The organism is Thalassobacillus sp. C254, from assembly GCF_001310615.1.
Map to the genome: position 1 here is coordinate 1 of NZ_BAXQ01000012.1, position 114,021 is coordinate 114,021.

Consider the following 114,021-nt stretch of genomic DNA (forward strand, 5'->3'; position numbering starts at 1 on the left):
GGCAAACTCTGAAAGCACCCACAATACGGGTGCTTTTTTATAAACAAAATGATTAGCATTTGAACCTCTCTTATTTCTAAAGATGTATTGACAAGGTATGCTTCAAGTATTACAATAGAAGCTGTCAGTCAATAGATGCTAACTTCCATGCTTCCATAGCTCAGTCGGCAGAGCGCTTCCATGGTAAGGAAGAGGTCAGCGGTTCGAGCCCGCTTGGAAGCTCCATTATACATACAATTTCTAAGTAGATTCTGTTTAAATAGAATCTGCTTTTTTGTGTCTGCACCTGTATGAATGTATTCAGGGGACACTACGCCAGTCCACTCATGCCCATAAGAATACATAGGGAAAATGGCAGCCGGGCACCATGAAAAAGAGGTGATCTAAATGTTATTTAATATTATGATTGGTTTTCTTTTTCCTTGGGTTATGGGTCTGATCCTTTATAAAAAAGATAAGCAGGTGATTACGCGAGCCGTGCCGTTTGTTTCTGTTATTTCGCTGATCATAAACATTCTTGGAAACAGGTACTGGGTTGTTAAACCAAAAATTTCTTCAAGAAAGCTGCAATTTTTGACTACCATGCCTCATAATTTTGGTTACTTTCCGATCCTAGGGGCTCTAATGATTTATTGGCGGAAAAAAAGAGTTTTTTCAGAAAAAGCAGATCTGTTTCTATGCACTCTTCTCAGTACATTCTTTGAACTTATTGCTGTAGCAGCAGGAAGGGTAGAGTATCGCAATGGCTGGAATATCTATAAAACTTTTCTTTCTTATTTGTTTCCAGCTTACTTATTATACAAGTTTAACTGTTGGAGAGAACGATCCACAATCAGCAGCATGAATATGTAGTAAGTACATTCTTTAATCAATGAACTGCTCGTGTTTCAGGATGATGATATACCCATACCTTGGGGATCATGTCATTTACTGGAAATTGGAGTACAATAAGAGATATCCTCAGCACCTCTCTAGTGTACTTGCAGATCGAGGAGCCCCTAAGTTGAACTTTTCGGGCTCCTCTTTATGTACATTGATTAATCCCATCCAAGAAGGAATCTGCTTACATTACCCCACCCTTTGTTCTAAGAAAAATCCTTGCAGTCTTGGTGTCTCAATGAGGACTTGACCTGCATATCTTCCACTTTACCGCCTGATTTAATTTACTCCATAAAAGGTGTAACACACCCCCTTCTTTTTGATTTTTCGTTTGGTCTCTTCCTTTTGATTGTTTGGTTTGCTTTTATACTAAGATCCTCTTGTTCTTCAGTTCTCTTTCTAAAGAACGTCGGGACCGTGTTTAAAAATGGACAGGAAGGAGAATCTAAAAACGTGACAATGGGACACAAGCTTTAGCATCTATTGGCTGTCTATGATGCTGAATATGAAAGAGGATGGGTTTAGAAAAGGAGGATAAGGCGTGGAAACTGATTTTATATGGGAGTCAGTTTTGATGGTATTGGTAGGTTTCTTATTACTGCGAGTTACAGGCAGAAAATCAATTTCCCAGCTGACAATCCCGGCCACTGTTATCTTAATTTCAATCGGTTCAATTATTGTACAGCCCATTATTGAAACAAGTGTAGTAAAAACGGTTATTTCTGTTGCTATTTTTGTATTGGTGCTTTTGATCGTTGAATACCTCCAAGTGAAATCAAACCGAATGGAAAAATTTTTTACTGGTGGATCGGTACCAGTAATAAAAGATGGCAGACCTCTTCTAAAAAATATCAAAAAGGTAAGGCTTACAGTAGATAAAATCGAAATGCATCTCAGGCAAAATGGGATCATCAGCATGGAAAGTGTAAAGAGAGCAACCATTGAACCAAATGGACGTTTAGGATATGAGTTGACAGAAGACGCCAGGCCGCTTACTGTGGGAGAATTCAAGCGTTTATTGCGAGAGTCTAATGAACCGCCGCCGAAAGAAGGTAATTTGTTTAGAGAAGCTGAAGAAGGGAAACACCTCAATCCTCCCCCGGAAAAATTGGACTAGGGCAGGGCATGATGAGTCAATGGATTGTAATCACTTTTTGTTAGTGAGAGAATAAAAGAGGCATGCAGAGAATTTATAGATGGAGGGATGGTAAAGGTGAGTTTGTTTCGGAGAGGAGACAATAAGAGAAAGCATATAGACCAGGCACAGGAGTTTTTATTTGAAGGAGAAGAGCTTGAGAGTACATATGGACTCATGGTCGACTTCGTTGCTTTTACGAGTCACCGTATTCTCTTTGTTGACCGTTCCCTTATTTCTAAATCCCGGTCAGCAGTATACAGTATTCCTTATGAAAAAATTGAGGAAATAGCCATTGAAAAGACTGGGGTGTTTGCTTTTTCAAATAATATCGAAATCGCAACAAAAAGAGGAACTCATCAGCTTCAATTTCTAAAGGATACGGATGTAATGGAATTTTATCGAAAGCTCTCTCAGCGTATTTGCGAACGGTCTAAACAGTAAGTTTTTGAATAAAGCAAAGCCATTGTAATGACAGGGTTTCTACTGTTGATTACAATGGCTTTCATATTTTTCAATTTGACGAAAAGCTTTTTGGCGTAGTTGTGCTTGTGTGCTTTCTAGTAGAGCATTCCATGGGATATTGAGGTCTTGCTGGATCACAGTTTCACAGGACCTTCCCTGAAAAATGATCATTCCAAAAATTGCTACTGCATCAATTTCAGGTGCACGCTTTAAGGTTTCTTCCACATTAATAGCAAAGTGATAGACCGTATTCCTGGGCTCCTCTGTTAATTGGACATTACCGATAACAATGGTTTCTAATTTCATAGACATATACACTCGCTTTTCTTTGATTATGGTTCAAAAAAGAGAGAAAAAGAAGTACAGCAGCTGGCTGGCATAGTGTATCTTCATACCTTAGCCCCTAGTGTTTTCGTCACTGCTTTTCAGCAGCTTTGCCTTTTCATCTAAACTTATGATATAGCCTTTATTTTACAAGAAAACAGAGAATTTAAAAGGATTTTTCTGTTAAGCTCTCGATGACCCAATTTTTATAATTATATGCATATCACTTTGTGCTCACCTGTGTTACTTGATAATAGGGCGCGAGGCGCCTGACAGGAGATCTTTAAATACTGCTTTCTGGGCTGGCCAAATGTCTGGCAGCTTATCCAAGGGAAAAAATTTCAGTTGAAGAGATTCTTCACTTTTTCTTAGCTGTCCGCTGAATTCTTTGCAAGTAAACATGATTTTAACGAGAGAGACCTCATCTCCATTCTGTAAAATACGTTCCTGCTTTTTCCCTGAATAGATTCCAAAAATCTCTACCTCACCCAAGGTAAGTCCTGTTTCCTCAAATATTTCTCTTTTCGCTGTTTCTTCTATGGTTTCTCCTAACTCCATGTAGCCTCCGGGGTGTCCCCACTTTTGGTTATCTGAGCGAAGTTCCAGAAGAAGACGGTTTTCTTCATCAAAGATCAGCACTCCTGCAACCACCATAATTACCTTGTTCTTGCCTGTAAAGCTTCGTAAGTATGTAATATAATCCTCTTTCAAAAAAACACTCCCTTTTTAAAATCGTTGTCATCTCTTTGAAGCGGAATGAATAACATAGTAAAGTGTGTGAGTTCTTCATGGCTTGCTGGTGCGAAAGAAAGTTTAAGTCGGAAGAACCGGGGGTAAATAAACCTTGCTCATTTAATGACAGTGTTTATTTACCATAACCCCTTAGAGGATAACATAATAGGAGGAAGTAACGAATGAAAACCGAAGTTAACGAATTGATTGATTACTTGGCAGACCAGGTAGCATCCTTATCAAAAGAAAATGCTTTGCTCAAATCAAAGATCGAGTATCTTACAGGTGAACAAATACATGAGAAAAAGACTGAAGAGGCCAAATGATTTCAAAGGGGCTTCCCTATGATGGGATGCCCCTTTGTTTTTTAGTGCAACTTCCTATCCTTCTGCTTTATGACCTCCCACCAGAGTAGAACGGTGGCGGGCGGTGCCGGCCTTTGTATAAGAGACGGCCCGCAAAAGAGAATCCGCCCCATGTTTTGCTCTTACTTGATCCATTACATAGCCCAAAGCTTTTCGCTTTGGCTTTTTCGGATCAAACAGACTGAGCTGAGTGCAGCTGTCTTCACAAACCTTCGATAAGGTAACAGACAGGCTTCTCACCGTTTCACCGCGGTAGTGCTTTCGAAAAGATGAAGGCAGACATGGTAGATTTCCTTTGTTTCATTCGTCGGCTCAGATACGGTATAGGAACGGTGAAAACCGCCTGCTTCCTTGTGACTGTACCCAACGCCGAGACTGATCGTCCGGCCGGCTTTTCGTTCCCTTCTGGCTCGTCTTGCCACTTCTTCGCTCATTTCAAGAATGACATGCTTTATTTCTTCCTCCTTTTCATAATCACGAAGAAGAATCTGGCTTTTACCGTAGCTGATTTGGCCGTCCAGAATAGGAGCTCCTATTTCTGAGAGATCAATTCCCCACGCATGATGGTACAGCTGGCTGCCCATAACACCAAATTGTTTTTCAAGAAGTTCAATGGGAGTTCGGGCCAATTGCCCAACTGTTCGTATTCCTAAACGGTTCAGGTTTCTCTCCATCCGACTGCCGATGCCCCACATCTTGCTAAGGGGCTCCACGGGCCAGAGCTTTTCTTTTACGTCTTCAAATTGCCATTCAGCGATCCCTTTCTTTTTTGCATCAAGATCAAGGCACAATTTTGAGAGAAGCATATTTGGGCCGATACCAATGGCACACATGAGTCCAAAACGTCTGAGCATGCTGCGCTGAATCACTTTTGCCATCTGACGGGGAGAGTCATAAAGGTGAAGAGAGCCATCCACTTGAAGAAAGCTTTCATCCACACTATAGGTATGAATATGAGCGGAGGGAACAAATTCAGCAAAGAATTTAGTCAGTTCTACAGAAGTTTTTAAATAAGCACTCATCGACGCATTTACGATCTGTATGTCAGGGTCGTCCGGAATTTCAAACAGACGGCTTCCTGTTTTGATGCCAAATTTCTTTTTCATAGCTGGTGTTGCTGCCAGAACCACGCTTCCTGACCGTTTTGTATCAGCTACGACAGCAAGGCAGCATGTGAGAGGATCATGTCCAAGGTCAATTGCCGAGCAGCTTGCATAAAAGCTCTTCATGTCTATACAGAGAATGGTTTTTCTTTTAATTTGACTGTACAGAGTATCCATGAGCTTCACCTCGCCATGCAGTTTCTCTTTATTATATGCGAACATAGGTTCTTGATTCAAGGTGAAGGGTGCTGGTAAAAATTGATTAGGTGCCAGGCACTGCAGCAGGGAGGGAAGGAGAAATGCCTTTGAATCAAAGAAAAGTACCATAAGCATGTTACAAAAAGATGACAGTTGCGTAAGGTGCCAGGCACCCCGAAAGAGGTGTCTGGAAGCGTCGTGTAGAATGAAAAAGAGAATTAAAATGTAAAGCTGGTGGTCAGCCTGATGTCAATTAATGAAATAGTGGTACTAGTTCTTGTTGTTTTTATGATCATAGGGGCTGCAGATAAGATAGGCGGCAATCGTTTCGGCTACGGTGAACAGTTTGAGCGGGGATTTATGGCGATGGGCCTTTAGCGATCGCATGATCGGAATTATCTCCTTGGCTCCAGTTCTTGCAGAGCTTCTCCGGCCGGTGGTGGTTCCCTTTTTCTCATGGATAGGGGCAGACCCCGCTATGTTTGCTACTGCGTTGCTTGCCTTGGATATGGGAGGGTATCCACTGGCTTTGGAGTTAGCTGAAAGCAGGGATGCTGCTTTGTTTGCCGGCATTTTACTGGGCACGATGCTTGGTCCCACCCTTACCTTTACTATTCCAGTGGCTTTAGGTCTCATTGAAAAAGAAGATCGTCCTTACTTAGCAAAAGGGATTTTGGCAGGGCTTACTACGATTCCTCTCGGCCTTCTTGCGGGAGGGGCGGCTGCAGGTTTTTCAATGGAGATGATGCTTCGAAGCATTGTGCCATTGTGATTTTCTCCGGGGGGATTGCTTTAGGCCTGTGGCTTCAGCCCGTGTTATGGTGACTCTTTTTATGCTGTTCGGCCAGGGGGTGACGGCCTTGATGGTTGGAGCAACAGCGGTTATCACCTTTCAAACGCTCACAGGCTGGACACTTGTTTCTGGCATGGCCCCTATTAGTGAAGGGATCCAAATTGTCGGCATGATAGCTATTATGCTCGCAGGAGCTTTCCCTCTGGTCCATTTTTTAAAAAAGGCTTTTGGGAAGGCTCTGTCTCCATTAGGAAATAAGGTACATATGAATGAAATCTCAGTTGTCGGCTGGCTGTCCTCTTTAGCTCATGCCATTCCTATGTTTGAGATGGCTCGGGATATGAACCCCCGTGGAAAAGTAATGAACTTTGCTTTTGCAGTGAGCGGAGCATTCATTTTAGGAGGACACCTTGCTTTTACTGCCTCTGTAGAAGAGGAAATGATTACAGCTATGATGATCGGAAAGATCACGGGAGGAATCACGGCAATGATAGCAGCCTTTGTGTTAACAAGGGGACTGGAAGCAGAGGTTCAAAAGTAATAAACCACAAAAAGGAGGAAAGGATATGGATATTAAACGTCAAACAGTACTTGTTACAGGAGGAAGCAGAGGACTGGGCGAAGCAGTGGTGCGGGCATTTGCCCGTGAAGGGGCCAATGTCGTCATTAACTATTACCAAAGCAAAGAAAGAGCCGAGAACCTTGCTGAGAAACTCGGTGAACAAACGGTTGCTCTCCAGGGAGATGTGCGCAGCAAAGAAGCGGTTGAGAAGATTTTCAAGGAAGCGGCGGCATACTTTAAGACGCCGATCACAACCATTGTAAATAACGCCTTAGTTGGTTTCAGCTTTGATCCAGTGGAAAGAAAAAATGCGGAGGACATCAGCTGGGAGGATTTTTCCGTTCAATTTGAAGGAAGCGTCCAAGCTGCTTTGAATACTGCACAAGCGGGAATTCCTGACATGAAAGCACAGGAATTCGGTCGCATAGTTAACATTGGAACGAACCTTGTGCAAAATCCAGTGGTTCCCTACCACGATTATACAAGTGGAAAAGCTGCATTGCTTGGGCTTACAAGAACCATGGCCCGTGATCTCGGGCCATACGGAATCACCGTGAACATGGCTTCTGGCGGACTGTTAAAAGAAACGGATGCCAGTAAAGCAACATCAGCAGAGGTATTTCAAATCATTCAGCAGAATACACCTCTTCAGCGGGTCATTACACCTGAAGAAATGGCTGATGCCGTTTTGTTATTCGCCTCCCCCTAAGCAGAGCGGTGACGGGGCAAAATCTTATTGTAGACGGCGGTCTCGTGATGAAGTAAAGAGGCAGAGAGCGCTGTTAGATAAAGGAAGTGATCGGAATGTGCGGGCGGTATACGTTGACAGCGGACAAAAGAATGATCCAAAGAAGGTTCGCAGCAGAAGTCATTCCAGAAAGAGTGGATGGAAGGTACAACATTGCTCCAAGTCAGGAAGTGCTTTGCATTATAAATGACGGAACAAATAACCGGGCGGGCTTTATGCGCTGGGGACTGGTGCCTTCCTGGGCGGATGACCCGAAGATCGGGGTTAAAATGATCAATGCAAGAGCTGAAACAGTGCATGAAAAGCCGGCTTTTAAAAGGCTGTTGCAGCGCCGGCGCTGCTTGATTGCAGCCGATGGATTTTATGAATGGAAACAGGAAAACGGTGGAAAACAGCCTTATCACATTCAGGTAAAAGAAAAGCCCCTGTTTGCGTTTGCCGGTTTGTGGGACAAGTGGGAGAAAAAAGGGGAAGTTATTAGTTCCTGCACTATTATTACGACGAAGGCCAATTCTCTTATAGAAGATATTCATGCCCGAATGCCTGTCATTTTAAGGGCGGAAAGGGAAAAAGAGTGGCTCGATAAAGAAGAGGATGATCCTTATCATCTAACAACATTGTTAGAGGCTTTTCCATCAGAGAAAATGGAGGCTTATCCCGTTTCCCCCGAGGTTAATCACCCAAAAAATGAATACGCCAGCCTGATTAACTCATTGTAAAAACAGGCGTCATCCTTGATGGCGCCTGTTTCTAATCCGCAGAAGAGTGCTTTTTAAATGTCATAGAAAACAAGAGCAAAGCGAGAAATGAAAGAACAGTGAGTCCAAGAAACAGGTTGGAAAAGATGGTATTCTCCCCCTGCAGAGCAAAAGGATTCAACACAATCCCTGTATCCTGAAGGTCTAAAATTGCTCCAAAGGAAGCACTGCTAAAAGCTCCTGCTACAAAGTTTAACAAATTAAACAGTCCAATCCCTACTCCTGTTTGTTTAGCAGGCAGGATAGCAGAGAGAATATTTGCTGTTGAGCTTTGAATAAGCGGGAAGCCAATATAGGAGATAACCAGGCACACAGCAATAATCCAGGGAGCAAATCCGGCAAAGGTGGAAAGAAGGATTGTTCCGGAGCCTATGAGAACTAAAGCCAGGACCACCACCTTTTCCCCGCCTATTTTGTCTACAAGCTCTCCCCCCGAACGTCCTAGTATACCGGCGATCATAGCCCCCGGGAAAAGAACAAATCCAATAGCTAAGGTGCTTAGGTCATAGAGGTCCCGAAGCATAATAGGGATGACAAAAATCAGGCCAAACAATACACTGGTTCCTAGAAAGCTTGTCAGTATGGTAATAGTGTAGGCCCGGTTTTTTAACATTTCAGGCCTGATAAAGGGATCTTCAGCTTTCAGAATTCTAAGGATAAAGAATACAAAAGATAAAGAAGCGACAGGGATAAGCCACATCATGAGCGTGGTGACAAAGGCTAGAAAAGAAGCAATCGCTATACTAAATAGGAGTGCACCAAGGTAGTCTATTTTTCCTTCTCTCTTTTCTTCTGCAGGCATCCACTTACGAAAAAACGGGATGGCGAAAACGGAGGCAACAGAAAATAAAAACAAATAACGCCAATCAAGGATGCCGGCAATAAGCCTCCGGCAATAGGACCGATCCCTGAAGCAAAGGCAATAGTAGAGGAGATGATACCAAACACCTTTCCCCGTTCATTAGGGAAAAAGCGGGTTGGGATTATAAACGCCAGGGCAGGAATAGTCGCACCTCCGATTGCCTGCAAAATCCTTGATGCAAGCAAAAAACCATAGGAAGGAGAAAGGAAACCTAACAGCGCCTAGAGCGAACATGCTGATCCCAAATGTAAGAATCGAACGGATGGGAAAGATATCCGCAAGCTTTCCATACATTAATGCACCGACAGCATTCACCATGATGTAACCGGTCATCACCCAGCTGACTTGCGAAGGAAGCAGATTAAAGTGATCAGCGATATCCGGTATGGCTACATTAAACATCGTACCATTCATAACAGAAAAAATAAGAATGAGAGCAACGAGACGAATAAGTCGTTTTTTTAATAAGGGCTCAAGCTCAGGAGGAGAATGAGCACTAGTTGCAGAAGTAGTCATACATTTCCTTCTTTCACAACGAATTCTCTGGCTTAATGAGTAAAATGAAGTAAGGTAGGGAAAAGAACTATAACTTGTACTCAGCCAGCTTTATTTAAAGACCAGATGTTAATATTACGAGTCTCTAAATATATTGTCAACAAACGCGCCTTTCTATAACGCTGGAAGAATGAAGAGGCATACCCCAGAAGCTTTTGGAATAAAGATAGAGGGCTTGGAGGAAGAGCAGAAAAATTTAGAAGTCAGCATACAAGAAAAAGAAAAATATTATGTAAGCGCTTTCTAAAAATAGGAAAGAAGGTGGTCAGGTGGTAAACGCAGCGAAAGATAATATTGCTTACTTTTTGATTGGCTTTATTCTGGTAGGACAAACAATCAGTGCGCTTGTCATGAGCATACCAAGGATTAGCAATGTCTTACATCTCCTATGGATCGGCTTTATCGTAGCTGCCTTTACAGCCAGTGTTGTAGCTCTCTTTTCAGATATAAAAAAGCAAGAAAAGGATTAGGCTGGATCGTTGGATCTTTAACCATATCCGGCGTTCTGCTTCTCTACCACTTGGAGACCCTGTACGAAATGATCATGATATTAACTCATTAAGCTGCCCCCTTTGGAAAGAAAAAGGGGGCGGGAATTTTGAAAGCAGTAAAAGAAGTCATTGAGGGGGAAAGTGATTCTTCCTTTTCCCGCACCACAAAAACAAAAACAAAAGAGAGAAGCCGACGATAAGGAACGGCGCAACCATAATCAGAAAATAACTCCATCCAGACATAGCATTCCTCCTATTGTTTTTTTCCTTGTACATACTCGGTATCAAATAAAAAAAGACTCATAAGCAAAAGCAGTGAAGGAATAAGCAGCACCATTCCGCCTGCAAAAGCCAAAAGTAAGGCAAAGGCCATTGAATCATTAACGACTCCGTCATAAATGGTGAGGTGAGGATAAAGCAGGTAGGGTAAATGGGAGGCTCCGTACCCAAACCAGGCGGTAAAGTATTGGGTCATCACGCATACAAAAGCGAGCCCCGGTTTTCTTCTCTTCCATGTTAAAAAAACGACTCCACAGAAAAAGAAGAAAGAGATCATGAATATCCAGCTGAGATCTGCCAGGACTTGAAAGCGTACAGGGCTGTGGCGGCTGATGGCGAACACAACGAAAAGGCTTGCGAGCATTACAGGGAAAGCCAAAAATAAGGTGTACTTACGGAAAAGTCTGTATGCTTTTTCCTCGGCAGCTTTCCAGCTATAAAAGGCAAGAAAAGATGATGAAATAAACAAAACGCTCACCATGGCCAGAGATACCAGGCTCCAGGGCAGCCAGCTTGTTAAAAGGTCATGATAAAGAAGTTCAATTGTTCCGTTAGAAAACTGCAGAAAACCGCCTTCTGAAATAGCAAGAATTACCGTGAGAGAGGCCGGTATGAAAAGGCCGGCAGTTCCATAGAAAAAAGAATACAATAAATTATCTTTCGAGCCATATGTGTTGAAAGCATAGTAAGAGCCCCGAACAGCGAGAAGTACTATTGTAATGCTTACGGGAATTAACAGGACTGTACCGAAATAGTAGGCAGTGGCAGGAAAAAAGCCTACGAGGCCTATAAAGAAAAAAACGAGGAATACATTGGTGACTTCCCAGACCGGAGAGAGGTACCGTTGAATTAATTGATCTATTTCAGCGCTTTTCTTTGTGGCCTTATTATAAAAGTGGAAAAAGCCCGCCCCGAAATCAACAGAGGCCGCAAGTAAATAGCCATAAAGAAACAGCCAGAGAATACCAATACCAATGATTTCATAATTCATATACTCACCTCTGTGAAAGTCCTCGTTTAAAGATCTCACGGTCAACAGGGTTATGTGTAAACATTCTCCAGAGGACGATCCCCGCAGTTGCACCTAAAACGGCATATAAGCCGGTAAATAGATAGAGCACAGCATCCACATGATAAGCAGTGGTTGCCCCCTCAGTGGTACGCATAACCTGGTAGAGAATCCAGGGCTGACGACCAACTTCTGTAAAAATCCATCCTGCTTCCACAGCGAGCATAGCAAGTGGACCTGAAATAATGATCCCTTTCATCAATGCTCGGTGATAAAGCTTGCCGGGGAATTTCCAGAAATAAAGCAAGTACAGAGCAGAAATAAACAATAAGTACACCCCGCTTCCAACCATGACATCAAACAAGTAATGTATCCATAACGGGGCGATGTCTTCTTCAGGAAATCGATCAAGCCCGGTTACATGAGCGTCAGGCCTTCCATGAGCAAGGATACTTAAGGCATAAGGGAGTTCTAGAGCATAACGGACTTCTCCATTTTCAAGTAAGACTCCCCCAAGCAAAAGAGGGGCATGAGCAGTACTTTCGAAATGCCATTCAGCTGCTGCAAGCTTTTCAGGCTGATAGTGAGCAAGATACTTGCCTGACAAATCTCCTATCAAGACAGTGCTGATGGAGAAAACAAATGCAGCTGTCATCGTAAGGTGGAGAGCCTTTTTATGGTAGACATGTGTTTCCCCTCTGATAATCCGTAAGGCTCCTATCATTGCGAGGATAAGGCTGAAGCAAGATAGCAGGTAATGAGCACGTGAGCTGTTTTTGTAGGGACAGCAGGGTTAAACATTGCTGTAAGGGGGCTTATATCAACTAAGGTGTTTCCAATAATTTCAAAACCCTGGGGGGCATTCATAAATGCATTGACTGTCGTTATAAAGAAAGCTGAGGAAGCTGCTCCAATGACAACCGGCATGAGGAGCAGCAAGTGTTTTACCGGATTTGTAAAGCGGTCCCACGTGTATAAATAGATTCCTAAAAATATAGCCTCAACAAAGAAAGCGAAAGTTTCCATAAACAATGGCAAAGAGATAGCTTGCCCGGCCAACTGCATAAAATCAGGCCATAAGAGGCTTAATTGCAAGCCTATAGCTGTACCGGTCACAACACCTACAGCTACAGTTACTACAAATCCTCTCGCCCAGCGGCGGGCAAGGAGTATATAGTGAGGGTCATTTTTGCGAATACCTGTCCATTCTGCTAATGCAATCATGAGCGGGACGCCAACACCAATGGTCGCAAACAGAATATGAAAACTAAGGGTCAAAGCAGTGAGGATCCGGCTGTAGACAGCAGGATCATATTCGATAAACATAACGTTTTCCTCCCGGCCGACCATATATTTAAATGCTTTGAAAGTATAGGTTTTTTACAGCGTAATAAGGTTTAAAAAAGGCAGGGTAGTAACTGACTTTAAATCAGTAGTTCTTACGCCTGGCCAACAACGAAAAGGGGGAAGGAAGGCAATATGGTAACAATCTATGAGGGCCTGACTGCTTTTATGTATAAGCTCTGGACATAAAAAGCACCGGCGGTAATTGATACCAGCCGGTGCTCTAAGATGAAGCTTACATATTCTTTTGCAGTTTCGCAGCAATTTCGTAGAAATCTTCTATATTATAGCCTGGTGCAAACTCTTCCGGTTTTGGTTCAAAGTCAGGTTTTTCTCCTCCTTCAGGCATGCCTTCAACCACTTCGAGGGTGCTGCCGTCTTCGGGGTGCTCCCCGACCCAGATTTTATCAATATCCTTATAATCCTCCGGAGAGAAGGTGAAAAGCTTTCTGTGGAGGCCTCGTCTTTCATGCTGCTCTGCCTCAGGGAATTTACTGTTTTCTAGATCTGGAATTGGAAGCATCTTTTTCACATCTACTCCTGTTAATGTTTCAAGTGCTTTCGCATATGCTACTGTATGAACACCTCCGCGAACAAGTAAGTAACCAATCATTTCTCGTGCTGCCGGGTTATCTGTCATTTCATAGACACGCATTTTATGAGTCCGGGCTCCACATTCAAGAAAGAAATTGTGAAGGAGGTCGAGTACAAGGTTTCCGCTGTTAAAAACGTAATCTCCCTGCCATGGCTGGCCTAAGGCATTTGCAGGCATGCTGGACTGGGCATTTACTATAAAATGGTGCGGGTTAGCTGCAGATTTACCTGGTTCTAACGGGGCATCTAAGGGAGATTTATGATCCGTAGCACCTTCCATCAATGAGTTAATAGAGGCAGTTACCAGTTCTACATGTCCAAGCTCTTCGCCAGTGATGCTTGCAATAAGGTCATAATAGGGTTTTAGTTTCTTTTTAGAGCGAAAATTAAAGGATTGGTTCATGTAGTTCATCAAGGTTGACATTTCACCAAAACGTCCGCCCATTAACTCTTGTACCGCGTTTGCTGCATCCGGATCTGGTTTGTCGGGCTTTGGAAGTTCAATCTGTAAACGATCGAATCTTTGGAACATGAATAAACAACTCCTTTAGAAAATTGAAGAAAAATCTTCCTGTTTCTTCTACCCTCTTCTTTCCTATTTAAACTCATTAAAAATAGGTTTTTGGAGCCGAAATTTGTCTGTCCCTTCATACCGTCAAAAGATTTCGCATAAATTAGAAAAGGATATTTTTCAGCAAGCAGGAAAAGGCCCGTGAAAAGTGAGAAAGGAGATTATTCTTTTTTAATACAGGGTAGGGAGAGAGGTGTAGATAATAAGTAAGTGTGACAGCAAGGGAATGTGACAAAGAGTTCATTCTCGTTTGCTTTTATCTGTGGTAAGATAAAGTGGTGTAAATGTGTGCAAAACTACTTATATTTATTATTTTCAAAGAAACTCTTTTATAAAGCCAGTCTTGAAGAGATGGTGTGAATGAGCACTTTACATAACAGGTACTGAAGAAAATAAGAATGGGAGCGTATTTTTGTGTTCATAGACATTGACGGAGTGAACGTAAACTATCATGTATCCGGCAAAGGCCGAAATATTGTTCTGCTTCATGGCTGGGGAGCGAATATACAAGCATTTGCCCCTGTGCATCAATTTTTAGAAAAGAATTTTCGCGTGTGGTCGATAGATTTCCCTGGTTTTGGGGAAAGTGACGAGCCACCGGAACCTTGGGGCGTAGGTCAATATACTTATTTATTTAAGCAGTTTCTGCAGAAGCTGGAAATTGAAGATCCTGTGCTGGTAGGCCATTCTTTTGGGGGGAGGGTCTCTATTAAGTATGCATCTGAGTATGCTTCAGAACACCCGATCCGTAAGATTATTCTGGTAGACAGCGCCGGGGTAAAGCCAAAAAGAGAATTGAAGTATTATATTAAGGTCTATACGTACAAAGCATGCAAACAAGTACTAAGGCTCCCGGGCTTAAGCAAATACCGGGAAGAAATATTAAACAAAATAAAAGGAAAAGTGGGTTCGGCAGACTACAAGAATGTATCAGGAGTGATGCAGCAATCTCTGGTGCATGTAGTCAACGAAGACCTGCAGCATCATTTGCCGGATATAAAAGTTCCTACCTTGCTTGTGTGGGGGGAAAATGATGAGGCAACTCCGGTGGAAGATGGAAACTGATGGAAGAAAAGATTCCCGATGCCGGGCTGGTGGTTCTTAAAGGTGCAGGCCACTACGCGTACCTGGATAATTTAAATGAGTTTCTGATGATTATCGATAACTTCCTTCAGAAAGACAAGGAGGAATAACGCTTTATGACAAGTTTATTAATTATATTATTTTTAAGTATCTGGGGCTTTTATACAGCGATCAGAATAAAGAAAAGCACTCATATGCTCCAGCTTAACTCCTACCGCAATGAGCGGATTTGGAAGTGGATGAACGAACATAAAGATTTGGTGTACCAGCGAAAGGACTTTTGGCCTCTGCTTGCCATTATCCCACTGATTTTCGGGGCTGAAAACACTGCACTTCTTCTTGGTACTGCTCTTTATGGATTAAATATTTATTTTCAGCCAAAGGTTACTGAAAAGAAAAAGCTAGTGTTTACCCCGAGGGTAAAACGGTTGTTAGCAACTATAGGTATCCTTTACCTTATCGTTGCGGTCGTTGCAGCTTTGATTGGGGCCGGAGCGAGGTTTCCCTTCTTTGGTTTATGATTCCGCTGATTGTGAGCAATATTTTGGCCTACTTTGTCATGATTGCTGCCAATACCATTAACTGGCCTATTGAGAGTCAGGTTAACCAGTATTACTTTAATGATGCGGAAAAGATCATTAAAAGTATGCCTAACCTTGAGGTAGTGGGGATAACAGGGAGCTATGGGAAAACAAGTACTAAGCATATGCTTGAAACAGTGCTTTCCTCTCAATTTAATGTTCTGATGACTCCTGAAAGCTATAATACCAAAATGGGCGTAACAAAAACGATTCGAACGATGCTTAAGCCTATCACGAAATCTTCATTGCAGAAATGGGCGCTAAGCAAGAGCATGATATTCAGGAAATCTGTGAGTTAGTTCATCACAAATACGGTGTTCTGACTGCTATCGGAGAACAGCATCTGGACACCTTCAAGACTCTTGATAATATTAAGAAAACAAAATACGAGATTGTAGAAACATTGCCTCATGATGGGACAGCGTTTGTCAATAAAGACGATGAGAACATTATGGCATACCAACAAAAAAATAAAGTCAGAACCATGTATTACGGCATTGATGCAGAGGACCTCCATTACCGGGCTACTGATATTACTTATTCCTCAAAAGGAACTCATTTTACCGTTACAAAGTACGATGGAACCTCTGTGGAAATGCAGACGAAGCTGCTTGGCCGTCATAATATTTACAACATCCTCGCAGCGGTAGCCATTGGATCAGAGAAGGGTATTTCCCTTGAAAAGATTGCACAAGCAGTCAAAAAGGCACAGCCTGTTCCGCACCGTCTTGAACTTAAAAAGCCGAATGGAAACATCACGATCATTGATGATGCCTTTAACTCCAATCCGGTTGGTTCAAAGATGGCTCTTGAGGTTCTGGGACAGATGCCAGAATACAAGATTCTGATTACTCCCGGGATGATTGAACTGGGAGATAGAGAGTATGAATTAAACAAAGCGTTAGGGATGCACGCAGCTGACGCTTGTGACTTTGTTATTCTCGTCGGAAAAAAACAAACAATTCCTTTGCAGGATGGCTTAAAGGAAAAAGGGTACCCCGAATCCCAGTACTTTGTAGCAAGAAACCTGCAAGAAGCTTTAGACAAAATGAATGAGCTTGCAACTCAAAAATCAGTGGTTCTTTTAGAGAATGATTTACCCGATACATTCAATGAGTGAGAAATTAGGAGGAAAGCGGCATGAAAACTAGAGTCGGAGTATTTTTTGGCGGTGTCTCTGTTGAGCATGAGGTTTCTGTAATCTCAGCTCTCCAGGCCATCAATGAGATGGACAGCAGCCAGTATGAGGTTATACCAGTATATATAAGTAAGGATCGGAACTGGTATACGGGAGAACAGCTCCTGGATATTGATAAATATAAGGATATCAAAAAGCTTCTTTCAGAGGCTCAAAAGGTCATTGTCACGAAGAATGAGGCGGGCGGAGTTGCTCTGCAGAAAGACCCTGCCCCTAAATTTGGAAAGAAAATAATGGCTGAGATTGATGTAGCTTCCCAATCATTCACGGTACATTTGGAGAAGACGGCGTGCTTCAAGGGTTATTTGAATTGTTTGACCTGCCTTATGTTGGCTGTGATGTTCCATCATCTGCTGTTGGAATGGATAAAATTCTCATGAAGCAGGTATTAAGGGACTCAGGTCTGCCGATTCTTGATTACGTATGGTTTTATAATAGCCAGTGGAATGCAGACAGCGAGGATTTTATCGAAGAGATAGAAGAAAGGCTTCAATATCCGGTAATTGTCAAGCCGGCTAATCTTGGCTCTAGTGTGGGAATCAGCAAAGCAGGAAACCGGGAAGAATTAGAAACAGCTGTAGAGGAAGCCATGGAATTTGCCGCCAAAATTGTTGTGGAACGAATGGTGACCGATATGAAAGAGGTAAACTGCTCTGTCTTAGGAGATTACGAGGATGCAGAAGCTTCCGTTATTGAAGAAGTTCTGAAAACCGAAGAAATCTTGAGCTACCAGGACAAATATCAAGGTGGCGGTAAAGGAGGAGGCGGAGCCTCTAAAGGAATGGAAAGCACAGACCGTATTATTCCTGCAGACATTCCAGGAAACCTTGAAGAAGAAGTGAAAGACCTTGCCATTGATACATTTCAGCTTCTTGGCTGCAGCGGCGTCTCTCGTATTGATTTCCTTATTGATAACAGCGAACAAAGAGTATATATAAATGAAATTAACACCATTCCCGGTTCTTTATCTTTTTACTTATGGGATCCAGCTGGAAAAGACTTCAAGCAGCTTACTCACCAAATGATTCAATTTGCTTTAAAGCGTAAAAGAGAAAGAGAAAAGCTTACGTTTTCGATTGATTCTAACTTATTTTCTTTGCATAGTGCTCAAGGAGCAAAAGGTGGAAGCAAAGGCGGCTCAAAATCGAGTAACCGTTAGGAAAGCTAAAAGAGGCAGCCATCAAAGGCAGCCTCTTCCCTTTTTTTAAAAGAAATAAAGAGATTTTAAATTTTTTCTCTAAAAATAGTAATAACCTATTGATTTATAATATAGTTTGATATATAATATTTTTTGTCAGTGAGACAATATATATTCATTTCAACATGGCCCGTTGGTCAAGTGGTTAAGACACCGCCCTTTCACGGCGGTAACACGGGTTCGAATCCCGTACGGGTCACCACTACTTTTGCTCTCATGGAAGAGGGCTTTGTTTTTTTCTTAAAATATAATTGAGGTTGACATGGAAACCTTAATATGTTTTAATTGGAAGGTATCTTTTTTGGAGGGGTAGCGAAGTTGGCCAAACGCGGCAGACTGTAAATCTGCTCCCTCTGGGTTCGGCGGTTCGAGTCCGTCCCCCTCCACCATTTTATTTATATGGACGAGCCATTAGCTCAGTTGGTAGAGCATCTGACTTTTAATCAGAGGGTCGGAGGTTCGAATCCTCCATGGCTCACCATTTACTTAATAGTTGCCCATTCATGGACGTGTTAGAGTCGGCTTTTTTGCCGACATGTTTTAATATGGTTTACATAAGTACGGATTCTCGTTTGTCTTCTTGCATGCGGGAGTAGTTCAGTGGTAGAACACCACCTTGCCAAGGTGGGGGTCGCGGGTTCGAATCCCGTCTTCCGCTCCATAATCTGCGGGTGTAGTTTAGTGGTAAAACCTCAGCCTTCCAAGCTGATGTCGTGGGTTCGATTCCCATCACCCGCTCCATATAAGAAGGGGCCTTAGCTCAGCTGGGAGAGCGCCTGCCTTGCACGCAGGAGGTCAGCGGTTCGATCCCGCTAGGCTCCACCAATAATGATAACGATCCTTAGTGATGCACTAAGGTTTTTTTGTGTTTTTATACATACCATAGTTCAGGAAGCAAAAGAAAATGAACGCATGTTTAGAGACTGTCATCGGTAAAACAGCTTTCCCAAAGAACAAGAGAAGAAAAAAATATCCCTCAGTCATCACTGAAGGTAATTAATGCTTTGCAAAATAAGAGTCATATTTATTTAATAATGAGTCGAGTTTCTTGCTTAGTTGAACGACCTCGTTGGAGAACAGAGGCTTACTCCACGCTTCTTTATTCAATTGCTCCCTGATCATCTCAATTTCATTGATGAGGCTTTCTTCCGGCACAATCTTCACCTCTTTCTCCACTTTTTCCTAAATATGGTATACCCCCAATTTAGGAAAAGCAAACATTACAAATAGCATATTTTTAAAAAATCTTCCATATGCATATCTTGGTGCGAAAAAAATTTTGGTACAATAAGGAAGATTGATTTTCTTATCGAGATAATGAAACTTTAAAGCTCCTTCTTTCGTAGAAGAAGGACCCGAGCTGGGCGGAGGTTGAGATAATGGATGCCCTGGTAAAACGGCTGATTAAAGAAGTGAAAAACGGGGATCAAGAGGCGTTTGCAGAATTGATCGATCTTTATAAAGATAAAGTATACCAAATTGCTTATCGTATGACAGGAAACGCTCATGAAGCACAGGATGTTGCACAGGAAGCTTTTTTAAGAGCTTATGCCAATATTGAAAGCTTTGATGAGCAAAGGAAGTTTTCTACCTGGCTGTTCCGCATTGCTACAAATTTATGTATTGACCGCTTACGGAAAAAGAAGCCTGATTATTCACTGGATGCAGAGGTGAAAGGTACAGAGGGCGTCACCGGTTACTCACAGGTTGCAGCAGCAGGGCCATTGCCTGAGGAAGAAGTGGTAACTGTAGAAATGCAGGAGTGGATTCAAAAGGAAATTTCTTACTTGCCTCCTAAATACAGGTCAGCTATTATTTTAAGGTACATAGAAGATTTGCCCATAAAACAAATTAGTGACATATTAGATCTGCCGGCAAATACCGTGAAAACTCACTTGCATAGAGGAAGGGAAGCGTTAAGAAAGCGACTTGGCGGCGCATGATGAAGGGAGGGAGTTACCATGGCTTGTGATCACTACCATGATCGAGTGCTAAAAAGATATTTTAACGAAGAGTTAGACGCGAAAGAAAGAGCCTCGTTCTATGAGCACTTAAAAAAGTGCAGCACTTGCCATTCCCATTATCATGAAACAACAAAAACAATAGCTTTTATACAAAGTGCCTCGCATTTAGAGGCTCCTGGCTCTTTCACAGCCAGTGTAATGGAACAGCTCCCTAAAAAAGAAAAAGAGCTGCCTGGAAAAATGGGCGTATAACCACCCGGTGGCTGCAGCCTCTGCTATCTTTCTTCTTTTAATGTCTTCAAGTCTATTTTCAATATGGAATGATCAATCCGGCCAGGAAATATCGGTCCAGGGGAGCGGGAATGTTCACATCAATAAAGAAAACGGAATGGTTGTCATTCCTGAAGATGAAGTGGTAGAAGGAGACTTAATTGTCCAAAATGGCAGTGTTGAAGTCCATGGTGAAGTTTTAGGAGACTTAACCGTGATTAATGGAGAGCCTATTTGGCATCAGCCGGGGAAGTAGCCGGAGAAATTGAAGAGGTGGATCAGGTGCTGGAGTGGATCTGGTACCATGCAAAAAGACTCACTGGGATATCCTGTCTGGAAACGAGGAATAGCCATCCGCTGACACCGGGTGGTTTTTCATGATTAAATAGTGGTAAGGCAAGAAAGCTGTACTCTGACCAAGAAAGAAACAAAACTTTTGGAGCACCGAAGAAGCAAAACGGCTCCTAAGGATTTTATGCTATAATATATTGGTCGTTGGTTAGCTTTTTCCGTAAAGAAGAAAATGGAGGAAGAGCGATGTTCCCTATTGGAGAAGATATTCAATTCCTTACCTGGCTTGGAAGGATTGTCGATATATTATTAGTCACATATGTCATTTACAAAATGATTATGGTAATCCGGGGGACCCGGGCGGTACAGCTTGTTAAAGGGATCACTGTGATTTTGGCTGTCTGGTTTTTGAGCAGCTTTTTTGGTCTGAGAACGTTACAGTGGATCATGTCACAGATGGTTACATACGGCTTGCTTGCCATTATCATAATCTTTCAGCCTGAATTAAGAAGGGCGCTGGAACAGCTGGGACGCGGCAGAATATTTGGCGGCAGAACGGCTCCAGAGGAAGAAAGCTCTTATAAGACAGTGGAGGCAATTATAAAGTCTGTAAATTACATGGCTAAACGCCGGATCGGGGCGCTGCTGTCCATTGAAAAGGAAACAGGTATGAATGATTACGTAGAAACCGGTATCCCCATGAATGCAAGCATTACTTCGGAGCTTTTGATTAACGTATTTATTCCAAACACCCCCCTCCATGATGGGGCTGTCATTATTAGAAACAATGAAATATCAGCTGCTGCCTGCTACCTGCCTTTATCTGAGAATCCATTTATCTCGAAGGAGCTAGGTACAAGGCACCGAGCTGCTCTTGGCATCAGTGAAGTAACCGATAGTTTGACCATAGCTGTATCAGAGGAAACAGGAAGCATATCCGTCACGAAAAACGGAGACCTTCACAGAGATATTGATGAAGAAACACTAAGAGCAATGCTTGAAAAGGATTTAGTAATAGATCAAAAGCAAAATGGTTCTACTCTCTGGCAGTGGGGAGGGAAAAAGAATGGATAAACTTTTCAACAATCATTGGTTTATTAAGTTTATTTCATTAATGATTGCTGTGATGCTCTATACAATGGTAAACATGGAGAATGTTAATAATCAGCCGGGAGCACTCCCAACAGTAAACGAAACCACACATATGATCGAAGATGTGGAAATAGAAGCATATTATGACGATGAACAGTACGCAATTGTAGAGATAGCAGAAACAGTTGATATCACTCTTACAGGACCCCAGAGCTCTATTACTATGTTTTTGGTGAACCCGAATTATGAGGTCTATGTAGATTTAGAAGACCGGGGAGAAGGCATTCATCATGTTAATATTCAGCATAGCGGGTTTCCTGCAGAGCTGGCTGTGTCCATTGTTCCTCAAAACATTCAGGTAGAACTCCAGGAGAGGGAAACCGTTTCTCTACCTGTAGAAGTGGAATTGCAGAATACTGAGGGAGTGGAAGATGGCTATACTTTAGGCGCCCCCCAGGTGTCCCCGTCAGAAGTAGAAGTGACAGCACCGAGGGCAGTCCTTAATCAAATTAGTTCAGTAAGGACTTTTATTGATGTAGCAGGAACAAACGAAAGAGTAGAAACTACAGGAACCGTAGCTGTATATGACGAATTTGGCAACGAGCTGAATGTAGAGGTGAATCCTGAAACCGTAGATGTGGAAATTCCTGTAACAAGCCCATTTGTCTCTGTACCTGTTAATTTAACAAGGGAAGGCAGCCTGGAAGAAGGATTGACCATAGTAGATTTAGAACTTGAACCTACTGAGGTGACGATCTTTGGGCCTCAGGAAGTAATCGACGATATACAAGTGGTCGAGGGTGTGGTGTTAGACTTGTCTGCCATAACTGAAAGTCAGACGTTAGAGCTGGAGGTAGAACCCCCTCCAGGAGTAGAAGAGGTAAGACCGAATACCGTCACTGTCACAATAGAAGTGGCAGATGAGGAAGAAGCAACGATCGAAGATGTCCCTATTGAAATTGAAGAAGGGGAAGATGGTGACACCATTGAAATTACTGATCCGGAAGAAGAAACTACGGACGTAGATGTTTACGGGTCAGAAAGTGAACTGGAAGCCATTGAAGAGGAAGATATTCGTATCATTGGTGAAGTAGAAGAAGGGAAGATGGTGAACAAACAGTCCCTTTAGAAGGTGAAGGACCAGAAGAAATCACAGTGGAACCTGAAGTGGAAGAAGCTGAGGTAGAAATATCTGAAGAAGAAGAACAAGATAACAATGATGAAGAAGAAAATGGGAACGATAATGATGACGAAACCGAAGAGTAGGGTCATGTGAGTTGGTCATTGAAGGAGAGATAGTAAATGGGAAAGTATTTTGGCACTGATGGTGTAAGAGGCGTAGCAAATACCGAGCTGACTCCTGAATTAGCATTTAGGCTTGGCCGTGCGGGCGGCTATGTATTAACAAAGGATGTTGAACAGCCAAAAATCGTTATAGGAAGAGATACAAGAATTTCAGGCGAAATGTTTGAAGGAGCATTAATTTCCGGGCTTTTATCTGTGGGAGTCGAAGTAATGAGACTGGGTGTTCTTTCTACTCCTGGTGTAGCTTTTTTAACGAAAGCATTGAGTGCTCAAGGAGGAATCATGATTTCTGCTTCTCATAACCCAGTAGAAGACAATGGCATTAAATTCTTTAGTTCCGATGGATTTAAATTATCTGAAGCCATGGAACAAGAAATTGAGAATCACCTTACAGGAGAAGATGAGTTGCCTCGTCCAACAGGAAAGAGCCTTGGTGTGGTAAATGATTATTTTGAAGGCGGACAGAAATACCTGCAGTTTTTGAAACAAACGGTTCAGGAGGATTTCTCTGGTCTTCACATTGCGTTGGATTGTGCACACGGAGCAGCTTCTTCCCTTGCTCCACATTTGTTTGCTGATCTGGAAGCTGATATTTCAACGATTGGAAACAATCCGGACGGAATCAACATAAACGAAGGTGTGGGCTCTACTCATCCAGAGACACTATCTGCATTCGTAAAAGAAAAGGGCGCTGACTTGGGGCTTGCCTTTGATGGAGATGCTGACCGCCTGATTGCAGTTGATGAGAATGGCAGCATTGTTGACGGGGACCGGATTATGTTTATCTGTGCAAAGTACCTGAAGTCAGAGGGGCTTTTAAACGACAATACACTAGTCACTACGGTAATGAGTAATCTAGGATTGTATAAGTCTCTTGAAACTCTGGGAATAGAAACTAAGCAGACTTCTGTGGGAGACAGGTACGTAATGGAAGAAATGCGTAAAGGCGGCTACAGTTTAGGCGGTGAGCAATCCGGGCATATTATTTTCCTCGATTACGTGACAACCGGAGATGGGATGTTAACAGCTCTCCAACTTGCAAACATTGTTAAAGCAACGGAGAAGCCTCTTTCACAGTTAGCTGCTGAAATGGATAAATTCCCTCAAAAGCTTGTCAACGTGCCTGTAGTGAACAAGGAAGAAATCCACTCCAATACAGTAATCAATGAGGCTATCGAGCGGGTTGAAAGCGAAATGGGGGGCAATGGGCGTATCCTCGTCCGTCCTTCTGGTACAGAATCTCTTGTAAGAGTGATGGCAGAGGCTGAGACAGAAGAACTTTGCTCAAAGTATGTAGATGAAATTGTAAAGATTGTAGAACAGCAGATGGGCCGCACTCAATAGACAAAAACACAGCACAGGCTGACTCACAATAGAGCCGGCCTGTGCATATTTTTATATTACAGACCTGCTATAAAGTTTTAACAGTAGGCTTTTCCCTTGTTTACTAAAGTGAAATCAAGGGTAAGTGTTCATTAGTTTGCCATTTTTATTAAAAGAACTAGACAAATTTACAATTGACCGGCAGGAGTCATTATAGTAAGATTATCCCAGATTCTAAAATGGAAAGGAGAGAAAAAGAAAGCAAGAAGTCATAAAAGCGCCCGGACTGTTCCTGAAACGGTGAGAAAAGGAGCAGTTGACGAGGAGGAGGTTTATCGAGTGATCGGCGGATACCTCCCGGATGCAGTGTCACATCCGAAAGCTCCTGGTAAAGCAGAGAGGCAACTCTTTGTACAAAAGCTGGAGTAATGACACGTTAGAAATAGAGAACGATTCCCAGCCTGCAGACGGCCAGAGGGAAATCATTTAAAAAAAGAGAAGAGCGGGGCAGGATGCCCCGTGCAAACCTGCCCTGTTTTATGGGAGGTATTAATGTATGTGTGGTATTGTTGGATATGCTGGAAATGAGGAAGCAAAAGATATACTAATTAAGGGTCTTAAGAAACTTGAATACAGAGGCTATGATTCAGCTGGGATTGCCTTAGCAGCAGAAGACGGAGTAAAGCTCTACAAAGAAAAAGGACGAATTGCCACCCTTGAGGAATCAATTAACGGGGACGCTTCAGGAACTCTCGGGATTGGTCACACACGCTGGGCTACACACGGACCGCCAAGCCAGTTAAATGCCCACCCCCATCAAAGCTCTTCTGGTCGATTTACACTTGTTCATAATGGCGTGATAGAAAACTATGCTCAATTGACACGTGAATATTTACAAGATGTCGACCTTGCCAGTGACACAGATACTGAAGTCATTGTGCAGCTTGTAGAATTGTTTGTGGAAGAAGGCATGAATGTAGAAGAGTCTTTCAGTAAAACACTTTCCCTGCTCAAAGGTTCTTATGCTACGGCTCTTGTAGATAAAGAAAATAACGATACGATCTATGTAGGGAAAAATAAGAGCCCGCTTCTTGTAGGGGTTGGTGATGGGGTTAACGTTGTAGCATCTGATTCAATGGCTATGCTGCACGTTACAAAAGAATTTGTGGAGCTAATGGACCAGGAAATGGTGATTGTTACTCGTGACAAGGTTGAAATTAAGAGCCTTGAGGGCGAGATTATTTCCAGAGAGTCTTTCACCGCAGAGCTTGATGAGAGTGATACGGAAAAAGGCACCTACTCTCATTTTATGGCAAAAGAAATTGATGAACAGCCTTTCGTTATTCGAAATATCATCCAAAAATATCAAAATGATTCTGGTGACATAAAGCTTGAACAAGATATTCGCTCGGCTGTGAATGAGGCTGACCGCGTTTATATCATTGCTGCTGGAACTAGCTACCATGCAGGTCTTGTTGGAAAAGAACTCATGGAAAAGGTGGCAAAAAAACCGGTAGAAGTCCATATTGCAAGTGAATTTTTGTACAATGAGCCGATGTTATCAGAAAATCCGCTCTTTATCTTTATCTCACAAAGCGGCGAAACAGCAGACTGCCGCGGCGTGCTTGTAAATATCAAGAAAAAAGGCTTTAAGTCTTTAACGATTACGAATGTTCCAGGATCTACCCTTTCCCGTGAAGCAGACTTCACTCTTCACACCTATGCAGGCCCGGAAATAGCAGTTGCTTCTACAAAAGCCTACACTGCCCAAATGGCTGTATTTTCCATTTTGGCTATGGATGCGGCAAGAGCACAGGGGATTGATACGGACTTTGATGCAATTTATGAACTTGGTATTGTGGCAAACGCGATGGAAACCCTTTGCGATCAGAAGGATACCATGGAGCAGATTGCGAGGGACTACTTGCTGGAAACCCGTAATTGCTTTTTCATCGGCCGTGCCTTTGATTACCATGTTGTCTTGGAAGGTGCATTAAAGCTGAAAGAAATCTCTTATATCCAAGCAGAAGGGTTTGCAGGTGGAGAACTGAAGCACGGTACCATCGCTTTAATTGAGGATGGGACCCTGTGATTGGCCTTGCTACTCAGGAGCATGTGAATCTGAACATTCGCGGTAATATTCAAGAGGTAGCAGCACGAGGAGCAAATGTATGCTTGATTTCAATGGAAGGAATGGAAGAAGAAGAAGATAACATCGTCCTTCCAAAAATCCATGAATATATGACTCCTCTTGTAAGTGTTATTCCATTGCAGCTGATTTCCTACTTTGCAGCTCTTCACAGAGGATGCGACGTGGATAAACCACGTAACCTGGCAAAGTCGGTTACTGTGGAATAGAGGCTGTTTCATACAAACCCTGATCGTTGGTAAACGATCAGGGTTTTTTTATGCTCTTTCCGCTTTTCGTTTCCACGCTAAAAAGGCTGTTTCAACCGGCAGGGAATGGAAAAATTTCAGCAGGAAATCACTAGGTATTTCAATGGTTTTTATCTTAATCAAACGTTTGTTTAATCAAACATCCCTACACATTTGATGCTGGCTCCAATACTATTTATTGTTCAATATACCCTCGATCTCTTGTCCAATAGGTTAATCGCTTTTTATATTTCCTCTCTTTTCACACGGTTGTTTTCCTCACTGTCTAACCCCATAATTCAGTTCATTTTTAAGTAGACATAAACTTTTTTCGTCTATTCTCCCGATTCTTTCCTTCATTATGGGTAAGAACTTACTAACATTTTTTCCTGTTCAGTAAGTTGATTGTTAAAAGCATAAAGTGAGCCGAGAAGTACAAAATAGATGGAGAAATAACATGGGGATGTGATGATGTGAAAACAGTATTGAAAATGATCTCACTTCTTATTCTTTTTTCCCTGGCAGTGAGTAGTTCAGCAGAAGCGGCTGCCATGAAGGAATCAGATCAAATGTACAAACCAGGTATCTCTTCTCATTCCCCGCTTGAACATATGGTGCGAGAGCAGCCATTTGGCGAAATGCTATTTTGGCCGGAAGTTCGAATTCTTATGCCCGGGAAAGCCCAATTTCAGGTTACAGATCTTGATACTGGTCTCACTTTCAAAGTACAAAAACGAGCTGGCAAACAACACGCCGATGTACAACCATTAACAACAAGCGACACAGAAATCATGAAAGAAATATATGAAGGAAAGTGGAGCTGGAAACGTAGAGCAGTACTTGTTCATCTTGATGGACGCATGATCGCCGCTTCCATGAATGGTATGCCTCATGGGGCAGGAGCTTTGTCAAACGGATTTCCGGGCCACTTTTGTATTCACTTTGCAGGAAGCACCACGCACCGAAAGAATAACATGGATCCTGCTCATCAATTCATGGTCTTAAAGGCGGCGGGAAAACTTGAGGAGTATCGCAATAAAATGGGCCCATATGAAGTAGTTGAGTTATTTCTTACCGCTCTTCACCAGGATGACTTGTATCTGCTACGGGTTGCACGACCAGAATACATTACACAAAATGGGAAGGAAATCTTACAGGAAATAAGCAAAATCAGTATTGTTTCAAAGCACGTTGAAGCCGAGGAGATAATGCTTACCCCTGTCTTTGCACTTGAAGTGCCAGTGAAGCTTAAATATTCAGCTCATAGAGAAGGGACAAGGAGTGATTTATTTACCTTTGGCTTAAAAAAAGATATCTTAACAAATCGGTGGGAGATGTACTGTGAGGATTTCTTAGAGCGATAAATAAAAAGAATTTTTACTCTCCAGGAGGAGGGGGAAATTAAATCCTGCAGGACATTTACCCTTTTAGGTTAGGTCTTCCCACAGGCCATAGAAGTAATATATTTCTGATAAAATAGTATTGGCATTCTGTGCTTCAATTCCTCCTTTTATTCGAGAAAGGGAGCCTTTAATTTCATTTATTATGTCTCGTTCTGCACTAAACTGCACCCTCTTAGAAATTTGATCCCATGCTTGCAAAGCCTTTTCATGTTCACTTGCAGCTTCTTCCCATCTCTCCTCTTGTATATATTGTTCTATATTTTCTACGTGAAAAAGCACATCGTCACTTTTACCGATTGGTTCTTTCAACCACCCGCCACTGGTCATTAAGAGTAAGGAAGCAACAAAAAACAGAGCTGGAACAAGGTAAAGAAAGAATTTTCTCATGAAAGCTACCTCCTTATAACATTCCCTTGTTAGTAAGGTCCTTTGTAGTCACTGATATTTAATTTATCAGTTATGTTATCCTCAAACTTATCAACGTAAAATAAATCATTCGGAAGCAGTGCAGCATAGGAAACCTCTTTTAATGAATGTATCCCCTTTTTCTTTAATTGCTCCATTAGCCAATCCTCATCTTTTTTTCGCTGAGATAAATTCTGTGTAATAATCTTTCCATCCACAATCAGCTCGGTAGTGAGTTGCGGCGGTTGGCCTGGAAGGTTAAAATCTTTTTTCTGAACCGGTTGGTAGTCTGAGTGGGGGAGAACAGAAACAGAGCCGTCGGGTTCTAAAATTGCAATTCCTACTTGCACAGGAGAAAAGATATTTTTTGAGCGAAGCTGCTGCATAAGTTCATCTTTTGTTATTCGTACCTTTGACAGATTCTTTTCCAAAATCATTCCATTTTGCATAAGTACGACCGGCTCTGAATCCTGAACTTTAGACAGGAAACGATTTTTATTGCCAATAAATTGGAGAATAATAGTCAAAACAATAAAAACCGTTAAAGCAATCCAGTGTACCAAGGCTTTTGAGGAAAGATCGGTGGCTAGCGTAGCAGCAATTGATCCTATCGTAATTCCGTTTATGTAATCAAACATTGTAAAATTCCCAATAAGCTGTTTCCCAACTAATCTCGCGTATAAAAGTATAGTAAAAAAGTAATGATCGATCGAACGAGAACTACCAGGGGCTCCTGCATAAACAATCTCACCTTCTTACTCTGATAAACATAAATCCCCTGCTTTTTGCATTTATACCACTGATCTTTCTGGATAGAAACAGGCTCTCACCCCCATGGTTACGGTGCTTTTATGACGGGTTATAGAATTCCGAAGAAAGGCCAAAGGGCGGCAGGTAATGAAAAGATTTGTTTACTTTGGGAACCTCCTGCTATTATGGAAGTATTCTTAGAGAAAGAAGTGAGACCGTTTGGAAAAGTTACAAATAGGAACTAGTAATATCAGCGCTTCAGGGATTGGTTTGGGCTGTATGAGGTTAAGCACTCTTTCTAAAAAGGAAGCTGCCAGAGTTATTCAAAATGCAGTGGAAGCCGGTGTCGATTTCTTTGATCATGCAGATATTTATGGAAAGGGAAAAGCAGAAGAGACGTTTGCCGAGGCAATCAAACTGACCTCCATACAGCGTGAAGATATTCTTCTTCAAACGAAATGCGGGATCAGGAAAGGCTATTTTGACTTTTCAAAAAACATATTATTGAATCAGTAGACGGCAGTCTTCAAAGGCTGCAAACAGATTATATTGATATATTGCTCCTTCATCGTCCTGATGCTCTTATGGAACCAGAAGAAGTAGCAGAAGCGTTCAGTATTCTTGAGAAAAGCGGGAAAGTACGTCAGTTTGGGGTAAGCAATCAAAACCCTATGCAAATAGAACTTCTAAATCAATACATAGAGCAAAATTTAATCATAAATCAGCTTCAATTCAGCCTCATGCATACTGTCATGCTTGATGCAGGGCTTAATGTAAATATGCAAAACAGTGCTGGTATTGTGCGGGATAGTAGTGTTATGGATTATTGTCGTTTACATAATATGACCGTACAGGCTTGGTCTCCTTTTCAGTATGGAATGATACAAGGTTCATTTGTAGGAAATGATCAGTTTCCAGAGGTGAACACGAAACTGCAGGAGCTGGCAGAGCAGTATAACATCACAGCTTCGGCTGTTGCGATTGCGTGGATTCTTCGTCACCCTGCAAAAATTCAACCTATTGTTGGAAGCATGAACTGAACGGCTATTGGATATAGTCAAAGCCTCAGAGGTTAAACTGACAAGAAAAGAGTGGTATGAGTTATACCGAGCAGCAGGAAATGAGCTGCCATAAGACGAGCAAAAGACTCTTTCCACAACTCATGGAGAAGGGTATGGAAGAGAAGGCAAGAGGATAGGACAAAAACTGGCTAAGAAGGAGGCTGGGACAAAACTCAGCTAAATAGAAGGACCCTCACCGTCGGTGAGGGCTTTTGCTATAGGAAGTATTTTAAACAGTTGATTGTTCAAAAATACACTCGCTTGCACCTAAAAGCACAAGTACAACATCCGTTCAAGCTAAGGCTTCAGCTAACCGGGGAAAATCGCCGCTAAATCTTCAGCTCATGCTTTTCCCGCAGGTAAATTTTGATCAGCCGACGACAAAAATTTACCCTTTATGATTTTACAACAGTCTGACTTTGTTCATGGAGCATTAAATCTACTGGAGAAGCAGTCGTTCTTTTTACATTGGAAATAATCAAGCCGCTCTTAGGAAACGTTGGAATACGGGTCATATCATACTCAAGATCTTGTTCAGGCACCTTGTAATTAATGTTTTCTGTCAGGTACTTAAAACAAGAGCGCATAACCATGACCGTCATCCATTCACCGGCACAACGGTGTCCGGCATGATGGTCGCCTCCGCCTTGAGGAATAAAGGCAAAAGGACTTTCCTTCCAATCTTTGAACCTTTCTGGCCAGAATTCATCTGCGTTCTCCCACAGGTCCGGATGCCGATTGGTTCCAAATAAATCCAATACGACAAGCATATCTTTTTTGAATTTATAACCGTGCCATTCAAAGTTCTTCTTCACCTTGGCCGCCATGGCAGGTGCAAAAGGATAGTAACGGCGAACTTCCTGGGCAAACATTTGGCTGTAGTTGTCTTTATCTGCCTTCAGTTTGTCTGTCACCTCCGGATTCTCATGGAGTGCAAGAACACCAAAGGCAATATAATAGGCAGCAGCAATCAGCGGACGGTAGGAATTATTCAGATCGACTGAAGCCGATTTTAAATCAAGCTTTTTTCCATTTTGTTCTGTGTGGTGAGCAACAATATAGAGAGCGGTATTTGGATGAACTTCTAACTTCCCGGCCCGCACTTTTTTTATTATTCCCTGGAGCCACTTCTCATGGCTGTCTCTGGCACTAACCCCTTTTTTAAAGATGGCTGCAGAACTGCCGACACCAGAACCTCCGAAATCAACCATGTCCACCAGCTCCTGGGTTCGCTCTTTAATTTCCTCTTCCTTCAAAGGCAGCCCGGCCCAGCGCATGCCTGCTACTGCAAAGACTTCTTGAATCTCGTTGAGAAGCACCACTTCATCTTTCTTTCCCCACTCTATTGCTTTATTGTCCAGCTCTTCAACGGCAATTCTTTTCATATCCTCAAGCCGTTCAGGAGTCATCATTGCCAGAAACATCCGCTTACGGTGCTTGTGGGCTTCCCCGTCCTGCTCATGGACACCGCCTTCGCCGAGTAACGATTTTTTCAGAGGTTTTGGGAGAGCTCCTTTACGTTTAAATTTGTCATTATCATAAAACACTCTGGCTGCTTCTTCACCGGCCATGCAGACTGTTTTTTGTCCGATCAACCGAGTTTCAAAAATATCAGACCCCAGCTTTTCACGTCTTCTTGGGATAAAATGAAATCCTTCTTTGATGAGTGATAGGGTCTTGTCGAACCCTTTTTCACGTGGAATAGGTGTTTTTACTTTCACAGGCTCCAACTCCTCTTTCACATTTTAAATTCATCATTCATAGAGGCTATGTACTCTCTGGAAGCGGCTTAAAATACTCTATTTATAATAATTACCCTTGGCAAGTGAAGATAAACGCTTGATTGCTTCCTGTGTATCGGGTTAACCGAATCGTCATCATTTACTTTAGAAAACATGGACAATGTACATGAAAAATCTTTACCTTACTCATACTACAGATGGGAGGTTGAAGGCCATGAAAGGTACATATTTGCTATTATCTATTATCATTGCTTTCGCTCACAGCGGAACAAGTGAATTATCTGTAAAAAATGAAGGGGAAGTCGTAGGTGTTCTTCCTAAGGAAGTGATTACAGAACCATTGCTTGGTGAGCCTGTCATTGATCATGAAAAAATAGAGGAATTTTTAGATAGGATGGAACAACGTGTATACCAAGGGCCGGTAAATGCCTCCATTGATAAAGGGGAAAATATTATCCCGGGAAAAGAAGGATATAACTTGACCGGAAGGCAATGTTCGGTAGAGTGTCACAATTTTATTACAGCGGTGGTTCGACTGTAGTAAGCGCTCCTCTCATCCCTATTCACCCAAAAGTTGACGTGGAGCTCTTATCGGAGATTCGTGAAAAACAGATTGGGCAGTACATTACTTACTTCAATCGAAAAAAGAAGGAGAGAGCAACAAATATTTCTCTTGCCGTAGAGGCGATCAATAATCATGTCGTATTTCCAGGAGAGACATTTTCATTTAATGAAGTAGTGGGGCAGCGAACAAAAGAAAAAGGTTATTTATCAGCCCTATTATTATTAAAGGAAAAATGTATGATGGGATAGGCGGAGGGATCTGCCAGGTTTCTTCAACCTTGTTTAACGCTGTAGACAAAGCAGGTATGGAAATTACCCAAAGGTACACTCATAGTAAACGGGTTTCCTACGTTCCCCCTGGAAGAGATGCTACAGTCAGCTGGCATGGTCCTGATTTCACCTTTAAAAACGGGTATAACCAGCCAATTCTTCTTCGGGCTAAAACGGTCGGCGGTATGGTAGTGGTGCAAGTGTTCTCCTCAGACAGGGTGAATGCAGAACCTAGAGATATAAATTAGGGTTTCATTTATATAATCAACATTCAGGCTTCTTTTTTGAAGATGAAGATTCGGAAAAATGGTTTACCCCCAGAATAATAGTATTGACAATGATTATCAATTACCGTATAGTTGTGTTTAGATTGATAATCATTTTCATTTACATAGTTCAAGGGGGAAGAGAGTATGAAAAAGTACAGCAAGTATCTTCTTCTACTGGTTTTGGCAGCTTTTCTAATTATCGCTGCTGCTTGCGGCCAGGAAGAGGAGCAGGATGCTTCCGGTGATAATGATGCCGGCGGAGATGCAGAAACAGAAGAAACAGAAGATACGGATGAAACGGAAGAAGCGGCTAGTGAATTAGACGGGGAACTTGTGGTATACTCGGCTAGGAACGAACAATTTGTGCAGGCTCTATTGGACAAATTTTCTGAAGAAACAGGCATTGAAGTAAGCGCGTTACATGAAGCAGAGCCTCTTCAATTGCAAGAAGAAGCAGGGAATGTACAAGCAGACGTGTTTATTTCTAATGACCTAGGAGCCTTAGAATATTTAAATCAAGAGGGTTTACTAGAGGCATCTAACCCTGAAAACGTTGAATCCATAGACAGCCAGTACCGTGCTGAGAATAATGAGTGGGTAGCAATTTCTGCAAGAGCCCGCGGTTTTATTTACAATAAAGATATGGTTTCCGAAGATGAAGTGCCATCAAGCATGGAAGATTTATTCGATGCTGAGTGGGCAGACGTAGAGAATGGCTATGCCATTACCCGTGGCGGCAATGGCGGTATGATCGGAAATGTTTCAGCTCTTCGTTATGAGTGGGGCGATGAAAGAACAGCAGAATGGATCGAATCCATCCAGGAAAATGCTGCAGGAATCTTCGAGGGTCATGGTGATATCCGTCGAGCTGTGGGTGCGGGTGAACATGCCTTTGGACTTGTTAACAACTATTATTATCATCAGCAGTTAGAAGAGCCAACTGATAATAATGTCGGTTTTGTCTACCCTGACCAGGAAGAAGGGAGATGGGAGCCATTGCGAACGCAGCTGGTGTAGGAATGGTTGCCGGTGGACCGAATGAAGAAAATGCAAGGGCATTTATGGACTGGGTTCTTGAAGAAGAGAACCAGCTTGCTTTCGTTGGGGAGTCACTAGAACTTCCTATAAATCCGGAACTTGATCCGCCGTACGAAGAAGCTGTAAGATTTGATGAGCTTAAGATCCAGGATATGCCATTAAGAGAACTTGGAAACTATTTTGAAGATACTAGAATGTTGATTGAAGATTCTGGTCTTGACCTTGATTTAAGATAGAGTTTTCCACATATAGGAGAGGGCATAATGAGCATGAGGAAGAATGAAAATAGACAACTAGATAATGATCAACATGCCAAGGTTGGGGAAAATACTTCTCCAACCCTTCTCCGTTTCTTGAGAAGGCGCTGGCTGGGAGTTTGGCGTGGGAATCCTCCAGGGCCATTTCTTCTTACGCTTGGGATCCTTGTCGGTCTGCTTATGTCTGTCCCAATCATTTACGTCATTTGGAGGTCGCTTTTTGCTGGAACAGACCGCTGGATGAGGCTCCTGGATGGCAGAATTCCACAGCTTTTGTGGAATACTCTTTCATTGACCTTTGCAGTTACCCTTTGTGCAGTTATTCTAGGAGTATCACTGGCCTGGCTTGTTGTGCGGACTGATGTACCTGGGAGGAAACTGCTCCAGTGGATGCTTGCTCTTCCGTTAGTGATCCCTCCCTATGTGGGAGCAGTGACATATATTATTGTATTTGGACCAAGTGGGTGGATGCGTGATCTTTGGAGAGAAACCCCTTGGCTGGTGAACATTTTTGGGGACTATCCTTTATCGATATATTCATTCTGGGGTGTCTTTTTCGTACTCACAATGTTTACCTACCCTTATGTCTTTCTCATAGCAAGTGCTTCTCTTCGAAAAATGAATCGTAATTTTGAAGAAGTTGCCCGGTCTCAAGGGATGAATACAAGGCAAGTGTTTTGGAAGGTGAATCTTCCTTTTCTTCGCGGCTATCGGAGCAGGGGCTATCCTGATCGCCTTGTATGTTCTCTCAGATTTCGGAGCCATTGCTATGCTCAGATACGTAACATTTACAGCGGCCATTTACTTTCAGCGGGCAAGCTTTGATACAGAATCCGCTTCTGTTTTAAGCCTGGTCCTCATTGTGTTGACTGTTATTATATTATGGATTGAATCCAGAACAAGAAAGAAAAATAAATTCTATCAAACTTCCAACACTTTTAGAGAGCCTGATATTTTGTCTCTTGGCAAGTGGAAACCAGTGGCTGTGCTTTTTATCGGGTTGGTTATTGTTTTCTCAATCCTATTGCCAATTAGCGTCTTAATTTATTGGACAATTATCGGATTGGACCGAGGAGCTGTGGATGCACGCTTTTTCGAGTTTGCGTGGAACAGTGTTCTCGTTTCAGGAATGGCGGCTTTATTATGTATGCTCCTAGCACTGCCGATCATTTACTTGCGTTCAAGGTATCCGTCGGTGATCTCCAGCAGTATTGATAAAATGAGCTACGCTGGCTACGCTCTGCCAGGCGTGATTGTAGCCTTAGGGTTTGTGTTTATTTTTAACAATCACTTTCCGTTCCTGTACAATACTTTTTATCTCATAGCGCTTGCTATGGTCGTACGATTCTTGCCGCAAGCGATGCAAGCAGGAGATGCATCACTCAGCTTAGTTTCTCCGAGAGTAGACGAGACAGCACGGAGCTTAGGCTATCCGCCATGGAAGGTAATGTTTAAAGTAATTATCCCTTCGATTCTGCCTGGGGTACTTGCCGGTGGCGCGCTCGTGTTCGTCAGTGCAATTAAAGAACTGCCTGCTACCCTGATGCTAAGGCCGCCTGGATTTGATACGCTGGCTGTGCGAATCTATTACGAAGCTTCTGAAGCTATTTATCATCAGGCTGCACCGGCTGCTTTGATTCTTATTTTGGTGTCGATTATTCCACTTCGATATATGTTGAAAAAGTATTGAAAAGCAAGGCAGAAAAAGAGACGAGCACATGTTGCTTGTCTCTTTTTTAACGTACCATATTCTAATTTTTAAATGTCCTAAAACATTCTGCTGAAAAAAGCATGACGACCAGGCCGAAAACAAAGGCATAGGTGGCGCTAAGCGCATGACCATCACCGTGGCTTTCAGGGATAAGCTCTTTATAAACAATATAAAGCATTGAGCCTGCAGCGAATGCCAGTCCAAGAGGGAGGAGGACATACACGTAAGCTGTGAGCCAAAAGCCGATGATGGCTGCAGCGACTTCAATAATACCAGTAAAAGCAGCAATCAAAAGTGCTTTCCAGCGAGGAACTTTTTGTTGGATAAGAAACAAAGCGATGATAAAGCCTTCCGGAGCATTTTGCAGGCCGATGGTAAAAGCGATCAACATTCCTAACCCTTCCACTCCACTAGCATAACTTACTCCTACCGATAGACCTTCTGGAATGTTATGAAGAGTGATTGCAGTAACAACGAGTATGGCTTGAGCAGGGTAAGGGTATGGGATGCTTTTTCCAGGTGATGTTTCTGTGTGGATATGAGGAATATTTTGCTCAAGAAAAGTAAGTCCCAGTACACCTATAAGCAGTCCGGCCGCAATAACAGGAAAGCCTGCTAATTCCAGTGCCTCGGGGATAAGTTCAAACGTAGATGCGGCTACCATTAATCCAGCGCTAAAGGCAATCAGAATATCTCTTGCTCTATGTGTTGCACTTGCCATAAAGAGTGCCGGCACGGCACCTGCTCCTGTAGCAAGAGCCGATAAAAAACTGGCAATAAGAAATTCTTCCATTCTTTCCTCCAGTCCTGCCGTTTTCTTATACCTTATTCAGTGCAAGGAAGGGATAGAAGAGCATGGACTATATAAATTTAAGAGACCTGTCTCTGGGGAAAAGTAATATATTGTGTTTAAAAAAGCCTGCAGTGTTCCTGCAGGCTTTGTAGATAGTTGGGTTTACTAGTTTATTGAAGAGCAGTTTCCAGGTTTTCAATGTTTCTTCTCATAAGACTAAAGTAGTCTTCCTCGTTTTCTTCATCCTCCTCGACCAAAGCCTCAAGATTATGAAGAAGTAAGGCTTCAGCTCCTACCTCATCTTGAACAACTTCAGCGACTTGAGGAGTAATGTTTTGTTCAAACATAACATACTCAATATCGTGATCCTCTGCGTATTGAATAATTTCTTCTAATTGTTTTTGAGAGGGCTCATTTGTAGGAGAAAGTCCAGATATTCCAAGCTGGTTTAATCCGTAACGTTGTTCCCAGTAGCCGTACCCTGCATGTGAAACGATAAATGTATCCTTATCTGCAGCTTCTACCATTGCTTCAAATTCTTCATGGAGGGTTTCAAGCTCCTGCTGGAGTTCTTCAAAATTGTTTTCAAAGGTCTCGCTTTCCTCAGGGTTAACCTCTACTAACGCCTCTTTAATGTTTTCTGCCATTTCTATGGATAAAACTGGGTCAAGCCAGACATGAGGATCTTCGTCTCCGTGGTCGTGTGAGTGTCCATGATCGTCATGGGAATGATCTTCATCTTCTTCATGGGCATGGTCATCGTGCCCGTGCTCATCATCATGCGCGTGCTCATCCTCTTCATGACCGTGGTCATCGTGTCCGTGCTCATCTTCCTCATGAGAATGGTCATCGTGCCGTGCTCATCTTCTTCATGGGCATGGTCATCGTGCCCGTGCTCGTCATCATGGTCGTGGTCATGGTCGTGATCATGGTCATGGTCGTGATCATGGTCATGGTCGTGATCATAATCAATCAAATCGATGCCTTCTACGGCTTTCACAACCTTCACATCTTCTCCTTGAAGAGTATCTTCAACTGCGTCAGCAAATCCTTCCATACCTGCTCCGTTGTACAGAAACATATCTGATTCGGCAATATCAATCATTGTCTGTGCAGTTGGTTCAAAGCTGTGGGCATCAGCGCCAACGGGCACAATATTAGTTACATTCACAGCGTCACCGCCGATACGATTCGCGAAATCCTCTAGAGCAAATAACGTAGTGTAAACATCAATTGTTTCAGTTTCTTCACCGTTACCCTCGTCTTGTTCAGCTGCTTCTTCCGTTTGATCAGCTTCTCCACAAGCTGCCAAAACGGCAGAAAGACCAATTGTGCATGCAATTCCTGCTTTAGCTTTCATTGTATGTAATCCCCTCTTCGTAATCATTCTGTTTTATTAATCTAAAAAAGAGTATAAAGGGTATTGATTGCTTTGTAAACCGTAATTATTACAATTTGTTCAGATTCTAGAAAATTTTTTTCTCAAAATCATAGATCAGGCTTTTGAAAATAGCCAATTTTAGTGTATTACAGGCAACTTTAAAACATGCAGGTGACGTAGATAAGTGAGCGTAAGAAAGAAAGACTTTACACAGAGAAAAGAAATCATTATAATTTCAAATATAAATCGTAACAATTACTATTTGTTTACGAAAAAAATTTTGGATTTAAATCGAAATGATTATGATTTAAAAAGGAGAATAAAAATGGCTAAAAAATCTAAGATAGCAAAAGAAAAAAAACGTCAGGAAATAGTGGAGAGATATGCAGAAATAAGAAAAGAACTAAAAGCAAAAGGGGATTACGAAGCATTAAGAAAACTGCCAAGAGATTCGGCACCCACGAGACTTCATAATCGTTGTGAAATAACCGGCAGACCTAGAGGCTATATGAGAAAGTTTGGAATGTCCCGTATCACTTTTCGTGAGCTGGCTCATAAAGGGCAGATTCCAGGTGTAAAAAAATCCAGCTGGTAAACTGATTAACTATGTAAAGGGAGGATAGGGAGCTATGTATAAATGGATCATTATTGGAGGCGGCATTCATGGATGCACGATCGCCACATTTTTATTAAAGAGTGGAAAAGTAAAGAAAGACGAATTGCTGATTATTGATCCATATCCTGTCCCTTTATACAAGTGGAAAACCATTACAAGCAAAATAGGAATGGATTATTTAAGGTCTCCTTCCGTGCATCATTTGGATCCTGCCCCCTTTAGTCTGCAGAAATACGCAAAGGATAATAAGGTTACGGCTCCTTTTATTGGAAGGTTTAAAAGACCGAGCCTTCCTCTATTTAACGCCCATTGTGAAGCACTATTTGCGGAAACAGATCTATACAGCTGCTGGTTTAGGGCTAAAGTAGAGAATCTTGCTCCAGGAAAGAAAAAGTGGATGGTTCATACAACAAATGGGAGATTAGAAGCAAAGCGGGTCGTACTTGCCATAGGAATGAACACTCAGCCTTCCTATCCAGAGTGGGCTGAAGAACTGGCAAAAAGCAACCCTCACAGAATTCATCACATTTTCAATGATGATTTGCAATCCATAAAAGAAATGCCCCCTTCTTTTGGCATTGTAGGCGGCGGTATCTCTTCCATACATACCGCTGTTCATTTATGTAATGTGCACAATGAAAAGGTCAAACTTATCAAACGGCATCCTTTTCGAGTTCATGACTTTGATAGTGATCCCGGGTGGCTGGGGCCTAAATACCTGACTTCTTTCAGAAAAGAGAATGACCTGAATATACGGAGGAAAATGATTACTCAGGCAAGGCACAGGGGATCGATGCCAAGAAATTTGTTTATGAAAGCTAAAAGATTGTACGGACGCGGACAACTTGAAGTAATTACTGATGAAATTTCAGGTGTAAGAGCTGCAGGATCTTATATTGATATCAGGTTAAAAGAAAATCCAAGCCAAAAAGTATCCTCTGTTATTTTAACGACAGGGGCCGCCTCTCGTCATTCAATTCATGAATGGCTGACTCATATGCCCAAGTGTACATCATGCGGTTTTCCTATTATTAATAAAAATTTGGAATGGGAAAACGGGCTCCATGTTTCTGGTCCACTGGCAGAATTGGAAATAGGGCCCGTATCACGCAACATTGCCGGGGCAAGAAAAAGTGCAGAGATTATCACTGCACTGGCTAACTAGAGAAAGGGGGAAAGATAGATGGAAAAAGTACCGGTCACAGTCTTAAGCGGCTATTTAGGGGCAGGCAAGACGACTGTATTAAATCATATATTAGCAAATAGGGATGGGATAAGAGTCGCAGTCATTGTAAATGACATGAGTGAGATTAACATTGATGCTGATTTAATAGAACGTGGCGGCTTTAAACGCACAGAGGAGAAAATGATAGAACTATCAAATGGCTGCATATGCTGTACATTACGTGAAGACCTGCTTGTTGAGGTAAACCGTTTGGTGAAACAAGGAGATATAGATTACATCTTGATTGAATCTACAGGGGTTAGTGAACCAATACCTGTAGCTCAGACGTTTAGTTACCTGGATGATGAAATGGGGATCGACTTAAGTGAACAATGCCGATTGGATACAATGGTAACAGTAGTAGATGCTAATCGCTTTTGGGAGGATTATTCATCAGGGGAAACATTAATAGATAGGAAACAAAACGCAGACGAGGAAGATGAGCGAGACGTTGTGGATTTACTTATTGACCAAGTAGAGTTTTGCAATGTTCTTATAGTGAATAAGGTTGATTGTTTACAACCTCAAGACCGCAAAAAGCTGATTGCCTTTTTACAAAAGCTTCAGCCCGAAGCCAATTTAATTGAAACGATGTATGGGCGCATTGAACCTTCTGAAGTTCTGGGTACTGGTCTGTTTGATTTTGAACATGCAAGTCAATCAGCTGGCTGGCTGAAAGAACTGGAAATGGAAAATCATACACCTGAAACAGAGGAGTATGGCATAAGCTCCTTTGTGTACCGAAAACGCTGGCCTTTTCACACGGAAAGACTAACTGCCTGGCTTTCATCCACCCCGAAGGAAGTGGTCAGGGCGAAAGGAATGGCATGGTTGTCTACACACCATGACTACGCAGTACTGTTGTCACAAGCAGGAAGCTCCGTATCTTTAGAACCCGCAGCTTATTGGGCAGCGGCACTCCCGAACGAAGAGAAGAAGGAACTGGTTGATCAGGAGCCTGAAACAGCGGTTGAGTTAATCAATCATGAATTTGGAGACCGAATCAATGAATTAGTTATTATAGGAATTGATATGAAGCAGTCTGAGATAGAAGAAGCACTCGATCGATGTTTAATTCAGCCAGACGAATATCATGAATGGAAAGCCAAGCAAGAAAAAACGGTTCTATAACTGCTCCTTTCAAACGCCAATATTTGACATATCAAAGAAAGAAACAGATGATAGAGAGAATAGATAAATTTGTGGAGGACAGGGCATGAGAAAGGGAGTAAAAATAGCAGTCATAGGAGGCGGATCCAGTTATACTCCTGAACTTGTAGAAGGGCTTATTAAAAATTACCAATCTCTTCCCGTTAAGCAGCTGTGGCTGACAGATATTGAAGCAGGACGTGAAAAGATGGAAATAGCCGGGAACCTCGCCAGAAGGATGATTGCCAAAGCAGAATTGCCCATTGAGGTTACTCAGACTTTAAAAAGAAAAGAAGCACTGATAGATGCTGATTTTGTGATTACGCAGTTTCGTATCGGCCTGTTGGATGCAAGAGTCAAAGATGAAAAGCTTCCTTTAAAACATGGTATTCTGGGCCAGGAAACGACTGGCCCTGGAGGCTTTTTTAAAGCACTGCGGACAATCCCAGTCGTATTAGATGTCTGTCGGGACATGGAAGAGCTTTGCCCGGATGCATGGTTGATCAACTTTGCCAACCCCGCTGGTATTATTACTGAAGCCGTTCTTCGCCATTCTAACATTAAGAAAGCAGTTGGGCTGTGCAATGTCCCTGTCAAAATGGAAAGAGCTGTAGCAAAATTACTGAATGTGCACCCTTCTTCTAGAATTCATATTGATTTTGCAGGTTTGAATCACATGGTGTTTGGACTTAGTGTATCAGTTGATGGAGTGGACGTTACGCAAAAAATACATAACCTCCTGACAGCTCCACAGATAGAGCTTATGAAAAAGGATATAAAAAGGCTGGGGTGGGAGCCGGAATTTATTAAGGAATTAGAAGCTCTGCCCAGCCCATATTATAAATACTATATAAAGACCGAGGATATCGTGAAAGTGTGCAAGACAGAAGCTGCCCAAAGCAAAACACGTGCAGAAGTAGTGAAGGAAATAGAAAAAGATCTTTTTACACTCTATAAAGATCGATCTCTCGCTGTAAAGCCTCACCAGCTTGAGGAAAGGGGCGGGCCTACTACTCGGAAGCTGCCGTACGCTTAATCACTTCCATTTACACAGACAAAGGTGATATTCAAGCAGTGAATACTCGAAATAATGGAGCAATTAAATCCTTGCCTTCTGATTCAGCTGTTGAAGTCAGCTGTTTCATTACAAAAGATGGTCCTGTACCATGCAATGCAGGTAAGCTTCCATCTAAGGGGTATAGGCTGATTCAAGAGTTGAAAGAGTTTGAGGAAAAAACAGTCAGTGCAGCTGTAAGCGGTGACGTTACAGAAGCAGTAAAAGCAATGTATGCTAATCCTTTAGTACCATCTCTTCGGACTTCAAAACAGCTTGTGAAAGAAATGATGGAAGCACATAGGGAGCACCTCCCGCAATTTTTTCACATACCTGGGGGTGACGGCTTTGTTCACAGGGGCAAGGCTGGTAAAATAGCCACGAGAACTCAGGAACGAGGTGCATACAATTGACATCATATGTAGTAGTTGGAGCAGGAATATTAGGAGCTTCTACTGCTTATCATTTAGCTAAAAGCGGGGCCAGGGTTACAATAGTTGACCGGAGAGATCCTGGCCAGGCGACTGACGCTGCTGCTGGTATCGTCTGTCCGTGGCTTACTCAAAGAAGAAACAAAGCCTGGTATCATTTGGCGAAAAACGGAGCTAAGTATTATCCAGAGCTAATCAAAGAGCTTGCCGAGGAAGGCGAATACGAGACAGGATATGAAAAGGTAGGAGCAATCAGTCTTCATACCGATGAACAGAAGCTTAAAAAAACAGTAGAAAGAGCGATGAAACGAAGAGAGGATGCTCCAGAAATAGGGGAGATTACTCTGCTTTCCCCTGCTGAAACGAAATCTCTCTTTCCGCCAATCTCGGAAGAGTATGGCTCTGTCCATGTCAGCGGAGGGGCAAGAGTGAATGGGAGAGCCTTATGTAAGGCTCTTATAAACGCGGCTGAAAAAAAAGGAGCCTCTATCACTTACGGAGACGCATCTTTACTTTTTACTAAAGACAGGGTAACGGGAGTAGAAGTAGAAGGAAATCAAATATATGGAGACCAGGTAATTGTCACAGCAGGAGCCTGGGCAAGAGAGTTAGTGGCACCTTTAGGGATCAATCTGTTGGTCTCCGCCCAGAAAGCCCAGATTGTTCACCTTGAAATGGATGTACCAACTAACAAGTGGCCAGTTGTCATGCCGCCAAGCAATCATTACCTCCTCTCGTTTGAAGAGGGAAGAATCATCGTGGGGGCAACTCACGAGGATGAGGCAGGGTTTGATAACAGAGTAACGGCTGGCGGGGTGCATGGGATCCTTGAAAAGGCATTACATGTAGCGCCAGGTCTTTATCATAGCACTTTCCTTGAAACAAGAGTTGGTTTTCGGCCTATGACTCCTGGATTTCTGCCTGTAATAGGGAAAGCTCCTCAAAAAGAAGGTCTTCTTATTGCAAATGGGTTAGGGGCTTCGGGTCTTACTGTTGGCCCTTATCTCGGTTCAGAGCTTGCCAATGTAGCAATGGGTATGGAAGTTGGTTTGGATCTGGAAAATTATTCTTTGCTGCAGGCGATAGCAGAAAGCGATCCTCATTCTTAAAGATCAAGAGCTTCAAAGGGTTCTTTTTTGCGTTCTTTCTCTCCTACTTGAAAGTATACTACGGTGGGTACATGATAAATATAACGACCAGATGAAAAATCGAGTGAAAAGAGTAGAAGGAGTTAATCTTCTGGTGAAAAGCAGATAATATCTATTCAGCAAAGCAGATCATTGTATTTAACTTTTGGTCTGCTTTTTTTGCATTCACTGAGTCTTTTGCAGTATTTCATGCCCCAAAACGTACTGGGTGGTGTTGAACTTAACAGAATTACTTCTGTGCCCTGGTCTGCAGTCAGTTTATAAATGATGATTGACCTTTAGCTGTTCTTTTTACATAAAAGGGAGAACAGGGACTGATAATAAAGACGTTGCTTGTTAGACGAAAGGTGGAGGTAAAGTGGAAAAAGAAATGCACCTGGGGGGAGATTATAAGATCATCCCGGCTACATCACTGGCAGACGGCCTGAGTGTCCAAGTGCTCCCAGATATTTACTGCAAGACGATTCAAATCGTAAACATTGCTTTTATAAGTGATTCTCAAAATACAAAGGAATTTGTCTTAGTAGATGCAGGAATGCCCGGGTCAGCCAAGGAAATTATAGCAGCTGTCCAAGAGACTTTCGGGGAAGGAGCCAGGCCTCAAGCTATTTTTTTAACCCATGGTCACTTTGACCACGTAGGAGCAATTCTTGACTTAATTACTCACTGGCAAGTACCTGTCTATGCTCATAATGAGGAACTGCCCTTTCTCCAAGGAAATAAAAGTTATCCAGAGCCTGATCCGAGTGTAGAAGGAGGGATGATTGCTAAGCTGTCGGGAATGTTTCCTAATGAACCTGTAGATTTAGGAAATCACGTACAACAGCTTCCCCTGGATGGCACTGTTCCGTTTTTGAAGGAATGGAAATGGCATCATACACCTGGACATACTCCTGGGCATGTCTCATTCTTTCGTGAGAGAGACCGGGCATTGATAGCGGGGGATGCATTTGTAACAGTGAAACAAGAATACCTTTATAAAGTCCTAATACAAGAGCAGGAAATCAGCGGGCCGCCAAGGTACTTTACACCAGATTGGCTTCAGGCAGAGGCTTCTGTGCAAAAAATTAATCAACTGCATCCGGCAGTGGCTGTTACTGGACACGGGCTTCCTATGGCAGGTGATCAATTAAAGGAAGGATTAATAAGCCTGGTAGAAAACTTTCAGGAAATTGCCGTTCCTGATAAAGGAAAGTATGCAGATGCCTATAATCAGAAAATGTAACCAATAATAAAGCACCCTGCTGTAAAAGACAGGGTGCTTTATTATAACTATATGTTCATGACGTTTGATATTTATATGTAGGTGGTTAATTTACTCTTGCCGCTCCCAAGTATCTTGGTGCCCAATAAGAATTACTCATGCTGGCAATAATAACACCGGTGGACGCTCCAGAGTGAATAAATTGCCCGTTACCTAAATAGATCCCGGCATGTGATGGGCCTGAGCTTGTATTAAAGAATACAATATCTCCTCTTTGAGGAGAAGAAACTCTTGTAAGCTGGTTATACATTTGAGCGACTGTTCTGGGCAGATTTACTCCATGCTGCTTGAAAGCATATTGGATAAAGCCGCTGCAATCAAATCCTCTTGGGGTTGTGCCTCCCCATACATATGGTGTGCCTGTTAAGCTTTGGGCTGTACGAATAGTGCTTTCAATGGTGGAGGAACCTGAGCTCTGCCGGTTAGATGCAGATGTGTTGCTTGCTGCTGAGCTGCTGGAATTACTGTTACTGCTGCTATTTGAAACAATACTGCTCCCTAGAGCATTAAACGTTTGAGGACCGGCAATACCGTCAACCGCAATACCGGCAGAGCGCTGAAAATTACGGACTGACTGGGCGGTTAGGGGCCCGAATACACCGTCCACACTTCCCTGCAGGAATCCTTTGTCCTTAAGTGCTGATTGTAAGCTTGAGACCTCACTTCCTCGCATTCCTTGTCTAAGAGTCGAGCTGAAGCTGTTTGAAGAAGAACTGCTTTGCTGAACAGAGTTAGAAGAGCTGGAATTTGATGATGAAGGTGAAGAGGCAGCTGAAGAGCTCCTGACATTCATAGCACTAAATGTTTGAGGGCCGGCAATGCCGTCAACCGTTAAGCCTTTGCGTGCTTGGAAGTCCTTGACCGACTGCTTGGTCTGTGGACCAAAGATACCGTCCACACCGCCTCGAAGCAGTCCTTCTCGTTTAAGAAGTTCCTGTAATTCAGTAACATCGTTATCTCTCATTCCAATACGCAGTGTTTGATCGCCGAGAGCAGCATCAGCAACTTTAGGTGTTAAAAGCAATGTACTTACAAAAATTGTAGAAATCATAAACTTTTTCATATTTTCCCGCACCTTATAGGTGAGGCCACCTCCCGCCATAATATCCGTTTAATGTGTTATCTAAATATTACTAAAATTCCATTATAGTGAACAACTGATATGGTTAATTGAAATATAAATGTAATATTAGGTTGAATATTGTAATAATATAAAAACGCCAGGGTAAGAGAAGAAAAACATAATAATCAAAAAACGACAGAAGGCTTATTGACATTTTTTTTAGTGTCTATATGAATAGTTTTACATTCTCACTAATTTTTTCATAAAAAAAAGGTGATTTATTAAGCTTTAAATGAGGAATAGCTCTCTGTAAGAAGATATTATTCATCTTTTTCATTACTAGAAAGAGAGGAGAGTATAGGAAAATGGGACTAATAATTACATTGATTGTAGGCGGTATAATTGGCTGGATTGCCGGCATGATTTTAGGTAAAGACTTGCCGGGAGGTATTATCGGCAATATTGTTGCCGGTGTAGTAGGTGCCTGGATAGGAGGCAATCTCTTCGGTGAGTGGGGACCTGAACTCGGTGACATTTTTATTTTCCCGGCATTATTAGGGGCCATTATTTTCATAGCCATTGTTTCGATCATTCTCCGTGTAATTAGAAAGTAAAAAATAGCAGACATGAATCATAACCCGAATATGGACACGTATAAAAAGTGTCCATATTCGGGTTTTTCATATTATAAGCTGCATTGAAAATAGAGAGCATACAAAGCCACTTAAATAATTAACTGAGGCAGGATCACTGTCCTGCTTATAAACGTCCTATATGGCCATAAATAGTGTGAACATTATACCTAAACCAAAACACTAAAGGAGTAGCCAATTTTGAACCTTTCTAAAATTTTCTCTATTCATCGTGTCCCATGATTCTTTTTTCCTCTTCACCTATGATTCGTGTGGTTCATTCTCTTCATACCGATCATCCCAATGAATCTCCATTTCTCTCATTGTTTCTTCGGATTCTTGTTCACGCTTTATCTGTTCATCCGTTCTTTGATCCTTTACCTCTTGATAGCCTACGCTTTTCCCGTAATGAGTGATGTTAGGAGGATCAAAACGAGCGTTTTCTCTTACATAGTAATCTAAGTCTCTATATATCTTTTGAAGCTCATGAACCAAGCGATTTCGTTCCTCAACATCATCTACATTGGCTTCTAACTCACCCCAAAGAGATAGGATATCTTCAAAATCACGGTGGAGGGAAGGATCAGTAACATCTTCAAGGGCATCCTCGACACTTTGAGGGCGAGTTTCGATTGCAGCCTTTAAATTCTCAAGATTGAAATTGCTATGATCCCAACCATACATAACATAGCCATTCATCGTAGCGTGTCCCATGTGAATTTCTCTTTCCACTAAGTCGTCATTTGCTTCTTCTGTCTCCACTTCTTCTTCCTCTTCCTCTTCCTCTTCCTCTCCGTATGTCTCAGCATATTCTTCTTGTACATTTTCGGGGATCATAAGAGCAGAAGCAGAATAAAAGATTCCACCAGCAATAACTACTGTTCCGATGCTTGCGACCATAAACTTTTTCATCTGGGAGTCCTTCTTGAAAATAATAGGTTTACTACCATTATCATAGGATTTATACAATGAAATGTAAAAAAAGAAAATAGAATAAACCGCAGGGAAATGTACAGTATTAAAACATTTTACATGTTTTCTGTTATGCTGATTTATTTTGTGCCACGTACAAAAAAACAATATTTTTTCCTAGAAAACCCTAGACAGAAAATAAGGTTTATGGGAAAATTCATTATGTTGGTTTAGGGAAACATATTTTTAAAAAGGTAACTTTTTTACCTAAGTCTAATAGTTTTATATGAAGCAAAATATAAGAATCTATATGCAGAGGAGATGGAGAAAGTGAAAAAATGGTTAGTTTTAATGAAAATATCTACAGTAGTAGTAGCCGGCTGTGGCGAGACAGATGAAGAAACAGTAGAAGAAGAAACCGTTGAAGAAGAAACCGTTGAAGAAGAAACCGTTGAAGAAGAACAGGACACTGACACAGAAACTGAGGATAATAACGAGGAAGCTGATGGTAATGGAGAAGAGATTCACGTAACGACCAGTTTTTCTGTGATCGGAGATTTTGCTGACAACATTGTTGGGGATCGGGGAACGGTAGAATACATAGTTCCAATTGGAGAAGAACCACATGAATATGAGCCTGTGCCAAGTGACTTCCAAAAGGTCAGCGATTCAGAAGTTTTTTACATCAATGGTCTAGACCTTGAAGAGTGGCTGGGAGGCTTGGTTGAAAATGTTGGGGATGTTCCCATTGTAGAACTATCCGAAGGGGTAGATCCTATAGCACTTGAAGGAGATGACGGGCATGACCTCATGCTTGGCTATCTCCAAGCGCAGCCTCTGTGTATATTGAAAATCTTGTAGAAGACTTGGTTGAACGAGACCCTGAGGGGGAAGAAGAATATAGAGAAAATGCAGAGGCCTACTTGGAAGAGTTACAAGACCTCCATGAATGGACAGAAGAAAAAGTAGAAGAAGTACCAGAAGATAATCGCATCATTGTTTTATCGGAAGATGCATTCAAATATTTTGGAAGAGATTATGGATTTGAAACAGATGGTATCTGGTCCATTAATTCCCACGAGGAAGGAACCCCAGGCCAAATTAACCGAATTGTTGATCTAGCAAGAGATGAAGACCTGCCAGCCTTGTTTCTCGAATCAACTATTAACCCGCAGTATATGGAAACTGTATCTGAAAACTCTGGAGTAGAAATTTATGAGGAGTTTGTTTATACAGATGCCGTGGGACAAGAAGGCAGTGGAGCAGAAACTTATATCGATATGATGGAGCACAATGTAGAAACCATTGTAAACGGGTTAAGTCAATAACACGGAAAAAAATCATTCCAAAGAAAAAAGCAAAAGATGACTGGTTCTTCCCAGTCATCTTTTGCTGTATTTATTAAAGCATTATATAAAAGAAGGAGTGATCCGATGGGTTTCAGACCGTTCTTTCCCTCACATCTTTGGATTTATATAATAATCATTCTTTTTCTTTTCCTCTTTTTTATCAGCCAACGGTTTTAACATTCCCTCATCAGTTAGAATCTTCTTCTTTCTTTTTGACTGTCTCGTTTTTTCCCTTTCTTCCTATGCCTTCTTGGGATTTACCTCTATTTCTATATAACGATTTCGATAAATAACAAAGGCAAGGATAATCAGGGCAAATATCACCCGAATAAGCAGAACATAAGAAGTGTAGTGACTGTAACGCTGACTTTGCCATCAAAAAGAACAACATTTCCCTTCCTTTTCAAATGAGACATAACCTGCACCTTGGCTATGTCTCGTCCCTTCTGGTTTAAGGAAAGCAAAGTTCCAATGGTAGAAGCTATACTTCAAAGAGCAGAAAGCCTATTCAGTAAAAGGTCCTGCTTCTTCTGTCTGTTCAACTGCTTCTTGAACATTTTCCTCCTGCCCATTTTCTCTATTCATTCGGTCGATAACATGGGAATGATCAATCTCAAATACTAACCTTTCATCATTTTCTACTATGCTTTCAGTATTCATTGTATCTTTTGTCAACTGTCTGAAAATGCGCATTTTATGAAGTTCGCCGGTGGTTCCTATTAAAGGACGAGGCTGTGCTTCAAAAATCCGAAAGGGTAACAATTCTAATGTCGCATATCCATCGTGATGCAATTGGTAATTAGCAACGACAGTGTCTCTTGTCCGAGTCCATCCTTGGTCAAAAATAAAGTTTCCGGTGGAATACATAATAAAGCTATGATTGTACGTATCTACAGATTGTAAAACGTGCGGGTGGTGACCAACGACAATGTCCGCCCCCGCATCAGCAATAAAGCGAATTAACTCTATTTGACGTGTGGTAGGTGCACTGTCGTACTCCGTGCCGGCATGAAAATGTGCAATGACAAGATCAGGATCGTACTGGTCATAAAGATTTCTCATCGTGAGAGCAATATGGTCTGGATCTGTTGTCAGTACGCCCGAATCATCCTCACTTACCGTTTCTAAATCAGAATAGTGAACGTCGTTGAACCCGACTACACCAACTGTCAGCCCATTGATTTCTTCTACATAGGGTATGATCGCTTCATCTAAATCCAATCCAGCGCCCACCACATCTACCGTTGACTGATCAAACGTTTCTAGTGTAGTAACAAGGCCTTCTTCTTTGTAATCCATCATATGGTTATTGGCCAGACTAACCACATCAAAATGAGCATCTTCAATCGCTTGAACAGCCTCAGGCTGTGAATAGAGGTGAATGACCTTATCAGCCGCATCATATTCCTCCTCATCAGCTGAGAGTACAGGGTGTTCATAATTTCCTGTTGTTAAGTCAGATTGTTCAAAAATGGGTCTTACGTATTTAAAAATATATTCAAATCCATGCTGATCTGCTACCTCTTCCACATGCCTTCCCAGCATTAAATCCCCGACCATGGAAGAAGAAAATAGTACATCATTTTCATCAATTGTAAATTCCACTTCTGGAGGCGTTGAAGCGAATACCCTAGCAGATGCTAACAAGATCACACAAACCCCAATAGCTGCAATGGAATGCAAAGTGGCTTTTTTCTTATGTTTCTTTCCTGTCGCAAGAATTTTTTCTTTTCAACGTTAGTTTATTTTTTTTCATTTAGAAAACTCCTTGGTAATACTTCTTTTTATTTAAAACTTTTATGAAGACCAGAACATAAGTGGTAGAATCATTTTTCTCTCTATCTTAAAAGAGTGATAAATATTCTTAATCTCAATACTTTTGATTTTCCATTATAAATATATATTATAACAATAGTTGCCCTAAGGAAATACTTTTCACTAGGAGAAAACAATAAATTTTTACGGTGATAAAAATTAGAAACAACATTTGTGTCGGTTCATGGCATGTTCTTACCAGACAAAGATAATAAATATCTTTTTATTAAAATAAATCCCCCAAGATAAAGTACCTTGGGGGATTTTTGTATCCTCTTTATCTCCTGTCACCAGCATGTAAATACCTTTCGTTTGCTTTATCCACTGTATTTCAATTGAGGATTACGTGTAACATAACAGCAACCTCATAGCCTTCATATTCAAACTCCCAGATCACCCGTGCCAGCTTTTATTCGCTTTCCACAATCAAAATTAACTCCTGTTTCATTTATTTCACCAGCCTTTGGTTTATGAGCGAATCATAAGCGAAAGATCGAAATGTTAATAGAGAATAGCAAGAATGTAAATTTGTAAAGGTTTGATTACATTTTATTATCATATTAGCATATGCTTATATGATTTGTTATCCTAGGTTTAGGAGGTGAACGGCCTATGTCAGTTAAAAAGGTTAAACAGATTGAGTTTGCAGACGCAGCGAGAGTTTTTAAGCTGCTGGGAGACCAAAACAGGTTAAGGATGCTTAAAATGCTTGAACAAAGTGAGTGCTGTGTGTGTGAATTTGTTGAAATTTTTCAAGTCAGCCAGCCAGCCATCAGTCAGCATTTACGAAAGCTTAGAGATGTGGGAATCGTAAAAGAAAAACGAAAAGGACAGTGGATGTTTTATTCACTTAACAAAGAAACTGATCTCTACCCGGTAATTGAGGATATTTTGTCATATATACCAGATCAGACAGCAGTGCTTGACGAGTTAGCACAGAATGGATTGCGTATTCGGTGTGACTAGTAGGAGGAGTAGGAAATGACGACAACTGTACTTGCAGTTCTTATTTTCCTGTTTACATTAGTGCTGGTCATCTGGCAGCCCAAAGGTCTGTCCATTGGCTGGTCTGCCGCTATTGGAGCAGTGCTTGCCTTGGCAGCCGGGATTGTAAGCTTTCAAGATGTATCGACAGTAACAGGAATCGTATGGAATGCAACGTTAACGTTTATAGCTATTATTATTATCTCACTTATTTTAGATGAAATTGGTTTCTTTGAGTGGTCTGCGTTACATATGGCAAGGGCTGCCAAAGGAAATGGTGTCCGGATGTTTATCTACGTAACCATATTAAGCTCAATCGTTGCGGCATTCTTTGCTAACGACGGAGCAGCGTTGATTCTGACACCTATTGTATTAGCGATGGTGCGGGCTCTTCATTTTAAAGAAGCTATGATTTTTCCTTTTATTATGGCAAGTGGATTTATTGCAGATACGACGTCGCTGCCATTAGTCGTCAGCAACCTCGTTAATATTGTATCAGCAGACTTTTTTAATATTGGTTTTGTGGAATATGCTTCCCGAATGATTGTTCCGAACTTTTTTGCTTTAGGCGCCAGTATTTTAGTGCTTTTTTTATTCTTTAGAAAAGATATACCAAAGAACTATGATATGTCGATGTTGAAAAAACCAAAAGAAGTGATACGAGATGAAAAAATGTTTCGTTTATCCTGGATAGTTCTTGGCCTTCTGCTTACAGGTTACTTCGTCAGTGAGTTTGTTGAGGTTCCGGTTTCCTTTGTAGCCGGTGCAATTGCCATCTTTTTTATTATCATGGCAAGAAAAAGCCCTGCCGTAAATACCGGGAAAGTCATGAAAGGTGCACCGTGGGCCATAGTGGTATTTTCTATAGGGATGTATGTCGTCGTCTTCGGCTTGAGCAATGTCGGTCTGACAGATTTACTTGCTGTGGTCATTCAGGCTGCAGCCGATGAAGGGTTATTTGTTGCTACCATTTCAATGGGATTTATCGCAGCGATTCTTTCCTCTGTCATGAATAATATGCCTGCCGTTATGATTGATGCTTTGGCGATAGCCGAAACAGATACGTCTGGAATTCTCCGTGAAGCATTAATTTATGCCAATATTATAGGAGCTGATTTAGGACCGAAAATTACCCCGATAGGATCACTGGCTACGTTGCTGTGGCTTCATGTTCTTGCGTTAAAGGGTGTAAAGATATCATGGGGCTATTATTTTAAAGTAGGGATTATCCTTACCGTGCCGACTCTCTTTATCACCCTTGTGGGTCTGTATCTATGGCTTCTTATATTATCAATGATGTAAAAGGAGAGAATAGCAAATGGAAAAGTCGATTATTTATTTTTTGTGCACAGGGAACTCCTGCCGCAGTCAAATGGCAGAAGGGTTTGGCCATCATTATTTAGGGGATAGGTATGAGGTTTATTCAGCGGGCATAGAAGCTCACGGAGTGAACCCTAAGGCTGTAAAGGCTATGAATGAAATAGGAATTGACATTTCAAATCAAACGTCTGACACCATTGATCGGGATATATTAAGTAAAGCAGATCTAGTTGTGACCTTATGCGGCCATGCAAATGATGTCTGTCCGGCAACGCTCCAAACAAAGAGCGGGAACACTGGGGATTCGATGACCCTGCAAAGGCGGAGGGGACAGATGAAGAACAGTGGAAGTTCTTCCAGCGTGTCCGTGATGAAATCGGTGCAAGAATTAAGAGGTTTGCCGAGACGGGGAAGTAATAAAAGGAGTGATCTGAATGGGAATTATTCGAATATACGATCCTGCGATGTGCTGTGACACAGGAGTCTGTGGTCCAAGTGTAGATCCTGAGCTGACAAGAGTAGCGACAGCAATCTTTATGCTCGAAAAAGAAAATATAGATATAAGAAGGTTTAACCTAGGATCAGAGCCGCAAGCTTTCATTGAAGAAAAAGCGATTAAAGAGCTGTTACACGTAAAGGGAGCGGACGACGCCCTTCCGGCTGTCATGGTTGATGGGACAATTGTGAAAACAGGGAAGTACCCGACAAACCAGGAATTTGCCAAGTGGAGCGGACTAAGTGAGGATAAAATATCATCCAAGCCTTCTAGTGGGAACAATATTACTTTGCTTTAAAGGAGCATTACCATGACTTATCCTAGATTTAACCCTATGAATTTAGATTTAACGCCTTTTCTCTTTTATACAGGAAAAGGGGGAGTCGGAAAAACATCAACTGCATGTGCAGCTGCTGTAAATCTGGCTGATAGCGGCAAACGTGTGCTTATAGTAAGCACGGATCCTGCTTCTAATCTCCAGGACGTGTTTGAACAGGAAATCCAAACAGACATTACAGATATTGAAAAGGTTCCAGGTCTCTCTGCTATTAATATTAATCCTGAGGAAGTAGCAGAACAGTACAGAGAAAAGGTGGTTGGTCCATACCGGGGCCTTCTTCCAGAATCAGCGATTAATCAAATGGAAGAGCAGCTTTCAGGAGCTTGTACAGTGGAAATTGCAGCATTTGATGAGTTTGCGGGCCTTCTGACAACGGAGAAGCTGGAAAATGAGTATGATCATATTATTTTCGATACAGCACCAACCGGACATACTCTGCGTCTTCTCCAGCTCCCGGCAGCCTGGTCAGGGTTTCTTGAAGAAAGTACCCACGGAGCGTCCTGCTTAGGTCCGCTCGCAGGACTTGAGGAGAAAAAAGCACTTTACAAAGCTGCAGTACATGCGCTGTCTGACTATGAAAAGACCATGCTTCTTCTAGTTTCAAGGCCGGACTATTCTTCCCTGACAGAGGCCGTAAGGGCCGCTAAAGAACTAAAAGAAACGGGCCTTTCAAACCAGCATGCTATTATTAATGGTGTTTATACCCCTGCTGATATAGAGGACGAGACAGCTCAGGCTTTTTACCAAAAGCAACAGGAAGCATTAAAGGAAACAGAATCCTTGTTTGGAGAAAGACCTGTTTATCAGCTTCCCTATGTTCCATACTCCTTAACAGGCATTGATTCTCTTCGTTGGTTTTTCAGTGAAAAAGCTGATGTTACTCCTCTTGAGGAAGTGCCTCAAACAGACCTGCCTGGACTGGAAGGGTTTATCACCCATTTGAGTTCCAAGTCTGCTGGAGTGGTGATGACCATGGGAAAAGGAGGAGTTGGAAAAACAACGGTTGCTGCAACAATTGCCATGAAACTTGCTTCACAAGGACACCGTGTACATTTAACAACAACAGACCCTGCTTCTCACCTTTCCATGTTTATAAAGGAAAATGACCTTTCTGAAAACTTAAGTATAAGTTCAATCGATCCCCAGGCTGAAGTGCAAAAGTACCGATCAGAAGTGCTTGCGCAGTCAAAAGACCAGCTGGATGAAGAAGGGATGGATTTTTTGAAAGAGGACCTTATGTCCCCTTGTACAGAAGAAATAGCCGTTTTTAGGGCCTTCGCTAAAGTTGTGGCGAGAGCAGAAGGAGAATTTGTCATTATAGACACGGCACCTACCGGCCATACATTATTGCTTCTTGATGCTTCCGAGTCTTATAATCAGGAACTTGAGCGCACATCAGGACAAGTTCCTGAAGAGGTTAAGAAGCTCCTTCCTCGGCTCCGTGATTCTGAGCAAACTGACATCGTGGTAATAACATTGCCGGAAGCAACTCCAGTTCTTGAAGCGAGCCGCTTACAGGAAGACTTGAAGCGGGCAGAATTGTTTCCCAGCTGGTGGGTGTTAAATCAGAGCTTGTCAGCAGCCCATACGGAGGACCCGATATTAAAAGCAAAAGGACTGGTGGAACAAAAGTGGATTGAACGAGTGAAGAGTAAGGAAGCTGAACAAGTTTGCTTACTTCCTTGGAAAAGTGATTCCCTTTTATCAGTTAGAACGAAATAGTACGTAAAACATATCTGTTAAGTCAGATATGTTTTTTATTTTATACAAACTGGAAAAGCTGTGAGCTGACTGACATTCTCTACACATTAATTAACAAACAATTTACACTTCAGCAATCATACGTTAACACTCCCATAGTAAATTGAAGGGGCAGGACAGAGCGTACTCTCTGTTTTGGTAATGAGGAGGTGGTGAGGGCTTTGGAAAATAAGAAAAACATATTAGTTTTAGAAAAAAGTTCTACCATAAAAGATCTTTTGTCAAACTATCTAATGGGCCCTACTGCCTTCTCACCATGAAGGGTGAACAATTTTCCATGCGCTGGCTTACTTCTAAAAATATTACTTTCATAATAATTGGAGAGCAGGACACGGCTGGGAAAGAAATAGACATTTGTAAAATGATAAGATATGAAAATCACTCCCTGCCTATTATGTTTGTAAAGGATAAGGCCAAAGAAGTGGAAGTTGTACTTGCATTAGAGACCGGAGCGACCGATTATTGTACAGATGCTGAACGAGGCAGAGAAATTGCCGCCAGAGTCAAAAGGCTGCTTCGAGAAAATAACGGACAAAGAACTGAGGAGCAAACCGGTAAGGTATTAACGGTGGGGGATTTGAAGATTCTCCCAGAAAGCTATAAAATACAGGTAGGTAATCGAGTGCACGACATAAGCATCCAGGAACGTAAACTTCTACTATACCTGTATCGACACAGAGGAAGGCCGCTAACAAGAAAAGAATTAGCGCAAACATTTGATAAAAATGTAAATGAAAGAATCATTGATACTTATATAAGCAATTTACGGGCAAAGATTGAGCCTGTCAGAACAAAGCCTGTTTATTTGAAAACAATTAACAGAGTAGGATATGTCCTTGTTGATCCCTGGCACGAAACGAATCAATACCAACTCTTTAAACCTCTTGCATAAGCAGGGGTTTTTATTTTGCTTGCACACCACCATTTCGAGAATGACAGCAGTATGTTTAATAAAACAAAGATGAAATTTACAAAACCTTTACATTGAATCTATATATCATTAACAATCGGTTGTTATGATCAGCTATGGAAATGATAATTCATAGGAGGAACAACTGATGGATATAGATATGCAAACCATGGCGTTTTTATTTTTTGGAGGGTTAGGAATCTTTCTTTTTGGTATTAAATATATGAGTGACGGCCTCCAAAACACAGCTGGAGACAGACTTCGTGGTATTTTGGAGAAAGCCACGGATAATCCTATTAAAGGTGTGATAGCCGGTGCCCTTGTAACTGCCTTGCTCCAGACTTCCACGGGTTCAACAGTTATGATTATAGGACTGGTTAACGCTGGTTTGCTTACCTTTAGAAGAGCGATTCCCATGCTTATGGGCGCAAACCTGGGTACAACGCTAACCGCATTTATGATTTCCTTCAAAATTGGTGATTATGCTCTGCCGATTCTGGCATTTGGTACATTCTTAATTTTCTTTTTTAATAAGAAGTCTATAAATAACATTGGACAAGTTTTCTTTGGTTTTGGAATGATTTTCTTTGGCCTTAGTACCATGTCTGATGGGCTGTACCCTTTTAGGGATATGCCGCAATTTGTGGACATGATGGCTACGTTAGGCGAAAACCCTATTTTAGGCGTAGTAGCCGGAGCCTTCTTTACGATGCTGGTTCAAAGCTCAAGTGCTGCCATCGGTGTGCTTCAGACTATGGCAGTTGATGGACTTGTCAATCTTGAACAAGCTCTCCCGATTCTTTTTGGTGACAATATTGGAACGACAATCACTGCTGTTCTGGCTTCTTTGGGAGCCACAGTTGCTGCCAAAAGAGCAGCCTTAACTCATGTATTTTTTAATGTAATAGGTACAGTAATGTTCCTTATCATACTGCCAGTCGTACAAATAGTAGTTTTATTTATGTCTTCTACTCTTGGAGGCGACATTGCAAGAGAAATCGCTTATGCCCATGGATTGTTTAACTCCGTCAACGTCCTGCTGCAGCTGCCGCTAATTGCTTTGTACGCTTACCTTATTCCAAAAATTATAAGAGGGGAAGATGAGATTGTCGAGCAGGGGCCAAAGCACCTGGAACCAGAATTATTAAAGCAGCCTTCATTTGCACTAGAAAAAGTGAGACTCGAAGTATTGCGTATGGGGTCACTGTCAAGAGAATGTGTTCACCACTCTACAGATATGCTGATCAGCAGGGATCCTAAGCAAGGGGAGCTTACAAAAAGAAAAGAAGAAGTCATAAATGACTTAAACAAACAGATAATCAGTTATCTTACGCATATTTCAAAAGCTTCTTTAAACCCGACTCAATCAGAGCTTCATTCTCAGCTTATGCATAACGTGACAGACATTGAACGAATTGGCGACCATTGTGAAAACATTATGGAGCTGTCAGAACATGCAATGGTTCATAAAGTGAAATTTTCTGATGAAGCAAAAGAAGGGCTGGCTCACATGGTTTCTATTACTTCGCTGGCTGTAGAAAAGGCTTTAATAGCATTAGAAAAGGAAGATGTAAATATAGCTATGGAAGTTTTAGAGATTGAAGGGGAAATAGACCAGACAGAAAAGCTTAACCGAAAAGCACACGTGGAACGATTGAATGCAGGCGAATGTTCAGGTACAAATGGAATGATTTATTTAGATATGCTAAGCAATCTCGAAAGAATAGGAGACCATGCTTCCAATATTGTAGAAAGCTTGATTCAAACCTCGGATCAAGCAAGCTAGTAGTAATAAGTTAAGGTTGTCCCAATTGGTGACAACCTTTTTTTGTAGAGGGAAATTGAACTAAAAACAAAGGAAATGTCAGGTGCAAACAAGAAACCATTAACGAGAGTATGAAGCAGAATAACCTTCACCATGTTACAAGTGCCATTATAGGAACATAATTACATCCAATAAAGGGCGAGGGGATAGCGTGACAAGGAAAGTAAACTTTGGCTCAGTAGCTCATGATTACGCTAAATGGAGAAATGATTTGCCTGATACACTTTTTACTAAACTCTCCAATAGAGGGATAGAGGTTAACGGGAGTAACATTGCAGACCTTGGAGCAGGTACCGGGGTCCTTACACGCGGGCTGTCAAAGCAAGGAGCTAATGTTATTGCCATTGAACCTTCAAAGGATCTGACCGATCTCGGTGGAAAAATAGACACTAAAGAAGGTGTTTCCATTACTTATTTTAACCGTACAGCGGAAAACACCGCTCTTCCTGGCAATCGTTATGATTACGTTACCGTCCTAAGGGCATGGCACTGGTTTGACAGAGAAAAAGCATTACAAGAAGTAAGGAGAATCCTTAAAGAAGACGGCACCTTCCTTGTAATGGATTCAGGGTTTTTGCCAAAGCAAAGCCTTTTGATCAGAAATACGTTGCGGGTTATAAAAAAACATATGCCCCATCAGAAGATGACGTCTCCAGGGTCCAAATCAGGTTCAACTCAGTTAATTAATAGCTTCCCAGTCGAGTGGTTTGAAGAATGGAAAGAGAATAGCTTTGAGTTAACAGACTGCTTTAAATTCAGCTATGAGGTGAGCTTTACTCCTTGTGAATGGAAGGGGAGAGTAGGTTCTTTGTCGTGGCTGTCAATGTTTGAGAGAAGCAAGAGAGAACGGGTTCTTCAAGAGGTGCAGGATAACGTGACAGAAACTTTCGGATCTACTATTCATGCAGTACCTCATGAATTTTACGTCAGCATCTTAAAAAAAAATAAACAGGCCACAGTCGAGTAGGCTGTGGCCTGTTTTTCTATTAAGCTCTTTGGGCTTCTTCTCTGACATGACGATTGTTACTGTTCAGTATCTTTCTTGCCATAAACTTGTGGAAAAAGTATTCACCTGCTGCTATCACTGCAGCTGATACAAACGCAGCAAGCGGCAAGTTAATACCAGGAAACAGTAAGGCGCCTAAAATCCAGATTCCTGCAAAAGCAAGACCAAGATCGGTGAGGGTTGCTGTCCAGTTGCCAAAGGATGGGAACACCCATAGGTCACCTATTAGATAAGCTCCTGCAGTAAGAATTAAGCTGGTAATAAGAATTTCTGCAAATGGTACTCCCCAGAAACCTAACACTATGAAAAGAGCCACAGCAACCATCACGAATTTAATTCCTAACGCTTTTAAGTGTTCCATATCCTTCACCTCTCCTTTCACACTGATCTATTAATCTATATTAAACAGGGCGGTCAGTAATATTGTTTACGGCCCCGTTATTTTCTGCAGCTGATTGATTATCGCTCCCTGTTAATTCGTCTTTTGCTTCTTTTACCTTGCTTCCTACTTCCTGCAAGTCTTCCCCTGCTTCTTTAGCTGAGGAAATGACTTCCTGGGTATCTTCTTTTACTTCAGATACCTTATCAAATAATTCATCGTTTGCTTTATCGTATAGAGATTGCAAGCCATCTACTGCTTCCTTCAATACATTTGTAGCTTCCTGTACACGGTCCATCATTTGATCTTTTGTGCCAGACGGATCTTCCTTTACATCAGACGCCACTTTTGCCACTGAATCTTTCATTTGTGTTGTGCTGCCCTTCACTTTAGAGCGTGTGTTTGAGTCGATCAATACTGCGGCTGCCCCGGCCAGGCCCCTACAGTTATGGCAGTTACTAATTTACTTCCGCTTTTCCCTTTTTGTTCTTTAGACACGGTCATCCCTCCTGTGTTTTTTTGGAAACTAATTTTTTGAGCTTAGTTTATCAGTGCGGTTTGTACATGTTCTTCCACCTTTTTTGCACAGTTAAACAATTAATTTTTGCGAAGGAAGCCGTTTACCAAATGGGTATTGGGCTTGAGGAGGCAGAGTGGAGGGGGACGTGTATAGGAAAACGGTAAAGACGTTTCAGGTCTGAGAAAGAGGTAAATAAAGAAAACAATAAACATTCTTTAATCTTTATTAGGTACTCTCCGGGGTCTTCCTTTGGAAAGGCTTATCAGTCACATTCATAAAGAAGGAGGGTTGGAACATGTTTTTTGAGGACTGGGAAGGAATCATAAGAGTGGTTATTATCTCGCTGTGTATTTATCCCCTTCTTATATTCATGCTGAGAATATCAGGTAAAAGAACGCTCTCAAAAATGAATATGTTTGATTTTATTATTACTATAGCCCTAGGCTCAACAGTGGCCACTATACTTCTCAATGAAGAGGTTACCTATGCAGAAGGGGTGGCGGCTTTAGCCATGCTTATTATTCTGCAATTTATAGTCACCTCGCTTTCTGTCAGGGTTTCTGCTGTTAACAGATTGATTAAAGCGGAACCCCGATTACTTTATTATGATGGGAATTTTAATATAGAAGCTATGAAAAAAGAAAGGATAAACAAAGATGAAATAAAGCAAGCCGTCAGAACAAATGGTCAGCCTTCATTACATCATGTAAAAGCAGTAGTGTTGGAGACGGATGGCTCACTATCAGTAATTCAAGGAGAAGAAGAGGGAGAAGCATTAAAGGATGTAAAGAAATAGCGTAATTGACCCTTTTAAAAGTTAGTTTTCTTTAGTTAAGAAGTGGGAATAGAAAACAAACCCCACAGGCAGGTGAATATATGGATATACACCGGGAACAGACTTATTGTCATCGTAGAAAGTTACATGTCGTTCATGAAGTATCATGGGCATCCAGTGAAAATGCAAAAGAGATAACGGCTAGCTGTACAGGGGTGGACGATTCTTGTAAAGACTGCTTAGTTGTTTTAATTAACGCGCAGAAAGAACAAGAAGGAAAAGAATTTGGAAAAGTGTACTATGAATCCAGTTCACCAACAGCTGGCTTACTATATAAATATGAGGAAGGCTTACGTATGTGAGTCTTCTTTTTTCTGTTAAGCTACTGGTGTTATTGTAAGAAGACTTGTTTTCTAGGGACTGCAAATTAGATGTGGTATTGAAAAAGGTCAGCTAGGGAGAGTTTGAATTTTTTATAAGCATGATTACCTGTTTCAAATAAATATTTACTTTTAAGAGAGGTTTTTTAGAAAATGGAGTTTTAAGTGTAAGAAGAAAGGGGAAGTGAAATTACATAAATAAAAAAGCCTTCACCCAGAACGGGATGAAGGAAAAGGAAGAGAAATTTAAGCCGAATTAATTTATATGCGGCCTGCACCGATGTAAGTTTGACTCCAGTAAGAGTTGCTCAAGCTTGCAACTGTAACGCCAGTGGAAGACCCAGAGTGCACAAATTGGTTGTTTCCGATATAAATCCCTGCATGGGAAGGACCCGTACGAGTTTCAAAGAATACTAGATCGCCAACCTGAGGATTAGACACTTTTGTAGAAGCGTTATACATTTCGGATACTGTTCTTGGAATTGATTTTCCATTTTGGTTAAATACATATTGAACAAAACCGCTGCAGTCAAATCCGCTTGGTGATGTCCCACCCCATACATAAGGAGTTCCTTGTAATGATTTAGCTGTGTTTACAATACCTGTAGCGTTAGAAGTAGTAGAAGCTCCCGCTACTTGTGTTTGGTTTGAAGATGTTGAAGTGGCTGTGCTGGATCCATTTCCGCTCACGTTCATTTCGCCAAATGTTTGCGGCCCGACAATTCCATCTACTTGAATATTTTGCTCACGCTGAAAGTCGATTACTGCTTGTCTCGTGATTGGTCCGAAATAACCAGTTACACTATGGTTGAAATGTCCTTCTTCTTTAAGAGTTTCTTGAAGTTGAGAAACTTCCCCGTTACTCATGCCTGCTCGTAATGTGTTATCTCCGAATGCTGCATCCGCTGCTGTTGGGGCTAAAAAGAGTCCACCTGCTAAAGCTGCTGAAATCACAAATTTCTTCATATGTTTAATCCTATTTTATAACTTTCCCTATGTTTGTTTTCTATGTTAAGAAACCTAAACTGACAGTTATAAAACTGGATTACACCTCCTTATTTTTTCTTCATAAATTTATTATTTAATTAACCGCTTGGCTTGTTGTTGTCATGACTACAATGAGTAATGTACCACCCTGAAACTCCTTGTACAATACATCCTATCTCTTTGTTATACAAAGGTAATCTTTGTTATTTTACTTGTAATATTATGTAATAGAGGAAAAAAAGCGGGCAGCTGTCTATCTCCCTTTGCTAGCAGGTTTTTTTGTTTTTATAATCAAATATCTGGATTTCTGAAATTACTTTTGTAACATTAAAGAAATATAGAAAGAGTTGGAAAGAGATTTGAAATTTGGTTTTAAATTTGGAAAACAGTGGGTATGTGATGTGACAAGGAGGTGTAGTTATGGCACACATCAAAGCGTTAGCAATGAAAATTGCCATGGTAGCCCTCGTATTACTTGTTGTTTTGAGCGGATTTTACGGCTACCCGGTACTGAGCACCATTGTATTGTCTCTTCTTATTGTGGCTGTTTCTTATATTGTTGGGGATTTATTGATTTTAAGGAAGGCCAATAACATGACAGCTACCATAAGTGACTTTGCTGTTGTCCTGTTTATGACCTGGTTTGCTGCTATTCCAATCTACGGAACGGAAGTACCATTTATCCCTGCACTTATTTCTGCAATTATTATTGCAGCGGGAGAATGGGTCTTTCACAAATATGTGTCCAAGCAGGTTCATCCAGAAATCGAGGGAGTATATTCATCTTAGAATAGGTAAAGAGGACGATCCTGAAAAGGTCGTCCTCTTTTTGGAGAGACAAGGGGCGTGCCAGGCACCTGAGGTGTTTGTAATATAGAAAATGGAGAAAGTCTTGAGCCAGTATGAATATAGGGAGAGAAATATTACAGTCGCCAAGGGTGCCAGGCACCTTTTATTTATAGATGTCTTTTACTTCTGTAACGATGTTTTCTTCCCCTGTTTCCTGTGGTCCTTCCCAAGTAAGCATGCCTCCAGAGAAATTATAGCAAGTGATTCCTTGTGATTGAAAGAAGAGAGCCACCTGCTGCTTCGCCGGCCGCTTCGGCAAATAAAAATGTGTTCTTTGCTTTTATCAAAGTCTCCAGCCTTCTCTGCAATTTCACTCATTGGAATGAGCGGGATACGAGGAATGTGTCCTGCAATATATTCATCTATTTCCCGGACATCAACTATAATTTTATCCTGATCACTCTTCTCATAGATCTCTTTTAACTCTTCGTAAGAAAGTTGTTTAATTCCATCCATTTCTTTTGACAATGGTGCTCACCTGTCCTTATAGAATTTTTTATTGGTAAGGGGGACTCTTCTGTTGCTCGAATGTTCATTGTTAATAAAGTAACATAATTAAACGATATGTTAAAATGCAGGAAAAGGGGGAAGTAGTATGCCTGGAAGAGAGCCTGTGCATCTCTACCTTTCAAGGTATGAAGAGCATCTGAATTATTTGCGGGAAACGGGACAGGAAACACAAGGCTGGCATGAACTGAGGACAAATGAATTAAAGGATTTTCTTACGCTTGAACATGTAAGTCTGGAAGAGAAAAAGGAAAAGCTCGTTACGAACTATTCAAATGATGGAGAGCTTCAGCAAGGGTCTCACCTAGAAATAATTGCAAAGTTAAAGGATGGGACGATTTATAAGCTCCACGGTTACTATGTAAAAGAAGAAAAGGATTGGTTTCCCGATGAAAATCCATTAATTCATGCAAATGATACATGCGGTTTCTGCCAATCTATTATGAAGATGAAGAAAAAAGGAGAAACAAAGAATACTTTTTGTATGCTTCCTTTACCTGAAAAGAAGTATATTTTTGAGAAAGCTTTGGAAAACCGGTGACATTATAATAGAGAGTTTCTTGAAAGACACCTGCTCTTAGAAGGGCGGGTGTTTTTTTATTTTTCTATTGGGCTTGCATTGCCCAAGTATATGAGAACTCTTAAAAAAGCTGAGGTGGTATCTAGTGTCGTGAACAATTAGAATGTATTTTTCATGAATACCTTTTGATCACAATTTTTCATTCTGAATCGTTCTAATCGTTACCTCCTCCCGCCCGCGACAAAGTGTTTTTCATAAGAGTAAGGGTAGTGGGAATTTTTGTGTGAGGTTATCTAACACCATTTAACAAAACAAACATTTCCTCCTTTACAATACTTTATATCAAGAACTTCACATCAAACGTTAATGCTAACAAAGATGAAGACCAAAAGGTGGGGAAATATGAAACAAGGGATTGTGTATTTTATAGGAGCCGGACCTGGAGATCCAGAATTGCTGACAGTGAAAGGCAGACGGCTGCTTCAGGAAGCAGATGTAATTGTATATGATCGTTTGGTTCATCCCATCTTACTGATGGAAACAAGGGAAGATGCCCAGTTAGTTTATTGCGGGAAAAAGCCGTGCCAGCATACGTTAAGGCAAGAGGATATTCAAAAACAGCTTCTGATATATGCAAGGCGAGGGCTTAAAGTTGTAAGGCTTAAAGGCGGAGACCCATCAGTATTTGGAAGAGTGGGCGAAGAAGCAGAACTCCTTGCAGGACATGAGATTGATTATGAAATTGTCCCGGGGATCACATCCGGAATTGCAGCCCCTATGTATGCAGGGGTGCCCGTTACTCACCGGAAGTTTGGTGGATCCTTTGCAATGGTAACCGGTCACAGCAAGGATAAACATGGTAAGCCTGTGCTGGAATGGGACTCACTGGCAAAGGGAATTGATACGATCGCCTTTTACATGGGAATGAAGAACTTATCTTATATATGTGAACAGCTCGTTACGTACGGGAAACCTTCCACAACACCAGTTCTTGTTGTAGAATGGGCAACCTTTGGCAAACAGAGAACAGTAGAAGGAACACTTTCTACTATCTCAAATAAAGTGGTTCAGCAGAAGATAGCCAATCCGGCCATTACTCTTGTGGGAGACATTGTCAGCTTGAGAAGAAAGCTGAAATGGTTTGAACGCTCTACTGTAGTGAGCCAAGGTATTATACTTCCGGAAGGAAACAACCATTCTTATCTTAAAGCTATGCTTGCTGAAGCCAGATTAGATGTATACGAACCTAGTCAAAATGTAATAGAAGGAAAAGACACCTCCTATTTGTCAAAGCTAGATAGCTTTAAGGAATTAGTCTTCCTTTCTAAAGAAAGTATCTCAATCTTTATCAAGAGTCTTGGACGTAAAGGCAAGGATGTAAGACAAGTACAGCAGGCTGTTTACACAGTTGATTCTAAAGTACAAGAAGAGCTTCAAACATATGGAATTCAATCAAGCCTGTTAGGAGACAGGATGAAAATGGAGAGACCTTTATTTTTAGGCCGGGAGGAAGACAGATTCTCATTATCTAGTTCTATGAACAAAGAATTTGCTGTTACACATCAGAAGAAAATCTCATCAGTCTTTTCAGAAACGCTTCATCGTCTGATTGATGACGGACATGCAGATACACTTCTTCTATCAGATTGTGAATCGGCCCACTCATTTCTCCATTTTATGAAAGAGCAAGGAATGGACGCTGATCAGGCAGGTGAATATTTATCTGTTTTCTGTATAGGAAAAGAGACAGCAGAGCTAGTGAAAAGGGAAGGGATGCCTATCTCCTTAGTATTTAGCAGCAAAGAAGAATTTACTGAGTGGCTGACAGCTGAAAGCTCGTTATCTCAAGCGGCAAAAGCCTAATGAAAATAGAAGGGGCAGGTGAATTCTATAATCCTGGTTAGAAAGGTTCAGAGACTTTGTTTTTTAACTCGTTAAATATGCATGTAGAATAGATAAATTATTCTGTGGAAGACATGACACTGAAACTGGCGAGCAACTGACAATTTTTATTCTCCAGAAAAAAGAAGGAAAGAGGAGTGGATGACAAGTGAAAGAGAAACTGATACTCATAGGAAACGGTATGGCCGGTATAAGAACCTTAGAAGAGATCTTGAAAAGAAATCCAGACCGCTTTGAAATTACTGTATTTGGAAAAGAACCTCACCCAAACTATAACCGTATTTTACTTTCCTCTGTTCTTCAAGGGGACACAGGTGTAAGCGACATTGTTCTCAATGATTACGACTGGTATAAAACAACAATATTACTCTTTATGTCGGAGACCCTGTAGTAGAAATAGATACAAAAAACCAGGTTGTCTATAGTGAAGGCGGCATTAGTTCTTCCTACGATCACTTAATTTTCGCTACCGGTTCAAATCCATTCATGCTTCCTCTTCCAGGAGCAGATAAAAAAGACGTGATGGCATTTCGTGATATTAAAGACTGTGAAAAAATGATTGAAGCTTCTAAAAAGTACAAAAAAGCAGCTGTTATCGGCGGTGGATTATTAGGTTTGGAAGCAGCCCGTGGTTTGTTAAATCTCGATATGGAGGTTGACGTCATTCATTTGGCTGATCATTTAATGGAGCGTCAACTAGATGAGCCTGCTGCTCGGATGCTTAAAGAAGAACTGGTGAGCCAGGGGATGCGGTTCCATATGGGAAAACAAACTGAACGTATTCTAGGAAAAGAAAACGTAGAAGGTTTGCGCTTTAAAGACGGCCAGGTTCTCGACGCCGATATTGTCGTCATGGCTGTGGGAATAAAGCCAAATATTGATTTAGCTCAAAAAACAAAGCTTGAAACAAACCGTGCTATTGTAATCAATGATTATATGGAAACGAGCGCAAAAAATGTATATGCAGTCGGAGAATGCGCAGAACATCGCGGCATAGCTTATGGTCTCGTTGCTCCATTATATGAACAAGGAAAAGTGTTAGCAGAGCATTTGTGTGATAAAGAGCGCAAGTTAAAGCCTGGATACCAGGGATCTCTTGTATACACTCAATTAAAAGTTTCTGGTGTAGACGTGTTTTCAGCAGGGCAATTTCAGGATCAAGAAGGATATCGTGCGATCAGAGTCCATGATGAATTTGACGGAATTTATAAAAAAGTAGTAGTCAAGGATAATAAAGTGGTTGGAGCCGTTCTGTTTGGTGACACTTCAGATTCCCCTCGTCTTCTTGACATGATGAAAAAGGGAGAAGACATCTCCGAAATGAACAAAGTAGCCCTTCTTCCTTCTGAAAACGGAGCTGCAGCCACAGAAAGTCCAGTAGCATCTATGGCAGCCGAAGAAACGATTTGCGGGTGTAACGGGGTATCCAAAGGTGCCATTGTCCAGGCCATTCATGAACAAGGTTTATCAACTGTAGAAGAAATTAAACAATATACAAATGCAGCTCGCTCCTGTGGAGGGTGTAAACCGTTAGTTAATGATGTGCTGGCACTTACCCTTGGTGATGAAGTGGCTGGTGCTGATCAGAAAGAGCCGATTTGTGGGTGTACCGATTATTCTCATGAAGAAGTAGTGGAAGAAATTAAAGAAAAAGGACTTACTCACACCCGTGAAGTAATGAATGTTCTAGGCTGGAAAAATGATGAAGGGTGCTCAAAATGCCGTCCTGCCATCAACTATTATCTCGGTATGGTAAAACCACTTGAGTACGAGGATGACCATACTTCCCGATTTATTAATGAAAGAGTCCATGCCAACATTCAAAATGATGGGACATACTCAGTTGTTCCTCGAATGTACGGCGGGGTGACAGACTCAGACCAGCTGAGAAAAATTGCTGATGTAGCTGATAAATATAAAGTAGGCCTGCTGAAGGTTACAGGCGGGCAGCGCATCGACTTGCTTGGAGTAAAGAAAGAAGATCTTCCTAGTATTTGGAGCGACTTAGACATGCCTTCAGGCTATGCATATGGGAAAACGATCAGGACTGTGAAAACATGTGTAGGCGAAGATTTCTGCCGCTTTGGAACGCAGGACTCCATTGGACTTGGGGTACAAATCGAGAAAAAATACGAGCGGCTAAATACCCCTCACAAAGTGAAGATGGCTGTATCAGCCTGCCCCCGTAATTGTGCAGAGTCAGGCATAAAGGATATAGGAATTGTGGGCGTAGAGGGTGCCTGGGAAATGTATGTTGGAGGTAACGGCGGGGTTGATCTTCGCGGCGGGGACCTTCTTTGTAAAGTGAAAACGAGTGAAGAAGTACTAGATACAATCAGCGCATTTTTACAATACTACAGAGAGGATGCCCGCTACCTCGAAAGAACGTCTCACTGGGTTGAGCGTGTAGGGCTTGATCATATCCGTTCCGTTGTAATGGATGACCAAGAGGAGCGACAAGCATTAATAGAGCGGATGGAAGTTGCGTTATCACCTCTTAAAGATCCATGGAAGGATATTGTCGAGGATGAAGCCAAGAGAAAAGAACTCTTTGAAAATAAAAACGTACAAGTTACTCAACAATAAGGAGGGGACAGATAATGAGCAAGGTAGGAGAAGTGAACAAACTGAAGGTGGCAGATGTATCCGAAGTGGTTGAAGGTATTGGGAAAGAAGTGGTAATTGAAGGCCATTCCATCGCTCTCTTTAAGCTAAAGAGCGGAAAAATCAAAGCCATAGAAAACAGCTGTCCCCATAAAGGCGGTCCTTTATCTCAAGGTATAGTCAGCGGTGAAAATGTATTTTGTCCCCTTCATGATTGGAAAGTATGTGTTAATGACGGAATGGTTCAAGGACCTGATGAAGGCTGCGTGCAAACGTACAAAGTAGATGTTGATGACGACTCTGTATATCTGTATATCTAAAAGTCAGGAAAATGGGGTAGGTGGGACTTGCCGGAAAGCGGTCCCCAGTCTGCTCCTTTCCAAATCTTTTACTATATAAAACTATAACTACAAACCAAGGAATGCTGCGAGCAAATGTGCTTTCGGTGTTCTTTTTTTTGTTGTAAACGACCGGACTATCTCTGTCATTACTTTTTGACAGGCGAGGAGATTTTTAGTCAACCAGGGTTTCAAGGTTTATAATAGAAGATCATATGGTATGTGTGGTTAAAGAAACCCTGCAGAGAGGATGGAATGGGATGGAGAGCTATGAGATCAGACCAATGAAACCAGGTGATGAGAAAGAAATTGCAAAAGTCCATATAGATAGCTGGAAAACCACCTATAAAGGAATCATTCCTGCCTCTTATTTAGATGCCTTACATCTTGAAGAGAGAACGGACTGGTGGAAACGTCTCATTAAAGAATTCCCTTTAGCACAGAACATCGGAAGAGTAGCGGTCAGTATGAAGGATAATAGGATTATAGGCTTTGCTCTGGGAGGGCCTGCTCCCAAAGAGGAAGAGACTGATGGAGAATTATTTGCTCTTTATTTGTATGAGGAATGTCAAAAACAAGGGGTAGGAAAGCGTTTAGTGTCTTCTATGTCTGAAGCTTTTTTAGAAAGGAATTGGAAGGAACTCATTATTCGTGCCCTTGTGGATAATCCTAACATGCCTTTTTACAAAAAGCTTGAACCCAAATCTATAAGAAGACACACCATTACCATTGATGGCAAGGATTTAGGAGAGTGGACTATGCTTTTTTCAACAGAAGATTTATATCATTCTTCGCGTATGAAGCAAAGGGGTAACAAGTGGATGATAACAATGGAGTATTTCGGTAAGGATGATATTGAAATAGTAATGAAATGGGCCTGTTCTCCACGCTTTCTCATGCAGTGGGCAGGGCCTACTTTTTCCTATCCCCTTACAAAAGAGCAGCTGATGGAATATATAAGTAAGGCAAACCAAACAGACAGTACTCGCTATGTGTTTAAAATCATTCAAAATAATACCCGCGAAGTGATTGGCCACTTATCGATTGGTGCTGTCAATCGCTACAACAGATCAGCGAGGATAGGCAAGGTTATTATAGATGAAAAGTACCGAGGATTAGGATACGGAAAACAAGTAATCAAAGAAGCGATTCACTTTGGATTTGATCGTCTGGGCCTACATAGAATCAGTCTCGGAGTGTGGGATTTTAATGAACAGGCGCTTGTTTGTTATAAAAAGATAGGATTTATTGAGGAAGGAAGAAAAAGAGATTTTCGAAGGTTTGAAAATGAATACTGGACTTTGGTGGAAATGAGCATGCTCGAAGACGAGTGGAAGGAAATCAAAGACAAAGAAAGGCAAAACACACCCAGTATCCTGCACAGCTGAAGTGTTTTGCCAGTGTTTTACGAACGGTTCGGATGATAGAAGTCTCCGCTCTTTCCCCCTTTTTTTCCACCAAATGTGTCTCTTTAATAATCATTGATTTATCCACAGCCTTACACATGTCATAAAACGTAAGGGCTGCAACAGATACGGCAGTTAAGGCTTCCATTTCTACTCCAGTATTACCTTTGCATGTTACTTCTGCAGTAATAAGTAAATCATACCCTTGCTCAGTTTGTTGATATTCAAAGGTGAAATCAGTTCCCTGCAGCAATATAGTATGGCACATCGGAATAAGGTCCGGTGTGTTTTTTGCTGCCATGATTCCTGCTACTTGAGCAACTTGCAAGGGATCCCCTTTTTTTATAACGCCCTTTTGAATCTTTTCATACAGCTCTTCGGAAATAGATACTGTACTTTGGGCGAGAGCTGTCCGCTTCGTTTCTTCTTTATGAGAGATATCAACCATCTTTGGCCTGCCCTCTTTATTCCAATGAGAAAAATCACTCATTTGGTCAGCCACCTTTCCTGGATCAATATATGTGTGATACTTCTATTGCATAAAACGATAGTAACATTCCTTGGTGTCAGATAGAAGAACATAGAATGTTCACTTGAGAAAAAAGTATGTTAAGTTTTCTAACGTAATTGTTGAAGGTTTGGGAAAAGTTTGGAAATATAAGAACTATACTATTTTTTCTGTGTTTCACAACTTTTATTATCAAATCTTTAAAGAGCAGCTGCCCTCTTCGATTTGGAACTGTAAAGGCAGCCTGTATTTTTTCCCCATAAACAAGTAGATAAGAAGCATATTCTAGTCATTGCAACCTGTCTCAGGCTTTCCTTTATTATTATAAATTTGTTGGAGGTACACCATGGGCAAGAATAAGTTAGTTCTCGTAGGAAACGGAATGGCAGGCTTACACTGTATCGAGGAATTACTTAAGATAGACAATGAGAAATACGAGATTACTATTTTCGGAAGTGAACCACATATAAACTATAACCGCATCATGCTCTCCTCTCTTCTGCAAGGCAGTTCCACAGTAGAAGAGATTACCTTAAATGATTGGCAGTGGTATCAGGATAATAATATCACTCTTTATACAGGAGAAAAGGTTCTGCAGATTGACAGTGAAAACCAGATGATCGTAACGGACAAAGGGCGTGAAGTTGATTATGACAGACTGATCCTGGCTACTGGTTCAGTACCTTTTATACTTCCTTTGCCTGGTGTTGAAAAGGAAGGAATTATTTCTTTTCGAACAATAGAGGATTGTGAGCAAATGATAAAAGCCTCTAAAACAGTAAACAAAGCAGTGGTGATAGGGGGAGGACTTCTTGGGCTGGAGGCTGCCAAAGGGCTGCTGAATAGAGGGATGGAAGTAGCAGTGGTCCACCGTGATGACTACTTGATGAATAATCAGTTGGATAGAATGGCCGGCGAGATGCTTCAAAGAGAGCTTGAAAGTCAGGGTATGAAATTTTACCTTTCCAAAAACACCAAAGAATTTTTAGGTGAAGACCACGTGACTGGATTGCAGTTTGAGGATGGGGAAAAGATAGAGGCTGATCTTGTTGTCATGGCGGCGGGGGTTAAGCCAAATATAGAATTAGCAAACGCAAGTGGAATTGATACTAATCGAGCCATTTTAGTAAATGACTATTTAGAGACAAACACACCGAACATATATGCAGTTGGAGAGTGTGCCGAGCATCGAAGCCGGACCTATGGTCTCGTAAAACCTTGTACGAACAAGGGAAAGTATTGGCTGGAAATCTATGTGAACAACAGAGTGACGGCTACAAAGGCTCAGTTGTTTCTACACAATTGAAAATAGCGGGTGTTGATGTGTTTTCAGCCGGGCAAATCACTGAAGATACAGAAACAACCACTTTGCAAATGTACGATGGGTTGGAAAACATCTATAAAAAAATCTTCTTTAAAGATGAAATCATTGTAGGAGCTGTTCTTTACGGAGATATTTCCATGGGCAGCAAGCTTCTTGGCATGATACTGCAGAAAAAGGAGCTGTCAGACGAAGATAAGAAAGCGTTCCTCCAAGATGCTTCTGGAGGCACCAGTCCCGTAGCTTCTATGGAACAAACAGAACTCATCTGTAATTGTAATAACGTATCCAAAGGTACAATCATAGAAAAGGTCCAGGAAAATAACTGCACTACATTAGGCGAAGTAAAAGAATGCACCAAGGCCTCTACATCCTGCGGAAGCTGCCAGCCTTTTGTGGCAGACCTTCTTGAGTACATCCAAAGTGATGATTTTAACGAAAAGATTGAAAGAAAAACAATGTGCTCTTGTACTTCCTTAACAGAAGAAGAAGTCGTTCAGCAAATACAGGTAAAAAACCTTAGAAGTGTGCAGGGGGTTATTGAAACACTTTCATGGGAGAGTAAGGATGGCTGTGCAGACTGTGTTCCTGCATTGCATTATTACCTGGGAATGATTGATGAAAACTATCAGGCACAACATACGTTTTCTGAAAAGGAGCATGCCTTTAAACAGCAAAATGGGACCTACACAATTACCCCAAAGATCTATGGAGGGCTTGCAAATCCGCAACAGCTCCGACTGTTAGCCGATCTTGCAGAAGCGTATAACCTGCATGAGGTGGCTATTGGAGAAGATCAGAGACTGCATATACAGGGAGTTAGAGAAAGTGATCTGGCGAGTATTTATGAAGAACTTAATAAAGAATTAACCCTTCAGGTGCCTGTAAAATTAACCCTGTTCAGACAAGTCACAGTCCTCATGTGTGCGACTGTGAAAAAGAGCAGGGAACCAGACTTGCTGTAGAAATCGAAAGACAACTGGAGTATTTAAACACACCGTCAACAGTTAAGGTTAGTGTGTCTTCCTGTATGAAAGACTGTGCTGATGCCAAGCTTCAGGATATCGGGCTTGTTCCAATGAACAGAGGATGGGAAGTGTACATCGGAGGAACGACAAAAGGCGAGCCACAGACAGGAGAGCTTCTTTCAGTAGCGGAGACGAGTGAAGACGCTATGATCCTCACTTTATCCCTTATCCAGTATTACCGGGAAACGGGTAATTTCAGAGAAACGGTGGGCGAATGGGCACAGAGAATTACAGAGATACATTTGCGTGAAGTTCTCTTTGATAGTGAGCTTCAAGATCATCTGCTTGAGCGATTGGATCATGATAGAAATGTCAGGATTGAGAAAAAGTATGGACTAGAGGTTACCAGCTAAGAATGAGAAGGTTTGCTTAGGAGGAAGGAGTTTCCATGACTGATTTATTGCTGAAGTATTTTAGAGAAAAAGAACAAAAGGTTCAATCTGAAAAAGTGTACAACACTCAGTGCCCTTTTTGCAGCATGCAATGTAAGATTCAACTGGTAGAGCAGACTGTAGTTACTAGAAAGAAATACTCAGCCCAGGGGCTTGATAACCCAACTACGCAAGGAAGAGTCTGTATTAAAGGACTCAATGCCCACCACCATGCTGTGCACAAGGATCGTATTACTTATCCTATGGCAAAGGGAGAAGATGGACAGTTTCATCGAATCTCCTGGGACAAAGCTTTACACCTTATCAAAGAGAATTTCACAGAGATACAAAGAGAGGATGGAATGGATGCCCTTTCTGTCTATGGCGGAGGGTCTTTAACCAACGAGTCCGCATATTTACTTGGTAAATTTGCCCGCATTGGCCTACAAACAAAATATATTGATTATAACGGCCGGTTTTGCATGTCCTCGGCTGCCTCAGCAGGAGCGAAGGTATTTGGGATTGACAGGGGCCTCACCAACACTCTCTCAGAAATTCCAGAGTCTGAAGTTATTATCTTAGCAGGCACAAATATTGCTGACTGCCAGCCTACGATTATGCCGTACTTTGAAGAAGCCAAAGCAAATGGTGCTTATATAATAGCCATTGATCCAAGAGAAACAGGAACGACTAAAATGGCTGACTTACATTTGAAAGTAAAACCTGGCAAGGATGCTGCTCTTTCCAATGGTATTTTAAAAGTTTTAATAGAAGAAAACCTCATCGATGAAAGTTTCATAGATGAACGAACCAATGGGTTTGACGAGGTACAGGAGCATGTGGCTTCTTTCTCGTTAGAGGAAATTAGTCAGTCCACAGGTGTAGCTGAAGCCGAAATCCAAAAGGCGGCAATGAAATTTGGTAAGGCTGCAACAGGCACTATTTTTACAGCAAGAGGGGTAGAACAGCAGACGGATGGACATATGGCTGTACGTAATTTTCTAAACATTCTTCTCGTTACAGGAAAAATTGGGAAGCCAAACTGTGGATACGGAGCTATTACCGGCCAGGCGAACGGACAAGGAGGAAGAGAACACGGCCAGAAATCAGACCAGCTGCCAGGATATCGTTCCATTGAAAACCCGGATCACCGTCAATACATTGCCGAGGTCTGGGGAGTGAAGGACACAGATATCCCTGGAAAAGGGGTTTCTGCATATGAAATGATGGAAAAAGTGCATCAAGGGGAAATAACCGGGATGTTTCTCATGGCCTCTAACCCGATTGTATCCAACCCTAACGCAACATTAGTCAAAAATGGCCTGAAAAAGCTGAAATATCTAGTCGCGGTTGATATGTTTATTTCGGAAACAGCTGAGTTAGCTGACTTGATTCTTCCCCCAACATCTTATCTTGAAAATGAAGGTACCTTGACTAATATGGAAGGAAGAGTGATGCACAGAGAAGGGCAGCGAAGAATTCCCGGAGAAGCGAAACATGACTGGAAGATTTTATGTGAAGTAGCCAGGGTGATGGGAAAGGAAGAATATTTCACTTACGAAACAGTGGAAGACATTTTTAATGAACTTCGCGTAGCTTCGCGTGGCGGCATGGCTGACTATTATGGCATGACCTATGAGCGCATTAAGGAAAAGGAAGGAATCCTGTGGCCTTGCCCTGATACAACTCATGAGGGAACAAGCAGGTTATTTGAAGAGAGGTTTCACCATGCTGATGGAAGAGCAGCAATGATGCCTGTTTCAAACGAGCCTTCCATTCAAAAGGAAGAACCTTCTGAGGAATTTCCAGTGTACTTAACGACAGGGCGGGTAATGGCCCATTATTTAACAGGGGTGCAAACACGAAAAACATCTGCGTTGAATGCCAGGTTCTTTGAATCATTTATTGAAATACACCCTTCCACAGCAAGAAAGTATGAGATTGAAGACAACAGTCTTGTCAAAATTACTTCAAAGCGAGGAGAAATCGTTGTAAGAAGTAAATGGTCTACAGACATTAGGGAAGATACAGTATTTGTTCCCTTTCACTGGGCCGAGTCACAGAATGTAAATAACTTAATTCCTAGGGAATTGGATCCTCAGTGCAGAATGCCCGGGTTCAAAACTTCAGCAGTGAAAGTTCAGCCTTTACGGCAGTGATTTAACTTAAAAGCTTCCATAGTCTTGCTATGGAAGCTTTTAAGTTTATCTGCCAAATAGATTTGTTCTGGAAACCGAGAGTTCCTTACGGGAGGAGAATGGTTTCCAGGTTCTTTACCTTTTCTGAGAAAATCCACATAATAAAAGAGTAGTAAATTCAGGCTAAGGAAAAGACAGGTGGTATTTATGCAGACTGAAGAAATAGTAAAGCAGGCGCAGGAGTGGGTAAGAGATTTTTTTGAAGAAGAGGCAAGCGGACATGATTGGTGGCATACATACAGAGTGGTTGAGCTGGCAAAGACAATAGCCCGGGAAGAAAAGGCTGACCTTTTTGTCTGTGAGCTGGCGGCTCTGCTTCATGATATGGCGGACTCAAAATTCAATGAGACAGAAGCGAAAGGGATTCAAAAAGTGGCAGATTGGCTGGATGACAAGCAAGTTCGTAAAGAAGAAAGAGATCATGTTTTAGAAATTATTTCAACGATGTCTTTCAGGGGAGGCCACAACCCTCCAATGACAACCATTGAAGGGAAGGTTGTTCAGGATGCAGACCGTCTTGATGCGATTGGTGCTCTTGGTATTGCCAGGACCTTTGCTTTTTCAGGAGCCCATGGCCATCCTATATACGTCCCAGGTGAGCAGCCTCAGGAAGCAATGTCAAAAGAAGAATACGAAAAAAGGCAAAGCTCGGCAGTCAATCACTTTTATGAAAAGCTGCTCCTGTTAAAAGAGAAATTGAATACAAATTATGGAAAAGAAATGGGCGAAGAGAGACACTTGTTTATGGTAAATTTTCTCGAACAGTTTTACCTGGAGTGGAATGGTGAGAAATGAGCATAAAAAAGAGTCTGGCTCGGAGCCAGACTCTTTTTCCATATTTACATGCTTATTGTTCTAATTCTACTTCAAGATTCGTCCCATCTTGAAACTCGATTTCAAGCTCAAATTCATCGATTTCGTCACGGCTGATATCAAGTTCTTCCAGGACTGCATCAATAATTTCATCATCAGACATATCTTCATTAATATAAAGGCTGCCAAGAAGGTCTTCTAGTTCTGAGATGGCTTGCTCTCCTTCTTGTTCTTCTTCCTCACCATTTTCTTTTTCGATTTCGCCCTCTGTATCTCCATTTTCTTCATATTCATATTCCCATTCGCTACCATCAGTAAATTCAATGTCCAGATCGAACTCTTCTATGCCACGATCAAGCAGGGATTCATCTTCAGATGCTTCCTCCTCGTCACCGTTTGCATCGTTAGTGTCGTCGGTTGTTTCTTCGTCCCCATTTTCCTCTTCTCCATCATCAGGTGATTCTGTTTGCTCATCGTCATCTACATCGCCTGTTTCCTCTGGCTCCTCCTGGTCTGTTTCTTCTGTTTGGACATCTTCAGATATTTCTTGTTCTGTATCTCCTTCTGTTGCACCGTTATCTTCTCCCTCTCCGCAAGCAGCCAGCACAAGGCTAAGGAAGACATAGCAATGAAAGAACGTTTCATATGAAAAAACTCCTTTTTAATCAATCATAAGTAACGAGTGACTTATACCCGTTTAAGGTAAGATTGAAACAATAATGAGAAATTTTATTAACAACTGTAATGATCGGCATATAAGAGAGAATAAAAGAGAAAATAAGAGAAAAGTAATTATGTTATGCGCTTACATGATACTTTCGATATAGATGTAAATATGCTACACTCCTTTTGTTCACAACGCCGATTCTTGTTAGGGACAAGAATCTTAGATGAAATGCTCTGCGCACAAGATGTTAAAAGAAAGGGAAACGGACGGATAACCTAGCTGAAATTAGCAGATTGTAAATGGAATAGAACGGTACTCTGTTATGTGAGTGGCTGGTTAAAAAAATAATCTTTCTAATTGCATCCATGCAAATGAGTAAAAAATTAGAAAGAGGTGCGAAACAAAAAAGTGAATACAGCAAAAATGAAAGAAGAGTGGTTTGGGAATGTCAAAGGGGATGTTCTTGCAGGAATTGTGGTAGCTTTGGCCCTTATACCAGAGGCCATCGCTTTTTCTATCATTGCAGGAGTAGATCCGATGGTAGGGTTATACGCTTCTTTTAGTATTGCAGTGGTGATTGCCTTTGTTGGTGGACGCCCAGGCATGATATCAGCTGCTACGGGAGCTATGGCATTGTTAATGATTACACTTGTAGCGGATCATGGGCTTCAATACTTGCTTGCTGCTACCATTCTTACGGGAATTATCCAAATATTATTTGGCGTGTTTAAGCTGGCCGTCTTTATGAAGTTTATCCCAAGGTCTGTGATCGTGGGGTTTGTGAATGCTCTTGCCATCTTAATATTTATGGCACAATTAGAGCATTTTGTGGGAGAAACATTGGTTATGTATGCATTGGTTGCTTTAACGCTTGCCATTATTTATCTGCTCCCGAAGGTTACGTCAGCGGTACCATCTACATTAGTTGCCATTGTGGTTGTGACAGCTATTGCTGTTTTTATGAATGCAGGTGTCCGGACTGTTGGAGACATGGGGCTTTGCCTGATACATTGCCAGTCTTTTTGATTCCCTCTATTCCTCTAAATATGGAAACATTAATGATTATTCTTCCTTACTCGCTGGCTCTTGCGGTTGTTGGTTTGTTAGAGTCTTTGCTCACAGCAACGATTGTTGATGACATGACAGATACAGACAGCAATAAAAACAAAGAAAGCAGAGGACAGGGCTACGCTAATGTAGTGACAGGTTTCTTTGGCGGGATGGCAGGGTGTGCCATGATTGGACAATCTGTTATTAATGTGAAGTCAGGAGGCAGGGGAAGATTATCCGCTTTGGTTGCCGGTGTATTTCTCATGTTCTTGATCATAGTCCTTGGTAATCTGGTTGTCCAAATTCCAATGGCTGCTTTGGCAGGTGTCATGATTATGGTGTCAATCAGCACATTTGACTGGGGATCCATTAGGATGCTTCCTAAAATTCCAAAGACTGACTCGGCAGTTATGCTGGTGACAGTGGGAACAGTAGTGGTCACTCATGACCTCTCGCAAGGAGTATTTGCCGGCGTAATGTTAAGTGCGATTTTCTTTGCCGCAAAGATCTCCAAAGTAAAAGTAACCGAGCATTTTATAAGAGCAGAAGAGAAGAAGATCTACCACATAGACGGCCAACTGTTCTTTGCATCAGTAACTGACTTTACAAAAGGGTTTGATTACCAGGAGAATGTGAAGAAAGTGGAGCTTGATTTATCAAAAGCCCACGTATGGGATGACTCCGCCGTAGAGGCTTTGGAAAAAGTAAGAGCAAAGTATGAGCAAAATAACGTTGAAGTCAGTTTTACCGGCTTGAACCAGGAGAGTTCAAACCTTATGAAAAGGCTTGAAGGGTTATCATCAGGCCATTAAGGGAAAAGTGCGCAGTAATGCGCACTTTTTTCATATATAATAATACTAAAAGGGGGAGATCAGTTATGTACAAAAACATCCTTTTGGCTGCAGACGGCTCAGAAAATGCGGTACGTTCAGCCAGACACGCTTTGGGTATAAGAGCTGGTCAAAAAGACAGCCACATTGATATCATTTATGTAATAGACGGGGAAAAAGCAAAATCTGAGGTCATTCACTTCGGCGATACAGCTGTCATCGAAAAAAAGCGAAAAGAACGTTTAAAACCTATCATTGAAATGTTTGAAGAAGAAAACGTTTCTTATGATATACATTTAAAGCATGGAGAACCAGGACCTAGCATTGTAGAGTTTGCGAATGAAGGAAACTATGATTGTGTTGTTATAGGAAGCCGGGGCTTAAACAAGCTTCAAAGCATGGTGCTTGGCAGTGTCAGCCATAAAGTAGCGAAAAGGGTGCAAAGTCCGGTAATGATTGTAAAATAAATAAAATCCCCCTTATCACCAAGGGAGATTTTATTTAGGTGCCTGGCACCTTCTTGGTTTGTAACATTACTATTGCTGAAGTCCCTAGTGCAAAGGGAAAAATGCATTTTATTATGTTACACATCAGAAAGGTGCCAGGCACCTTTCTCCTCTCTCCTCTAATCTCGTAATAAAAAATCCATAAAGCTTCCTGCAATCATTCCAAGAAAGACGGTCTGGACTGGGAATGGATCCATATAAAGTCCGAACATGACAGCTATAATCGCAAAAATTGTAGTGTACTTAACTTTCATGAAGGAATTGAAAAAGGGAAAGGACGCCTGTAAGCTTGAAAAGATAAACGGTGAGAAATAAACAGCGAGTACAATGATAGCCAGAATTATCACAAGTACATCCATTTTCAAAATCCTTTCTCTCAAGACATTAACTTTCTTCTATAATAAGTATGCCCCTAAACTGGAAAGAGAAAACTGTGAATTGCAGAGAGTCACAATCTGCAAGTGAAAGGTGAAAACATCACTCATTTGCAGGCTTAAAAAAAGCTGCCCTGTCCTTTGATTTCTTTAAAGGATAGGGCAGCTTGCTTTTATTAATTTCATCTTTCCTGTTAAATAGAAGATTCTGACCCTGATTCTATTGGCTTTATAAACCCGCGCAACATAAGAGCGGCGAGAATAAGGAGAACAATAGATACAGTAAGACCTAGTAAAGTGCTTCCTGTAAGCCCGAGCACTAAATAGCCTAAAAAGGATACTGCCGCTACGACCAAGGCGTAAGGAAGCTGGGTCAATACATGATCGATGTGATGGCTGCCTGCACCGGTAGAGGAAAGAATGGTCGTATCTGAAATAGGAGAGCAATGATCTCCAAAAATGGCACCTGCTAAAACTGCTGCAAGAACAGGAAGCATCATTGTTATATCAAGGGCTGCCGCAATTTCTCCCGCTATTGGAAGGAGTAAAATGAAAGTGCCCCAGGATGTCCCGGTAGAAAAAGCCATAAATCCTGCCAAAAGAAAGAGCAGAGCTGGCAGCCAGTACGCAGGAACCGTACCATCTAGAACTCCGGCTAAATATTCTCCAGTTCCTAAACCATCAATAACCGTAACCATGGTCCAGGCAAATATTAAGATATAAATCGCAGGAAGCATCGATTGAATGCCTTTTCCTAAGGTTGATAGTACCCCTTTTACAGATGGTTTTTTTCTTACAGTTAAAAGGAGAGCCGTACCCAGTCCTATCAGCGCCATAGACCAGGGAGGATGCTACATCAGTTTCAGCAAAGACAGTAAGAGCGGTTGCTTCTCCTTCTGTTCTTTGTATTCCCGTAATAATCATGAATACCACTGTACTTACAATTAACACCGCGATCGGCAGAAGTAAGTCTATGACTGAGCCTTTTCCTTCATTAATATCCGTTTTGTGGTCTCCGGGGATCGCTCCTCTGGAGGAATTAAACAATACACCTTTTTGGATAGCTTTTGATTCATGTGTACGCATAGGGCCGAAATTAAGCTTCCATACAATAACCAGAAAAACAAAAAGGATGGCTGTCAAGGCGTAGAAATTCATTGGGATCATATAAATAAATGCTTCAAGAGCTCCATACTGCCCCAGACCATGATCAGCTAAGATTCCAGCAATAATTGTTATGATGTAGGCACCCCAGCTTGACAGTGGAGCAATCACACATATAGGAGCAGCAGCTGAATCAACGATATAGGCAAGCTTTGCTCGTGACACTTTATGTCTGTCGGTAAGAGGCCTGCTCACCTGTCCTACGGTTAAACTATTAAAATAATCATCAATGAATACAAGAATACCGAATACCAATGTAGCGAGCTGGGCGCCTATTCTTGTTTTTACTTTGGAAAGAGCCCAATCCCCAAACGCACGGCTGCCGCCTGAAAAAGTAATAAGAGCGGCCATCATGCCGAGAAAAAGCAAGAATAGCATGATGAAAAATTCCCAGTCATTCACAGCGCCGTCAACGTAAAAAAGAGAGACTGCAGTTTCAGTTATTTGAACAATGGTGGAGACAACACTCCAGTCGTTTAAAATAAGACCTCCTATGACAATCCCGGCACCTAAAGATAAAATAACTCTTCGCGTTATTATAATCATAAGAAGGGTAAGAAGGGGCGGAATCAAGGAGATAAAGGATGGTTCTGTCATTACGCAAATTCCTTTCTATTCAAATTTTTCCCCAAGCTTGAAACATTTGTCACTAAAAAAGGCAATGGAGCATATCCATTGCCAGAAGGCCGAGACGCTGCCGACTTTATTTGTTCTTCCCGTGAACAGTGACAGTCCTGTTTTTTATTCAATACAGCTCTAAAAAGCTGCTCTTTACTGCTTGAGAGAATGCCAAAAATAGGCGTAAGAGGCGGCAAGCACAACTGGTCGTTCTGCCTTCGCCACGTTTTTGATGGAGATTTACCATTATTATATTAGGGGCCAGGTAATTATAACAGGGAAAAAAGAAAAGAGGAAAAGTTATTTTAAAATGATGTCATAAACTGCTTGGGCCACCCCGTCTTCATCATGATGAGCAGTCTCGTGAGTAGCGACTTTTTTTACATCATCTTCAGCATTTCCCATCGCAATACTGGTTCCAACCAGGTTGAACATGGGAAGGTCGTTATAATTGTCTCCAATGGCAAAGCTATTTTCGGCGTCAATATGGAGATGTTCAAGAACAGACAGCAGCCCTTTCCCTTTTTGAATGTCCGGATGCATAATCTCAATATTGTCGCGACCGGAAGAAGTGATTGAAATTTCCTCTCTACCTGACCATACTTTACGAGCCTGATGCAGTTTTTCTTCAAGGAGTGAAACGACTAAGACTTATAAACCTTGTAGTGATTCGATTTTAATTCCTCTGGAGATGGCATGTCTTTAATAACAAGATCCTTTATCTGCTCATCAGCTTTTTGTCGTATTCTTTCACTAATGACCTCTGCGTCTTCCTTATTCTTCGTAAATTCCTTGATGTCATTTTCATAAAATTCTTTACCCTGGGCAGAAGCATGAATACCTTCCTGTGTGTATGCATGATAGTAATAGCCTTTGTTTTCAAGCCATTCAAGAAGGTCGGCAGCATCTTTCGTTTGCATTGTTGCTTCGCGGAGAATCTTGTCCTGCCATTCCACGACTGCCCCGTTTATAGAAACGATGCCGTCGGGTTGCACATTTGCATTTCCCGTCAGCCTTTTTACTTCATCTACATCTCTTCCTGTCGCAATCACGACTTTATATCCGTTATGTTTTAACTTCTTTAATGCCTCAGCATTGGCTGCTGAAATCTTTCCATTAGAATTAAGTAATGTCCCGTCCATATCAATAGCTACGATACTCATGTTGGTCACCTCGGTTTTTTGAAGAAATTGACTTACTTAGTTGTAACGTTCAGCACGTCAGCTGTCAAATGTAATAAGAACCCTGTCAGGTCTCTTGTTAAATCTGAAAGCAGAAACAATAACGATGCTTTACCTTTCATAACCCTTTATCTATCATACCGCGTAGGACGAAAAAACTCGAATAATTGAAAGTGCTTTTCCAATAAAAAGTAAAATGTTTCAGGTGGAACAAATAGAAAGAAAATTTAGATAATTTAATGTAGACATGTTTTACATGAAAAGACTGAAGAGGTTAACGAGGAAAAAGAACGGGAAAAGGGAAGTGAAGGTACTGTGAAGACAAGGAGTATAGTTCTATGAACAAAAAACAATAATCAAGCTTGGAGTCCTTCTCATCCTCATTATATTTCTGGCCTGGTTAAACGTATCTGTGATACAGGTCAACCCGAGTGCCATTCAAGGTTGGGTTTTATCCTTTGGTTTTTGGGCTCCCCTCATATACATTCTTCTATACACGCTGCGTCCTTTAGTCCTCTTTCCAGCTTCGGTGATGTCTATGGCAGGAGGACTGGCGTTTGGTCCATGGCTTGGGGTGATGTTGAATATGGCAGGAGCAATTGGAGGTGCAGCATTATCCTTTTTTGTGGCCAGGCTTTTTGGGAAAAATATTGCTGGTAAAGAGTGGTCAGGACGTGCAAAAGTCATACAGGAAGAATTGAAAGAACATGGTTTTCTTTACTTGCTTACGCTTAGGCTAATTCCTGTGCTGAACTTTGACCTGGTCAGCTATGTTGCAGGGGTGTCGAAGATTCGTTTCCTATCCTACCTTGCTGCGACTGCCCTTGGATCATACCAGGTGCTTTTGCTTATACATTTCTTGGTGCAGGTCTCGTAAGTGGGGATTTCACCATTATATTTATTGGGTTTGGTCTTATTGTATTAGTGTCCCTGCTTCCATTCCTGTTAAAAAGACTCAAGCGATCCCGGCAGGCAATGCAGGAGCTAGAAGGGAGCGAAAGCAGATAAGTTAAAAGATACGATAGGAGCACAGACATTAAAAGGCCAAGTACCATCTAAAGGATACTCATATATACAAAAAGACGAGGTGTCTCCTGTGAGACAGACCTCGTCTTTCTTTATTGTTTCATATAGGAGTTTTCAGAGAAGACCAAATTAGGATACTTATCTCGTGTCGTGTTCATTTGAAATTCATTTTCAAAGAGTGCCACAATTCTTTGATCTCTATCAAGGGCAAGGTTCCGCTGTTTCTTCTTAAATACTTCTAGTTCTTTTTCATCGCCGTCTACCCAGCGGGCAATAGAGAACGGTAAACGATCCAGCCGGATTTCAGACTTGTATTCGTTTTTCAGGCGGTACTCAAGCACTTCAAACTGAAGAACCCCTACTACACCGACAATTTGTTGTTCTGGAATTTTGTTGTACGTTTGAAAAAGCTGTACAGCTCCTTCTTCTGTCAGCTGATGTATACCTTTTTCAAAAGACTTATGCTTCATCGCATCCTTAACTGATATGGCAGCAAAATGTTCGGGTGAAAAATGAGGCATCTCTTCAAAAGAAAAAGAGTCTTTTTCAACTAGGGTGTCCCCAATTCTGAAAGTACCAGGGTCAAACAAGCCAATAATATCGCCAGCATAAGCTTCTTCCACAATGCTTCTGTCCTGTGCCAGAAACTGGGTGGGCTGAGCGAGACGCAAAGATTTGTTTAAGCGCACATGATTCACAGTCATGCCTCGTTCATATTTTCCAGAAGTAATTCTCAAAAAGGCAATTCTGTCCCGGTGGTTAGGGTTCATATTAGCCTGAATTTTAAAGATAAACCCTGAAAAATGTTTATTAACCGGATCAACAAGACCCTTATCGCTATGACGGCCAACGGGAGCCGGTGCCATAGTAAGAAAATGCTCCAGAAAGTTTTGGACCCCGAAGTTAGAAATAGCGCTTCCGAAAAAGACGGGGGTGAGTTCGCCCGTCTTGATCTTTTCTTGCTCAAAGGGATCTCCTGCTACATCAAGAAGCTCCATCTCTTCTCGGAACTGTTCAAGAAGCTGGCTGTCGATAAGATCAGCGAGAACGGGATCTTCAGGTCCGCTCACTTCTTTTACCTCAACCTGAGAAGGATCTTCTGGATTAAAAAACTCGATCTTTTTATTATGTCTATCATAAATGCCCTGGAAATCCTGTCCCATACCGATAGGCCAGTTCATTGGATAAGAGCGGATACCGAGGAGCTCTTCAATTTCTTCCATTAAGTCAAATGGATCCCGGCCCTGCCGGTCTAATTTATTTATAAAGGTAAAAATAGGAATTCCGCGCATTTTACATACTTTAAACAGTTTTTTCGTTTGGGCTTCTACTCCTTTAGCCGAGTCAATCAGCATGGTCGCTGAATCTGCAGCAGTCAAGGTACGGTAAGTATCTTCACTGAAGTCTTCATGGCCTGGTGTATCCAGTATATTAACCTGGTGCCCTTCGTAAAGAAATTCCATCACTGAGCTTGTGACAGAAATTCCTCGTTGTTTCTCGATCTCCATCCAGTCACTGGTCGCATGCCGGGAGTTCTTTCTTCCTTTTACGGTACCGGCTTCACGAATGGCTCCCCCAAAATAAAGAAGCTTTTCTGTTAACGTGGTTTTCCCTGCATCAGGGTGTGATATGATGGCAAATGTCTTCCGAGACAAAATTTCATTACTTAACTTACTCATATATAGCTTCCTTTCTATAGGACCATAAAGGCAAACATTGAATTTCTGCCTTCTTTATCATAATGGATTCACACAACAGACTCAATCATTCCCTGAAAAAATAACCAAAGCACTCTCCTTTAGAGCGTGCCTTGGTTACTCATTCTTATTTCATATAAGGACTTTGACTGAGTGCTTGTTCAAGAGTGAGGTATGTGGGTACACCTTTAAAAGTGATGCCTAAGTGAACAATAGTTTGCGAAAGCTCCGGTCTCATCCCCGTAATGCTTGTTTCAATCCCTAAGAGCTGTAACGAATGGATCAAGTTAAGCAGATGCTGAGCAAACCAGGTGTTGATGGTATTAATCCCGGAAAGGTCAATAATAATATAGGTAAGACTGAGCTCTGCTGCCCGGTCTAATGTTTTGCTTTGCAAGTACTCTGAACGTTCATCATCCATATCACCAATAATAGGAAGGACAGCGACTCCTTTTTTATTGGGACAACAGGGACAGATATTTCCTGCATTTCTTGCTTAGCCAGTTCAAGAGCTTTAATGTGGTGCGCCACAAAAGTATAGCTGAAGGCATGAATGGCATAATCCAGGAAGTGATTCACCTTTTTGTAGAGGGAAAATGCTGTATCGATAGATAATCCCTGTTTCGTACTTTGTTCTTTTATTAATTCCTCTAGCGCATCACGATACATTGGCATAATTAAGAGAGCCTGATTTAAATCAACATTGTTATCGATTGATTTGTAGCTGTTTGTACTGCCCATTCTTCAATCTTTTTCTTTGGTTCCGCTGTTTCCTCAGAAGTCATTGCATTCCCAATCATGGAAAAAAGCTGCCTCGTTCCTCTGCGTACAGATCTTTCTCTTCTTCCTCAGGAAAATAAAGAGAGCTTTCTGTAAGTTTTTCTTCCATTTTTTTGCATAAAGCATGGCGATTTTCATTTATAAGATCACTTAACAAGTGCAATGCTGAGCTTTTGTTATCTCCCATTGAAGTTCCCCCAAATGTATTAGATTTTAGCCTAATCTATATGAATGGTGATTGCGTTTTGATGTGTGGGTAAATAGACGTATAAGAAGCAGAAAACACAGTATCTATCATACCACAATATTAAGAATGGCAGATGGTATGCACCTAATATCTAGATATTAGTGTATCCATCCTGGTTTTAGAGTGCAATGAAAACAGTGTTACCAAATAAACCTTTGTCATTCTTTACAGCTTAAGGTTACAAGAGACTTAGACAGGGAAATTACATAGGAAGAAGGGAGGAGAAACTGTTGTTCAGGTTTGTACTTATTGTTTCAGCTAAAACGTTAAGTAAAATATTCAGCATGGCTACAGCTACATTCTTTGGAAGGGTGCCTTCCAAGGATGACTCAAAAGTAAGTTTAGTTGGGCTTATTTCATTATATTGGATCTTTATAGCAGTGGGGGTTGCTGTTCCGGAACTTGCCCAGATGATCATCCCGTTTGCTCCAGAGAATGAAACCATTGTTTTTTGGATAAATCTTGCTCTATTTATATTTTTGCCGATAACTGCAGGCGCGATTACATGCAGGGTTGAAAACCGGAAGCATGAAAAAATTTCTATTAAACAGCTACTAATGGGTTATCCTTATGCTTTTTTAATCGGTGTGCTCGCATTATGCTTAATTATTATTGTTCCATTAATCAGATTTCCCCAGATTATAAATTTACGCTCACTCAAACACTTTGCCATCATGATAAAGAAAGATAAATATGACTTGGTGTTTGAAAAAGTTCAAGAACTGCTTACAGAGAATGAGGTAGAAGTTTATCCAGTTGATCCCCCAAAGTATTTGTGGGTACCCTTTCTTGCTTTAATTTGGGTACAGGAACACATCTTTAAGAAAAAAATGGCGAAAAATATGAAGATCGTACGTGGGGAATTAGAAGGGGAAAAAATTGTAGTCATTCTTCACTCCACTGATATATCAATTATAGGTCCTGAGAAACAAGTTATGGTAGTAATGGGCATTTTAGCGAGGGGGTAGAGGAGCGTCACCTTTACTTTTCATGGGATGACTCTTCGCAAAAAATTGAAGATCGTATTTATGAGCTGAGAAGCAAGGTGCTTGAAGGTGAGGATGTTTCTAAAGAAGAGGTAGATCAGCTCGTTGTTGATTTGAGAAGCTTATCCCTGGCGATGGATGACTGGAATGCTATTCGCCGCCAGATTTACAGGCTGGAAAGAGACAGATACAAAATGAAATGCAAGGGCAAGAATGAAGAAGAGATAGAACAATTAAATTATAGCGAATAATGTGAAAAGTATAATTAAATATGTGACGATTCTATAAAACTGTAAAAACTGAGTAGAACACCTTTAAGAAACAGTGCCTGTGGTATTGTATAGGCAAGGGAAAAGATCGCAACATAAGATCAGCCCAAACGACTAAAGGAGGATTTTATGATGAGTAAAAAACTACTTTATTCTTTATTAACAGGTGTATTAGCAGTCGGTGTCCTAGGTGCATGCGGGGACGTTGAAGATGACGGCGGCATGGATGATGGCGGCGGCATGGAAGACGATGGCGGTATGGAAGATGATGGAATGGAAGGCTAAACCTTTCGTTGCCTTTTCAAAAAGACTGGGGGAATCCTCCAGTCTTTTTTGTACCTTATTTCTGTGTAACATATTTAAAAATTGTTACGTAAGTATAACTAAATTGTAATAGATGAAAAAAACTTAGAAAATCCCATATGTAATGGCAAAACTTACTCTTTGGGAAATTTTACCCCTCCCTTTCTTCTCTATCAATCTATGGCATAATGAATAGCGGAGGTGCAAGGATTATGAAAAAAATATTACTAGCATTAACTATTTTAGTAGCTGTCCCTACGGCGGCGGCCGCTCAAGGACAGGATACACATACTGTAAGCCCTGGAGAGACATTGTGGAATATTTCTCAGCAGCATGGTGTCGACTACAACGAATTGCTGGAAGCAAATCCAAGCATTGAAAATGCTAATATGATTTATGTGAACCAAGTGATTCAGCTGCCGGGACAAAGTGGACAAGCTGCACAGCCTACTGCTCAACAGCAGGCGCAGTCTGAAAGTGAGTTTGAACAAGAGGTTATTCGTTTAACGAATGAGGAAAGGACTCAAAGGGGATTAGCACCTTTGGAATCCTACAGTGAGTTGTCTGACGTAGCGAGATTAAAGTCAGCAGACATGAGAGATGCTGGATACTTTTCTCACAACAGTCCTAACTACGGAAGCCCCTTTGATATGATGAGCTCACAAGGGATAGATTACCGTGGAGCAGGTGAAAATATTGCAGCAGGGCAAAGGACGCCGCAGCAAGTTGTTGACGGCTGGATGAATTCCCAAGGGCACCGGGAAAATATCTTAAGAGCAGACTTTACCCACATTGGAGTAGGGCACGTTGAAGGCGGAAGCTACGGCCATTATTGGACACAAATGTTTGTCACTCGTTAATACAGCCTTTCTTATAATACTACAGCAGTCCTTTGTGGACTGCTGTTTTTTTCCGTTTAGGCAATGATAAATTAAGGCATAGGGGTGGTGAAGAGAGTTTTCTTTTCAATGAGCATATTAGTTGCACAATACGCATGTTAATGCAATCATAGAGCAAGCTAAACATCTGAAAGGAGAGACTCAACATGAGTGTTATTGAAACCATGAAAGAAAGACATTCAGTACGGAAGTTTGACCCTGAGCATGAAATGTCTGAAGAAACGTTGCGTGAAATTATTGAAGCGGCTGCAGAAGCTCCTTCTTCCTGGAACCTGCAGCATTGGAAGTTCCTTGTTTTTCAATCAGAAGAAAAGAAACAAGAGCTTCTTCCGATTGCCTATAACCAGCAGCAAGTAGTCAATGGCTCTGTCACCATTGCAGTTCTCGGGGACAAAGAAGCTAACAAAAACGCTGACGTGGTGTTTGGAGAAGCCTTAAAACAAGGAGCCATGACTGAAGAAATTAAAGAAAAAATTGTTACAAGCATACATGGGGCATACGAGAGAGAGGGGTACAATCGTGATGCAGCGTTAATTAACGGCTCTCTTGCATCGATGCAGCTTATGCTTGCAGCAAAAGAAAAAGGATATGATACTGTTCCTATGGAAGGCTTTGATAAAGAGAAGCTGATTGAAACCTTTAATATCCCAGAACGTTATATCCCGGTCATGTTAATTGCAGTTGGAAAGGCAACAGGCGAGCCAAGATCTTCTTTTCGTTTCCCTGTAGATGATGTGATTATTAAAGATTCATTTTAATAGAGGAAAAGAGGCAGGGATTTAGGTCCCTGCCTCTTTTTTATAAAGGCAATACATATCTGAATATAGCAAAGAAATGAGAAATCGAGCCCGCCAGCACAAAAATGTGCCATACGGCATGGTGAAAGGGAAAGCCTCTCCAAACATAAAAAATGGTACCTAAGGTATAAAAAACCCCTCCTAATACAAGCAGAAAAACTCCGCCTCCCGGCAGCACTTCTGTGAGAGGTATCCATGCAATGACAATGATCCATCCCATTAATACATAAAAAAGAGTGGAAAGGAAAATAAATCTTTTAACAAAAAACGCTTTAAACACTATACCAACAAGGGCTATTCCCCAGACCGTTCCAAACAGTGCCCAGCTCAGGGCTCCATCAAGAACGTGAAAGAGAAAGGGAGTATAAGTCCCGGCAATAAACAAATAGATAGAGGCGTGATCCATAACTTCAAATATATCTTTAGCCTTTCCCTTAGGGAAGCTATGAACAAGTGTAGAAGAAACATATAAGAGCAGCATTGTCGTACCATAAATAGACATGCTGACTACATGTAAGGCTGTTCCTTCAAAACTGGCAAAAATAACTAAAATCACGAGGCTGCAATACTAAGAGCAACGCCAATGCCGTGGGTAACAGCGTTAGCTATTTCTTCTTTTCGTGAAAAGGTGTGCGTCTCTCCCATACATCTCATCCTTTCTCTATACATTCTGCAGGCGACTTAATGGTAAGAGTACTGAAAACTAACGAATATTAAAGCCATTTTTCTCCCCAGTTTTGGATGGCTTCAATTACAGGAGCCAGGGATTCTCCTTTTTCTGTCAATGTATATTCTATTCGAACAGGTTTTTCAGGAAAAACTTTTCTTTCTACTATACCATGCTGCTCCAGTTCTTTCATGCGTTCTGTTAAGATCCGGTCGCTCATATCAGGGATTTGTTTCTTTATTTCTTTGAAGCGCCTTGGACCCGCAAGAAGGACGCGAATGAGGAGGGCTGTCCATTTTTTGCCTAAGATGTCTACAGCTGATTCATACTTAGGGCACATTTGTGTATAATCCATCATCGTCACCCCTTTGGTTCCATCATAAACTCATTAACGTTTATCTTATCACACAATAAATAAATTAAGGAATAAAGAAGACCGGTCATCATATCCAAGGCTTTGTAAAGCTGTTTAAATGATGTTAAACAAACGTTTGATTTAAAAATGTAACCTATAAAATAAGCCTGGCTTCCGCCAGGCTATCTGATTATTATTTATTTAGCAAACACGTGGTCTCCGATTCGGATAGTTTCTTCTCTGGTAGCAATCCAGTGGTTGGACGCTGTGGCTGGGTTATAGAAGAAGAGAGACCCATTTCCCTGTCCTTCGAATGCAAGAGCTTCCTGGACAGCTTTTTTCGCTTCGCTGTCAGCGGGATTATTGATTGAGCCGTTTGTAACAGGTTCAAAAGCATAGTTGCCAGTAGGTGAAACTTCATATACTACATCATTAATAGTATTAGGGAACTCATCACTTTCCACACGGTTAAGAACAACTGTAGCAACAGCTACTTTTCCAGCGTATGGCTCTCCTTTAGCTTCTGAGTGCACAACACGGGCCAGCAAATCTTTTTCATTTTCACTGATGCTCTGTGGTACAGTTAATTGCTCACCTGGGTTAACAGCGGAACTGTTGTTGTTAAGAGACTTTAACTCTTCAACAGCAACGCCATAGTCCTTGGCGATTGACCATAAAGATTCATCGTTCTCCACAGTATGAGTAGACTGTGCTTGAGCAGCTGCTCCTATTGTGAAAAATGCTGCTGCTGATAAAACAGCAACTTTTATTCCTGTAAATTTTTTAAACATGGTAAAAACCTCCTGTTTGTGTTTTTTCACTATGGGTATAGTAACAAGAGGTATGTCATATATCTTCAGGAAAAAGTAACCATAGTACATTTTCTAAGGTGAGAATCTTTTCATTTAAGGGCTGAAGGCTGTTTTTTAAAAAGAAATGACAGACGTAACGAAATTGAAACATTACCTAGATGTTAGTTTTAAAGAGTAAAATTTCCTTTTTAACCCTTGGTTAAAGCTATTTACATAGAATGAAGTAAAAACGGTAACGAACCTTTCGTACCAAGGAGGGGAGCCGATGTATAAGAAAGCTGTGGTATGTGTTGATGGATCAGAGCTATCTATTAAAGCAATAACTCATGTTTTGAATTTAAAAGGAGTTATAAGTGAGGTTGACCTCCTTTTTGTCGTAGATGGATCACATATGAAGGTGGATTTTTCAGATGGCTGGAAAGGCTGGGCCTTTCAAAAGCTAAGGAGGAAAGGCTTAAACATTTAGAAAAAGAAGTAATAGAATCAGGCGTTTACTGTAAAAAGCATATACTAAGAGGGGATCCTGCCGTGGGCATTACTTCCTTTGCAGCAGCGAATAAGAGTGATCTTATTGTGTTAGGAAGCAGGGGGTTAAATTCTCTTCAGCAATTTATTCTGGGGAGTGTAAGTGAAAAGGTGCTTCACACTTCCCCATGCACAGTACTTATTATTAAATAACTGAAAAAGAAAAGAGCCTCTTTTCTTTTTCAGAGCTTTAGCTCTTGCTCTTTCCGCAGGCGTCTCGTGAAAGGCAAAGTACAGGTGAAAAAACGAAATAGTGTTTGCCTGATTATAGTGAACTTGATAAAGGACAACTCCCAGCCGGATAATCTAACAGTTTTGAACAAAAATAAGGCTCCAATTATCAAAAGATGATAATTGGAGCCTTATTTGCTTAGGTGAAACAGTTTTGCGCCACCCTCTTGGGCATTAATTTATCGTACTGTATTCTCCGCCTTCATGAGAGAATGGTTCGCTTCCATCCAAATGTCCAAATAATGTTTCTTGTTCTTCGCCATTAATATGAATTTTAGTCTGGTTGTATCCAAATTGTTTCATAATGGCTGTTATTTGGCTGATAACAGCCATTTCTCCGCCTGAACCAAGGTTTGACTCAAGGAAAGCCGAGTTAAAAGAAACAATTGCTACCCCGTTTTCTGTGATGACAGACTGTACCTCTGTATTTTCATCTAGTAAAGAAACAAGGTTATCATGTTCAGGTCCTTGAACCCAGGTTCTTAATGCAGCCAGAGGAAGTTCACTCTCTGATTCTGCATCCACTGTATGCTCTTCGCGATATATTTCCATTAACTGATCGTCAGAAAAATAAAGGGAAACAGTTTCGGTTACGCCTTCTTCTTCTACAGCTTCTTCTTCATCTGTAGCTTCCGTTTCTTCTTCATTTACTGCTTCTTCTTCATTTACTGCTTCTTCTTCATTTACTGCTTCTTCTTGTCCTTCTTCAGGTACGGTGTCTTCTGTGCTGCTTTCATTATTGTCTTCATGATCAGCAGCAGGTTCGACTTCCGTTTCTTCTTCCTGAACGGCTTCATTTGAAGACTCTTCAGTGGATTCTTCTGTGCTTTCCTCTGTTACATCCTCAGTGTCTTCCGTTTCCTCTTCAGTAGCTTCTTCACCTTCAGCAGTTCCTTCTTCAGCTTCTTCTCCTGTACTTTTTGTTTCTTCTTCACTTGTCGTTTCTTCAACTTCAGAACCTTCGTTGGCCTCATCAGGGCTTGTCCCTTGACCGCAAGCCGCTAATGCCATAAAGCTGAACATTAAAATAGTGATAAAAAATAATAAATGTTTCATGAGTGCTCCCTTCTTACATCCTTCTATTTTACCCTTTCAATGTGTTAGTCGATACGTGCAGAAAAAGGTTACAGAAAAGTAGCAAAAAATTTTTTAAAAAAAGTCTAAAAAAGTATTGAACTGCAATTATCTCTGTTATATAATACAGTTACAAAATAAATTATGTTATGAAACAGAGGAGGAGAAAAGATGAGTAGAAAAGAGCGGACAAACATGATCTCATTTATTTCACGTATCAGGGGGATGGAGGAAAGTAAACTTTCTATTATGACAGATGACGAAGTGGAACATATTTATGAACGAACGTATTATTCTCACGAAACTATCACTGAATAAGAGTAAGGCCTGCTGGAAATAGCAGGCCTTTTTTTATGTAATCAGAGAATAGAGAGAAAGGTCCCTTGACAACTTTTCATTATTTTCTTAAAATTCAGTTAATATGTAAGCGTTTTCAAAGGAGGTTGTAATGAAAAGGACACGTTATTCAAACGAATTTAAATGCCAGGTTGTAAAGGAGGCAATGAAAAGAGGCAATCAGTCATGGGTAGCGAGAAAATATGTTATTAGTGTAGGTCTTGTAAACAGGTGGATAGTAGAATACCAGGAAGGCAAGTTAGTAGAAAACAAAGAAAGATAACCCTTGGCTAAAGTCTTTTGTTTTTCCTCAAAAAAATTTGTAAGACTTTCCCTCCTGCATAATACTCTGCATGCTATAATATTAGTGATTTAATTCAGGAAGGTGAATTCACTTGAGGAAATTATCCAACAAGGGCTTATTTTTCTTTATTTCTACACTTGCTGTTTTATATGGCATATTATATTGGGTTTTTGCTTTATCTTTAAATTCTTAATAAGCGTTCTGAAAAGATGGAAGCTCTACAGATGTTTATCTGTTAGGGCTTTTCTTCTTGGAGTCAGCGTCGTTTACATATATCGTTTAAAAGAGATGCAGGGGCTTTTGGCCTTGTAACATTTATGATGAAAGAACGTCTAAGAAAGGGGAGGGAGAATGGTGAATGAAGAATTTGACAGGATTTATGAGACTTACCACCAATCCCTGTTTCAGTACTTATTTTATTTAGTGAAAAACCGAGACACAGCAGAAGAGCTGGTGCAGGAAGTTTATATTAAGGTCTTTCAGTCTTATTCAGGATTTGAAGGCAAAAGCAGTGAAAAAACATGGTTGTATTCTGTTGCCAGGCATGTGGTATTGACTGGATCCGTAAGCAAAATAGGCAGAAACGCAAGTGGCTTGGCTTATTCTCTGTGGCTTCAGAGGAAGAGATTAAAGATCCATCTCCACTCCCAGATGAAATCGTGATGGCGAGAGATGGTATTCAAATGATTTATTCAAGCTTGCAGAAATGTAATTTAGATCAACAGCAAGTAATTATATTAAGGTATATTGACTCGTTAACCATTAAGGAAACCGCTGAGATACTAAATTGGTCAGAAAGCAAAGTGAAAACAACACAACATCGAGCGATACAAAAACTAAAAGAATTAACGGGGGAAGTTTTATCTTCAGCGGTAAAGGAGGGGGAAGGATGAAGAAAAGAGACTTTCAAAGACAACACATAGAAAACACTCTCCGTGATATGCCTGAGATCAGGGATTCTCGTTCAAAAGCTGAAATCTATTCCCTTATTAAAAGGAAACAGAGCAAAGAGGTTCGAAAGAAAAAATGGCTGGTGCCCGCAACTGCCTTTACGGTCGCCTGCACTGTGTTCCTTCTCCTGTTTCCTTCATTGCTTAATGAAATGTTTCAATCTGTCTCTTCTGATAATCAGGAGGCAGGGTTAATGAGGAGCGGGGACTCTCAAGTTAAACCTTCCATAGAGGAAAGGGTGCCTATGGAAAATGGAAAAAGTGAACATTACTTTGCTGAGGACTTTTCCGCTGAAAGGGCTGATGTTGATACAGCTTTGACGATGGGAGGAGAGAAGTATACGCCGGCACTTCAGCAACAGGATCTGAAGAACAACGAAACAACAATAACAACTCCTTACATGGATCCAGGAGCCCAATTTATCATCCCGCTTACTTTCATTGTTAAAGATGACCAAACGGACGAGGAGGCAATTATTCGTTTAGCTAATGATTACGCAAGAGAAGAACTTGGTTTGGATCCGGTGTTTTCAGAGGACATTTTGTGGGAATCAACAGCTGACAAGGTAATGGAAGCTCATTTCTTGAAAGACGCTCAAGGATTAAGCAGTGTGGAAAGCCAAATGCTTTTTACTGGAATGATAGAAAGCTTTCGTTATAATTCCGTTGAAAAGGTTTTATTTTACGAGAATGGAGATAAGGGTGTTTCTATAGGAAACTACGGGTTGATAGAGGAATTCGAGGTTTCGGAATCAAATAGAGGTTATTACGCTTACGAAACGGAAACTGGTTATCAATTACTCGTGAGCGGGAATAGTATTCAGGCTCCAGTATATAACGAAGCCAATGAGCTTCTTTCCTTTAAAGAAACGATAAAAGCTATGGAGGAGTATGAAGAAACGGGAGAGACTGATAGCGTCATTCCAGAAGGAGTATCGGTAGAGGAAGTCATAGAGGGAAATAGTGAGGTCACTATCAAGCTCTCCGAGGAGAGTGTTCTTCCAGAGGAAGAACACATGAAGATAATGATGGATGCTTTTTTTGTTAACGGCGAAAGATTTTAACTATGAAGAAGTTCGAATAGAGCACAATGTAAGTGAGTACAGTGAGATTTACAAATTAAACGAACAGCTGCCTGCTGCTATTGCCCCTAACGTCATTGGATATCAACGTTAATCCACTTCTTTGAAGTTGACGAGGAAGGCTGATGATACAAAAATAGAAAGAATACGACTTTTCCCGGGAAATACTTCCGGCCGCTAGTATTTATTGTCGAATAGTTGATAGAGGGTGAGTTTTGAGAAAAATGAAGTCAGCTGCAGAAATTTAACCTCACTTATAAAATGAAATAAAGTACAGGGAACTGCGCGTGGCGGTTCTCTGTTTCTTTCTCTGAAGCTTGCTATCTATGAAGGGGCGGGCCAATATTCTTTCTTATGCAAATGATTATTCAGAAAATAAGGAAATGTTATACTATGTGTCGTTGACGTGGAAATAGGAGGGTGCTATAATTTAGCTTGTAATGAAAATCATTATCAATTAAATTATAATAATTCTAAAATAGAAGTTTTTTATAAAACATATATTTTTTGCTCGCCTGGGAGGGTCAAGCATGAGTTTTATACACTTACAACAATTAACAAAGTTTTTTAACAAAACTTCATTAAAACCAGCTGTCGACCAAATTGATTTAGAGATAAACAAAGGTGAGATTATTACTTTTCTTGGGCCGAGCGGTTGCGGGAAGACTACCACACTGAGAATGATTGCGGGCTTTGAACAGCCAAGTGTCGGCTCTATCAGTATCGACGGCAAGACAGTATCGGATAGTAACTTTTCATTGCCTCCTGAAAAAAGAGGAATTGGAATGGTCTTTCAAGAATATGCTCTTTTCCCCCATCTGAATATTGAAAAGAACGTAATGTTTGGATTAAATAAATGGCGTCCGCGAGAGAGGAAAAAAGAGCTGCTGAAGTACTGGAGCTAGTTGGACTTGAAAGTTATGCTGATCGATTTCCTAATGAACTGTCCGGCGGGCAGCAGCAGCGTGTTGCGTTGGCAAGAGCTTTAGCCCCTCGTCCTCATGTAGTATTAATGGACGAGCCATTTAGTAATCTGGACGCAGGTCTTAGAGAAAAGATGAGAATTGAAGTGACAAGCATCCTTCGCAAAGCAAACACAACAGCTATTATTGTAACCCATGACCAAAAGGATGCCTTTGCAGTGTCTGACCGTGTCGTAGTAATGAAGGAAGGCGTCATTCAGCAAATTGCTGCTCCAAAGGAAATGTACCGTTGCCCTAAAAACTGTTTCGTAGCTCAGTTTGTAGGAAAAACTAATCTATTGAGCGGTAAGCTGTGTCCGGATATGAAACATGTAAATACTCATATAGGAAAAGTGTGTCTTCCCCAGCAATCAGAAACAATGATAGAAAATGTTAAGGTTTCAATACGTCCGGAAGGATGCCGTCTTGCAGAGCAAGGACGTTACAATGGAGAAGTAGTGCAAGTCACTTATGGCGGTGAGTATCAGGAACTCCAGGTGCGGCTTGAGGATGGAAACAGTGACAGTGTGGAGCCTATGGTGATCTATGCACCTATTGAGCAGGATATAGAAATAGGTTCATCCGTTTCGTTTGATATAACTCCTGAACTTGTAGCTTTAGTTGAGTAGAAAATAGAAAGATCCAGCCTCTTAAATAAGCACTCCGAATTTTTTGTACTATAGAAATTCGGGGTGCTTTTCTTGTGACTATTTTTAATAGGTTCTGTTGAAGGTAAATGGTGATTTCTTATAAGTAATATGGTGGTAGATAAAACCGCGAGGGGTCTTCAAATTGCATGAACCGAAGGTCACCGCAGGGTATCTTTCCAAGGAAGCTAAGGCAATGCCCGATGTAAAGGACCCCGTGAATGCTGATCATGTGAAGAAAGAATGAGGAGCAAGGGAGCGACTTTTAATGAAAATCAACAACAAGATGTAACTGAGATAAAAAAACGCTAATTTTCTCTCAAGGTGTTTAAAGTTCAGGTTCCAGCTAGAGACATTTGTCGAAAGAAAAAGAGGGAATATCTTCTGTATTCTTCAAACTTCATAGAGAAATCATGCTATAGTAGTAATAAACTTAAATCTCTTTCTGTTGTAAAGAGAATCTATAGAAGAACCAGGTGTACTTAAGTAGTAATTTAATTTGTGCACAGTCTTTTCGGTCCCAATAAACTGAAATTTCTGTTTATTGGACAGCCCAACTGTAGTATACAAGTTGTATGCTTCAGGGGGATGCTGAAAAATATTGCAGTAGTTCGGAAGCCTCCCGGCGCCGAAATTGAATCCTCAGGCAAAGCTTCATATTCCGAAGCTAAAAATTTTAAAAAGGGTGATGGGAAAAAAGTGAAAACAATCAGAAAGAAAGCAGATATTGAAGAGGTGCTTGGAGCATTCTCCCAGTATGCTGACTTTGATGTGACTGGCAACAAGTACTATTTGGTATTTAAGGATAGACAAAGAAATGGTCAGTGGACCTTAATGAATACAAATGGAAAATGGTCAGTGCATGGAAAAGGAGAAGAATACTGCGATCCTGAAGAAATGTTTTTAACTTACAATGAACTGCTTACATTCCTCTGGAAAAACAGAGCGGCTGTCAACTATACATTAAAAAACCAAAGCCGCAAAGGTCACTATATAAATGCGTAGTAAATGGATGAAACCGTCAGTCTTTCTGGCGGTTTTTCTTTTGGAATAAGAAGGGGAAAACAGTGAGAAAAGGAATAAAAAAGGGTGTTGCCAAATATTTATTAATGTGGCTATTGTAAGTTCTGAGTGAATGAAGGAAAGAAACACTCCGGGGATTTTTTGTTTTTGCTAGACACCAGGAATGAGGTATGGCAAAATAATAAATGTTGACCACGGTAAACTATTTTTACTTAAAGAAATAATATATTTTTTCTTAATAATTTGCCCTTGGTAAATTATTTTAGTTTTGATTAAATAACTTGGAGGGGATGAAAGTGAAGAAATGGTTAGTGAGTGCAGGAGCTTGTGTGCTGATGCTTGCGGGCTGCGGAGATGGGAATGAACAAGAAACCGAGAACGAGGGCATGCAAGTGACTGTCAGCTTTTCTATTCTTGCTGATTTCGCAGAACAGGTAGTGGGAGATCGGGGAACTGTGGAGTATCTTGTTCCAATAGGGGAAGAACCTCATGAATATGAGCCTGTCCCAAGTGACTTTCAAAAAGTCAGTGACGCGGATGTTTTCTATGTAAATGGGCTTGATTTAGAAGAGTGGCTGTCTGGCCTGGTGCAAAATGTAGGAGATGTACCTATTGTAGAACTGACAGAAGGAATTGAGCCGGTGCCTTTGGAAGGAGAGGATGGTTCAGACCCTCATGCATGGCTGTCTCCCGAGCTTGCTCCTGTGTATATAGAAAACCTTGTTGAAGATTTAGTTGAACGGGATCCTGAAGGTGAAGAGGAATACAGGGAAAATGCAGACGCCTACCTGGAGGATCTTGAGGAGCTCCATGAGTGGACTGTAGAAGAGACTGGCCAAGTACAGGAAGAGAACCGTTATATCGTTATGTCTGAAAATGCTTTTAAATACTTTGGAAGAAGTTACAACTTTGAAACAGATGGAGTCTGGGAAATTAATTCTCATGAAGAGGGCACGCCCGGGCAAATAAACAGATTGGTGGATTTAGTGGAAGAACAACAAATCCCGGCACTATTTGTAGAATCAACCATAGATCAAAGATACATGGAAACAGTTTCAGATAATTCCGGGGTTGAAATCTATGGTGAGGTTTATACTGACGCCCTTGGAACTGAAGGAAGCGGAGCAGAAACCTACATTGATATGATGCGTCACAATGTGGAGACCATTGTAAGCGGGCTTAATCAGTAAAGCATTCAAAAGAAAAAGGAGTCACCCAAAACACATTTTGGTGACTCCTTTTTCTTATTTAGAGGCTATGTTACAGAAAGGGAAAACAGCCAAGGCTATGAGTTATGAAGATACGTCTCCTTTTAAAACAGCTGGCCAATTACTCCGATTATGACCAGGATAATGAAGAGGAGGCCAATGAAATTCAAAACCTTTTGTCTTGTTAGAAAGCGCCTTTTTTTCCATCGATTCGGGTTAAAAGTGACTTCAGTGTCTTGATAAGTTTTTCTGGGGGCTGCATAAAAGGGCCTGGCTTTTCCGAGAAAGAGAGGGGCTATCACAATTCCTGACAGAAGCCCGAAAATATGGGCATAAATGTTTATGCCGGGGTTGAGAAACGTCATGATGACCCCGATCACTACAATGACCAAAATGATTTGGGAGTTAACTGAATCAATTAAATCCTTTCTCATAAATACCATATACGCATACAGTCCGAAAAGGCCGAAGATAGCTCCTGAGGCACCTAAGTGAAAATTATAACCAAGGCCGCCAATGAAGAAAGTGGCGACATTAGCCAATATCCCCGTTAACAGGTAGACACTGATAAACCTGATTTTTCCGAGCATTTGTTCTAAAGCGGGAGCAAAGAGGGCAAGGGCAAATGAATTAAACAGCAAATGGCCGACGCCGACGTGCATAAAAATGGGAGTGACCAGGCGCCAGTATTCTCCAGCAGCGACCCATGGGTTAAACCCTATCCCAAGCCAGTATACTAATTCTCCCAGAGGAAAATGGAACGAGTGAGAGGTTGATTAGTAAAAATATGATAAGATGAATAGCAATTATCCCCGTAATGACCGGGTAATCTCTCCTAAATGTATAAAAGGTTTCATGGCGTCTAAACATTGACATCTTCCTTTGTGTGAATTAATTGTATTTGGATCTTGCTCGCAAAGAAGCACTCAAATAAATGTTCAAATCGATATTCCGCTTATACATTTATCTTAGCATATGGTGATTTTATCGGAGAAATGAAAGGATTAGATAATTGATGATTAAGGGAATTGGGATAGATATTATAGAATTAAAAAGGATAGAGAGAATGCTGGAAAACCCAAAGTTTCTTGATAGAATCCTAACGAGCAGGGAAAAAGAGCTTCTTTACAATGTATCGCCTGCTCGCAAGGTAGAAATTGCGGCAGGCAGGTTTGCAGGAAAAGAGGCTTATGCTAAAGCCTGCGGAACAGGGATTTCAAAGGAAACAGGCTTTCACGATATTGAAATACTCCCTGATGAAAAGGGGGTTCCAAAAATAAGAGGAAAAAATCAATCAGAACGCCTGCATATTTCTATTTCACACAGTACAGAGTATGCCGTAGCTCAAGTTATCATCGAAGAATAATTTCAACGCTTGTCAACCTGTCTGCATAACTTCTGAATACAGTTCATAGAAATGTAGTGCGGTTAGGAGGGACCTACCATGCAAGTGGTAACTGGAGAAGAAATGGGGCGAATCGACCGCTTTACCATTGAAGAAATAGGGCTGAAGGAAGAGGTGTTAATGGAGAGTGCCGGCCGTGCGGCGGCAAATAAAATCATGGAGAGTATTTCTCCTTCTGACAATGTTGGAATATTAATTGGAACGGGCAACAATGGCGGTGACGGATTTGTAATAGCGAGGTGTCTCCTTGATGCTGGCTTTAAGGTGGATGTATGGCTGATTCCCCCGGAAAGCAAGGTGAAAGGGGCAGCTCTTTACCACCTCAATGTATTTAAAAATTCGGGCTACACCTTTGCTGACTACTCCTCTTTTAAAAGTGATGAGAAAGAAGTTCCGGGGCAATGGGATGTCATCGTTGATACCTTGTTAGGGACAGGGGTTCAAGGAAGTTTAAGAGAGCCCTATCATGCAATAGTCCAATCAATTAATCAAAGTTCCTGTAAGGTTATATCGGTTGACATTCCAAGCGGTGTTCCTGCAAGCAAGGGTGAAGTTGAGGGTGAAGCCGTAAAGGCTTCTGTCACGTTCATTCTGCAAAGCCCTAAGCTTAGTGCATTTCTGGCGCCAGCAGATGAATATTACGGGAAGAGGGAGTGTGTGGATATTGGACTTCCAATGCGTGCTTATCACGCTGTAAAACCGGACAGGTATCTTTGGAGCAGGGAACAAGTATCTGCTTCTTTTCCGGCTCGTAATAAGCACACCCATAAAGGCAGTTATGGAAAAGGGCTCCTTGCAGGAGGTTCAATCCATATGACAGGAGCACCCGTACTTGCCGCGACATCTGCCCTCAGGTCAGGAGCCGGACTGCTGACTACGGCTGTGCCAGAGGAAGCTCTTTCAACAGTAGCAAGCCAGGTTGCCGAGTCCACTTTTCTGCCTTTGCCTTCAAAAGAAGGGGAAGTTTCAGAGGAAGTAGGAACCTTGGACTTGTCACTAAGTAATTATGACGGAGTAGCTGCTGGGCCTGGACTTGGGAGAAATGAGGGAACCCGGACACTTGTTCAAAAGCTCTTAAATGAAGTGAAAGGGCCTTTGGTTCTGGATGCTGATGCTCTCTTTGTTTTGAAGGAGCTGGGGGAAGAGTGGAGAAAGAGAGACTTTCCTCTCATTTTAACTCCTCACCCAGGCGAGTTAGCACACTTAACCGGCTTAAGTCCTGCTGAAGTCAACCGCCAACGTTTTTCAATAAGTCGTTCCTTTGCAGCACAGCACGGCTGCTATCTGATATTAAAAGGGCCTCACACAATTGTTACGACTCCAGAAGGCAGGCAGTACGTAAATGACAGCGGAAATCCTTCCTTAGCTAAAGGAGGAACAGGTGATGTCCTGACAGGGATGATCCTTTCGTTTGTCATGAGTCATTCTGCTATCCAAGAGGCGTTAAGCAACGCTGTATTTCTTCATGGAAAAGCGGCTGATATGCTCGTTGATGATGTCTCATCCCCCATTCTGTAGTGGCTGGGGATGTCGTTCAACAATTACCACTTACATTTCGTTCTATTCTCCATTCATAACACAGGTTCCCTTCTTTGTCGTATTTTAGGACAAAGGAGAGATGAGGACGTGCGCAAGCGTTGGCTGTTATGTTTGACTATGATCGTCCTGGTAATAACTGTTACAGCGTGTGGGGAGAAGTCCCAGGAAGACGTTGTGAAAGACCTGGATAAAACACTTCAAGAAATGAGCGGGTATCAAGCGGAAGCGACAATGGCCCTGCAGACTGGCCAGGAACCCCGTTCTTATGAAGTGGATGTCTGGCATATGCAAAATGAGAAGAACAAATATTACCGGGTTGCTTTGAAAAATGATAATGAAGAACAAAATCAAATGATTATTCGAAATGATGATGGTGTATTTGTACTGACGCCTGCATTGAATAAGAGTTTCCGTTTTCAAAGTGACTGGCCCAATAACAACAGTCAGGTCTATCTTTATGAGTCGTTGATTTCAGATATTTTAATGGATGCCGAACGAACTTTTGCTGTCCATGAAGACAAATATGTATTCGAAACAAAAACGAATTATCAAAATAAAAACCTCCATCACCAAGAAATTACTCTGGATTCTAAAAGCCTGGTCCCAGTGTCAGTAAAGATCTATGATCCTGACTACGAACTCCTCGTAGAAGTAACATTTACTAATTTTGAAATGAATAAAAGTTTTGATGAAGCAGACTTTGATACTGAAAAGAACATGACAGCAGCAGATTGGGAAGTGCCGGCAATGGCTGATGAAGCACCCGAAGGAACAGAAACAGTTATTGAGGAAGAACAGCAGTCGGAGGAGTTTGCAGTGGCGTACCCGACTTATGAGCCTCAAGGTTCTTCTTTGACTGATTCTGAAGAAATACAAGGTGAAGATGGAAAAAGAGTGATCCTCTCTTACACTGGAGAAAAATCCTTTACTATTATTCAAGAAGAGGCACAGACAGTCCCTGCAATGGCTGAGGTTGAAGTCGGAGCTGGAGACCCGGTAGACCTTACTTTCACAGTGGGAATACAAACAGAAGATTCTTTGAGCTGGACCTATGATGGAGTCGATTACTTTTTGGCTTCTAACGATTTGTCACCAGAAGAAATGATGGCTGTTGCTCGTTCTATGGAAGGAACGATGGTGAAATAAGTCTTGGGGATCAGAGAGTCTCTCTCTGATTCTTTTTTTGACAAAAAGTTTATGTGCCAAGTACACCTCATTTGTTGACAACACTGGTTCTTCGGTTCAATAATCGATAGAGATAAAGAAACATACCAGGGGGAACCGACATGGCCTTTTCAGAGACATCATTCAGAGATACATGGGCAGAAATCAACTTGGATCACATCTATGAAAACGTAGCGAGAGTGCAAAAGAATTTCAGACAGGAAATGAATGTAATGGCTGTAGTAAAAGCTGATGGATATGGCCACGGAGCCGTCAGAGTAGCAAAAACTGCGTTGCAGGCTGGTGCTTCCTATTTAGGTGTGGCCCTTTTGGAAGAAGCTATGGAGTTACGAGAAGCGGGGATAGAAGCTCCTATATTGGTGCTCGGCCGAACAAGGCCTTCAGATGCAGACATTGCAGCCTTTCATAATATCACTTTAACAGTTTTTCAGGAGGAATGGCTGAAGATCGCCAGCCGCTACCTTAGCAAACCTCTTGCAGTTCATTTGAAATTTGATACAGGAATGGGAAGGATAGGGCTTAGAGAAGAACAAGAAGCTGAAAGTATTCTTGATTATTTGGCAGGGAGCAGCTTATATAAGACAGAAGGGATTTTCACACATTTTGCTACAGCGGACGAGTTGGATAATTCTTATTTCACCAAGCAGTATGAGCGTTTTCTGAAAGTGCTGGATTTGGTGGAGAAAAAGGGTGTGAAACCAAAGTACATTCATTGCGGAAACAGTGCTACAGGACTTCGCTTTCCCTCAAAAGCCTTTAACATGTTTCGCTTTGGTATTTCCATGTACGGACTGTCACCTTCAGAAGAAATTAAAGATGTCCTGCCATATCCTTTAAAGGAAGCTTTTTCTCTGCACAGCACACTTGTTCAGGTTAAGAAGGTACAAAGGGGAGAGTATCAGTTATGGAGCTACCTATACTACGCAAAATGAGGAATGGATAGGAACCGTTCCCATTGGATACGCAGATGGGTGGTATCGCTATCATTCAACTCAAGGCGGTTATGTGCTCGTCGAAGGGGAAGAAGCTCCAATTACCGGCAGAGTTTGTATGGATCAAATGATGGTGAGGCTTCCTTATAAAATGGAAGTGGGCACAAAGGTCACATTAATTGGAAAGCAAGGCGGTAAGCGGATTATGGTTGATGACATTGCAGAAAGGCTGGGAACGATTAACTATGAAGTGCCTTGTATGATCAGCAAGCGAGTGCCTAGAGTATACCGTGAACAGGAGGCCGAATCGTAATACTTGATTTTCGTCGAATAAAGAAGATTTATTTCTGTAAAAAAAGAAGGAATTTTTTACTATTCATCGAATACACATTAAGAGATGTACAAATCTATCAGGATTATATCAAGGGTTTCAGCTCTTTTTATGCGGTGAATTTTATTTTAATTGTCCTTTTGCAAATTCGACTTTAGGATGCTATGATAAAAAGGAAGAACATCAAAGGTCGTTAAGGTGTACGTTGGAGGTGTGTTTCGTGTTCCAAAAAGGCACAAAGCAGATCAAAATCAGCCTGCCGGAAAATCTTTTACAAGAGGTGGACGGTATTATTAGCTATGACAAAATAAATCGCAGTGAGTTCATTCATCAGGCGACAAAGGTTTATTTGAAAGAACGTCAGAAAGCTAAGACACGTGAATCCATGCAAAAGGGCTATTTAGAAATGGCGAAGATCAATTTGAACATTGCTGCCGAATCCTTTTTAGCAGAAGAAGAGGCTGAGAGTAATTTAGATGATCGTTTAGTGAGCGGAGTATAAGTTGCTTTGGCACCTGTTTTAAGAGAACGGATTTATTATTATTTATTAACCCCAATTTTTATATTGCCAGGATGCGATAACTTCAAGTTATGCTCTTAATCAAAAGTTGCTGCTCTGTAGCAACTTTTTTGATTAAGAAATACTTTACATACCGGTCGTTTTAAAAGAAGGTAATATGCCTTCCTTAATTTTATGGATGAAAGGTTTCCTTTCCTTCTGCCCCTGTTATGTATTTTGTATTATCCTTTCATTCCCTCTGATTTTAGAAGTAAACACCCTTTCTCACTGATAATGCCACCAAAGGAAAAAGTTATATCCTGCTGATAATTAGATTTGTTTGCGCCATAGTGAAAGTCGTGGAATAATAGAGGGAGATATTTTTGCAGTGATCAGTCATTTGGAGGAATTTTTATGAAACCATCCATCATTGAGATGATATTTAGTCAGCGTTATGAGCTTGAAGAGCGCTGGCTGAAGGAAATTGAAGCAGTCCGATCATCTCAGTCCTTATCAACAGCTCCTGATGATTTATATGAAAAGACAAACAGGGAGTTTGTACAGGTTATTATTGATACACTTGAATTAGAGAAGGCACAGGCAAAAGAAAAGATTCATTCGTTTGCTGAGCGTTTCATGTATTCTGGATGGCCATTAAGTTATTTTACTCAAGGTTTGCAAGCCTTTAGACGGGTTGTCCTGGAAATGATTACAACTGATGGATCCATCGCCTCGAAAAGAGTATTTGAAACGTTTTATGAAGTAGAGAGCTGGATTGATGGAATCGTTAACTTATTAGTAGACGAGTACTCTGGTTCATGGGAAAATACTATACAAATACAGAAAATGGCACTCAAGGAACTTTCAGCTCCTCTCATTCCTGTGTTTGAAAGTATAAGTGTGATGCCATTGAGCGGTACAATTGATACAGAACGAGCAAGACTCATCATGGAGAATTTACTGGACGGTTTAATAGAATATCGTTCTCAAGTCGTCCTTATTGATATAACTGGCGTCCCGGTTGTAGATACTATGGTAGCCCACCATATTATCCAGGCAGCTGAAGCAGTCCGCCTCGTCGGGGCAGAATGTGTCTTAGTGGGGATCAGGCCGGAAATTGCCCAGACAATTGTTAATCTGGGGATAGATTTAAGCAAGTTCCCGACAAAGAGCACCTTGCGTAAAGGAATCGAAGCGGGACTTGAAATGACAAACCGTAAGATTGTAAAAACGCAAACGTAAGTGGATTAAAGAGCGGAGGGTAAAAATGCGCATTCCTATATTGAAACTACACGAGTATTTGTTGATTTCGGTGCAAGTAGAATTAGATGACCAAACGGCCCTTCAGTTTCAGGAGGATTTACTCAGCAAAATTCACCAGGAAGGTTCAAGTGGAGTTGTAATTGATTTAACTTCCGTGGAGATGATTGACTCGTTCATCGCTAAAGTACTAGGGGACGTCGTAGAAATGTCCAACCTGATGGGAGCTAGAGTGGTTTTAACCGGCATTCAGCCGGCTGTGGCAATAACCCTGATTGATATGGGTGTCAAGCTGGATGAAGTGCCAACTGCCCTTGATTTAGAGCAGGGTCTTGAGAAACTTCAACAGGAATTGGAGGGATAAGAATGGGTATCCAATCCAAAGTTGAAGTACATACGGAATGGGGGATTGTATCTGCCCGCCAGGCTGGTAGAAACCATGCGAAGGACCTGGGGTTTGGCAGTGTAGACCAGGCACGTATTACGACAGCTATATCAGAACTTGCAAGGAACATTTACCTTTATGCGGAAAAGGGAGAAATCATCATTGAACCAGTTGAAGAAGTTCAAAGCAACGGCATGAAGCGTGGTTTGCGGATTACAGCAAAAGACCAGGGACCTGGAATCAATAACATCAGGCAAGTGATGGAGGATGGGTTCACTACATCCGGAGGTTTAGGAGCTGGCCTGCCTGGTGTAAAACGCTTAATGGATGAATTCGAGATTGATTCACAATCTGGACAGGGAACCACCATTAGTGCGATTAAGTGGCTCCGTTAAAGGGAGGATCAATGTTGGCTGATTCATATGCGATATTGGAAGATCAATATAAAAAATACTTAATAAGTATTTACAGGAAAAAGATGAACAGGGGCTGTATCACGCCCAGCAGTTCAGCAAGAAGGTGATGGAAAATCAAATCTCGCCTGAAGAAATGGTCAGTCTTCATCTTGAAATCATCGAAGATTTGTTTCCGAACCTTCCTGCTGGAGCAAGAGATTCATTTGAATTTCTTCTAGAAGTTATGATCGGATATGGCCTTGCTTACCGGGAGCACCAGAGCCTGCGCGACAGACAAAAGGAACTGGAAGCTGAAATTAATGTTGCGGCTAATATGCAGCAGACGCTTTTGCCAAAGGAAGTTCCTTATATAGATTCTTTAGACATTGGCGTCATTAGTGTGCCTGCTTCTAAAATGAGCGGGGACTACTATCATTTTGTCAAAGATGAAAATGGCTGCCTTGGGGTTGCTATTGCGGACATCATTGGCAAAGGTGTGCCTGCTGCTTTATGTATGTCTATGATTAAGTATGCAATGGACAGTTTACCGGAACAGCGCTTGCAGCCCGGGGCATTACTGGAAAATTTAAACCGTGTAGTTGAACAGAACGTAGCGGCTAATATGTTTATTACTATGATGTACGGGTCCTACGATCCTCGTGTACATCACTTTTATTATTCAGGGGCCGGACATGAGCCTGGATTTTATTACAATGCTAAAAATGACTCGTTTGAGGAACTCTATGCGAAAGGTCTTGTGCTTGGAGTAACCCGAGAAGCAAATTTCCGGGAATACCATAAAAAAGTAGAAGTCGGCGACTTTGTTGTTTTGCTTTCTGATGGTGTTACAGAGTGCAGAACAGATGAAGGCTTCATCGAGAGGGAAGAAATTACAAATTTGATCCGGCAATATAGTCATATGCAGCTCAAGAGATGGTTAACAACGTATTTTATCAACTTGAAAAGCTTCAAGGCTTTCAATTGAGGGATGATTTTTCTCTGATTATTATTAGAAGAAAGGTTTAACGTTTTATCATGAAGGGTAATATTCATATGAGTATGGCCTTTTTGCCATTATTTCTAACCTGCATAATATACTGTTAAAACAAGGACTCGCCTCTTTCTACAAAGATGGCGAGCCTTATAAATAGGAGGATGGAATAATGAATCTTGATATCCAAAAGAAAGAAGTTGACAATAATTTTCACCTTTACCTTTCTGGTGAAATTGATGCGTATACAGCTCCGACGTTGCGTGAAGCTCTTGTACCTTTAACAGAGGAAGAGGGCAAGACAGTTACTGTAGATTTATCTGGAATAGATTACATCGATAGTACTGGATTAGGAATTTTTGTTGGTGCTTTAAAATCATCTCATGCAAATGACAGCAGCTTGAAGCTGGTCGGTCTTAATGAACGTGTTTACCGAATTTTTCCATCACTGGTCTTGATGAGGTTATGGACATCGACGAGGAAAAAAGGGAGGAAGCAAAGAAATGAAGAAAGCCTCAGATTACATTGAAATGAAGGTGCCTGCTAAACCAGAATATGTGGGAGTTATTCGATTAACCGTTTCCGGTCTCGCTAATCGAATGGGCTATACCTATGATGATATCGAAGACATAAAAATTGCCGTGGCAGAAGCATGTACAAACGTCGTGGATCACGCCTACAAAGAAGGCGGAGAAATGATGCTTATCTGTTCGGCTGAAGAGGATCGTATTGAGTTCATCGTATCAGATCAGGGACAAAGCTTCAGCGTAGAGGATCTGAAGAAGCAGCTAGGCCCCATTGACGCTACAAAACCAGTAGGGGAATTAAAAGAAGGGGGGCTCGGCCTTTTCCTAATTGATACATTGATGGACAAGGTAGAAATTAGCGGGGAAGACGGCGTCGCAATTGTTATGACAAAGTTCCTTCAAAGAGATGGGGTGGAACAGAATGTCGACGGAATCACAACCTCAGCAGACGTACAGCGACAATAATGCACCTGGGAAAGAAGTTGAAAAGGACGAAGTCTATAAGTGGATAGAAGAATTTCAGGAAAATCCCACAGAAGAAATACAAACAAAACTGGTTCGGAAGTTCGAGCCTTTAGTGCAGTCACTGGCCCGTAAATTTTCCAGAGGCCAAGAACATGACGAAGACTTGTACCAGGTTGGAATGATCGGCCTGCTCGCAGCTTTAAGGCGGTTTGACGATTCTTACAAACGAAGCTTTGAATCTTTTGCTGTTCCTACCATTGTTGGGGAGATCAAACGATTTATCCGGGATAAAACATGGAGCGTCCATGTCCCCAGAAGAATAAAGGAACTCGGCCCGAGAATAAAGAAAGCTGTAGAGGAATTAACTAATGATTTGCAGCGTTCTCCTCGTGTTGAAGAAATAGCAGGGTACCTTGATGTAAGCGAAGAAGAAGTTTTGGAAACCATGGAAATGGGTAAAAGTTATCAAGCGCTTTCCGTCGATCGCTCCATTGAAGCAGATCAGGAGGGGAGTGCGGTCACTCTGCTTGACCTGGTTGGTTCACAGGAAGAGGGCTATGAGCAAACTGATCAACAGCTGCTGTTAGAGAAAGCTTTTACAGTGTTAACAGAAAGAGAAAAGGAAATATTAAAGTGCACGTACTTTGAAAATTTAAGCCAAAAAGAAACGGGAGAGCGTTTAGGGATTTCCCAGATGCATGTTTCTCGATTGCAGCGCAGAGCTTTACAGAAGTTAAGGGAATCCATTCGTGTAGAGCCATCGGAGTGTCTATAAATGATCGAAAACAAACAACTGACAAAAGTTGACTTAGCTACTTTCCAGAAAGGGAAAAGCGGTAATTTGCGTTGTGGGGATGCTTTTGTCACCATCGAGACTGATGAATATTTCCTTTGTGCCGTCGCTGATGGACTGGGAAGTGGCGAAGGTGCCTACCGTTCAGCTATGATAGCTATGGACATCGTTGAGAAGCACCATACTGACCCGGTCCCATCCCTTTTAGAGCAGTGCAATCAAGCACTTATGCATGAAAGAGGAGTAGTCATCACGATATTGAAGATTATGTACCAGACGAATGAAATCGTTTATGGGAATATAGGGAACATTGGCTGTATGCTATTTACCCATGATGGACAAGCTCTTCGCCCAATTCCTGCTCCAGGCTATCTTTCCGGCAGAAAGTTTCAATACAGGATGGAGCATTTTCCTTACCGGAAAGGGTTTTCGTTTATTCTTCATTCAGATGGAGCGACATTTACTACAGATCAGCAGCGCTGGCTTCGTCAAATGAAGAACCCCGAAGAAGTAGTATCGCGTATGGCAGAAACAGCAAAGAACTCAAACGATGACGTTACTATAGTAGTCGGGCAAGTCAGATAAAGAGTCCTCCAAGGGGGCTCTTTTTTTGTTGGTTTTGGAAAAAACGGTCTCACGTTTTTCCACACTCCTTTCCGTGTTATAGTGAAAAAGAACAATACCTTTTAGAAGTGTACGGGAGGAAATTGAATGAATGCAGCGGAACAGCAGCAATTACTTCTGGAAAAGATATCGGAAGATCTTACCATTTCACAAAAGATAATCAATAATGTTATTCAATTATTAGAAGAAGGAAACACCGTTCCTTTTATTGCCAGGTACAGAAAAGAGATGACAAGCGGAGCTGATGAAGTCCGTATTCGTGATATCCAGGAATCTTGGAATTATGGGCAGCAGCTCCTGGCTCGAAAACAAGAAGTGACGCGATTAATTGAAGAGCAGGGGAAGCTGACACCAGAATTAAAATCGGATATCGAACATGCCGAGAAGCTTCAAATGATCGAAGACTTGTATCGTCCTTTTCGCCAAAAAAGGCGCACAAGAGCAACGAAAGCAAAGGAAAAGGGGCTGGAGCCACTGGCCGAGTGGATTTATTCCCTGCCAAAGAAGGGGACCTTCACGAGGAAGCTAATAAGTACATTGACACCGAAAAAGAAGTCCGAACAGGCGAAGAAGCTCTTCAAGGCGCAAATGATGTTATTGCAGAATGGATAGCTGATGAGCCGTCTATACGGCAGGAATTAAGAGAATTAACTTATCAAAAGGGAAAGCTTCGGTCTTACTTAAAAAACAAGGAAAAAGATGAACAAGAGATTTATGGAATATATTATGAATATGAAGAATCATTAAAAAAGGTCCCTTCTCACAGAATTCTTGCTATGAACCGAGGGGAAAAGGAAGAAGCGTTAAAGCTGAGTGTGGTGTTTTCGGAAGACACAGCTTTTTCTCGAATGGAAAAGAAAATCATTAAGCGCCACGGCTCGGTTACAGTCTCATTTATTCAATCTGCCATACAGGATGCTTATAAACGGTTGATTGCCCCTGCCATTGAAAGAGAAGTTCGGAAAGAACTGACAGAAAAAGCAGAAGAACAAGCTATTCATATCTTCTCTGAGAACCTGAAAAACTTATTGCTTCAGCCTCCAATGAAAGGAAAAGTAGTGTTGGGGGTAGACCCGGCTTACCGTACAGGGTGTAAGCTGGCTGTTATAGATGAAACAGGGAAAGTGCTGGCAGTTGAAGTGGTTTACCCGACTCCTCCGAGAAAACAGGTTGAAAAGTCAAAGAGTGTGATTAACCAGCTGATTGATGAACACAATATTGAAGTTATTGTTATTGGCAATGGAACAGCGTCCCGGGAAACGGAAGAATTTATAGCGGAGTTAATCACTGAACATACAAGGGACATTTCTTATTTAATTATTAGTGAGGCGGGAGCAGTGTGTATTCAGCCTCAGAGCTTGGAAGGGAAGAATTTCCTCACTTAGAGGTGGAAGAGAGAAGTGCTGCGTCCATTGCCCGACGCCTTCAAGACCCGTTAGCTGAATTGGTGAAAATTGACCCGAAATCTGTGGGGGTAGGACAGTATCAGCATGATGTCAGTCAAGGGAAACTGAATGATTCACTGACCTTTGTAGTGGAAACGGCGGTAAACCAGGTCGGCGTTAACGTTAATACCGCCTCGCCGAGTTTACTTCAATATGTATCGGGCCTTTCAAAAACAGTGGCTAACAACATTGTTAAACAAAGAGATGAGAATGGAAGGTTTATGGACCGTAAAGAATTGAAGAAAATCCCTCGTTTAGGCTCCAAAACCTATGAACAGGCGATTGGGTTCCTCAGAATTACAGAAGGGAAAAATCCTTTGGATAAAACTTCAATTCATCCTGAAAGTTACAAAGTAACAGAGCAGCTAATTCGTGAAGTTGGAGGAACGATTGAGGACGTAGGGTCTCCAGCCTTAATAGAAAAGGTGCGAGGGATAAATGCCAGCCAATATGCAAAAGAGCTTGGAGTGGGGGAGCCGACGTTAAAGGACATCTTAGATGCGCTTGCCAGACCGAACAGAGATCCCAGAGACGATCTTCCAAGGCCAGTATTAAAAAAAGGAATAATGAGCTTAGAAGACCTGACCAAGGGTATGGAGCTCCAGGGAACAGTAAGGAATGTTGTTGACTTCGGAGCATTTGTGGATATTGGAGTAAAAGAAGACGGTTTGGTTCACATTTCCAAAATGTCTAATCGGTATGTTAAGCACCCTATGGAAATTGTCTCAGTGGGGGATGTGGTCACTGTCTGGGTTGAAAGTGTCGACCATAAAAAGGGAAGGATCTCTTTAACCATGATAGTGGCAGAAAAGCAAACAAGTTAGCGGAAGGCAGATCCTTATTCCTGGGTCTGCTTTTTCTTATATTTAAACCAGCA

At 41.5% G+C, this 114,021-nt stretch carries 111 protein-coding genes, 7 tRNA genes, 22 pseudogenes and 1 riboswitch (1 of these 141 only partly in view); of the genes and pseudogenes, 101 read left to right on the forward strand and 39 right to left on the reverse strand.

Features of this window, described 5'->3' with window-relative positions; genetic code table 11:
* Positions 1 to 149: 149 nt before the first annotated feature.
* The 4 genes from JCM19033_RS12115 to JCM19033_RS12130 all read left to right on the forward strand — a co-directional run bounded on the left by JCM19033_RS12115 (position 150) and on the right by JCM19033_RS12130 (position 2,458).
* Positions 150 to 225, forward strand: a tRNA-Thr gene (locus JCM19033_RS12115).
* Positions 226 to 387: 162 nt separating this feature from the next.
* A complete protein-coding gene (locus JCM19033_RS12120; protein ID WP_054636492.1) occupies positions 388 to 852 on the forward strand; it encodes a hypothetical protein in 465 nt (154 codons plus the stop codon).
* A gap of 568 nt (positions 853 to 1,420) precedes the next feature.
* A complete protein-coding gene (locus tag JCM19033_RS12125) occupies positions 1,421 to 1,996 on the forward strand; it encodes a DUF421 domain-containing protein (RefSeq protein WP_269758168.1) in 576 nt (191 codons plus the stop codon).
* 96 nt (positions 1,997 to 2,092) lie between these two features.
* Positions 2,093 to 2,458: a PH domain-containing protein gene (locus JCM19033_RS12130; protein ID WP_198153493.1), complete on the forward strand. Its 366-nt coding sequence runs from the start codon at positions 2,093 to 2,095 to the stop codon at positions 2,456 to 2,458.
* 39 nt (positions 2,459 to 2,497) lie between these two features.
* On the opposite strand, the gene JCM19033_RS12135 is transcribed toward JCM19033_RS12130, so the two are convergent.
* Positions 2,498 to 2,791, reverse strand: a complete 294-nt coding sequence (locus JCM19033_RS12135) for a hypothetical protein (protein ID WP_054636494.1) — start codon at positions 2,789 to 2,791, stop codon at positions 2,498 to 2,500.
* Positions 2,792 to 2,840: 49 nt separating this feature from the next.
* Positions 2,841 to 2,928, reverse strand: a riboswitch (cyclic di-GMP riboswitch).
* Between the two features lie 118 nt (positions 2,929 to 3,046).
* Positions 3,047 to 3,457 carry an NUDIX hydrolase gene (locus JCM19033_RS12140; protein ID WP_054636577.1) on the reverse strand — a complete coding sequence of 137 codons (411 nt, stop codon included), beginning with the start codon at positions 3,455 to 3,457 and terminating at the stop codon, positions 3,047 to 3,049.
* Between the two features lie 260 nt (positions 3,458 to 3,717).
* On the opposite strand from JCM19033_RS12140, the gene JCM19033_RS23465 reads away from it, so the two are divergent.
* Entirely contained in the window at positions 3,718 to 3,861 is a 144-nt protein-coding gene (locus JCM19033_RS23465; RefSeq protein ID WP_157049855.1) for a hypothetical protein, read from the forward strand.
* A 54-nt stretch (positions 3,862 to 3,915) separates the two neighbouring features.
* Here the strand turns inward: JCM19033_RS23465 and JCM19033_RS12145 are convergent.
* Positions 3,916 to 5,180, reverse strand: a pseudogene (locus JCM19033_RS12145) (UV damage repair protein UvrX).
* 267 nt (positions 5,181 to 5,447) lie between these two features.
* Between JCM19033_RS12145 and eutH the strand changes: the two are divergent.
* The 3 genes and pseudogenes from eutH (at position 5,448) to JCM19033_RS12160 (ending at position 8,023) form a co-directional block, all read left to right on the forward strand.
* A pseudogene (eutH, locus tag JCM19033_RS12150) lies at positions 5,448 to 6,535 on the forward strand (ethanolamine utilization protein EutH).
* A gap of 25 nt (positions 6,536 to 6,560) precedes the next feature.
* A pseudogene (locus JCM19033_RS12155) lies at positions 6,561 to 7,321 on the forward strand (3-oxoacyl-ACP reductase).
* 39 nt (positions 7,322 to 7,360) lie between these two features.
* Complete coding sequence (locus tag JCM19033_RS12160) at positions 7,361 to 8,023, forward strand: SOS response-associated peptidase (RefSeq protein ID WP_054636495.1); 663 nt, start codon at positions 7,361 to 7,363, stop codon at positions 8,021 to 8,023.
* A gap of 31 nt (positions 8,024 to 8,054) precedes the next feature.
* On the opposite strand, the pseudogene JCM19033_RS23470 reads toward JCM19033_RS12160, so the two are convergent.
* Together JCM19033_RS23470 and JCM19033_RS23480 are read right to left on the reverse strand one after the other, a co-directional pair.
* Positions 8,055 to 9,109: pseudogene (locus JCM19033_RS23470) on the reverse strand (MFS transporter).
* A complete protein-coding gene (locus JCM19033_RS23480) occupies positions 9,024 to 9,440 on the reverse strand; it encodes an MFS transporter (RefSeq protein WP_054636497.1) in 417 nt (138 codons plus the stop codon). The pseudogene JCM19033_RS23470 and the gene JCM19033_RS23480 overlap by 86 nt, the downstream one beginning before the upstream one ends.
* A gap of 308 nt (positions 9,441 to 9,748) precedes the next feature.
* Here JCM19033_RS23480 and JCM19033_RS12175 point away from each other — a divergent pair, with 308 nt between their 5' ends.
* Positions 9,749 to 9,949 carry a hypothetical protein gene (locus JCM19033_RS12175; protein WP_054636498.1) on the forward strand — a complete coding sequence of 67 codons (201 nt, stop codon included), beginning with the start codon at positions 9,749 to 9,751 and terminating at the stop codon, positions 9,947 to 9,949.
* 147 nt (positions 9,950 to 10,096) lie between these two features.
* On the opposite strand, the gene JCM19033_RS28215 is transcribed toward JCM19033_RS12175, so the two are convergent.
* The 4 genes and pseudogenes from JCM19033_RS28215 to JCM19033_RS12190 form a co-directional block, all read right to left on the reverse strand.
* Entirely contained in the window at positions 10,097 to 10,246 is a 150-nt protein-coding gene (locus JCM19033_RS28215) for a hypothetical protein (protein WP_374701239.1), read from the reverse strand.
* A complete protein-coding gene (locus JCM19033_RS12180; protein ID WP_054636499.1) occupies positions 10,224 to 11,240 on the reverse strand; it encodes a cytochrome d ubiquinol oxidase subunit II in 1,017 nt (338 codons plus the stop codon). Before JCM19033_RS12180 ends, JCM19033_RS28215 begins: the two co-directional genes overlap by 23 nt.
* 4 nt (positions 11,241 to 11,244) lie before the next feature.
* Positions 11,245 to 12,584: pseudogene (locus JCM19033_RS12185) on the reverse strand (cytochrome ubiquinol oxidase subunit I).
* Positions 12,585 to 12,837: 253 nt separating this feature from the next.
* Complete coding sequence (locus tag JCM19033_RS12190) at positions 12,838 to 13,728, reverse strand: manganese catalase family protein (RefSeq protein ID WP_054636500.1); 891 nt, start codon at positions 13,726 to 13,728, stop codon at positions 12,838 to 12,840.
* Between the two features lie 453 nt (positions 13,729 to 14,181).
* Between JCM19033_RS12190 and JCM19033_RS12195 the strand changes: the two genes are divergently transcribed.
* The 13 genes from JCM19033_RS12195 (at position 14,182) to JCM19033_RS12245 (ending at position 18,652) form a co-directional block, all read left to right on the forward strand.
* The gene (locus JCM19033_RS12195; RefSeq protein ID WP_269758169.1) at positions 14,182 to 14,832 is read left to right on the forward strand and encodes an alpha/beta fold hydrolase; all 651 of its coding nucleotides are present in this window, start codon (positions 14,182 to 14,184) and stop codon (positions 14,830 to 14,832) included.
* Entirely contained in the window at positions 14,832 to 14,960 is a 129-nt protein-coding gene (locus JCM19033_RS25765) for an alpha/beta fold hydrolase (RefSeq protein WP_269758170.1), read from the forward strand. The genes JCM19033_RS12195 and JCM19033_RS25765 overlap by 1 nt, the downstream gene beginning before the upstream one ends.
* Before the next feature lie 6 nt (positions 14,961 to 14,966).
* Positions 14,967 to 15,371, forward strand: a complete 405-nt coding sequence (locus JCM19033_RS23485) for a hypothetical protein (protein WP_054636501.1) — start codon at positions 14,967 to 14,969, stop codon at positions 15,369 to 15,371.
* Entirely contained in the window at positions 15,368 to 15,730 is a 363-nt protein-coding gene (locus JCM19033_RS23490) for a Mur ligase family protein (protein ID WP_054636502.1), read from the forward strand. The genes JCM19033_RS23485 and JCM19033_RS23490 overlap by 4 nt, the downstream gene beginning before the upstream one ends.
* A complete protein-coding gene (locus JCM19033_RS23495) occupies positions 15,685 to 16,551 on the forward strand; it encodes a UDP-N-acetylmuramoyl-tripeptide--D-alanyl-D-alanine ligase (protein ID WP_054636503.1) in 867 nt (288 codons plus the stop codon). The genes JCM19033_RS23490 and JCM19033_RS23495 overlap by 46 nt, the downstream gene beginning before the upstream one ends.
* A gap of 20 nt (positions 16,552 to 16,571) precedes the next feature.
* Positions 16,572 to 17,009: a hypothetical protein gene (locus tag JCM19033_RS25770; RefSeq protein WP_269758171.1), complete on the forward strand. Its 438-nt coding sequence runs from the start codon at positions 16,572 to 16,574 to the stop codon at positions 17,007 to 17,009.
* Complete coding sequence (locus JCM19033_RS12215) at positions 16,919 to 17,788, forward strand: D-alanine--D-alanine ligase (protein ID WP_269758172.1); 870 nt, start codon at positions 16,919 to 16,921, stop codon at positions 17,786 to 17,788. The genes JCM19033_RS25770 and JCM19033_RS12215 overlap by 91 nt, the downstream gene beginning before the upstream one ends.
* A 166-nt stretch (positions 17,789 to 17,954) precedes the next feature.
* A tRNA-Glu gene (locus JCM19033_RS12220) sits at positions 17,955 to 18,029 on the forward strand.
* A 101-nt stretch (positions 18,030 to 18,130) separates the two neighbouring features.
* Positions 18,131 to 18,216, forward strand: a tRNA-Tyr gene (locus tag JCM19033_RS12225).
* Positions 18,217 to 18,232: 16 nt separating this feature from the next.
* Positions 18,233 to 18,308, forward strand: a tRNA-Lys gene (locus JCM19033_RS12230).
* A 105-nt stretch (positions 18,309 to 18,413) separates the two neighbouring features.
* Positions 18,414 to 18,488: transfer RNA gene (locus tag JCM19033_RS12235), tRNA-Gly, on the forward strand.
* A 6-nt stretch (positions 18,489 to 18,494) separates the two neighbouring features.
* A tRNA-Gly gene (locus JCM19033_RS12240) sits at positions 18,495 to 18,568 on the forward strand.
* An 8-nt stretch (positions 18,569 to 18,576) separates the two neighbouring features.
* Positions 18,577 to 18,652, forward strand: a tRNA-Ala gene (locus JCM19033_RS12245).
* 171 nt (positions 18,653 to 18,823) lie between these two features.
* Here JCM19033_RS12245 and JCM19033_RS12250 read toward each other — a convergent pair.
* Positions 18,824 to 18,991, reverse strand: a complete 168-nt coding sequence (locus JCM19033_RS12250; protein ID WP_269758173.1) for an aspartyl-phosphate phosphatase Spo0E family protein — start codon at positions 18,989 to 18,991, stop codon at positions 18,824 to 18,826.
* Between the two features lie 215 nt (positions 18,992 to 19,206).
* On the opposite strand from JCM19033_RS12250, the gene sigW reads away from it, so the two are divergent.
* The 10 genes and pseudogenes from sigW to JCM19033_RS12290 all read left to right on the forward strand — a co-directional run bounded on the left by sigW (position 19,207) and on the right by JCM19033_RS12290 (position 27,812).
* Positions 19,207 to 19,770 (forward strand): RNA polymerase sigma factor SigW, encoded by a 564-nt coding sequence (sigW, locus tag JCM19033_RS12255; protein ID WP_054636505.1) that lies wholly within the window; start codon positions 19,207 to 19,209, stop codon positions 19,768 to 19,770.
* 18 nt (positions 19,771 to 19,788) lie between these two features.
* Positions 19,789 to 20,043 carry an anti-sigma factor gene (locus tag JCM19033_RS25775; protein ID WP_054636506.1) on the forward strand — a complete coding sequence of 85 codons (255 nt, stop codon included), beginning with the start codon at positions 19,789 to 19,791 and terminating at the stop codon, positions 20,041 to 20,043.
* A gap of 7 nt (positions 20,044 to 20,050) precedes the next feature.
* On the forward strand, positions 20,051 to 20,317 hold the full coding sequence (locus JCM19033_RS25780) for a hypothetical protein (RefSeq protein ID WP_054636507.1): 267 nt from the start codon (positions 20,051 to 20,053) through the stop codon (positions 20,315 to 20,317).
* On the forward strand, positions 20,296 to 20,442 hold the full coding sequence (locus tag JCM19033_RS25785; protein WP_269758174.1) for a hypothetical protein: 147 nt from the start codon (positions 20,296 to 20,298) through the stop codon (positions 20,440 to 20,442). The genes JCM19033_RS25780 and JCM19033_RS25785 overlap by 22 nt, the downstream gene beginning before the upstream one ends.
* Positions 20,443 to 20,598: 156 nt before the next feature.
* Positions 20,599 to 21,426 (forward strand): diadenylate cyclase CdaA, encoded by an 828-nt coding sequence (gene cdaA / locus JCM19033_RS12270; RefSeq protein WP_054636508.1) that lies wholly within the window; start codon positions 20,599 to 20,601, stop codon positions 21,424 to 21,426.
* Positions 21,419 to 22,573, forward strand: coding sequence for a YbbR-like domain-containing protein (locus JCM19033_RS12275; RefSeq protein ID WP_054636509.1), 1,155 nt, complete (start codon positions 21,419 to 21,421; stop codon positions 22,571 to 22,573). The genes cdaA and JCM19033_RS12275 overlap by 8 nt, the downstream gene beginning before the upstream one ends.
* 173 nt (positions 22,574 to 22,746) lie before the next feature.
* The gene (gene glmM, locus JCM19033_RS12280; RefSeq protein ID WP_054636510.1) at positions 22,747 to 24,093 is read left to right on the forward strand and encodes a phosphoglucosamine mutase; all 1,347 of its coding nucleotides are present in this window, start codon (positions 22,747 to 22,749) and stop codon (positions 24,091 to 24,093) included.
* Positions 24,094 to 24,372: 279 nt separating this feature from the next.
* Positions 24,373 to 24,501 (forward strand): hypothetical protein, encoded by a 129-nt coding sequence (locus tag JCM19033_RS25790; protein WP_269758175.1) that lies wholly within the window; start codon positions 24,373 to 24,375, stop codon positions 24,499 to 24,501.
* Between the two features lie 127 nt (positions 24,502 to 24,628).
* A pseudogene (gene glmS, locus JCM19033_RS12285) lies at positions 24,629 to 26,430 on the forward strand (glutamine--fructose-6-phosphate transaminase (isomerizing)).
* 491 nt (positions 26,431 to 26,921) lie between these two features.
* Positions 26,922 to 27,812 carry a hypothetical protein gene (locus JCM19033_RS12290; RefSeq protein ID WP_083465420.1) on the forward strand — a complete coding sequence of 297 codons (891 nt, stop codon included), beginning with the start codon at positions 26,922 to 26,924 and terminating at the stop codon, positions 27,810 to 27,812.
* A gap of 63 nt (positions 27,813 to 27,875) precedes the next feature.
* Here the strand turns inward: JCM19033_RS12290 and JCM19033_RS12295 are convergent, their stop codons facing one another.
* Positions 27,876 to 28,238 (reverse strand): DUF4363 family protein, encoded by a 363-nt coding sequence (locus tag JCM19033_RS12295; protein WP_054636511.1) that lies wholly within the window; start codon positions 28,236 to 28,238, stop codon positions 27,876 to 27,878.
* 29 nt (positions 28,239 to 28,267) lie between these two features.
* Positions 28,268 to 28,894, reverse strand: coding sequence for a DUF421 domain-containing protein (locus tag JCM19033_RS12300; protein WP_269758176.1), 627 nt, complete (start codon positions 28,892 to 28,894; stop codon positions 28,268 to 28,270).
* A gap of 331 nt (positions 28,895 to 29,225) precedes the next feature.
* Between JCM19033_RS12300 and JCM19033_RS12305 the strand changes: the two are divergent.
* Positions 29,226 to 30,140, forward strand: a pseudogene (locus JCM19033_RS12305) (aldo/keto reductase family oxidoreductase).
* A 322-nt stretch (positions 30,141 to 30,462) separates the two neighbouring features.
* Here JCM19033_RS12305 and JCM19033_RS12310 read toward each other — a convergent pair.
* On the reverse strand, positions 30,463 to 31,788 hold the full coding sequence (locus tag JCM19033_RS12310) for a cytochrome P450 (RefSeq protein WP_054636512.1): 1,326 nt from the start codon (positions 31,786 to 31,788) through the stop codon (positions 30,463 to 30,465).
* Positions 31,789 to 32,023: 235 nt separating this feature from the next.
* Between JCM19033_RS12310 and JCM19033_RS25795 the strand changes: the two genes are divergently transcribed.
* The 5 genes and pseudogenes from JCM19033_RS25795 (at position 32,024) to JCM19033_RS12325 (ending at position 35,897) form a co-directional block, all read left to right on the forward strand.
* Positions 32,024 to 32,350: a hypothetical protein gene (locus JCM19033_RS25795; RefSeq protein WP_269758177.1), complete on the forward strand. Its 327-nt coding sequence runs from the start codon at positions 32,024 to 32,026 to the stop codon at positions 32,348 to 32,350.
* A pseudogene (locus JCM19033_RS12315) lies at positions 32,302 to 32,891 on the forward strand (VanW family protein). Before JCM19033_RS25795 ends, JCM19033_RS12315 begins: the two are co-directional and overlap by 49 nt.
* A 165-nt stretch (positions 32,892 to 33,056) precedes the next feature.
* The gene (locus JCM19033_RS12320) at positions 33,057 to 33,929 is read left to right on the forward strand and encodes an extracellular solute-binding protein (protein ID WP_306301334.1); all 873 of its coding nucleotides are present in this window, start codon (positions 33,057 to 33,059) and stop codon (positions 33,927 to 33,929) included.
* Positions 33,899 to 34,186 carry a hypothetical protein gene (locus JCM19033_RS27500; RefSeq protein ID WP_306301335.1) on the forward strand — a complete coding sequence of 96 codons (288 nt, stop codon included), beginning with the start codon at positions 33,899 to 33,901 and terminating at the stop codon, positions 34,184 to 34,186. Before JCM19033_RS12320 ends, JCM19033_RS27500 begins: the two co-directional genes overlap by 31 nt.
* Before the next feature lie 27 nt (positions 34,187 to 34,213).
* Positions 34,214 to 35,897 (forward strand): annotated as a pseudogene (locus JCM19033_RS12325) (ABC transporter permease).
* Positions 35,898 to 35,958: 61 nt separating this feature from the next.
* Here the strand turns inward: JCM19033_RS12325 and JCM19033_RS12330 are convergent.
* From JCM19033_RS12330 to JCM19033_RS27510, 3 genes and pseudogenes are all read right to left on the reverse strand, one after another.
* Complete coding sequence (locus JCM19033_RS12330; protein WP_054636513.1) at positions 35,959 to 36,711, reverse strand: ZIP family metal transporter; 753 nt, start codon at positions 36,709 to 36,711, stop codon at positions 35,959 to 35,961.
* Between the two features lie 170 nt (positions 36,712 to 36,881).
* Positions 36,882 to 37,403, reverse strand: a pseudogene (locus JCM19033_RS27505) (metal ABC transporter solute-binding protein, Zn/Mn family); the annotation flags it as partial.
* On the reverse strand, positions 37,361 to 38,098 hold the full coding sequence (locus tag JCM19033_RS27510; RefSeq protein WP_306301336.1) for a metal ABC transporter solute-binding protein, Zn/Mn family: 738 nt from the start codon (positions 38,096 to 38,098) through the stop codon (positions 37,361 to 37,363). The gene JCM19033_RS27510 and the pseudogene JCM19033_RS27505, both read right to left, overlap by 43 nt.
* Before the next feature lie 319 nt (positions 38,099 to 38,417).
* Between JCM19033_RS27510 and rpsN the strand changes: the two genes are divergently transcribed.
* The 6 genes and pseudogenes from rpsN (at position 38,418) to JCM19033_RS12365 (ending at position 44,940) form a co-directional block, all read left to right on the forward strand.
* On the forward strand, positions 38,418 to 38,687 hold the full coding sequence (gene rpsN / locus JCM19033_RS12340; RefSeq protein WP_054636579.1) for a 30S ribosomal protein S14: 270 nt from the start codon (positions 38,418 to 38,420) through the stop codon (positions 38,685 to 38,687).
* Positions 38,688 to 38,721: 34 nt separating this feature from the next.
* A complete protein-coding gene (locus tag JCM19033_RS12345) occupies positions 38,722 to 39,873 on the forward strand; it encodes an FAD/NAD(P)-binding protein (RefSeq protein WP_054636514.1) in 1,152 nt (383 codons plus the stop codon).
* A gap of 18 nt (positions 39,874 to 39,891) precedes the next feature.
* The gene (locus tag JCM19033_RS12350; protein ID WP_054636515.1) at positions 39,892 to 41,064 is read left to right on the forward strand and encodes a GTP-binding protein; all 1,173 of its coding nucleotides are present in this window, start codon (positions 39,892 to 39,894) and stop codon (positions 41,062 to 41,064) included.
* An 85-nt stretch (positions 41,065 to 41,149) separates the two neighbouring features.
* Positions 41,150 to 42,462 (forward strand): annotated as a pseudogene (locus JCM19033_RS12355) (6-phospho-beta-glucosidase); the annotation flags it as partial.
* An 83-nt stretch (positions 42,463 to 42,545) separates the two neighbouring features.
* Complete coding sequence (locus JCM19033_RS12360; protein WP_054636516.1) at positions 42,546 to 43,676, forward strand: FAD-binding oxidoreductase; 1,131 nt, start codon at positions 42,546 to 42,548, stop codon at positions 43,674 to 43,676.
* A gap of 397 nt (positions 43,677 to 44,073) precedes the next feature.
* A complete protein-coding gene (locus JCM19033_RS12365) occupies positions 44,074 to 44,940 on the forward strand; it encodes an MBL fold metallo-hydrolase (RefSeq protein WP_054636517.1) in 867 nt (288 codons plus the stop codon).
* Between the two features lie 85 nt (positions 44,941 to 45,025).
* Here the strand turns inward: JCM19033_RS12365 and JCM19033_RS12370 are convergent, their stop codons facing one another.
* Complete coding sequence (locus tag JCM19033_RS12370; protein ID WP_083465431.1) at positions 45,026 to 46,042, reverse strand: peptidoglycan-binding protein; 1,017 nt, start codon at positions 46,040 to 46,042, stop codon at positions 45,026 to 45,028.
* Positions 46,043 to 46,407: 365 nt separating this feature from the next.
* Between JCM19033_RS12370 and JCM19033_RS12375 the strand changes: the two genes are divergently transcribed.
* Positions 46,408 to 46,656, forward strand: a complete 249-nt coding sequence (locus tag JCM19033_RS12375) for a GlsB/YeaQ/YmgE family stress response membrane protein (RefSeq protein WP_054636519.1) — start codon at positions 46,408 to 46,410, stop codon at positions 46,654 to 46,656.
* 279 nt (positions 46,657 to 46,935) lie between these two features.
* Here the strand turns inward: JCM19033_RS12375 and JCM19033_RS12380 are convergent, their stop codons facing one another.
* Positions 46,936 to 47,586 carry a hypothetical protein gene (locus tag JCM19033_RS12380; RefSeq protein ID WP_054636520.1) on the reverse strand — a complete coding sequence of 217 codons (651 nt, stop codon included), beginning with the start codon at positions 47,584 to 47,586 and terminating at the stop codon, positions 46,936 to 46,938.
* A gap of 330 nt (positions 47,587 to 47,916) precedes the next feature.
* Here JCM19033_RS12380 and JCM19033_RS25800 point away from each other — a divergent pair, with 330 nt between their 5' ends.
* Both JCM19033_RS25800 and JCM19033_RS25805 read left to right on the forward strand, forming a co-directional pair.
* Positions 47,917 to 48,447, forward strand: a complete 531-nt coding sequence (locus JCM19033_RS25800) for a metal ABC transporter solute-binding protein, Zn/Mn family (protein WP_054636521.1) — start codon at positions 47,917 to 47,919, stop codon at positions 48,445 to 48,447.
* Positions 48,426 to 48,914: a metal ABC transporter solute-binding protein, Zn/Mn family gene (locus JCM19033_RS25805; RefSeq protein ID WP_054636522.1), complete on the forward strand. Its 489-nt coding sequence runs from the start codon at positions 48,426 to 48,428 to the stop codon at positions 48,912 to 48,914. The genes JCM19033_RS25800 and JCM19033_RS25805 overlap by 22 nt, the downstream gene beginning before the upstream one ends.
* Before the next feature lie 525 nt (positions 48,915 to 49,439).
* Here JCM19033_RS25805 and JCM19033_RS12395 read toward each other — a convergent pair.
* On the reverse strand, positions 49,440 to 50,618 hold the full coding sequence (locus tag JCM19033_RS12395; RefSeq protein ID WP_054636523.1) for a CapA family protein: 1,179 nt from the start codon (positions 50,616 to 50,618) through the stop codon (positions 49,440 to 49,442).
* A 744-nt stretch (positions 50,619 to 51,362) separates the two neighbouring features.
* On the opposite strand from JCM19033_RS12395, the gene JCM19033_RS12400 reads away from it, so the two are divergent.
* The 8 genes and pseudogenes from JCM19033_RS12400 to JCM19033_RS12435 all read left to right on the forward strand — a co-directional run bounded on the left by JCM19033_RS12400 (position 51,363) and on the right by JCM19033_RS12435 (position 59,353).
* Positions 51,363 to 51,716, forward strand: coding sequence for a metalloregulator ArsR/SmtB family transcription factor (locus JCM19033_RS12400; RefSeq protein WP_054636524.1), 354 nt, complete (start codon positions 51,363 to 51,365; stop codon positions 51,714 to 51,716).
* 15 nt (positions 51,717 to 51,731) lie between these two features.
* Positions 51,732 to 53,036 (forward strand): arsenic transporter, encoded by a 1,305-nt coding sequence (locus tag JCM19033_RS12405; RefSeq protein ID WP_054636525.1) that lies wholly within the window; start codon positions 51,732 to 51,734, stop codon positions 53,034 to 53,036.
* Between the two features lie 16 nt (positions 53,037 to 53,052).
* Positions 53,053 to 53,471 (forward strand): annotated as a pseudogene (gene arsC, locus JCM19033_RS12410) (arsenate reductase (thioredoxin)).
* 17 nt (positions 53,472 to 53,488) lie between these two features.
* Positions 53,489 to 53,848: an arsenite efflux transporter metallochaperone ArsD gene (gene arsD / locus JCM19033_RS12415; RefSeq protein WP_054636526.1), complete on the forward strand. Its 360-nt coding sequence runs from the start codon at positions 53,489 to 53,491 to the stop codon at positions 53,846 to 53,848.
* A 12-nt stretch (positions 53,849 to 53,860) separates the two neighbouring features.
* On the forward strand, positions 53,861 to 55,612 hold the full coding sequence (gene arsA, locus JCM19033_RS12420) for an arsenical pump-driving ATPase (protein WP_054636527.1): 1,752 nt from the start codon (positions 53,861 to 53,863) through the stop codon (positions 55,610 to 55,612).
* A 400-nt stretch (positions 55,613 to 56,012) separates the two neighbouring features.
* Positions 56,013 to 56,543 (forward strand): response regulator transcription factor, encoded by a 531-nt coding sequence (locus JCM19033_RS12425; RefSeq protein WP_198153496.1) that lies wholly within the window; start codon positions 56,013 to 56,015, stop codon positions 56,541 to 56,543.
* A 166-nt stretch (positions 56,544 to 56,709) separates the two neighbouring features.
* On the forward strand, positions 56,710 to 58,347 hold the full coding sequence (locus JCM19033_RS12430) for a Na/Pi cotransporter family protein (protein WP_054636529.1): 1,638 nt from the start codon (positions 56,710 to 56,712) through the stop codon (positions 58,345 to 58,347).
* Between the two features lie 190 nt (positions 58,348 to 58,537).
* Positions 58,538 to 59,353: a class I SAM-dependent methyltransferase gene (locus JCM19033_RS12435; RefSeq protein ID WP_054636530.1), complete on the forward strand. Its 816-nt coding sequence runs from the start codon at positions 58,538 to 58,540 to the stop codon at positions 59,351 to 59,353.
* A 19-nt stretch (positions 59,354 to 59,372) separates the two neighbouring features.
* Here the strand turns inward: JCM19033_RS12435 and JCM19033_RS12440 are convergent, their stop codons facing one another.
* Entirely contained in the window at positions 59,373 to 59,753 is a 381-nt protein-coding gene (locus JCM19033_RS12440) for a YndM family protein (protein ID WP_054636531.1), read from the reverse strand.
* A gap of 40 nt (positions 59,754 to 59,793) precedes the next feature.
* A complete protein-coding gene (locus JCM19033_RS12445) occupies positions 59,794 to 60,138 on the reverse strand; it encodes a hypothetical protein (protein ID WP_157049858.1) in 345 nt (114 codons plus the stop codon).
* 448 nt (positions 60,139 to 60,586) lie between these two features.
* Between JCM19033_RS12445 and JCM19033_RS12450 the strand changes: the two genes are divergently transcribed.
* Positions 60,587 to 61,087 carry a DUF421 domain-containing protein gene (locus tag JCM19033_RS12450; RefSeq protein ID WP_054636533.1) on the forward strand — a complete coding sequence of 167 codons (501 nt, stop codon included), beginning with the start codon at positions 60,587 to 60,589 and terminating at the stop codon, positions 61,085 to 61,087.
* Between the two features lie 80 nt (positions 61,088 to 61,167).
* Positions 61,168 to 61,428, forward strand: coding sequence for a hypothetical protein (locus tag JCM19033_RS12455; RefSeq protein ID WP_054636534.1), 261 nt, complete (start codon positions 61,168 to 61,170; stop codon positions 61,426 to 61,428).
* Positions 61,429 to 61,707: 279 nt separating this feature from the next.
* Here JCM19033_RS12455 and JCM19033_RS12460 read toward each other — a convergent pair whose 3' ends face one another.
* On the reverse strand, positions 61,708 to 62,412 hold the full coding sequence (locus JCM19033_RS12460) for an NlpC/P60 family protein (RefSeq protein ID WP_054636535.1): 705 nt from the start codon (positions 62,410 to 62,412) through the stop codon (positions 61,708 to 61,710).
* A gap of 441 nt (positions 62,413 to 62,853) precedes the next feature.
* On the opposite strand from JCM19033_RS12460, the gene JCM19033_RS12465 reads away from it, so the two are divergent.
* The gene (locus JCM19033_RS12465) at positions 62,854 to 63,222 is read left to right on the forward strand and encodes a DUF2512 family protein (protein WP_054636536.1); all 369 of its coding nucleotides are present in this window, start codon (positions 62,854 to 62,856) and stop codon (positions 63,220 to 63,222) included.
* Positions 63,223 to 63,402: 180 nt separating this feature from the next.
* Here JCM19033_RS12465 and JCM19033_RS12470 read toward each other — a convergent pair whose 3' ends face one another.
* Positions 63,403 to 63,750 carry a rhodanese-like domain-containing protein gene (locus tag JCM19033_RS12470; protein WP_054636537.1) on the reverse strand — a complete coding sequence of 116 codons (348 nt, stop codon included), beginning with the start codon at positions 63,748 to 63,750 and terminating at the stop codon, positions 63,403 to 63,405.
* 127 nt (positions 63,751 to 63,877) lie between these two features.
* Here JCM19033_RS12470 and JCM19033_RS12475 point away from each other — a divergent pair, with 127 nt between their 5' ends.
* From JCM19033_RS12475 to JCM19033_RS22305, 5 genes and pseudogenes are all read left to right on the forward strand, one after another.
* Positions 63,878 to 64,330, forward strand: a complete 453-nt coding sequence (locus tag JCM19033_RS12475; RefSeq protein WP_054636538.1) for a hypothetical protein — start codon at positions 63,878 to 63,880, stop codon at positions 64,328 to 64,330.
* Between the two features lie 381 nt (positions 64,331 to 64,711).
* A complete protein-coding gene (gene cobA / locus JCM19033_RS12480) occupies positions 64,712 to 66,172 on the forward strand; it encodes a uroporphyrinogen-III C-methyltransferase (protein WP_054636539.1) in 1,461 nt (486 codons plus the stop codon).
* A gap of 220 nt (positions 66,173 to 66,392) precedes the next feature.
* Positions 66,393 to 68,797 (forward strand): annotated as a pseudogene (gene nirB, locus JCM19033_RS12485) (nitrite reductase large subunit NirB).
* Positions 68,798 to 68,811: 14 nt separating this feature from the next.
* Positions 68,812 to 69,135 (forward strand): nitrite reductase small subunit NirD, encoded by a 324-nt coding sequence (gene nirD / locus JCM19033_RS12490; RefSeq protein WP_157049859.1) that lies wholly within the window; start codon positions 68,812 to 68,814, stop codon positions 69,133 to 69,135.
* Positions 69,136 to 69,413: 278 nt separating this feature from the next.
* Complete coding sequence (locus tag JCM19033_RS22305; protein ID WP_198153497.1) at positions 69,414 to 70,541, forward strand: GNAT family N-acetyltransferase; 1,128 nt, start codon at positions 69,414 to 69,416, stop codon at positions 70,539 to 70,541.
* Between the two features lie 17 nt (positions 70,542 to 70,558).
* Here the strand turns inward: JCM19033_RS22305 and moaC are convergent.
* Positions 70,559 to 71,049: pseudogene (moaC, locus tag JCM19033_RS12500) on the reverse strand (cyclic pyranopterin monophosphate synthase MoaC).
* 364 nt (positions 71,050 to 71,413) lie between these two features.
* Between moaC and JCM19033_RS25810 the strand changes: the two are divergent.
* From JCM19033_RS25810 to JCM19033_RS12515, 5 genes are all read left to right on the forward strand, one after another.
* On the forward strand, positions 71,414 to 72,373 hold the full coding sequence (locus tag JCM19033_RS25810; RefSeq protein WP_269758178.1) for an NAD(P)/FAD-dependent oxidoreductase: 960 nt from the start codon (positions 71,414 to 71,416) through the stop codon (positions 72,371 to 72,373).
* Entirely contained in the window at positions 72,307 to 73,353 is a 1,047-nt protein-coding gene (locus JCM19033_RS25815; protein ID WP_269758179.1) for a (2Fe-2S)-binding protein, read from the forward strand. Before JCM19033_RS25810 ends, JCM19033_RS25815 begins: the two co-directional genes overlap by 67 nt.
* Positions 73,311 to 73,769 carry a hypothetical protein gene (locus JCM19033_RS25820; protein WP_269758180.1) on the forward strand — a complete coding sequence of 153 codons (459 nt, stop codon included), beginning with the start codon at positions 73,311 to 73,313 and terminating at the stop codon, positions 73,767 to 73,769. Before JCM19033_RS25815 ends, JCM19033_RS25820 begins: the two co-directional genes overlap by 43 nt.
* Positions 73,770 to 73,804: 35 nt before the next feature.
* Positions 73,805 to 75,946: a molybdopterin oxidoreductase family protein gene (locus JCM19033_RS12510; protein WP_054636541.1), complete on the forward strand. Its 2,142-nt coding sequence runs from the start codon at positions 73,805 to 73,807 to the stop codon at positions 75,944 to 75,946.
* Positions 75,947 to 76,132: 186 nt separating this feature from the next.
* Entirely contained in the window at positions 76,133 to 76,780 is a 648-nt protein-coding gene (locus JCM19033_RS12515; RefSeq protein ID WP_083465425.1) for an HD domain-containing protein, read from the forward strand.
* Positions 76,781 to 76,832: 52 nt separating this feature from the next.
* On the opposite strand, the gene JCM19033_RS12520 is transcribed toward JCM19033_RS12515, so the two are convergent.
* Entirely contained in the window at positions 76,833 to 77,405 is a 573-nt protein-coding gene (locus tag JCM19033_RS12520) for a YusW family protein (protein ID WP_054636543.1), read from the reverse strand.
* 483 nt (positions 77,406 to 77,888) lie between these two features.
* On the opposite strand from JCM19033_RS12520, the pseudogene JCM19033_RS12525 reads away from it, so the two are divergent.
* Both JCM19033_RS12525 and JCM19033_RS12530 read left to right on the forward strand, forming a co-directional pair.
* Positions 77,889 to 79,327: pseudogene (locus JCM19033_RS12525) on the forward strand (SulP family inorganic anion transporter).
* Between the two features lie 65 nt (positions 79,328 to 79,392).
* Positions 79,393 to 79,812: a universal stress protein gene (locus JCM19033_RS12530; protein ID WP_054636544.1), complete on the forward strand. Its 420-nt coding sequence runs from the start codon at positions 79,393 to 79,395 to the stop codon at positions 79,810 to 79,812.
* A 158-nt stretch (positions 79,813 to 79,970) separates the two neighbouring features.
* Here JCM19033_RS12530 and JCM19033_RS12535 read toward each other — a convergent pair whose 3' ends face one another.
* The 4 genes and pseudogenes from JCM19033_RS12535 to JCM19033_RS12555 form a co-directional block, all read right to left on the reverse strand.
* Positions 79,971 to 80,231 carry a hypothetical protein gene (locus JCM19033_RS12535; RefSeq protein ID WP_054636545.1) on the reverse strand — a complete coding sequence of 87 codons (261 nt, stop codon included), beginning with the start codon at positions 80,229 to 80,231 and terminating at the stop codon, positions 79,971 to 79,973.
* Between the two features lie 188 nt (positions 80,232 to 80,419).
* A pseudogene (locus JCM19033_RS28220) lies at positions 80,420 to 81,986 on the reverse strand (Na+/H+ antiporter NhaC family protein).
* Positions 81,987 to 82,307: 321 nt separating this feature from the next.
* Positions 82,308 to 82,628 (reverse strand): HAD-IIB family hydrolase, encoded by a 321-nt coding sequence (locus JCM19033_RS12550; RefSeq protein ID WP_083465426.1) that lies wholly within the window; start codon positions 82,626 to 82,628, stop codon positions 82,308 to 82,310.
* 23 nt (positions 82,629 to 82,651) lie between these two features.
* Positions 82,652 to 83,170, reverse strand: a complete 519-nt coding sequence (locus JCM19033_RS12555; protein ID WP_054636548.1) for an HAD family hydrolase — start codon at positions 83,168 to 83,170, stop codon at positions 82,652 to 82,654.
* A gap of 547 nt (positions 83,171 to 83,717) precedes the next feature.
* On the opposite strand from JCM19033_RS12555, the gene JCM19033_RS12560 reads away from it, so the two are divergent.
* Complete coding sequence (locus JCM19033_RS12560) at positions 83,718 to 84,065, forward strand: TVP38/TMEM64 family protein (protein WP_269758183.1); 348 nt, start codon at positions 83,718 to 83,720, stop codon at positions 84,063 to 84,065.
* Between the two features lie 241 nt (positions 84,066 to 84,306).
* Here the strand turns inward: JCM19033_RS12560 and JCM19033_RS12565 are convergent, their stop codons facing one another.
* From JCM19033_RS12565 to JCM19033_RS23500, 4 genes are all read right to left on the reverse strand, one after another.
* The gene (locus tag JCM19033_RS12565) at positions 84,307 to 85,893 is read right to left on the reverse strand and encodes a peptide chain release factor 3 (RefSeq protein WP_054636550.1); all 1,587 of its coding nucleotides are present in this window, start codon (positions 85,891 to 85,893) and stop codon (positions 84,307 to 84,309) included.
* Positions 85,894 to 86,038: 145 nt separating this feature from the next.
* Positions 86,039 to 86,332, reverse strand: a complete 294-nt coding sequence (locus JCM19033_RS12570; RefSeq protein WP_054636551.1) for an STAS domain-containing protein — start codon at positions 86,330 to 86,332, stop codon at positions 86,039 to 86,041.
* A complete protein-coding gene (locus tag JCM19033_RS12575; protein ID WP_054636552.1) occupies positions 86,290 to 86,652 on the reverse strand; it encodes a hypothetical protein in 363 nt (120 codons plus the stop codon). The genes JCM19033_RS12570 and JCM19033_RS12575 overlap by 43 nt, the downstream gene beginning before the upstream one ends.
* Positions 86,653 to 86,707: 55 nt before the next feature.
* Positions 86,708 to 86,878, reverse strand: a complete 171-nt coding sequence (locus JCM19033_RS23500; protein WP_157049860.1) for a hypothetical protein — start codon at positions 86,876 to 86,878, stop codon at positions 86,708 to 86,710.
* A 290-nt stretch (positions 86,879 to 87,168) separates the two neighbouring features.
* On the opposite strand from JCM19033_RS23500, the gene JCM19033_RS12580 reads away from it, so the two are divergent.
* From JCM19033_RS12580 to JCM19033_RS12595, 5 genes are all read left to right on the forward strand, one after another.
* Complete coding sequence (locus tag JCM19033_RS12580; protein ID WP_054636553.1) at positions 87,169 to 87,906, forward strand: hypothetical protein; 738 nt, start codon at positions 87,169 to 87,171, stop codon at positions 87,904 to 87,906.
* Positions 87,907 to 87,983: 77 nt separating this feature from the next.
* Positions 87,984 to 88,175 carry a hypothetical protein gene (locus JCM19033_RS12585; protein ID WP_054636554.1) on the forward strand — a complete coding sequence of 64 codons (192 nt, stop codon included), beginning with the start codon at positions 87,984 to 87,986 and terminating at the stop codon, positions 88,173 to 88,175.
* Positions 88,176 to 88,322: 147 nt separating this feature from the next.
* Positions 88,323 to 88,478, forward strand: coding sequence for a hypothetical protein (locus JCM19033_RS24285; protein WP_198153498.1), 156 nt, complete (start codon positions 88,323 to 88,325; stop codon positions 88,476 to 88,478).
* Positions 88,479 to 88,708: 230 nt separating this feature from the next.
* Entirely contained in the window at positions 88,709 to 89,356 is a 648-nt protein-coding gene (locus tag JCM19033_RS12590; RefSeq protein WP_054636555.1) for a CAP domain-containing protein, read from the forward strand.
* Between the two features lie 185 nt (positions 89,357 to 89,541).
* Complete coding sequence (locus JCM19033_RS12595; protein ID WP_054636556.1) at positions 89,542 to 90,153, forward strand: nitroreductase family protein; 612 nt, start codon at positions 89,542 to 89,544, stop codon at positions 90,151 to 90,153.
* A gap of 40 nt (positions 90,154 to 90,193) precedes the next feature.
* Here JCM19033_RS12595 and JCM19033_RS12600 read toward each other — a convergent pair.
* The 3 genes and pseudogenes from JCM19033_RS12600 to JCM19033_RS12610 form a co-directional block, all read right to left on the reverse strand.
* Positions 90,194 to 90,837, reverse strand: a pseudogene (locus tag JCM19033_RS12600) (hemolysin III family protein).
* Between the two features lie 68 nt (positions 90,838 to 90,905).
* Complete coding sequence (locus tag JCM19033_RS12605; RefSeq protein ID WP_054636557.1) at positions 90,906 to 91,214, reverse strand: helix-turn-helix domain-containing protein; 309 nt, start codon at positions 91,212 to 91,214, stop codon at positions 90,906 to 90,908.
* 197 nt (positions 91,215 to 91,411) lie between these two features.
* A complete protein-coding gene (locus tag JCM19033_RS12610; RefSeq protein WP_054636558.1) occupies positions 91,412 to 92,005 on the reverse strand; it encodes a cell wall hydrolase in 594 nt (197 codons plus the stop codon).
* 286 nt (positions 92,006 to 92,291) lie between these two features.
* Here JCM19033_RS12610 and JCM19033_RS12615 point away from each other — a divergent pair, with 286 nt between their 5' ends.
* Together JCM19033_RS12615 and JCM19033_RS22310 are read left to right on the forward strand one after the other, a co-directional pair.
* The gene (locus JCM19033_RS12615) at positions 92,292 to 92,492 is read left to right on the forward strand and encodes a hypothetical protein (protein ID WP_054636559.1); all 201 of its coding nucleotides are present in this window, start codon (positions 92,292 to 92,294) and stop codon (positions 92,490 to 92,492) included.
* Positions 92,493 to 92,503: 11 nt separating this feature from the next.
* Positions 92,504 to 92,704: a universal stress protein gene (locus tag JCM19033_RS22310; protein ID WP_269758184.1), complete on the forward strand. Its 201-nt coding sequence runs from the start codon at positions 92,504 to 92,506 to the stop codon at positions 92,702 to 92,704.
* Positions 92,705 to 92,956: 252 nt separating this feature from the next.
* Here JCM19033_RS22310 and JCM19033_RS12620 read toward each other — a convergent pair whose 3' ends face one another.
* Complete coding sequence (locus tag JCM19033_RS12620) at positions 92,957 to 93,838, reverse strand: GerMN domain-containing protein (RefSeq protein WP_054636560.1); 882 nt, start codon at positions 93,836 to 93,838, stop codon at positions 92,957 to 92,959.
* A gap of 189 nt (positions 93,839 to 94,027) precedes the next feature.
* Between JCM19033_RS12620 and JCM19033_RS12625 the strand changes: the two genes are divergently transcribed.
* The 9 genes and pseudogenes from JCM19033_RS12625 (at position 94,028) to JCM19033_RS12650 (ending at position 100,350) form a co-directional block, all read left to right on the forward strand.
* Positions 94,028 to 94,174, forward strand: a complete 147-nt coding sequence (locus tag JCM19033_RS12625) for a BH0509 family protein (protein WP_054636561.1) — start codon at positions 94,028 to 94,030, stop codon at positions 94,172 to 94,174.
* Positions 94,175 to 94,304: 130 nt separating this feature from the next.
* Positions 94,305 to 94,475 carry a transposase gene (locus tag JCM19033_RS22315; protein WP_083465429.1) on the forward strand — a complete coding sequence of 57 codons (171 nt, stop codon included), beginning with the start codon at positions 94,305 to 94,307 and terminating at the stop codon, positions 94,473 to 94,475.
* Positions 94,476 to 94,847: 372 nt separating this feature from the next.
* Positions 94,848 to 94,991, forward strand: a pseudogene (locus JCM19033_RS27525) (sigma factor); the annotation flags it as partial.
* Between the two features lie 26 nt (positions 94,992 to 95,017).
* Positions 95,018 to 95,389, forward strand: a complete 372-nt coding sequence (locus JCM19033_RS12630) for a sigma-70 family RNA polymerase sigma factor (protein WP_306301338.1) — start codon at positions 95,018 to 95,020, stop codon at positions 95,387 to 95,389.
* On the forward strand, positions 95,386 to 96,510 hold the full coding sequence (locus JCM19033_RS12635; RefSeq protein WP_054636562.1) for a hypothetical protein: 1,125 nt from the start codon (positions 95,386 to 95,388) through the stop codon (positions 96,508 to 96,510). Before JCM19033_RS12630 ends, JCM19033_RS12635 begins: the two co-directional genes overlap by 4 nt.
* Positions 96,488 to 96,622, forward strand: coding sequence for a hypothetical protein (locus JCM19033_RS25825; RefSeq protein ID WP_269758181.1), 135 nt, complete (start codon positions 96,488 to 96,490; stop codon positions 96,620 to 96,622). Before JCM19033_RS12635 ends, JCM19033_RS25825 begins: the two co-directional genes overlap by 23 nt.
* 436 nt (positions 96,623 to 97,058) lie before the next feature.
* Positions 97,059 to 98,119 (forward strand): annotated as a pseudogene (locus JCM19033_RS12640) (ABC transporter ATP-binding protein).
* A gap of 606 nt (positions 98,120 to 98,725) precedes the next feature.
* Complete coding sequence (locus tag JCM19033_RS12645; protein WP_054636563.1) at positions 98,726 to 99,142, forward strand: hypothetical protein; 417 nt, start codon at positions 98,726 to 98,728, stop codon at positions 99,140 to 99,142.
* A gap of 308 nt (positions 99,143 to 99,450) precedes the next feature.
* Positions 99,451 to 100,350, forward strand: a complete 900-nt coding sequence (locus tag JCM19033_RS12650; protein ID WP_054636564.1) for a metal ABC transporter substrate-binding protein — start codon at positions 99,451 to 99,453, stop codon at positions 100,348 to 100,350.
* Between the two features lie 122 nt (positions 100,351 to 100,472).
* Here the strand turns inward: JCM19033_RS12650 and JCM19033_RS12655 are convergent, their stop codons facing one another.
* The gene (locus JCM19033_RS12655; RefSeq protein ID WP_306301339.1) at positions 100,473 to 101,030 is read right to left on the reverse strand and encodes a rhomboid family intramembrane serine protease; all 558 of its coding nucleotides are present in this window, start codon (positions 101,028 to 101,030) and stop codon (positions 100,473 to 100,475) included.
* A 353-nt stretch (positions 101,031 to 101,383) separates the two neighbouring features.
* Here JCM19033_RS12655 and acpS point away from each other — a divergent pair, with 353 nt between their 5' ends.
* From acpS to JCM19033_RS12725, 14 genes and pseudogenes are all read left to right on the forward strand, one after another.
* Complete coding sequence (gene acpS / locus JCM19033_RS12660; protein WP_054636565.1) at positions 101,384 to 101,734, forward strand: holo-ACP synthase; 351 nt, start codon at positions 101,384 to 101,386, stop codon at positions 101,732 to 101,734.
* A gap of 78 nt (positions 101,735 to 101,812) precedes the next feature.
* Positions 101,813 to 103,291: a bifunctional ADP-dependent NAD(P)H-hydrate dehydratase/NAD(P)H-hydrate epimerase gene (locus JCM19033_RS12665; RefSeq protein ID WP_054636566.1), complete on the forward strand. Its 1,479-nt coding sequence runs from the start codon at positions 101,813 to 101,815 to the stop codon at positions 103,289 to 103,291.
* Positions 103,292 to 103,399: 108 nt separating this feature from the next.
* On the forward strand, positions 103,400 to 104,458 hold the full coding sequence (locus JCM19033_RS12670; protein ID WP_054636567.1) for an outer membrane lipoprotein carrier protein LolA: 1,059 nt from the start codon (positions 103,400 to 103,402) through the stop codon (positions 104,456 to 104,458).
* 140 nt (positions 104,459 to 104,598) lie between these two features.
* Positions 104,599 to 105,742 (forward strand): annotated as a pseudogene (alr, locus tag JCM19033_RS12675) (alanine racemase).
* 229 nt (positions 105,743 to 105,971) lie between these two features.
* On the forward strand, positions 105,972 to 106,262 hold the full coding sequence (locus JCM19033_RS12680) for a CopG family ribbon-helix-helix protein (RefSeq protein WP_374701240.1): 291 nt from the start codon (positions 105,972 to 105,974) through the stop codon (positions 106,260 to 106,262).
* 411 nt (positions 106,263 to 106,673) lie between these two features.
* Positions 106,674 to 107,501 carry an RsbT co-antagonist protein RsbRA gene (locus JCM19033_RS12685; protein ID WP_054636569.1) on the forward strand — a complete coding sequence of 276 codons (828 nt, stop codon included), beginning with the start codon at positions 106,674 to 106,676 and terminating at the stop codon, positions 107,499 to 107,501.
* A gap of 25 nt (positions 107,502 to 107,526) precedes the next feature.
* Complete coding sequence (locus JCM19033_RS12690) at positions 107,527 to 107,883, forward strand: STAS domain-containing protein (RefSeq protein WP_054636570.1); 357 nt, start codon at positions 107,527 to 107,529, stop codon at positions 107,881 to 107,883.
* 2 nt (positions 107,884 to 107,885) lie between these two features.
* Entirely contained in the window at positions 107,886 to 108,299 is a 414-nt protein-coding gene (locus JCM19033_RS12695; RefSeq protein ID WP_054636571.1) for an anti-sigma regulatory factor, read from the forward strand.
* An 11-nt stretch (positions 108,300 to 108,310) separates the two neighbouring features.
* Positions 108,311 to 109,325, forward strand: a pseudogene (locus JCM19033_RS12700) (PP2C family protein-serine/threonine phosphatase).
* Positions 109,326 to 109,462: 137 nt separating this feature from the next.
* A complete protein-coding gene (locus tag JCM19033_RS12705) occupies positions 109,463 to 109,819 on the forward strand; it encodes an STAS domain-containing protein (protein WP_306301340.1) in 357 nt (118 codons plus the stop codon).
* Complete coding sequence (rsbW, locus tag JCM19033_RS12710) at positions 109,794 to 110,282, forward strand: anti-sigma B factor RsbW (RefSeq protein ID WP_054636572.1); 489 nt, start codon at positions 109,794 to 109,796, stop codon at positions 110,280 to 110,282. The genes JCM19033_RS12705 and rsbW overlap by 26 nt, the downstream gene beginning before the upstream one ends.
* Positions 110,239 to 111,057: an RNA polymerase sigma factor SigB gene (sigB, locus tag JCM19033_RS12715; protein WP_054636573.1), complete on the forward strand. Its 819-nt coding sequence runs from the start codon at positions 110,239 to 110,241 to the stop codon at positions 111,055 to 111,057. Before rsbW ends, sigB begins: the two co-directional genes overlap by 44 nt.
* A complete protein-coding gene (locus JCM19033_RS12720; protein ID WP_054636574.1) occupies positions 111,058 to 111,660 on the forward strand; it encodes a PP2C family serine/threonine-protein phosphatase in 603 nt (200 codons plus the stop codon).
* A 126-nt stretch (positions 111,661 to 111,786) separates the two neighbouring features.
* A pseudogene (locus JCM19033_RS12725) lies at positions 111,787 to 113,968 on the forward strand (Tex family protein).
* Between the two features lie 14 nt (positions 113,969 to 113,982).
* On the opposite strand, the gene cmpA reads toward JCM19033_RS12725, so the two are convergent.
* Positions 113,983 to 114,021: the 3' end of a cortex morphogenetic protein CmpA gene (gene cmpA, locus JCM19033_RS23505; RefSeq protein ID WP_157049861.1), read on the reverse strand. The gene runs 78 nt beyond the window's last position; only the last 39 of its 117 coding nucleotides appear in the window; its start codon lies off the right edge, out of view; the stop codon is at positions 113,983 to 113,985.

Coding starts and splice junctions, on each gene's coding strand:
- JCM19033_RS12120 (WP_054636492.1), top strand. CDS start 388: ATGTTATTTAATATTATGATTGGTTTTCTTTTTCCTTGGGTTATGGGT.
- JCM19033_RS12135 (WP_054636494.1), bottom strand. CDS start 2,791: ATGTCTATGAAATTAGAAACCATTGTTATCGGTAATGTCCAATTAACA.
- JCM19033_RS12140 (WP_054636577.1), bottom strand. CDS start 3,457: ATGGTGGTTGCAGGAGTGCTGATCTTTGATGAAGAAAACCGTCTTCTT.
- JCM19033_RS23465 (WP_157049855.1), top strand. CDS start 3,718: ATGAAAACCGAAGTTAACGAATTGATTGATTACTTGGCAGACCAGGTA.
- JCM19033_RS12160 (WP_054636495.1), top strand. CDS start 7,361: ATGTGCGGGCGGTATACGTTGACAGCGGACAAAAGAATGATCCAAAGA.
- JCM19033_RS23480 (WP_054636497.1), bottom strand. CDS start 9,440: ATGACTACTTCTGCAACTAGTGCTCATTCTCCTCCTGAGCTTGAGCCC.
- JCM19033_RS28215 (WP_374701239.1), bottom strand. CDS start 10,246: ATGTACAAGGAAAAAAACAATAGGAGGAATGCTATGTCTGGATGGAGT.
- JCM19033_RS12180 (WP_054636499.1), bottom strand. CDS start 11,240: ATGAATTATGAAATCATTGGTATTGGTATTCTCTGGCTGTTTCTTTAT.
- JCM19033_RS12190 (WP_054636500.1), bottom strand. CDS start 13,728: ATGTTCCAAAGATTCGATCGTTTACAGATTGAACTTCCAAAGCCCGAC.
- JCM19033_RS25765 (WP_269758170.1), top strand. CDS start 14,832: ATGGAAGAAAAGATTCCCGATGCCGGGCTGGTGGTTCTTAAAGGTGCA.
- JCM19033_RS23485 (WP_054636501.1), top strand. CDS start 14,967: ATGACAAGTTTATTAATTATATTATTTTTAAGTATCTGGGGCTTTTAT.
- JCM19033_RS23490 (WP_054636502.1), top strand. CDS start 15,368: ATGATTCCGCTGATTGTGAGCAATATTTTGGCCTACTTTGTCATGATT.
- JCM19033_RS23495 (WP_054636503.1), top strand. CDS start 15,685: ATGGGCGCTAAGCAAGAGCATGATATTCAGGAAATCTGTGAGTTAGTT.
- JCM19033_RS25770 (WP_269758171.1), top strand. CDS start 16,572: ATGAAAACTAGAGTCGGAGTATTTTTTGGCGGTGTCTCTGTTGAGCAT.
- sigW (WP_054636505.1), top strand. CDS start 19,207: ATGGATGCCCTGGTAAAACGGCTGATTAAAGAAGTGAAAAACGGGGAT.
- JCM19033_RS25775 (WP_054636506.1), top strand. CDS start 19,789: ATGGCTTGTGATCACTACCATGATCGAGTGCTAAAAAGATATTTTAAC.
- cdaA (WP_054636508.1), top strand. CDS start 20,599: ATGTTCCCTATTGGAGAAGATATTCAATTCCTTACCTGGCTTGGAAGG.
- JCM19033_RS12275 (WP_054636509.1), top strand. CDS start 21,419: ATGGATAAACTTTTCAACAATCATTGGTTTATTAAGTTTATTTCATTA.
- glmM (WP_054636510.1), top strand. CDS start 22,747: ATGGGAAAGTATTTTGGCACTGATGGTGTAAGAGGCGTAGCAAATACC.
- JCM19033_RS12295 (WP_054636511.1), bottom strand. CDS start 28,238: ATGAGAAAATTCTTTCTTTACCTTGTTCCAGCTCTGTTTTTTGTTGCT.
- JCM19033_RS12300 (WP_269758176.1), bottom strand. CDS start 28,894: ATGTTTGATTACATAAACGGAATTACGATAGGATCAATTGCTGCTACG.
- JCM19033_RS25795 (WP_269758177.1), top strand. CDS start 32,024: ATGAAAGGTACATATTTGCTATTATCTATTATCATTGCTTTCGCTCAC.
- JCM19033_RS12320 (WP_306301334.1), top strand. CDS start 33,057: ATGAAAAAGTACAGCAAGTATCTTCTTCTACTGGTTTTGGCAGCTTTT.
- JCM19033_RS27500 (WP_306301335.1), top strand. CDS start 33,899: ATGGGAGCCATTGCGAACGCAGCTGGTGTAGGAATGGTTGCCGGTGGA.
- JCM19033_RS12330 (WP_054636513.1), bottom strand. CDS start 36,711: ATGGAAGAATTTCTTATTGCCAGTTTTTTATCGGCTCTTGCTACAGGA.
- JCM19033_RS27510 (WP_306301336.1), bottom strand. CDS start 38,098: ATGATTACGAAGAGGGGATTACATACAATGAAAGCTAAAGCAGGAATT.
- rpsN (WP_054636579.1), top strand. CDS start 38,418: ATGGCTAAAAAATCTAAGATAGCAAAAGAAAAAAAACGTCAGGAAATA.
- JCM19033_RS12345 (WP_054636514.1), top strand. CDS start 38,722: ATGTATAAATGGATCATTATTGGAGGCGGCATTCATGGATGCACGATC.
- JCM19033_RS12350 (WP_054636515.1), top strand. CDS start 39,892: ATGGAAAAAGTACCGGTCACAGTCTTAAGCGGCTATTTAGGGGCAGGC.
- JCM19033_RS12370 (WP_083465431.1), bottom strand. CDS start 46,042: ATGAAAAAGTTTATGATTTCTACAATTTTTGTAAGTACATTGCTTTTA.
- JCM19033_RS12375 (WP_054636519.1), top strand. CDS start 46,408: ATGGGACTAATAATTACATTGATTGTAGGCGGTATAATTGGCTGGATT.
- JCM19033_RS12380 (WP_054636520.1), bottom strand. CDS start 47,586: ATGAAAAAGTTTATGGTCGCAAGCATCGGAACAGTAGTTATTGCTGGT.
- JCM19033_RS12400 (WP_054636524.1), top strand. CDS start 51,363: ATGTCAGTTAAAAAGGTTAAACAGATTGAGTTTGCAGACGCAGCGAGA.
- JCM19033_RS12405 (WP_054636525.1), top strand. CDS start 51,732: ATGACGACAACTGTACTTGCAGTTCTTATTTTCCTGTTTACATTAGTG.
- arsD (WP_054636526.1), top strand. CDS start 53,489: ATGGGAATTATTCGAATATACGATCCTGCGATGTGCTGTGACACAGGA.
- arsA (WP_054636527.1), top strand. CDS start 53,861: ATGACTTATCCTAGATTTAACCCTATGAATTTAGATTTAACGCCTTTT.
- JCM19033_RS12425 (WP_198153496.1), top strand. CDS start 56,013: ATGATAAGATATGAAAATCACTCCCTGCCTATTATGTTTGTAAAGGAT.
- JCM19033_RS12430 (WP_054636529.1), top strand. CDS start 56,710: ATGGATATAGATATGCAAACCATGGCGTTTTTATTTTTTGGAGGGTTA.
- JCM19033_RS12440 (WP_054636531.1), bottom strand. CDS start 59,753: ATGGAACACTTAAAAGCGTTAGGAATTAAATTCGTGATGGTTGCTGTG.
- JCM19033_RS12445 (WP_157049858.1), bottom strand. CDS start 60,138: ATGAAAGATTCAGTGGCAAAAGTGGCGTCTGATGTAAAGGAAGATCCG.
- JCM19033_RS12450 (WP_054636533.1), top strand. CDS start 60,587: ATGTTTTTTGAGGACTGGGAAGGAATCATAAGAGTGGTTATTATCTCG.
- JCM19033_RS12455 (WP_054636534.1), top strand. CDS start 61,168: ATGGATATACACCGGGAACAGACTTATTGTCATCGTAGAAAGTTACAT.
- JCM19033_RS12460 (WP_054636535.1), bottom strand. CDS start 62,412: ATGAAGAAATTTGTGATTTCAGCAGCTTTAGCAGGTGGACTCTTTTTA.
- JCM19033_RS12465 (WP_054636536.1), top strand. CDS start 62,854: ATGGCACACATCAAAGCGTTAGCAATGAAAATTGCCATGGTAGCCCTC.
- JCM19033_RS12475 (WP_054636538.1), top strand. CDS start 63,878: ATGCCTGGAAGAGAGCCTGTGCATCTCTACCTTTCAAGGTATGAAGAG.
- cobA (WP_054636539.1), top strand. CDS start 64,712: ATGAAACAAGGGATTGTGTATTTTATAGGAGCCGGACCTGGAGATCCA.
- nirD (WP_157049859.1), top strand. CDS start 68,812: ATGAGCAAGGTAGGAGAAGTGAACAAACTGAAGGTGGCAGATGTATCC.
- JCM19033_RS22305 (WP_198153497.1), top strand. CDS start 69,414: ATGGAGAGCTATGAGATCAGACCAATGAAACCAGGTGATGAGAAAGAA.
- JCM19033_RS25810 (WP_269758178.1), top strand. CDS start 71,414: ATGGGCAAGAATAAGTTAGTTCTCGTAGGAAACGGAATGGCAGGCTTA.
- JCM19033_RS12510 (WP_054636541.1), top strand. CDS start 73,805: ATGACTGATTTATTGCTGAAGTATTTTAGAGAAAAAGAACAAAAGGTT.
- JCM19033_RS12515 (WP_083465425.1), top strand. CDS start 76,133: ATGCAGACTGAAGAAATAGTAAAGCAGGCGCAGGAGTGGGTAAGAGAT.
- JCM19033_RS12530 (WP_054636544.1), top strand. CDS start 79,393: ATGTACAAAAACATCCTTTTGGCTGCAGACGGCTCAGAAAATGCGGTA.
- JCM19033_RS12555 (WP_054636548.1), bottom strand. CDS start 83,170: ATGAGTATCGTAGCTATTGATATGGACGGGACATTACTTAATTCTAAT.
- JCM19033_RS12565 (WP_054636550.1), bottom strand. CDS start 85,893: ATGAGTAAGTTAAGTAATGAAATTTTGTCTCGGAAGACATTTGCCATC.
- JCM19033_RS12570 (WP_054636551.1), bottom strand. CDS start 86,332: ATGGATGATGAACGTTCAGAGTACTTGCAAAGCAAAACATTAGACCGG.
- JCM19033_RS12575 (WP_054636552.1), bottom strand. CDS start 86,652: ATGGGCAGTACAAACAGCTACAAATCAATCGATAACAATGTTGATTTA.
- JCM19033_RS23500 (WP_157049860.1), bottom strand. CDS start 86,878: ATGGGAGATAACAAAAGCTCAGCATTGCACTTGTTAAGTGATCTTATA.
- JCM19033_RS24285 (WP_198153498.1), top strand. CDS start 88,323: ATGATGAGTAAAAAACTACTTTATTCTTTATTAACAGGTGTATTAGCA.
- JCM19033_RS12590 (WP_054636555.1), top strand. CDS start 88,709: ATGAAAAAAATATTACTAGCATTAACTATTTTAGTAGCTGTCCCTACG.
- JCM19033_RS12595 (WP_054636556.1), top strand. CDS start 89,542: ATGAGTGTTATTGAAACCATGAAAGAAAGACATTCAGTACGGAAGTTT.
- JCM19033_RS12605 (WP_054636557.1), bottom strand. CDS start 91,214: ATGGATTATACACAAATGTGCCCTAAGTATGAATCAGCTGTAGACATC.
- JCM19033_RS12610 (WP_054636558.1), bottom strand. CDS start 92,005: ATGTTTAAAAAATTTACAGGAATAAAAGTTGCTGTTTTATCAGCAGCA.
- JCM19033_RS12615 (WP_054636559.1), top strand. CDS start 92,292: ATGTATAAGAAAGCTGTGGTATGTGTTGATGGATCAGAGCTATCTATT.
- JCM19033_RS12620 (WP_054636560.1), bottom strand. CDS start 93,838: ATGAAACATTTATTATTTTTTATCACTATTTTAATGTTCAGCTTTATG.
- JCM19033_RS12625 (WP_054636561.1), top strand. CDS start 94,028: ATGAGTAGAAAAGAGCGGACAAACATGATCTCATTTATTTCACGTATC.
- JCM19033_RS22315 (WP_083465429.1), top strand. CDS start 94,305: ATGAAAAGGACACGTTATTCAAACGAATTTAAATGCCAGGTTGTAAAG.
- JCM19033_RS12630 (WP_306301338.1), top strand. CDS start 95,018: ATGGTTGTATTCTGTTGCCAGGCATGTGGTATTGACTGGATCCGTAAG.
- JCM19033_RS12635 (WP_054636562.1), top strand. CDS start 95,386: ATGAAGAAAAGAGACTTTCAAAGACAACACATAGAAAACACTCTCCGT.
- JCM19033_RS12645 (WP_054636563.1), top strand. CDS start 98,726: ATGCTGAAAAATATTGCAGTAGTTCGGAAGCCTCCCGGCGCCGAAATT.
- JCM19033_RS12650 (WP_054636564.1), top strand. CDS start 99,451: ATGAAAGTGAAGAAATGGTTAGTGAGTGCAGGAGCTTGTGTGCTGATG.
- JCM19033_RS12655 (WP_306301339.1), bottom strand. CDS start 101,030: ATGCACGTCGGCGTCGGCCATTTGCTGTTTAATTCATTTGCCCTTGCC.
- acpS (WP_054636565.1), top strand. CDS start 101,384: ATGATTAAGGGAATTGGGATAGATATTATAGAATTAAAAAGGATAGAG.
- JCM19033_RS12665 (WP_054636566.1), top strand. CDS start 101,813: ATGCAAGTGGTAACTGGAGAAGAAATGGGGCGAATCGACCGCTTTACC.
- JCM19033_RS12685 (WP_054636569.1), top strand. CDS start 106,674: ATGAAACCATCCATCATTGAGATGATATTTAGTCAGCGTTATGAGCTT.
- JCM19033_RS12690 (WP_054636570.1), top strand. CDS start 107,527: ATGCGCATTCCTATATTGAAACTACACGAGTATTTGTTGATTTCGGTG.
- JCM19033_RS12695 (WP_054636571.1), top strand. CDS start 107,886: ATGGGTATCCAATCCAAAGTTGAAGTACATACGGAATGGGGGATTGTA.
- JCM19033_RS12705 (WP_306301340.1), top strand. CDS start 109,463: ATGAATCTTGATATCCAAAAGAAAGAAGTTGACAATAATTTTCACCTT.
- rsbW (WP_054636572.1), top strand. CDS start 109,794: ATGAAGAAAGCCTCAGATTACATTGAAATGAAGGTGCCTGCTAAACCA.
- sigB (WP_054636573.1), top strand. CDS start 110,239: ATGTCGACGGAATCACAACCTCAGCAGACGTACAGCGACAATAATGCA.
- JCM19033_RS12720 (WP_054636574.1), top strand. CDS start 111,058: ATGATCGAAAACAAACAACTGACAAAAGTTGACTTAGCTACTTTCCAG.